We start from the raw sequence: 84771 nt of genomic DNA, 5'->3' as shown, positions 1-84771 counted from the left end.
GGACTTCGTCATATGCTTTTTTTGGAGAAATACGCTATTACCAGTTTACTGCTGTGGATATCGCTACTAAAATAAGTTTTAGATATTTATATTCTGAAAAAACACCAGAAAGCACTATTAATTTTCTTGAACGTATGCTAGAATATTTTCCATTTCGCGTTCATTGTATTCAAACAGACAATGGCACAGAATTTACTTACCGAAAACTTTTATTTGAGAAAGAACACCCATTAGATATATTTTGTAAGAAGAAGCATATTAAAAGAGTTTATAGTCCTGTCTCATCTCCTTGGTACAATGGCGTAGTTGAAAGTACACATCACTGTGACCAACAAGAATTTTATGACTTTTGTACACAAGAATTAACTTTAGAGAAAGCTAATCAAAAATTAAGGAAATATAATAATTTTTGGAATTATAAACGCATACATTCAGCTTTAAATTATGATACTCATATGTTATACTTCAAAAAACTAAGGAATACTTAAATGCAATATCTCTGGCTCTTAAACAAATTAATAAAGACTATTAATATACTTATTTTAAAACTAAATTAATTAATATTTATATTGTATTAATTTTTATCATTTTTTTTAATTAATTATTTGCTAATTTCTTGTTGGTACAAACAGATAAAATACTGATGTTTTATGAATTATTAAACTGCATTATATTATAATGAAAAGGTTTTGCAAATAATTTTGTCAAGTATTATTTAAATAAATTAATAAGATACAAATTTTTTATATAAAAAATGTAAAAAAACTCATACTACTAAACAATAATTATGTTAATACAAACTTGTCATATTTATATTTTTATATTAGAATGTTTCTTACATGGTGTAAAAAATAAAATTGGAGTATAAATAGTAATGAATAATATAAAAGAGAGATTAAGAGAACTTATAAAAGAACAGTATTTAATAATAGATGGTGCCACTGGTACAGAACTTCAAAAAAAAGATATAAAAAAAGAATCTTGGATTATAGACGGCAATAATATTGAAGGCTGTAATGAAATATTAAATATAACAGCTCCATATATAATGAAAGAAATACATATAGATTATTTAAATGCCAATGCCAATATCACAAAGACTAATAGTTTCGGGGCAATACCTTGGGTATTAAATGAATATGACATTGCAGATAAATCTTACGAACTTGCTAAAAGTGCTGCATTAATAGCAAATGAAGCTAGAGAAGAATATTTAAAAAATCCTAATTCTAAAGGCGATTTGAACAGAGATATTTTTATTGCAGGCAGTTTAGGTCCGGGAGTAAAACTTCCTAGCCTTGGACAAATTTCTTTTGATGAAATGTATAATGGATACGCTGAAGCTGCAAGAGGATTAATAGACGGAGGAGTTGATATTATACTTCTCGAAACAGCACAAGATGTACTGCAGTTAAAAGCGGCTATACTGGCAGTTAATGATACGGCAAAAAAATTAAATAAAGAAATACCAATAATGGTTTCTGTTACTATAGAAAAAGAAGGCACTATGCTTTTGGGTACCGATATAGAAACAGCATATACAATACTTTCAAATTTGGATATATTTTCTATAGGTATGAACTGCGGTACAGGTCCAGACATGGCAATGCGTCATATAAAAAGACTTTCGGAAATATCATGCATGCCAATATCAATACACAGCAATGCAGGACTTCCAGAAAACAGAGACGGAAAAGCATATTATAGTATGACACCTGAAGAATTCGCAGATATTAATAGTGAGTTTTTTAGTTTAAACGGGCTTTCATTTATAGGAGGCTGCTGCGGTACAACACCTTTGCATATAGACGCATTAGCTAAAAAAGTAAAAGGCATCAAACCAAAAAAAACAGCATTAGAAAAACCAAGACCTTATATAGCGAGTTTATTTAATACTGTAAGTATAAAACAAAAGCCTGCTCCTTTAATGATAGGGGAGAGAAGCAATGCTACTGGAAGTAAAATATTTAGAGAACTTATGATTGCAGGTGATATGGACGGTATGCTTGACGTAGGAATAAAACAGGTAAAAGCTGGAAGCCATGCCATAGATGTTAATGCTGCTTGGGCTGGACGTGATGAAGCAGAAGATATTACAAAAATTATTTCAGCTTATGTTAAGCAAATTTCTCTGCCATTAGTTATTGATGCTATAAAACCAAATGTAATAGAAGCGGCTTTAAAAGTATATGGAGGAAAACCTATAATAAACTCTGCTAATATGGAGCAGGGAGAAGAAAAGTTTGATGCAATATGTTCTCTTGCAAAAAAATATGGTGCTTCTATTATGCTTCTTACAATAGATGAAAAATCAATGGCCTTTACATGCGAAGATAAATTAAAAATGGCTGAGAGAATGTATGAGCGTGCTGTCAATGTTCATAAAATACTTCCTCATGACATAATATTTGACCCTCTTACTTTTACACTTGCAAGCGGTGATGAAAATAGCTTTTTAGCAGGAGTTCAAACTCTTAATGCTATAAAAGAGTTATCAAAAAAATATCCTGAATGCTCTATTAGTTTAGGAGTATCTAATATATCTTTCGGGCTTAAAGAAGAAGCTAGAAAAATAATGAACTCTGTATTTTTATACGAAGCTATTAATCATGGTCTTACTACGGCCATTGTTAATGTTGCTCAAATACTTCCTTTATCAAAAATAGATGAAAAAGAGATAGAATTAGCAAGGGAATTAATATATAATAAAAACAACAGTAAAGAGCCTCTTATAAATTATATAAATCACTTTTCTGACAAAAAAGAAAAAAAAGTAAACACTGAAGAAAATATAAAAAAGCCTATAAGAGAAGCCATAAGAGATGCTATGCTTGACGGCGAATGGAAAGATATGCAGGTGTTGCTTAATGAAGTAAAAGAAAACAGTGAAGAGTTTGGAGGAGAAAAATTATTTGCTCAGGCTATAATAGATGAAATACTTCTTCCTACTATGGCTGATATCGGAGTAAAATTCGGAGAAGGCACTATACAGCTTCCTTTTGTTTTGGGTTCTGCGGAAGTTATGAAAAAGAGTGTTGACTTTTTATCAAAGTTTTTAGAGAAAAAGCAGCAAGAAAAAACTGCTAAAATTATACTTGGTACTGTGGCAGGAGATGTTCATGATGTAGGTAAAAACCTAGTTGAAATCATTATGAAAAATAATGGATTTGAAACTGTTAATCTTGGCACGAAAGTATCCATAGAAAAATTTATAGAGGCGTATCATGAACATAATGCTGACTGTATAGGTATGTCTGGTCTTTTAGTAAAATCTACTGAAGTTATGAAAGATAATCTTGCATACATTAGAGACAAAGGATTAAAGATACCAATTTTACTTGGAGGGGCAGCTTTAACTAAGGACTTTGTTGAAAATACTTGCAAAAAGGTTTATGGAGATACTGCTAAGATATTTTACTGCAAAGACGGTTTTGATGATATATTAGCAATAAAAGAAATAATAGCTGACAGAGATAAAGAAAAATAATAATTATAAAAATTTAGCCAAACGAATTTAATTAAATTGATAATAAATTATTGCAGCCATATTATGTGTGTATAGCAAAATAAAAGTGAGCCGAAGCCAGCTAGTGAGTCTACTTGCTAGCTTATTACAGGCTGAGGCGAGCAATAAACAAAAGCGAGAACGAGCCTTCAAGCAAATTCATTTGCTTGAAACTATAAAGCGAGTTCGAGCATAACAACAAAGGAAGAATTATGCCAGAAATAAATCATAAAAATCATCAACATTATATAAATAAACCTCCTTTCTATGGAAGAAAAGTTTTTGAGTTTAATAAGGAAATAGAAAAAGAGGCTTTTGATATGATTAATAAAGTTAGGCTTTTCAGAGCAGGTTTTGGATATTCTGCTAAAAATCAGGACATTGAAAAATATAATGAGATGATAAAAACTAAAGTAGAGCCTAAATACGAAGAGATGAAAAATAATATCATAGAAAATAATTTAATAGAGCCTGTAATGATTTACGGATTTTATAAAACTACTACTGAAAATGATAAACTTTATATATATGATGTTGATTTTAATACTAATCAATTAAAAGATGAAAAAATAGAGATACCTTTAGAGCGTATGGAAAAAGAGCCTTATAACTCTATCGTTGATTTTTTTGATAAAGATGAAGACACTATAGGTTTTACTCTTGTAAGTCTTGGAGAGAAGTTTGCAGGATTTTTGAAAGGGCTTTATGATAATGATGATTATAAAGATTATTACTTTTATAATGCAATAGGTACGCATATTATAGAAAACTATGTTGATATACTTCAAACACACATGGAAAATTTGCTTAATTTAAAAAATAATGGTAAAAGAAAACATGTAGGATGCAGATACTCTTTCGGATATAAAGCACTTACTAATATGTACGGAAACAGAATAATTTTTGATAAATTAAAGCCTGAAGAGTTTAATGTTACCCTTACAGAAAGCTATATGATGGATCCAGAGCTTAGTACTTGTGCTATAGTTTCGTTCTGTGAGGATTCATATTATTTTGCTAATTAACTAAATAGTGCATTTTATTAGTTGTTGTTAAAATACACTATTTAGTTATATGTATTAATTTACCAATATACTCATATCTAAAACTATTTTTTTGACCATTTTGGCAGCTATATCCTGATTAATATCAGAAATATCTCTTATATCTTCTGTAGCAGATGCTAATATAGTAGCTTTTTCTACGCTAATAACTTGTGCCGTCATAGCCATTTTTCCAAATACATAATCAATATTTCCAACTAAAACATAATCAGCACCTACTAATTTTCCAAATTCTGCAATATTAGCGGTTGATATATCTTTTTGAAAATGCATTTCTGCCAGAGTTTCTTTGAATGCTGATGTTCTCGTTACTAATGTATAGCCTCTTGATACAAATTCACTTGCAAACATGCTTGCTAAGTACTCACTTTCCTGCGGAGTTATGTTTTCTCCTCTAAAAGGCAATGAAGCTATAGCTTTACCATATTGTGCATTTAATGACAATGCCAATATTATAAAAAATGTAAAAGTATAAATAATATTTCTCATTTTATTCCAACAGTAATTAAAATTGATATGAAAATCTAAATTCTGCTCCATAAGATACAGCTCCATTATCATAAGGAACTATTACAGGAGCAAAAGAATAGTATCCGCTATTCATTTTATTTTTGTAATAACCTTGAACTGAAGATGCAACTATATCTGTTATTAAACCGCCTGCAAATAATCCTATACCAGTATAAAACACACCTCTCATAATATTTAAATCCGACTTGGAATACATACCGCCAGTTGATGAAACAACTTGACCATAATCACCATAAGTCATATTATTAGGTTCAGTTGTTAAAAAATATCCGAAGTGATTTCCCCATTTAGCATCTATTGCAAATGGAACAATTATTAAACCAATTCCTACAATCCAAGAAACTCTTCCAACCCATTTAGCAACATTTGCAGCTCTGTATCCTCTTTCATAAGAATAATATGTATTATATTGATTCTTTATATTCTGCTGTTGTTTAATCTGTCTTTTTTCTGCAACAGAAACATATTTTGTGCCATTTAATTTAGCATCTATCTCACCTGCTATATCAATTACAGCATTTTTTGCTTCTTGATCATTTAAAGAATATAATGACTTATTAACAACTATCTCTTCAAGTGTAGCCAGATTAACTAATGATACAGATATATCATATTTATTATTTATATTATTTATAGTTCCAGTTAAAGCATAATCGGCATTAACCATAGTAGCGGCGTTTATATAATCTTTTCTATTATATGCTCTTTGAAATTTAACTTCTTGTTCTAATATGGATTGTAATTCAGAATCTCTTGATACAAATTTATAACCAAGAGATGTTAATTCAGATTGAATTTTTTTAGCATAATCAGAACCTATACTGCTGCCATTATCTATAGCAGTTCCTGTGAAAGGAAATCTAGCTATTCTGCCTTGCTGTCCGTAAATAAAAGAGACAGATGCGATTAAAGATATAATAATTAAGATAAATTTTTTCATTTTTTATACTCCATAAATTTAAATAATTTAATTTACAACATCTACTAAAGATGGATACCATTTGCCATTGAACTCCCAAATACTTCCAATACCCCATTTAGAAAATGTATCAGGATTAGAAAATTTTTTTTTGCTTATAGCTTTAACTCCAGATAATCCTTTTAACATTGCATTTCCTATTATGTTACCCAAACTATAATCACCTGGATTGACATATTCATTACCTATTCCTACAGTACCAGATAGATGTAAGCATTCATCAAAAGTTGTATTTTCTATATATGCTCCTATAGAGCCTGCATATGAATTGACAGTATATTCAATTTTTCCAAGATTGAAAGAATATGAAACATCTGAATTCACAGCAGATCCAAATATTCCTCCTGCTCCGCTGTCATCAATAGTTAATGAAATATTTCCTATATTGTAGGTATTCATTATTTTTGTTTTTTTTGCCATTCCAACTATACCAGCTGCAACACCTCCGTCTATTTTTCCAGCATTATAACATTTGTTGATAGATCCATTTTCTGAATATCCAGCAATTCCGCCTACTGTACAATAACCGTATAAATCACCAGCATTAACAGATAATTCTACATATCCGCCATCATTAAAAGCTACTATGCCGCCAATATTTGGATCTAAATTATCAGCTTCTGATTTTATATCCTGAGTATTATAACAAGATGTTATTATCCCTTCATTAAATACACAAATACCAGCAGCATTTTTTTTACCATAAACATATGCTCCATTAAGACAACTAGATATTGTTCCTTTATTTAAGTAAACAAAGGCCGCTGAATTATCTCCTTCAATTTTTCCATTATCTATTAAAAGATTTTTTATAGATCCATTTTTTCCTAAAATATATACAAATGGATAGTCTGAATTATAATTAAAGAATGTTTTTCCTCTTCCTTCTATAGTACCCTCAAAAATATTTTCATCATCCCCCAAACCAGGAAAATATCTATTTTCAAAATCTAAGTCCTCTGCTATTACTATAGTATCACCTAAATATGTATTTCCATTCTGTATATTTACTCTTAATTCTTCAAGTTCACCTAAATACCTTATTACATATTCTTCAGGAAATAAAGGAAGATACATAAAAAATAAGAATATAATTATTATTTTTAGATCTTTTTTCATATTATGAACTCACTTAAATATTAGTGTATTTGATTGATTTCTAATATATTTCCATTTCTTATTTCAAATACATTCCAAATAGTACCTTTTCTATTTCTAGGTACATAAAATGTATAAAGTAATCTGCCTTTCCAATATACTCTAACAACGGCATTCGATCTACTTAAATTATAAGAATTTGGATTATTAGATTCCGAAAAATTATGAACATAAAAAGAATATGCTCCGTAATTATTAACTCTTTTGATGGTAATAGTTTCTGGTCCATACCCATTCATAGAATCAATATCAAGCATAGCTGAACCATCTGAGGCCGTTCTCATATTACGAAATGAAATATGATAATCGCCTGATTTAACTAAATGACTGTCTAAATCGTATGGATATTGATCCCAAGTTAAAACTATACGTATATCTTCTAAATTATTATAAGGAGGAATAGGATACTGTTTTTCCGTTTGAACTATTGTTCCATTAAGTATTTCTATATAAAATTCTCCATCATAATACCCTTCTTTTTCTACAAGTACAAAATATTCTCCATCTTCTGGTTCATCAAAAAATACTAAACCAGATCTGTCAGTTGTAAAATTACCTATACCATCTATAGTAACTTTGGCTTGAGATAAACCTCTGCCTGTTAAAGCATCTGTAAACCATAAAACACATTGATCATCAAATAAAGCATCTCCCATTTTTTGAAGAACTCTATTTCTTTCCAATGTTAATTGATCTGCTGAATAAATAATCTGAAAAGATGATAATAAAGAAATAAATATAATAATTATTTTTTTCATTGTGTATTTTCCATTTTTGATTGATATAGTAATTCTATAGGTAATAATAGTATTATATTACCTATAGAATATTAATTTTTTATTATATAAATATTAATAAGGTGTCTGATTCTCATAGAATAATTCTTCTACATTTTGTATATCAGATTTTACTTTATCGCCTAATGCACTATTTCCTATACTTTGTGCTGATTCTTCAATTATTAATCCTAAATCTTTTAAGAAAATTTGTTCATCTAGCAAATAAAGTACATAATAAGTATATTCTTTATTTCCATCTAAATCTCTTCTTAATACCCACCAGTCTCCTTCTTTTTTCAAACCTTTAAATTTTGCTTTGGCAGAACCAATAATAGAATCTTCACCCATTTTTTGATTGAATTCTTCATCTGACCAATTGGCATGCTCTTTGAATGCCTGTTTGACAGCTGTTGATACAACTCTGGCATAATCAGCATTAATTCCTGTAGTATTTACTCTTCTCTGAATTAAACTAAGATTTGGACCTGTTTCATATTTGACAAATGCAACTTTACCTGGAAATAGACTTTGCATTTGTGAAACAGATGATACATAATTAATCCACTCAGGTGCTTCCAAACCTAAAGCTGCTCCTTTTGTATCTATTACCGTATATTCAGATTGAGTCTGAGTAAAAGATACCACAGATAATGTGAAAAGTAGAAATAGTATTTTTTTCATGATTTTACCTCTTTTATTTTTATTTATTTAAATATTTAGATAATTGACTATTAAAAATGTCTTTACTCATAAGATAAATTGTGGTGTATTGATATATTCTATCTCCATTATTATCTATCAATATCCACCAATCACCTTCTTTTTTTAATCCGCTAAACAATAATTCTTTTGTATTAAAATATGAGGATATTTTTTTATTTATATAGTTATTAAATAAATTATTAATCTTTATGGTGTCTATCTCTCTTGATATGCTATTTAAATTTTTTCCAGAGTCTTGGTATATAAAAATTAAATAATCACTATATAGAGATTTCAAATTATCTGAATCATTCATATATTTATACCAATCAGGAGGATCTATACCAATAGCAGAACCTTTTGTGTCTACTATTTTATAATTATTATTATCACTAATATTTTCAAATACAGCATAGAACAAGTCTTCTTCCTTCACATTTTTAGAAGAAGCAAAAAGTATCTGCTTTATTCTAAGTTCATTTGATATACTTGAGTTTTCATTAATGGATTCATCACAGGAAATAATAAAAAACAATCCTATTAAAATAATGAAATAATATTTTTTTTTCATAATAAATACCTTATATATACTGATTAAAAAATTCTAAAAATTTACCTTTAAATTCTTCTTTAACCGTTTTTGTAATTTCTGTTAAAATATATTTTCTAGCTTCAGCTTCTGTAAAGCCATGCTGCCTGCCATTTGATTGATCTCCAAAGTTAAATGTGTATATCAAATCTCCATTTCTATCCAATAAATCTATCTGAAACTGATAATATACCATAAATCCGCCTCCTGCAAAATCTGGTAATTCCCTTGAATCGCTCCAATCTATTCTTATATTAAAATTATATGCTGGATTGGATTTAGTTAATTTAAACCCTGATTTGGATACAGTACTTTCTATTGTTTGTGCTAATGCTGAATAGTTGTTTTCCATAACCAAATTAAAAGTCATGTTTTTTGATTCATTTAATTTCATACTTTCTATTTGGCTGGCATTATATTTTAAAGATATATTATCCACTCCCAAAACAATGAGTTCATCATAATACATTTGATTTTTTTTAGCTAATACTAATACTATATCTAATACTGAATATCTTTCTATTGGATTATTAGACATATTATTCATATATTCATTAATAGACATTTCATTATAACGAATTTTTTGACTCAAAATTTTTATTGATTTTTCTTTATCAATGACAGCCAAAACTCTGTATATATTTTCATTCGGAGAATAATGTGCCTCTTTAAACTCTACACCGAAAAGTTCGGCATACGATTGCAACTTAGCATTCTCATAATACAATGACTGACTATCTACATTCTTACCTGTTTCATTCCATCTTTCTAAAGAAGCTGCATCAAAATTTACAGATATGGAAAATGTTTTTGAAAGATTAATATATGCATTAATCTGAGCATCTTTTAATGTCAAACCTTCACCAACTGCAGACAAATATTTATTTTCATCATATATACTTTTAGGATTAATAATCCAATTTGGTATACTTTCCGCATAAATATTAATAGTACTCAATAAAATAAAGAAAATTATATTTTTTTTACTTAAAAAATTAACCGTAAATTTCATCTTATATTACCTTTTTTATAAATACTAATTTATAAAATAGATTAAAAAATCTAATTCTATAAATATTATATTTTCATGTTTAAATACGTAGAAATGAAAAAAATCCCGTTTTTTTTTAATAAAAAAAAATAATTTCTTAATAAAATTTTAAATTTTATAAAAATAATGGATAATTTTTTAGTATTTTGGATTTAGAATACAATAAAAGCGTAGTTAATTTAAATATTTTTTAACAAACTAACAACAAAATCATAGTTATTCATGCTCATTATATGCATTTTTTTATGTTTTTTAATCATACTATTAAAAAGATTTGCTGATAATTCATATGCTACTTTTTTCTCTTCTTCTGGAGACTTATCGCTTGCCTCTTTTAGTTTATTAAGCCAAGCTTCAGGTATATAAGCCCCCGGAAGTTTATAATATATGAAATATGCTGTTTTATATGTAAGTATAGGAAAAAAACCTGGTACTAATACGGGTTTTTCTTTTAATGGAAGTTCATCTATCCATTTTAATAAAAGCTCTAATCTTTCTATTTCATATATTGGCTGAGTAAATATTGCTTTAACTCCAGAGTTTGCTTTTTTAGCAAGCCTTACTTTTAGGCTGTCATTATTTTTTGCATAACTGTTAATAACACAAAATGGATATATATGTTTTAATGGTTCTTTAAAAGAAAACTCTCCTAAACTTTTACAGTTATTCAAATTTTTTATAATGTTTATTAATAAATTAGAATTACCTTCAAATACAGCTTTAGCCTGTTTTTGATTTCCATTTGCTACAGCGTCTCCTGTAACTGCAAGTATCATTCTCAAATCAAAATAATTAGCTCCTATTAAGTAAGTCATTTTGCAATGCTATTGAGTTTTTATCTCTCATAGTTTGAGTAGTTATAAATGGTTTATTATTATTTAGTCTTTGCTTTAATTGTAATGCAGCGAGTATTGAAGAAATTTTTAAATTAGCAAAAGGCGAATCTGTTACAACAAATGCATCTATATAATCTGATATATTTGAATTATTTATTTTTTCTTCTATGTATCCTAAATCATATTTAGCCTGAGGTGATATTTCTAATGTGAAAGTATATTCATCTTTATTTTCTAATTTTTTTATAAAATTTTCTACATCATTATTCATATATTTTATCCTAACAATTATGTTTACTTAATATCGTACTAGAAAAATTAAAAAAGTCAAACAAAAAAATCATATTGAAGTTATAAAAAAAAGTTATATAATATTATTTTAAGGTGATAGTATGAACTCAAATGATGAACATGAATTAAAAGAAACAGAAAGGCAGAATAAAAAATATAAAGAATTAACAGAGTCAAATGTAGAAAGTTTGGTAATAAAAATGGGTATTCCTACGATTATTAGTATGCTAACTACATCATTTTATAATATGGCAGATACTTTCTTTGTAAGTAAGATAAATACTCAATCTACAGCAGCAGTTGGAATAGTGTTTTCTATGATGGCAATAATACAGGCTATAGGCTTTTTCTTTGGTCATGGTTCTGGCAACTATATATCTATCAAACTTGGGGCGAAAGAAACAGATGAAGCATCAAAAATGGCTGTAACTGGTTTTTTGTCTGCAATGATAGTAGGATTTATAATATTTATACTTGGTACAATTTTTATAAATCCATTAGCACATATTTTAGGTTCAACAGAAACTATACTCCCATATTCTATAAGCTATATGAGATATATACTTATGGGTGCTCCGTATATGACGGCCTCTTTGGTTCTTAATAATCAATTAAGACTGCAGGGTAATGCTGTATTTGCTATGATAGGTTTGGTAACAGGGGCTGTTTTAAATATAATATTAGACCCTATTTTAATATTTCATTTTTCTATGGGAGTAAAAGGTGCGGCTATAGGTACTATAATAAGTCAGTTTGCAGGATTCTGTATACTTTTGATTGGTACTAATGTATGGGGAACTTTGCCTATAAAGTTAAAAGACTTTTCCCCTAGCCTTCAAAAATATAAGGCTATAGTTGTAGGAGGGCTTCCAAGCCTTTGCAGACAGAGTATATCAAGTTTTTCTACTGCTTTTTTAAATATAGCTTCTGCACCATTTGGAGATGCTGCAATAGCTGCTATGTCTATAGTTAATAGAGTTGCTATGTTTGCTAATTCGGCCATTATAGGTTTTGGACAAGGTTTTCAGCCAGTATGCGGATTTAATTATGGGGCTAAAAAATATGAGCGGGTTATAAAGGCGTTTTATTTTTGTGTTAAAATATCAACCTTTGTATTACTTTTGCTTTCTGTATTTATATTTATGAATTCAGCACAAATTGTACATATGTTTAATGATAAAGATAATGCATTGCTTGAAGTAGCATACAGAGCATTACATTATCAAGCATTGAGTCTGCCTTTATGGGGATTTATAACATTATCAAGTATGATGCTTCAGACAACAAGAAAAACAATAAGGGCTTCTATTTTAGCTGTTGCAAAACAAGGAATATTTTTTATACCTATAATATATGTATTTCCAAAAATATTTGGACTTACAGGTATAGAAATAGCTCAGCCTTTTTCAGATTTACTAACCTTTTTACTTTCTATACCTTTAGGACTTAGTATGATAAGAGAAATGAAATATGAATTAAAAAAGAAAGAAAAAACTATTTAGTAATTATTATTAATAGTATATTATTTAAAATAAAGTTAATTTAACATAATATATTTATAAAATTAGTACTTGCAGTTTTCTATTATAGGTATATAATGTAGAATATGGAAATAAAAGATTCTACAAGAAGTGCTTTAGTAAGAAAAGGAAATGAACTTTTTAATCAAAAAGATATAGAAGGTGCTTACAGATGTTATCTCACTGCCTCCTATTTCGGCGGTATAGAAAAAGTTGCTGATTATTATAACTTTGAAAAGAAAAATATAATAAAGGCTATGCAGCTCTACAAACTTATCATTAAAGAAGATTCTAATTTAGGCGGTAATGTTAGGGCTAAACAAAAACTTGATAAGTTATGCGAATCTGTAGCGAAAGTATTAAGAAAATGGTTAAAAGAAGATGAAACTTTTAATCAGGATAAGAATAAAGATAAATTAGAATTAGACAGTAAAAATACTTTTCTTCCAAATGATTATAAAAAGAATAGTTTAGAAGATATTATGAAAGCAAAAGAACAGCTGGATAATAAGGCAAATATAGTAAATGACAAAAAAGTCTCTAATCCGCTTCCTTTAAACGTTAAAAAACCTGTATTTGAACAAATATATACAAATAAACAAAAAGCAAATGATAAGAAAAATTAGGAGTTGCTATTATGGAAAAAAATGTAGTAGAAATAGAAAATGCTCTCTCTTCACTATCGTCAAAGTTTTCTAAAAATGATACTTTGGTGATAATATTAGCAGCCGGACATGGTAAAAGAATAAGAAGTTCAACGTCTAAAATGCTTCATACCATATGGGGAGTGCCTAGTATAGAAAGAGTTAGACTTGCTGTTAGAAATGGTATGCCTAAAAGCAATATTACCATAGTAGTAGGTATAAAAGCACTAGATGTTGCTAATGCTGTAGGAAAGCAGGCTAATACTAATTTTGCTTATCAGGAAGAACAAAGAGGTACAGGTCATGCCGTTAAGGTTGGGCTTGAAAAAAGCGATTTAAAAAATATAAAATACTGTTATGTTATATATGCTGATATGGGGCTTATAGATTCTGATACTATGAAAGAGTTTCATGAGGAGTTTTTAAAGTCTAAAACTGATATGATAGTTATGACTGCTATGTATGATGGTCCTAAAGGAAGCAACTATTATGGAAGAATATTAAGAAGCAGAGGATTAACATATGATGGTAAAAAAAGCAAGTACAGACAAGGCTCTCAAGGCAATGTTATAGGTGTTATAGAGTATAAAGATGTGCTTGCAATGAAAGACGATGAAAAACTTTATAAAACCTATAAAGATGAAAAGTTTTCTTATGAAAAAGATGAACTTTTGGACAATTTTAATGAATATGTAGCTGGTATATACGGCTTTAAAATGAAGCCTTTAGAGGAGCTTATACAAAAATTAGAGTCTAATAATGCTCAAAATGAACTTTATCTTACAGATTTGATAGAGATGTTTGTTAATAATAACTTATCCATTTCTACATATATGCCTAAAGACAGCAGAGTTGTATTAGGATTTAATGATAAAACTGTTCTAAAAGAAATGGAATCTATAGCAAGATCCAATGTATATAATAAATTGAAAAATATAATTACTATATATGACGGGGAAGATTTCTTTATAGATGATACTGTAGTAGAACAGATACTCGAAAGAGATAAAGATGAAAAACCGCTAGACATATATATAGGAAAGGGTGCTTATATAGGAAAGAATGTTACACTTAATTATGGGGTAACTATATCACATGGTGCAAAAATAGAGGGAAATGTACATCTAGGTGAAAATGCCTACATTGGAGATAATGTTCTTTTATCATGTTTAGAAAATCAGAAACTTATACTAGATGATAATGTTAAAATATATTCAGGTAATCAGATAAAGGGTAATGTGTATATAGGAAAAAATACTACATTAGAGAGAGGTGTTAATGTTACAGGAAGTGATAACCACCCTGTTAATATAGGTTCTAATGTACTTATTAAAGGTGTTAGTTATCTTTATGGCTCTATTGTTGATGATAATGCCTATATTGAACATTGTATATTTTACTATTCTCATATAAAAGCACTTCTTGATGAAAAAGGTAATGTTATAAAATGCAGATTTATAAGACCTAAAGAAGAAGGTGTTGAATCTGTAAGTAAAATAGAAGATGGTAAAAAATCTAAAAAGAAGTAGTATATTAATTGCTGCACTCTTTATTTTTTTATATGCTGTATTGAGTGCCCAATATCAAAGAGAAATAAAAAAAGATGCTCCTCCTATTACAGAGCATTATATAAGAATGAGCAGCTTTGAATCGCTTTCTACTTGGTCTATTGCCTCTTTAAGAGAAGAGCCATATATTAGTGAATTATTTGTAGATGGTTATAATAATGTGCATTTTGCATATTATGATAATTTGCTTAATACTGCTGTATATGTTACTGGAAAAGAAGGTAATTTTTCAAGAACTATACTAGATAATAATAGAGAATTAGGCAGTTTAATAAGTATTGCCACAAATAACAGTCATATACATGTTTCATATAATAAAGCAAATAAAATATTATATGCTAATGATAACTCTGGTACATTCAATAATTATTTTATGGATTTGAGGCAAAATAGAAAAATTCTAGATTTAAAATTAGTTATGTCAGCATTCGACTACCCTACTTTGTTTTTTGTTGATAATAGAGGAACTTTATCAGTATCAAGGTTCTACAGAGATAATTTCTTTTCAGATTTTGTTTATACAAATAAAATAGTTGATAGTGTTTATCCAGCCGCTGAAAAAGATGGATATGCACTTTATATGCATGAATATGATACTGGAAATATATTCTATGGTTCAAGAAAAACAAATACGGCATTTAGATTTTTTGATAACAGAGCTATAGTAACTAATTCTTCAATTTATTCTGTAAAACATGAAGAACATAACAGATTTCATATAGTATATCTTAACAAGGATAATAAAAGAAATATAAACTATACTAGATTCTATGACGGCACTTTTACTAATTTTACTATAGTATCAGAAGATGCAGATGTAATATCATTAGACTGTGCATTAGATTATGCGGCACAGATAATGGTTTTATATACAAAAGAAGACGGCAGTAAATATTTGTTTATTGACAGAAGAATAATAGATTTATCCGTTTTGGGTACAAGTAGCGGAAATGTCAGGTTAATATCAGCACAATATCCTTATTATTATTTGCTTTACTACAATGATATTTTTGATGAACTTAGAATTACAAAACTAAATATAAGTGATATTGAAAAATTGAAATAAGCCGATAATTGATTTGACATTTTTTTATTTTAAATGTTTATAAAAATAACTATAAAATAGGATTTTTTATGAGTGATGAACAACCAAAAGTATCGTTTATAGAGAAAAACCCAAGAACTTGTCCTGTATGTAACGGAGAGTTTTATCATGAAATGCTTCTTACAGGCGGCGGCAGACTTATAGCTGGAAAATTGAGAAATGATTTAAGAAGAACTTATGAAAAAAGTAAAAAATACGGCACTGTTTACCCTTTAATATATGTGGTTGTGGTTTGTCCTAATTGTTTATATGCATCTTTTCAGGAAGATTTTAATTTAATAGATAATAAGAAAAAAGATGAAGCTCTTGAAACATCAAAACAAAGAGAAAAATATATGAAAGAGTTTTTTGGAAATGATGTAGATTTTAAAAGAAATAGAACACTTATAGAAGGAGCTGCTAGTTATTTTCTTGCAATAGACGGATATCATTATCATGGAAAAGATACAGCCCCTACTCTTAAAAAGGCATTATGTTCTTTAAGGCTTAGCTGGACACTTGAAGATTTAGCTAATGTATACCCTAATGAAAATTATGACAGATTAATACCATTTTTTCAGTATAAAGCAAGCGAATTATATTCAGCTGCAATAGAATGCATGCAAAATGGTAAGGAAAATTTTGAGAAAATAAAATCATTCGGACCTGATATAGATAATAATTTCGGATATGAGGGAATGCTTTATATGGGGGCATTGCTTGGAATGGATGCTGCTAAATTTATACCAGACCCTAAAGTAAAAGCTGAAACACTTGTGCAGGCTAAAAGAAAAATTAGTAAAATATTTGGTTCTGGTAAAAGCAGCAAATCAAAGCCTTCTGCTTTACTTGAGAAAATTAAAGAACTTCATGTTGCTATAACTGAAGAATTAAATAATCTTAATGAAGAATATGGTATAGATGTAAGTTAATGAAAAAATTAAATGCGTATTTATTAAAGGAGTTCCTGTCTTTTTTCTTTGGTTCTTTATTATTGTTTGTCGTTTTGGTTACAATAGCGGACTTAAGCAGCAGACTATCTTTTTATACAGAACACCCTGAATTAATTAATTATTTTATTACTTACCATTTAGCTAGAGCTCCGCATAATACATATTATATATTTCCAGTAGCTTTGATGTTCGCATCTACATATGTGCTTGGGACTTTTGTAAAAAATAAAGAAATGCTCGCTATAGAAAATTCAGGCATTAGTTTATTTAAATTTTCAATGCCCATGTTTGTTATAGTTATATTACTTTGTTTGATTCTTGTTCTTTTTTGGCAGTTTGTAGCAGCACCTTTAAATAAAGTGTCTTTTGCGGCAAATGATGCCATGCGAGGTAATAAACAGGCATCTAAAAGCGGACCTTGGCAGCTTTTTGGAGGAAATAATTACTTATATTTTATAGATACATATTTTTATCAAGAACAATATATGACTAACACTATTGTATTAAAAATGAATGATGACGGCGGAATAAAATTTAGAATATCTAGTCCTTATATACAGTGGAATGATGATGACAAAAAATGGTATGTAAAAAATGGTATAATGACAACTTTTTCTGATAATAAAGAAATAGATGTTAAAGAAATAAATAATTATCCTTTAGATGTTTTGGAGCGTCCAGAACATTTTTATGGCAGACCACTCTTAGATTCTATGAGTTTAACTGAAGAAGCACATATTATAAAACTGCAGAAGGAAGTAAATATGAATACTTCAAGATTAGAAACAGATCTGCATTATAGAATATCATATTGTTTTTCTGGCTTTATTATCGTTTTACTTGCTTCATTATTTTCTAAATTTTCTACACAAAGTGTATTGGTTGTAAGTTTGGTAATGGTTATAATAGTAGCATTATTGTATTATTCTATACTTATGATATTCAGATCTATGGGTGAAGCTGGAAATATGAATCCTTTTATTGCAGCTTGGATGCCTAATATTATATTTGCAATACTTTGTATATTGGCATTTAAGAAATTCCATTAATATATTTATATTGATTTCTCCATTATAAGAGCATCAAATTTATCATTATAATATTTTTTTCTCACAGCTATTTTTTTAAATCCGTTTTTTATATAAAAGTTTTTAGCTGTTATATTATTTTCATACAAGTCGAGTTTGATACTATTTACATTATTAGCTTTTGCATCATCAAATAAATATGATAATAATTTGCTGCCATATCCTTTATTATTTGGATAAACTGCTATAAATATTATATCTATTTCTGGTGCAAGCAAAAAATAAATTAAGAAACCTTTTATCTCATTATTATTTTTTATGATTATAACTTTATGATATTCATCTTTTATATATTGTTTTAAATTATTTTCGGATAAACTAATATATTCGCTTTTTGAAGATATAAAAAGAATTGAATTAACTATATTATTATCAATATCATTTACAATTGCTATATTTTCCATAAATTATTTTTAAAATAAAAAATGAATAAGAAATATAATTTTATACTCTTATTCATTTTTATAAATTTATATTATAGTTTAGAGTTTATTTCATTAAATAGTTCTTCTTTTTTTCTTTTTACATATTCAACTATTTCATCTGTTTTTACTTCAACACTTTCAGATGAACTTCTAAGTTTAAACTCAACCACTCCCCTTTGAAGAGATTTTTTACCAACAATTATTCTCATAGGAATACCTATTAAATCGCAGTCATTGAGTTTAACTCCAAGTCTTTCTTTTCTGTCATCAAACATAGTTTCAACTTTTAGAGCATTAAGAGCATTGTAAATCTCTTCTGCCTTTTTAAATGATTCTTCTCCCTCTTTATCAATGGCAACTACTATAGCCTCATAAGGAGCAACACTTATAGGAAATATAATACCTTTATCATCATAATTTTGTTCTATAACAGAAGCCAAAGCTCTATTAACACCTATTCCATAACAGCCCATTATAGGAGTTATTTCTTTGTTATTTTCATCTAATACTTTAAAATTGAAAGCCTGAGTATATTTATCACCTAATTTAAAAATATGTCCCAACTCTAAACCTTTTTTCTGATATAAAGTCTCTCCGCACTCTGGACATTTATCGCTTTCTTTTGCAGTTCTAAAATCACCCCATACATCAATATTAAAATCTCTTTGTATATTAACATTTTTTATATGTGTATCATCTTTATTGCCTCCAACTATTGCATCAGCAACAGATTTTATAGAATAGTCAGCAAATATTCTTATTTTCTTTTTTAATCCTATAGGCGAAGCAAAACCAACTCTGGCACCTGTAACTTCTTTTACAGTATCCTCATCGGCAAGTTCTATATCAAGTCCTCCTAATGCATTAGAGAGTTTAGTTTCATTTATTTCTAAATCTCCTCTAGTAGCTACTAGTATAACTTCTCCTTCTTCTGTTTTATAAATTATACTTTTAATGAAATTTTTTGAAGATGTATTAAAAAACTTTTCCAAGTCATTTATGGTTTTTATATCTGGAGTATTAACTTCTTCCAAAGGCTTATCAGTATATGATTTAACTTCATCATCTTTTTTAACATTGGCCTTTTCTACATTTGCTCTATAGTCGCATTTAGAACAGAAAATTATTGTCTCCTCACCTACTTCACTTAATACCATAAACTCTTCGCTTCCTTCTCCTCCCATAGCACCGCTGTCTGCTTTTACACTTACAGTATCAAGCCCCATTCTTTTAAAAATCTTAGTGTAGGCTCTGCTCATATCATTGTAAGTTTTATCAAGACATTCTTTAGTTATATGAAATGAATAAGCGTCTTTCATTGTAAACTCTTTAGAGCGTATAACTCCAAATCTTGGTCTTATCTCATCTCTAAACTTTGTATGTATTTGATATAAAGTTAAAGGCAAATCTTTATATGATTGTATTTCATTCTGTGCTGTTATAGTAAAAGCCTCTTCATGAGTAGGTCCCATAGCCATATCAACATCGTTTCTGTCTTTCAATCTGAATAATTCTTTTTTAAATCTTTCCCATCTTCCAGAAGGCGTTAATAATTCTTTAGAAACTAGTATGGGCATTATGCATTCATTAGAACCTATAGCGTCCATTTCTTCACGTATGATATTAGATATTTTACTTAATACTCTCACTCCCAATGGCAGATAAGAATAAAGTCCGTTTGATATTTTTCTAGCAAGTGCTGCTCTAATCATTAATTTGTTTGAGGCTATTATTGCATCACTTGGTGCTTCTTTTAATGTAGGCATAAATAGTTTCGATAAACGCATAATATTTCCTTAAAATATTTTTTAATAATGATATATTATAAAATTAAAATTATCAACTATGAATAACAGTTTTAATTATTTAGTCATAGAATCTATTATCCATCTGGTCTCTTTTCTTATTTCGCTGTCCATATTGATTATGTTGTCTATATTCAAAGGTATATTTATTTTTCTATCACATACCTTTGAAACAATATCAAATATATCAGTAAAGCCAATTCTTTTCTCCAAAAATGAATATACACATACCTCATTTGCAGCATTAAGTACGCAGGGATAAAGTCCTCCTTTTTTACCGCATTCATAGGCTAGTTTAAGCATAACAAATTTATCAAAATCCATTTTATAAAAATTAATTTCGCTATGTTCATATAATTTTAACTTTTCAAATGGAGTATTTCTTATTTCTGGATAGGTAAGTGCATGCTGTATAGGGAGGCACATATCATTTTTTCCTATTTGAGCATATATTTCTCCATCAACAAACTCGGCCATAGAATGTATTAAACTCTGCGGGTGAATAATAGTTTCTATTTTATCATAATCCAAATTAAATAAATGATGTGCTTCTATCACTTCAAAGCCCTTATTCATCATAGTGGCACTGTCTATAGTAATTTTACTTCCCATTGACCAAGTTGGGTGCTTTAATGCCATCTCTACAGTAACATTTTTTAACTCTTCTTTAGGTGTTCTGAAAAAAGGACCTCCTGAAGCTGTTATTATTACTTTTGATAATGCATCCTTACCAAAATGATTTAATATCTGAAATATAGCAGAATGCTCACTATCTATTGGTATTAATTTGGCATTATGCTGTTTTAATAGTTCATTTATAATATCTCCGCCTACTACCAAAGTCTCTTTATTTGCCAAAGCAACAGTTTTTCCTTTTTTTATTGCCTCTACCGTAGGAAGAAATCCTGCATATCCAGTTAGAGCATTTACTAATATATCAAAATCTGTATGTTTTACAAAATCAGCAATACTTCCGTCAAAAATATTTATACTTTCTGCACAGTCATAATCTTTAAAAATATTTGCCGCACTCTTATCTGATATATTTACAGTTTTTGGCTTAAACTCAGTACATAAAGTTCTAAGAATATCTATTTTACTATTTGCAGACATTCCCACTATTTCAAAATCACTGCTGAATTTTCTAACAACCGTACAAGTATTAGTACCTATAGAGCCAGTAGCTCCCAACAAAAGAATTCTTTTTTTCATTTTACAACTCTATTAAAAATTTATATTATTTTATTAGTATTTATATAGTAATTAATAATAGAGTGATTTTTAAATTATTTCAATATAAAATAAACATTATAAAAATAAAGATTTATACTAGATTTAGAAACTGTGTATTATTTTATACATTTTATATAAAAATATTTTTTATATAAAAAATTATAGAATATCCGATAATCTTTGAGAACAAGTATAACTAAACATAATTATTGCAATTTATCATTAATTATATATAATACTTATTCAAATTAATTAAAAATTATAGAAAATGGATTATTATTAGATGTCAAATAAAAAGTTTAATTTAAGAATTTTAACTATAGCTTCATGGGTATTATTATTTTTTGCTTGGATTTTCTTTTATGCAGTAACTCAAAGACCTACTACAGTTTTTTGGATTGTACTTGCAATATCTGCTGTTATAACTATTATTACATTAATAGTAGACAGAAAATATATAATATCTCTTTTAAAGATGCGTTTCGTGCATAAAGCTTTTTTTGGAATATTATCTTTAGTTATAGTTTTGGCAATATTAGTAGGGCTTTATATTATAAGTATAAACTTCCCTATAAGATTTGATATGACTCAGAATAAATCATACACAGTATCTCAGCAAACTACTGATGTATTATCAAGAATAGACAGTTCGCTTTCTATAGTTGTACTCAGAGCTCCAAGTACAGACCCTACTTCAGCTGATTGGAGGGCCGATTTATTACTTGAACAATATAAAAGGATTAATAAACATATAACTGTTGAATATATTAACCCTATAGAAAAACCTTCAGCTAAAAGCAAATATCAAATGACTCAGGTTGGAGAAATAGTATTTACTTACGGACAAAGCAAACAAGTAAGAGTATACAGAAAAGATTTAACTACTCAGTCAAAAGTTACTTCAGATCCTTTATTTGTAGGGGAAGAAAAATTTACTCAGGCAATATATACATTACTTGATAATGAATCGTATGTTATATATTTTACTGTAGGACATGGAGAAAGACAAATACAGGACAGAGGCGGGGAAGGTTTATCTTATGTAAAAACTTATTTGGAAAATGAAAATTATAAAGTAAGAGAATTAAATATTATACTTGAAAATATACCTACAGATGCTGCTTTAATAGTTATAGCTGCACCAGTTGAAACATTCAGCGATTTTGAAATAGAAAAATTAAATAACTATGTAAAAACTGGCGGTAAATTATTAGTATTATATGACAGCTTTATGGACAGAAGCAAATTTAACAGCAATCTAGGTAATTTCCTATCAGATTGGGGATTTAAAACTAAAAATGACTATATAATAGATACAGCTTCAAGTGTTGTTATACCTGTTAATATAGTGCCTCAATACACTTCACACCCTATAACTCAGACACTTAAAGAAGGTAATGTATTTGCCTGCTTAGTTGTAGCAAGAAGTATATTAAGCGGAGAAAATAAATATAACGGCAGCTTTGAAAACATAATTACAACTACACCTCAAGGTTATGGAAAAGAAGAGGCTACATTTGATTTATCAAGAGCAAGATTCAATCCAAGAACAGATATACCAGGTCCTGTGCCTTTGGCTATAAGCGGTACTTATGAAATAGAAGGAAGAAAAGAACCTGCAAGAATAGTTGTATTTGGTGATGCTACTTTTGCTTTGAATGCATATATTAATCCAGAGCAAGGTCAGTCTGTAGATATAGCTTTTGCTGGTAATAAAGACTTATTTATGAATAGCGTTGCTTATCTATTAGAGGCAAGACAAAAAATTACTATAAGACCTAAAGAAGCAAGCATAAAAAATCTTACTCTTACTACTACTCAAACTAACTTTATAAGATATGTTGCTCAAATAGGTTTGCCTTGTTTATTTGGTATACTTGGTATATTGATATGGTTCTTTAGAAGAAGATAATTAAGATAAAGTTTTAATAAAGGTAAATTAAAGTTAATATAATATGAACATAATAAAAACATTATACAAAAAATATTCATATTATATTAACTATGCATTATTAGTATTTATAAACGGTATTGCAAGTGTATTAAATTATATATCATCAATTTATATTAACAGAAGTTTATCAATATCAGATTTTGCTCATTATAATGGTATAATAAATATATATTCCATAATAGTTTTAACAGTATCTAGTTTTAGTTATTATATAATGCATCATTACAAAGATGATGAGGATGCACGTACATATTGGGCTTATGGATATATTATTGCTATTGTAATATCCATTCTTTATATAGCGTCAATACCTTTAATAGATATACTTTTTAATATAAAAAGCTACCCCTCTCTTCTTATAATGTCTGTTGGAATATTTGTTACTATTTTGGGAATAGTTTCACAGTCTATACTAAAAATTAATAATTATATAGCTTATGATTATACTGCAAGTCTTATAGCAATATTTATATCAAAAATACTTTTACTAGCCTATTTTATTATAACAGGGCTTACTTTGGAAAGGGCTATTATTAGTGTGGCATTATTTTGTGTATTATATTTTATTATTAATATAATAGAATTAAAAAAACTTAATCTTCCCTACTTCATACCATTAAATAAAATAAAAATGTATTTCTCAAAACAGAATCTATATATATTTTTAAGTTATATAATTCACATTGTTATTGTAAACTTTATATTTAATTGGATATCTTTAAGCGATGTACTCATGGCAAACAGATATTTGGATAAAACAAGTGCAGGGTACTACTCTACTATATCATTAATAATAAAGATGTTTTTCTATATAGGCACTCCAATAGCTTCAGTAATGTTTTCTTATATACTAATAGCAAAGAAAGAAAATAATAAAAATAAAGAAAGCAAAATACTTTATTATTCTATTCTTTTGTTGGTATTTGCCTCTCTTTGTTTATCAGTGTTTTTAATAGTATTTGCAAAACAAATTATACTTATACAGTTTACAAGCAGATACGAGGCTATTATACCATTAGTACCTACAGCAGTTATTTTTGGTTTTTCTTTAGCTTTTACAGTGCTTACATTTAATTATGGGCTTGCTTATAGATTGTGGTATCCCTTCTATGGTTATTTAATTATATTTGCTTATGTATATTTTTCATTAAGAAACGGACTTAGAACTTTTGAAAATTTTATATTTGTAATGAAAATATTTTTTATAGCATTATTTATATATAATATCTTAATCATATTAATACATAGAATAATATTAAAAATTAATGAAAAAGAAAAATAGAAAATAATGTATATATGCAATTTTGTGAATATTTCTATTATTATATAATAATTTAAAATATACTTTTGAAACAAGCATAATATAGAATTATAAAAATAGTATTTTTATAGTTGATAAAAGTTATACAGGAATACAAAAATATCATCATAAAGTTTTAATTACAAAACGAATATTAAGAATTATGAATTAAACCTAAAAATCAGTTTACTAATAAAATCAGAGTTAGAATAGAACATATATTTTACACACTTAAAAGATTTAAGATATTAACATCTGTTTATCACTTACAATTATATTTAAAAATATAGAATAATGTAATTGTGTACAAAGTTATAACAGGTATATTATAATACCTTAAAATTTTACAATGTTTTTGTGTATTTTACTTTTTTTATTCTTATAGAATATCCATATTTTAACATTGCCCTTTCTCTGGCATCTTTTTTATTATAAGCTCTAAATGTTTCAGTAACATATCTAACCTTTCCTCCATCATCTTTATAACTTAAATTGATTTTATAAAGATTTTCAACTCTATTTTTATTTTGGTTATTAATAATAATATTAAATAATTCTGAAAGAAATCCCATAAATATATCCTAAATAATATTTAATTAATATTATTATATACTACTCATATAATAATATCAAATATATTTATAAAAAAATATATTAGACTTGTTGCTAGTAAACAATAGATAATATTAAAGTGCTAATAATTTCTTCAATGTTAATATTTATATTAATTTTTTTATTATCTAAAACACCTTCACTATTGCCATACATTATATATGATAGAAATTTCATCTTCATTGAGTTTATTAAGTTCTGTTTTTTATATAAACTTTCTTATTAGAATATTTTAATAAAAAAATAACAATACATAGAAATACCTTCTTTAGAAGATAAAGAAGCAAACAAAGTCTTCCTCCTATACGCCATATATGCAGTACTAGAGGCACTATGTTTGCTTCGTATTGATACTCTTCACAATTATAATAAAATTACTTTTTATTAATTAGCACCTTTTTGAATGAGCAGCTGCTCTATTTTAGAATTATTTTTCTCTCTTGCATAATCCAATGCTGTTTTTCCGTATTTATCTTTAGCATTGATATCGGCTCCAGATTCTATTAACAACTCAGCTACTTCCGTATTATCAGCAATAATAAACCACATTAAAGGTGTAGCATTTTCTAATTTTATATCTCCATTTTTACAAGATAATTTAAGATTAATATCAGCACCAGCATTTATTAATGATTGAGCTACTTCTTTATTTTCATTAAGTATTAAAGGAGTAATATTTTTCATATACACCCCATTTTCATTTAATGAAGTTTTTATATTGACATCAGCTTTTTTTTCTATAAGGATTTTGGATATTTCTGTTCTATTATACATTATAGAATGTATTAGAGCGGTAAATCCAGACTTGTCTTTTACATTGATATTAGCACCTTTTTCTATGAGCATTTTAGATATTTCATCTTGCTTATAAATGATAGAAAACATTAATGGGGTTAGACCATCTTCTATTCTGCCACTTATATCAACTTTTTTATCATTTATAAGCTCTAAAACCCCTTCGCTGTCACCAGATACTATATACAATAATAATTGTGCTGCGTTTTCAGCTTTTCCTGAATATAAAGCATTAAAACTAAATAAAGCATACAATACTGCCATTAATACAATTTTTTTCATATAAACCTCTTTTTAAAAAATATTTTACATATGATACATTAATTATATTATTTTGTCAATATGATTATTTGAAATTAAATAATATAAATATTTTAAATAAATAAAAAAGCTGACAACTAAAAGTTACCAGCTTTTTATAAATAAAGTTTATTAACTTATGATTTCTTTCTCTTTAAGTCAATTTGTCTTTGAATTTCCTTTAAGTTTTTAACGTAAATTGTATTAGTTCTTATATCGATTTTACCTGTTTTTACCAAAGAATTTAATACTTTTTGAACATCATTAACTTTAACACCGCACCAATTAGCAATATCATTAATAGTGGCATTTAATTCCTGAGGTTCATAATAATGATCTCTAGGTATATTCTGAAGTTCTGCCAATAGTAAAAGACAGTCATAAACTCTTAAATCAGTTTCATTTAATTGAAGTATTAAAAGTCTTCTTTTGGCATCAAATATTCTTTTTGCGAACATTTTTGAAAGTTTAAGAGCCATAGCAGTATTATTTGCTAGTATTGATTGGAAGTTCTCTTTTCTTAGTTCTAGCAAAACAGTAGGTTCATTTGCTATTGCAGAAGCACTTCTAGTAGTATCTTCTAATATAGCCATTTCTCCGAAAAAATCCCCCGGATAAACTATGTCTAATAATTTTTCAACATCTTTTATAACCTTAGTAATTTTCACAGATCCGCTTTGAACCATATAAAATTTATCGCCTTTTTCATATTCTAAAAATATAATATCATCTGTATTGTATTTCTTTGTATGTGAAGATAAATTATTATCCATAATTAATTCCTTATTAAAAAATTATAATCTTGAAACACTGGCATTAGCTTCTTTAGAGAAATTATCCATAGGAGGCATAGAAATAACCTTTTGATAATATGCCTTAGCTTTGGTTTTATCACCTTTAGCTTCGCAGGTTTTAGCCAAAAATAATATAGCCTCTTTAACATTTGAAGATTTAGGATATTTTTTTATTGCTGACAAAAGCACTGTAGAAGCATTATCATATTTATTTAAATTATAATAGCATTTACCCATATAAAACATAGAATTTTCTGCTGCAGCCGCATTAGGACTTTTAAGCAAAGTATTAAATGTTTTTATAGAATTAACATAATCATTATTATTATATAATTCTAAAGCTTTATTATAGGTAGGATCATTAATAGCAGTTTGTGCCTGAGCTGCAGGTTTTGCTGCTGAAGAAACATCTGTGTTTGGAGGAGCTATATCACTATCATCTGTTATATCAAGTTCATCTTTACATTCTTCTATTTTTTCTTTTACTGTATTATAATATGTAGAGTCTTCATCAGCATATTGCAGGTATCTTTTATAGGCATAAAGAGCATTTTTATATTTTTTATTTTTGAAATAAAACTCCCCTATACTATACAATCCTTCCAAAGGATCAGGAGCTTCATCATTAATATCATTTTCTACAAGTTCTCTAACTCTTTTATTTATTCTTCTAAGCTGATTAGAAAATACTTTGAGCATTTTTATGATAATAGGCTTATTTCTTGCTATTAAACTTTCAAACTCTTCATATGTAATTATAATAACAACACAATCAGTCAAACATTGAACCGTATCTTCCTGCGGATATGTTCCAAGTATACTTTTTACACCGAAAAACTCCCCTATATTGATAAGTTCTCTGGTTTCATACCCTGTTTCTTCTGACAAAAATATGCTTTGAGCCTGACCCTGTTTTAATATATAAACTCTATCTGAAGTATCCCCAGTAAAATATACTATAGAACCTGCTTTATATACTCTTGTTTGCATTAGTTTGTCCTCAATTAATTTTTATTATAATGAAAAAATATTATAATATGAAAGAGATAGTTTTTTATTCGGTTTTTATTCTATCACTTATAATACTTTTTTCAAGTTATTTTTTTTATTTTCTCATTTTATTTATCATCTCTATTGTATCTATATCGATTTTTTCAGCCCTTATTTTTAGGTCTTTAATTATCATTTTTATCTCATCATCTGTCATATTCTGCCCAAATTTAGCCTTTGCAGTAATATTTTTTATATTTATAACTCCTATTAACATATTATTCTGGGCATAGTTAAACATTTTATTATCTATTGATAAATTAGTATTATTCGGTTCATATTTTTTTACCAATTCATATAATATATTTCTTCTCTCTTCTATATCATTTATGCTTTCAAATCTTCCTTCAGCAAATATTGAAAAGAAAAATTGAGTAGGAATCATATTATTATTCATAAATGTTGATGGTATATAAGAATATAGTTTTGAGGCGGTAAATGAAACTTCTGGATTATTTTTCAAAATTTCATATTTTCTTCCAGACATAGCCCCATGAAAATATATTTGGTTATTTTTGAAGCAAAAACTCACAGGAACAGCATAAGGTATAATATCAGGCAATGCCATAACTCCGAATTCTATGCTGTTTAACATCTTATCAATCTCATGCATATCTTCAAATATGAAGTCCTTTCTTCTCATTACTGCCACCTTGAGTATTTTAATACAAAATAACAAATTATTTTATTTATTTTAATATACGGTTTATTGTATTTTTTCTTTATTAATATTATTATATAATTTATATAATTTCATTTTATACCAAAAATATTGGAGTTTTTATTATGAAAATAGCAATATCTCAGATTGAAATAATACCTTCTATGCCATGTGATAATACAGTTAGAATTATAAGTGCTATAAGCAGTGCCAAAAAAAATAATGCAGACATTATAGTATTTCCAGAGTTATGTGTATCTGGATATATGCTTGGGGATATGTGGGAGAGTAAGGGATTTATAAATGAGTGCGAAGAGCTAGGAGAAGAAATTATAAAATCCTCCAAGGGAATATATGTTATTTTTGGTAATGTAGCTTCTGATAAGAGTAAAAAGAATTTTGACGGAAGACTAAGAAAGTATAATGCTTTATTTGTAGCTAAAGACGGTAAATTAATATATAATAATACAACACCCTACCCTTTTATAATAAAATCGTTACTTCCTAATTATAAAGAATTTGAAGACCCAAGACATTTTTTTAGTTTGAAAGATTTGGCTTTTGAAAATAATGCTGATATAAAAGAATATCTAAAACCTTTAGAAATAGAATGTAACGGAGAAAAAATAAAACTCGGACTTACTATATGCGAAGATGCTTGGAGCAGTAATTATTCTTTCTCACCTATGGATATTATAAACAGCAATAAAGATGTTGATTTATTTATAAATATATCAAGCTCACCTTATACATTGGTTAAAGATACAAAGCGTCATAAGATGTACGGAGAAATTGCAAGTAAACATAATACTCCTGTTGTATATGTTAATAATGTAGGAATACAAAATAATGGTAAAACTGTTTATACATTTGACGGAGGAAGTGCTGTTTATGATAATAAAGGTAATTTATTATTAACAGGAAACAGATATGAAGACGATGTATATTATATAGAAATGGATATAAAAAATAAATCGTACCCTAAACCTATAGAAATACAGGAAGATGATGAATATAAGTTTATATATGATACAGTAATTTATGGAATAAGAAAGTTTACAAAATCTATTGGTGTAAATAAAATAGTCATAGGAGTATCTGGAGGAATAGATTCTGCTTTATCATCAGCTATGTATGTAAGTGCACTTGGTAAGGATAATGTTTTTCTTGTAAATATGCCTAGTAAATTTAATTCTAATACCACAAAAGATTTAGCTAAAACTTTAGCTGATAATTTAGGCTGTTCATATATGGTGGTTCCTATACAAGAATCGGTTGACTATACGGTAAAACAATTAGAAAACTCCCCTATTATAAAAGATGGAAATGAAAATTATTTGAAATTATCATCTTTTGTTATAGAAAATATACAGGCAAGAGACAGATCATCAAGAATATTATCAGCCATTGCAGCAAGCATTGGAGGAGTATTTACCTGCAATGCTAATAAAACAGAGACTATGGTAGGATATTCCACTATGTACGGCGACAGTGCAGGATTTTTTGCATGTTTGGCTGATTTATGGAAGTATCAAATATACGGACTTGCAAAATATGTTAACGAAAAAGTTTTCGGCAAAGAAATCATACCAGAAGGAACTATAAATATTATACCTAGTGCCGAATTATCAACTGCTCAGGCTGTAGATGAAGGTAAAGGAGATCCTATAAAATATGATTATCATGATTATTTATTTAAGTTTTTAATGGAATCATGGAACAGGATTATATTAGAAGATGTTTTGGAATTGTACATTAATGACAAATTGGAAGAGGCAATCGGATGCCAAAAAGGTATTTTGAATAAATATTTTGAAACAGCACATGATTTTGTAGATGATTTGGAGAAATGGTGGAAGCAGTTTATGGGAATGGGAATAACAAAAAGAATACAGGCTCCGCCAATATTAGCCATAAGTAGAAGAAGTTTTGGTTTTGGTAATAGAGAGGCTCAAAACAGAGTATATTATACTGCCAGATATTTATATTTAAAAAATAAATTATTAAATTTAGATTAACTATAAGAATTATTATAGTTATTTTAGTTTTATAATTTGAGAATTTTTGTATATTTAAAAGATAATTATTTTTCATAATTTCAGCAGTAAAATATAAAAATTATATAGTATTTGTAAAAATATTAGGTTCTATTTAGGTTCTATTATAGAACAATTATGATGTATTTAGAATGTAAAAAGTATTTAAATTTTACTGTAAAATTATTAGTATAGAAATATTTTACTTGCAAAAAGCTATAATAAATGTTATATTTATATAGTAATTTATTTAAACTATATAAAATTAAAGTAATAGGAAATTATATACAGTGGGAATATCTACTATTATAGATAATAACATACGTCAGGATATCTTAGATTATTCTGCCATTCTTGAAACTACAGTTAAGGATATACATTCTTTCTTGGAAGAAGTTGGCAGAGTATATAGTTTTATCGGCGAAAAATTTCCTATGATAGAACAAGAAATGAAAAATGAAAATGAGAAAGCTAATAATTTGCTTTCTTATTTTACTAATAAAGAGAAAGGTGAAAAAAACTTCTCAAATGATTTGGAAGAAAACCAAGAAGATTTCTTTTTGTCATTTGATAGAATGCAGAATTTTATATCTCAAGATAATGAACTTTCAGATTCTTTGGTTGAAGATGTAGGTAAAACCAGTAATATAATGGACTCTATAGAGCAAATAAGAATGCTTGCTGACCAAATTAAGGTATATTCATTAAATGCAATAATAATATCTTCTAAATATGGTGCAGGCGGTAAGGCTTTTGGAGAAATATCTAAAAACATCATAAAAATGTCAGAAACTTCAAATGAACAGGCCGACCAAATGAATAGAATTGGTAAGGAATTATTTGTAAGATTTGAATCATTTAAAACAGAGATATTAAAAACTAATGAATTACAAAGACAGAACTTTACTATTATGCGTGAACAGCTTGATAAAGAGCATAACAATATGGTTAACTCTTTTGCTGTATTTTCTAACATAATATCAAATATTATTTCAAGAGTTGATAATACTTATGATTTTATATTTGAAGTAATGATGGTTCTTCCAAGAGAGGATATTGTAAGGCAGCAGACAGAACATATAGTTGAATCAATAAATTCTATAGTTTATGAAAATAGAAATTTTATAGATTATTACGGTTCTCAAGTAGAGACTATGAATGCTGAAGATTTAGAGAAAACAGAGAACCAAACTTTAGAGCATAAATTATTAGATTTGCTAACCTTTGATGATGTTGTTTTAACTTTGATTATAGAAAACTTTAAATCAATTCATGAAGAAATAAGTTTAACAAACTCAGATATATACAAGAGTCTTAAAGGTTTAAAAGATGCTTTGCTTGATATAACATCAGACAGAACTACAATAGTTGAATATATGATTGGAGGCGAGACAGGAAAATCAGAATTTCCATTTACGGTTTCAGAATCATTATTTAATGAATATATGGGATTTATCAAACTTTATTTAGAAAACTTTAAATTGTTTTTAACTAATAAATATAGAATATCCGACAGTAATATAGCAATTATTGATTCCATAGAAGAATTGGAAAGTATGTTCTTAGAAACTAAAAATATAGCCAAAACCTTTAACTCGATTAACTTTTTGGCTAAAATAGAGCTTGAAAAAAACAGCGATATATTTAATAATTCTCAGACATTTTCTATAGAGAGTGTTGAATCTATAGCTACTAATATAACTGATACAGTAGATGCATGTTTGGAGCAATTCCATAATATTAAGGCAGCTATATTTAGTTCTATTAATAAATTTAAGTCTAATATTAATCAGCAGTCTACTGAACATACATTTATAGAATCTATGACAGACAGTGTGAGCAAACGTTTAGACGAGTCTAAATATATTATTAATAATAACATAAAAAGACTTGATAGTTATGCTGATGAATTATTCGGACTTATAGATAAAACTTTAATAGATTTAAGTTCTTTGAGTACCCTGCTTACAAAGATTAATGAAATAATAGAAATATTTAATAGCATGAGAAATGTTATAAGAAATAAGAAAAATGAATATTATAAATTATTGGGTATAGAAAACTGGAAAATAGAAAGTGATAAATATTTGGATATAGTAAATTCTTATACGATTAAGAAAGAAAGAGCTATAGCCAACAGTATTTTGTCTGGAGAAGAAGCACCTAATGTCGATATAAATATAGATGTAGGTGCAGACAGCGGTGATTTTACTATGTTTTAATAAAAGTAATGGAGGTATTTTTTTATGGCAGTTATAGAAATAAGTGACAATCTTAATATAAGAACTATGAGTAAATATTTTAAGAATGTCATTAAAAGTGCAAATTATAACGAAGATATTACTGTAAAGTTTAATTGTGAAGGTCCAGCACATATTGATTTGGCAGGTCTGCAGATACTGTATGCTATGAAAAAAGAGCTTGCTAAAAATCAAAAAAACCTTATAGTAGAAGGCATGGATAATTTATTTGTAGAGTATTTAAATATAATTAACGATAAAAATAATTGATAAAAATAATTAATGATATAAGAGGTTAAAGTATGGCTAAAACAATACTAATTGTAGACGATTCAAATACAGCTAGAGCATCTGTTGAATATACCTTAAAAAAGGGCAGTTATACTGTAGTGTCTGCAGATGATGGTACTACAGGATTAGAGGTTCTAGGTAAAACCCCAAATGTTGATATGATAATAACTGACCTTAATATGCCTAAAATGGACGGTATAGAGTTTATTAAGCATGTAAGACAGGTAGATCAACATAAATATACCCCTATTCTTATGCTTACAACAGAATCTCAAGATGAGAAAAAAATGGAGGGTAAGGCTGCAGGAGCTAGCGGTTGGCTAGTAAAGCCATTTAACCCAACCCAACTTTTGGACGTTGTTAAACGTTTTTTAAACTAGTTTTCCAACCATCTTATTATGATATATAATAAGGATTTTTATTAAAGATAGAGGTGTAATACATGTTTGATAGTGATGAATTTATTTCCATATTCTTAAGTGAAGCTAAAGAAATTGTAGAAGGTTTAGAAAATGATTTAGTTTTATTAGAGGATAATAAAAGCGATGAAGATCTTTTGAATAAAATATTCAGAAGTGCCCATACTCTAAAATCTTCAGCAGGTACTGTAGGTTTCACAACTATGAGTGAATTAAACCACGTTGCTGAAAATTTGTTAGAAAAAGTTAGAAGCGGTAAATTAGATGTAACACCGCAAATGATAACAGTACTTCTTGAGTTTTTAGATACTGTTAAACTTATGCTGCAAAATATTGTAGATGGAAAAAGTGAAACAGATGGTGTTACCAATATAGATTCATTAAAAGCTAAAATTAAAGCAATAGCTGATGGAAATGATCCTGCAGCAGCGGCTCCTGCACCAAAACCTGCAGAAGCTCCTAAAGCAGAGGAAAAATCTGCAGAAACTCCTAAATCTGAAGAAAAGTCGTCAGAAACAGCATCTGGAAGCAGCGGTTCTAATTCTTTCCATATTGATATGGGATTTAAAGCTACTATTTTTGATAATGGTATAGACCCTCTTATGTTTTTAAATGACCTTAGAGCCATAGGTACTATTAGTAATTTAAAAATAGAATGTAATAATTTGCCGACTATTTTAAATCTTGAAGATCCTTATGTTTGTTATACCCAGTTTTCTTTAGATTTTGATACTAATGCTCCAGATGAACAGGTGCAAAACATTTTCTTATTTGTAATAGACGACAATGATATTAATATCGTAAATACAAAAGCAGATATTAAAGATGATGATGAAGCTAAACCTGCAGAAGCTGCTCCTGCTAAGACTGAAGAAGCACCTAAAGCAGAAGAAGCTCCTAAAACTGAAGCTAAACCTGCAGAAACTGCTAATAATAATGCCCCTGCGAACAATAATCAGCCAGCTGCAGCAGTGCATAAAGCAGCAAAAGTTCAAGCACCTTCAACAGTTAGGGTTGATACAAGAAAACTTGACAGTTTGATGAACTTAATTGGGGAGCTTGTTATAGCTCAGTCAAGAATAATGCAGCTTACTCAAAGTTTAGATATAGATAACGGATTAAAAGAAGCTGTTAGCTCTATGGATAGAACTTCAAGACAAATACAGGAAGAAGTTATGAATATTAGGATGATGCCTATTGGCCCTATATTCAATCAGTTCCATAGATATGTAAGAGATTTGAACTTGGAATTAAATAAAGAAGTTAAATTAGTTCTAAAGGGAGAAACTACTGAAATAGATAAAAACATGCTTGAACAGTTATCTGACCCTCTTAAACACATGATAAGAAATTCTATGGACCATGGAATAGAAAAAACTAAAGAAGAGAGAATAGCAAGAGGAAAACCAGAATATGGTACTATAACAATGTCAGCAGCACACCAAGAAGGACATGTTGTTATAGAAGTATCCGATGATGGAAATGGATTAAATAAAGAAAAAATATTCAAAAAAGCTGTAGAAAGAGGTCTTCTATCTAAAGATGGTAAATATTCTGATATAGAAATATATAGAACTATATTCGCACCTGGCGTTTCAACTGCTGATAAAATTACTGACATATCTGGAAGAGGTGTTGGTATGGACGTTGTTAGAGCTAATGTTGAAAAGATGAAAGGTAAAATAGAAATAAAATCTGTAGAAGGTAAAGGCAGTACTTTTATAGTAAAACTTCCTTTAACATTGGCTATTATCGAAGGTATTACTTTTGCTTTAGGTGCTCAAATATACATAATGCCTCTTATATCTATTATAGAACAAATAAAAGTAAAAAATGAACAGGTAAAACCTTTTGAAGGTAAAGGTGAGATGATAAAAATAAGAGAAGAATACTTGCCTTTAATAAGACTTCATAAAGTATTTGAAATAGATACTCAGGTTGAAAATATAGAGGACGGTATAGTTGTTGTTGTAGAAGCAGGATATAGAAGATGTGCTATATTTGTTGATGAACTTTTGGATCAGCAGCAGGTAGTTATTAAATCTTTGGATTCTGCATTCGATAAACATGCTGGCATAGCTGGCGGTACTATTCTTGGAGACGGAAGAATAGCTCTTATTATAGATATACAAGGGTTAGTTAATATGTCTTTACAAGGCAAAATAAACAATGGCGTAAAATAAAGGATTGTAATATGTTAGATAATCAAAAAATAAATGCTGCTAATATACCTCAGGTTGGAGGTACAGCTTTGGATCATGAAGAAAATATTTCTACTGAACCAAGTCAGCAATTCTTAGTATTTAAAATTGACAATGAAGAATATGCTCTTGATGTTTTGAGTATTGATGGCATTGTTGGTGTTACTAATATTACTCCTGTACCAGGAAGCCCTAAATATATGAGAGGTTTGATGAATTTGAGGGGTAATATACTTCATATTGTTGATATAAGAATAAGATTTGGTTTGGCCAGAAGAGATGATCATTCTATTGAAGATGATGTTATAATAGTAATATCTACAACTAATAGAAAATTCGGAATATTAGCAGATATGGTAAGTGATGTTATAACTGTTTATGAAAGCCAGATGACCGAAACCCCTATTGATAATATGAGGGGACTTCAAATTTCTAATGTCATTAGATTGGAAAATAAAATTATTATGGTTCTTCCAATAGATGAAATCATCAAATCTAATGACGGAGAAAATAAAACAGTATAATTACTTATTGAGGTGTATATAATATGGATGATATGAATGCTAATATGCCCGCTTTAACTGATGCTGAGTTTAATGAATTAGTTAAAATTATTTATGATAAGACTCGTATACAAATGACTAATCATAAAAGGGCTTTAGTTACTTCTAGACTTAGTAAAAGACTTAGAGCTTTACATATGGATTCTTTTAGAGAATACATAGATTTTGTAAAAAATGCAAAAGATGAAGAATTGACAAATTTTGTTAATGCAGTTACTACGAATAAAACGGATTTCTTTAGAGAAAATAAACATTTTGAATATATGAAAAGTAATTTCCTTCCAGAGTGGGAGAAAAAGTTTAAGGAAGGAAAAGTAAAAAATCTTAGAATATGGTCAGCAGCTTGTTCAACTGGAGAAGAGCCTTACACTATACAAATGACACTACATGAATATTTCGGCTCTAATTATGATAGATATGATATAAAAGTATTAGCAAGTGATATAGATACCAATGTATTAGCTCATGGACGTGCAGGTATTTATAAAGAAGAATCAGTTGAACCAATACAGCCTAATATTTTAAGAAAATATTTTTTAAAAGGTACTGGGGATAAAGAAGGCCTTTATAAAGTAAAAGACATATTACAAAAGAATTTATTTTTCAGACAGTTAAATTTTAAAGATGAAGATTTTGATATACATACTCAGTTCGATTTGATTTTTTGCAGAAATGTTATTATTTATTTTGATAAAGAATTTCAAAAGGAATTATTTAATAAATTCCATAGATATTTAAAAGAAGATGGCTTGGTATTTATAGGACACTCGGAAACACTTTTTGGTGTATCTGATAAATTTAAATATGTGTCTAGTAATATTTATAAAAAGATTTAAGTAGGGGTATTAATAATGATTGATTTTCCAGCAGCGGCTAATAGTAATTTTAAAAGAATAACTATATATATAGGTGGATATTATGCTTCAAAAGAACCCGCTGTAATTAAAACCGTTTTAGGCAGTTGTATATCTGTTTGTCTCTTTGAAAATAAATTAAAATTCGGAGGTATGAACCACTTCATGCTTCCAGAAATGAGAGAATGGGAAAATCCAGCAGAAGATTATAACAATACTAGATACGGTGTTTTTGCTATGGAGGTTCTGATAAACGAAATTATTAAATTAGGTGGTAAGAAAGAAAATCTTACAGCCAAAATATTCGGCGGAGGACATGTTCTATCTGGTATGACCAGCAACATTCTCCAAGTACCTGATAAAAATATACAATTTGCTAAAAAGTTCTTGGCTGATGAAAAAATACCTATAGTTAGTGAAGATGTAGGAGGTTCTTGGCCTAGAAAAGTATTCTTCTTTAATACTGAAAATAGAGTGCTTATGAAAAAACTAGAAGGTAAAACTAAAGAGTTCTCAGCAGAGCAAGAAATTAAATACTCTAAAAACTTACAGCATAAACTTGAAGAAAAATCGGACATCACATTGTTTTAATATATTAATAATTATTAAGGATTTTTTATGGCTACAAAAATTAAAGTATTAGCTATTGATGATAGCGCATTAATTAGACAATTGCTAACAAAAATTGTTAACTCGGATCCTGCTTTGGAAATGGTTGGTACTGCTGCAAATCCAATTCTAGCTGAAAGTAAGGTCAAAAATCTTAAACCAGACATTATTACTTTAGATATAGAAATGCCAGAAATGGATGGTATTACTTATCTTAAAAAACTTATGCTTAATAACCCTATCCCTGTAATAATGTTTAGTTCTTTGTTAGATAAACATAGAGAATTAGCTTTGGATGCATTAAATATAGGTGCTTTTGATTATGTTATAAAACCATCTGCCAATGTTAGAGATGGCGTTGAAGAATTGGCTACTGATTTGGTTGAAAAAATAAAAAATGCCTATGCAAACAGAGCTAAATTCTATAGAAAACATGGTGTTAATATGCCGACTGAAACAGCTTCCCCAGCAGAAAGAACACCTATTAGTTTAGAGGCTCCTAAAACTGCAGGATTTAAAGTTTACCAAAAAAATACTGCTGATATTATACTTCCTCTTACCCCTTCAAGAGAAACTCCTATGGATAAAATTATTCTTATAGGTTCTTCTACAGGCGGTACTGAGGCTTTAATAGAATGTCTTAAAAATGTTACTCCTTCAGCTCCCCCTATAGTTATCACTCAGCATATGCCTGAACATTTTACTACTTCATTTGCTAAAAGATTAAACAGCATATTGAAAATTGATGTGGCTGAATCTGAAGACGGAATGAGTATAGGAAGAGGACAAGCTGTTTTAGCACGCGGCGGTAAGCATACTATGATTAAAGTAAAAAATGGTAAATATTTTATAGAAGTTAGAGACGGAGAGCCTGTTACAAGACATAAACCTTCTGTAGATGTACTTTTCAGAAGCGGTGCCGTATATGCTAAAAATAAAGCTATTGGTATAATACTTACTGGTATGGGTGATGATGGTGCCAATGGTATGAAAGAAATGAAAGATGCAGGAGCATACAATATCGCACAAAATGAAGAAACTTGTACTGTATTTGGTATGCCTAGAGAGGCTATAGCAAGAGGCGGAGTAGATGAAGTTCTGCCTTTAGATAAAATACTTGCTGCTGCTTTGAAAAGAGTATAACTCTTATGAAACAAAATATAGATTTATATGAATATATAAATAAATGGGTAGGTAATTCTACTATCTACCCATATTATAAAATAGATTTAAAATTAGATTTAATATCAAAATTAATATCCGCACACAAATCATTTAATAATATATCAATTTTAGCATCTGGTGCAAAAAGAAACCGTACAGATATAAACTATATGGAATATCTTAATGTATATATAATGTTAAATGATACTGATGGTGTTACAGATACTAGAAAATTCAAACTTTCTATATTGGATTTAATTAAAAAAAATGACAACTATCAAACTAAAATTAATGAAATATCATACTATTTGATATTAGAGTATGAAAATGAAAAAATAATGCTCCTACCCTCTTTTAAAAATGTAGATGAAAATAATATTGAAGGAGCTATGATTACCAATTCTAATGGTACAAATGAGATATTTTATCCTAAACTTGATAATAAAAATTTTGATAAGAAAGAACAGGAATGCGGAACTAATTTTATTAATCTAATAAAAATATTTAAATATATATTTTTGACTTTTTCTAGTGAAATTAAATCTATGAATGAGTTATCTCCAAACATCATAGAAGCTCTTGTATGGAATCTCCCAAATGAATATTTTAACTTTAATGATTATGATGAGGCTATATTAAAAGCGATAGATTATATTTATGAAAAGATAGCTAGTGATGATTATATGTCGCTTTCTGAGATTAATGATATTAAAGTTTTGTTTTCTATTAAAAATAATTTGCATAGAAAAGAAATTCTTAAGGCTTTGTATAAAATAAAACAAATCATACATGAAAGCATGTAAAAAATGATTTTTTCCTTATTTTTCTTTAATAACTACTAATAGTAATATTGAATTAATTTTTACTAATGATATAATAATTAACTTATATTATAATTTTTTTTGTTTATTTTATAATAAAATTTTCTAGGAGAAATAGAATGAAAAAAATACCAGAAATTTTTGGCAGTATGGTTTTTAATGATAATGTCATGAAGGATAAATTACCTAAAGACATTTATAAGAAACTTATAAAAACTATAAAAAATGGAGAACGTTTAAACTTAGAAGTTGCCAATGTTGTAGCTCATGCTATGAAAGAATGGGCTATAGAAAAAGGTGCTACACATTTTACACATTGGTTTCAGCCTATGACTGGAGTAACAGCAGAAAAACATACTAGTTTCATAGCTCAAACAGATGATGGTGCCACACGTATGGAGTTTACTGGTAAAGAATTAGTTCAAAGCGAACCAGATGCTTCTAGTTTTCCTTCAGGCGGTTTAAGAGCTACATTTGAAGCTAGAGGATATACTGCTTGGGATCCTACTTCTTATGCTTTTATTAAAGATGATACTTTATGTATACCTAGTGCTTTTTGTTCATATAGCGGTGAATCTTTAGATAAAAAAACTCCGCTACTTCGTTCAATGCAAGTTATAGAAAAAGAAGCAAAAAGAATATTAAAACTTTTTGGTCACAATAACATTAATAGAGTATTTACAACTGTTGGTGCTGAACAGGAATATTTTTTAATAGACAGAGAATTATATTTACAAAGACCTGATTTGAGATACTGTAAAAGAACATTATTTGGTGCCTGCCCTCCTAAAGGTCAGGAATTAGAAGATCATTATTTCGGTGCTATAAAGCCTAGAGTATTAGAGTTTATGAAAGAACTTGATATTGAACTATGGAAACTTGGTATAGTTGCTAAAACAGAACATAATGAGGTAGCACCAGGTCAGTATGAATTAGCACCTGAATTTACTATTACAAATATGGCAACTGACCAAAACCAAATTACAATGGAGCTTATGAAGGTAATAGCTGAAAAGCATAACCTTGCATGCATACTTCATGAAAAACCTTTTGCAGGTGTTAATGGAAGCGGTAAGCATAATAACTGGTCTATAGCAACCGATACAGGTATGAATCTATTAGACCCTACAGATAATCCTGCTAAAAATAAACAGTTTTTATTATTTTTAGTAGCTATTATCAAAGCTGTTGATGAATATCAGGATTTGCTTAGAGTTACAACTGCTAGTGCAAGCAATGATCACAGGCTTGGTGCTTCTGAGGCTCCTCCTGCTATTATATCAATGTTTCTTGGAGATGAATTAACTGAAATACTTGAATCTATGGAAAATTCTAAAGACTATGAAGGAAAAGCAAAAGTTGAAATGGAAATGGGAGTTAATTCTTTGGCAAGACTTACTAAAGATTCTACTGACAGAAATAGAACATCCCCTTTAGCATTTACTGGAAACAAATTTGAGTTTAGAATGGTAGGTTCAAGTCTTTCTGTATCAGGACCTAATATAATATTAAATACTATAGTTGCTGAGGCTTTATCACAGTTTGCAGATATATTAGAAAAATCTTCAAATTTTGAAAAAGATGTAGATGAACTTATAAGAGATACTATAAAAAAACATAAAAGAATAATTTATAATGGAAACAACTATTCTGATGAATGGGTAAAAGAGGCTGAAAAAAGAGGATTATTTAATCTAAAAACTACTCCAGAAGCATTGCCTCATTTTATATCTCAAAAAAATATAGATGTATTAACCAAACATAAAGTACTTACAGAAGTTGAAATACGTTCAAGATATGAAATAGGAATGGAAGAGTATGTAAAAGAAATTAATATTGAAGCTCTTACATTAACAGATATGGTCTATAAGCATATACTTCCTTCTTCTATAGAATATACTGGAGAACTTGCTAATATAGCTGATAAGAAAAATAATTTAAAAGTAAATTTTGATGTTGAAAGTGATTTAATTAATAAACTCAATAAACTAATTTCAGATTTATACAGTAAATTGGCAAAATTAGAAGAATACATTGCTGAAGGTAAAAAAATTACTGATGTATCAAAAGCTGCTAATTTTTCAAGAGATAAGATATTTGCATGCTTAGAAGATATGAGAGTTACAATAGATGAATTAGAAAGAACTGTTTCTAAAAAATATTGGAAACTTCCAACTTACGGAGATATGCTATATAGTTTATCATAAACGGTAAGTATAAATAACAAAATCAGGTATAATTATTTAAATATATTTATACCTGATTTTTTATGTTTTAAATTTATAATATATAAATTATTCACTTTGCATTACAGATAAAGCATTATTCAAATGTTCTATAAACTCTTTATTAAATTTTTCTGGAGATATTATTTTAAAAGAACCTAACCAAGGACTTAAAAATATTCTTAATTCTGTAAAAGATGAAAAATCAAAATTAATTAATACAGAGCCATCTTCTAGTTCAGTTTTTATTTTTTGATTAAATCCGTAATCTCTATTCTTAAAATAATGGGAAACATTAGAATTAAACTTAACCAAAGTTTTTACAATCTTATCTTCATTCCAATATATACTTCTCTTACTCTCTAAATGTTTAATTAATTTATCTCTCTTTTCAGATCTTATTTTATATTGATTGTCATATTCCTCTTTGTCTTTTTTATCATTAAACTTAATTTTTTTCATTAAATTAATATTTGATATATTATTGATAATATAAGTCTTTATTCTGTTCTTTTTATTATCATTGGCAACCAAATACCATATGCCCTGAAAATAATAAATAAGATAAGCCGAAGCCTCCACTCTAAAACTACTTTTAGCACTTTCCATATAATAATCAAAACTTATATCATTTAAGTCTTTAACAAATGAAAGCAGTTTATCTATATTTTCACTGTCGCCTGATATATTATTAATATCATTGCTTGCTATTAATATAACATCATAATAATCATCATCTATATTTTGAGGTAATAATTTTGATACTGTAGAACGAGGTATAAGAGATAAATTTGCACTAACTTTTTTAATAAAAATAGAGAACAATATATCTACATTTTTTTTGATATTATAATCAAAATTAAACCCTTTTTTTATTTTTTTCAAATCTGAAGAACTTATAACGTATTTATCTTTTTCTGATTTCAATTCTATTCTAAGATATTTTTCTATTTCCTTTATATCTCTCAAAAGAGTTCTTTTAGACATATTATTGTCATCTACAAATTTATTTTTTAATATAAAACCGTCAAGTATTAAAGAAGTATATATTTCAAATAATCTCACAAACTTTTTATTTTCTGTCATATTATTTCCCTCATATTAAAACACACTATGGACAAACTCTTTAATAGCATTTCCATTAATTTTGAACTGCTCATTTTCTACAGTAAAATATCCATCTATTACTCCCTTTGTAGTTTCAAAATCTATTTTTTTGAATCCGCCTAAATCATCATATAAATAATTGCTTGTAACAGTAAATACAAAACTGAAACCTTCTTCTTTTGAATAATAATCTATAACATCCTTATATTCATGAGAATCAAAATTTTTATATATATGCCATTTATTTTTAAATAAAAATTTAACAATTCTTGAATTCTGAGACTGAGGTTTGCTATCATAAATAAAAATTGGTATAGGATCAGTATTGTATGATGTATATGCTAATGCAGCTATTACATTATGAGTATATCTTGAAGGATTTCTACCTACAGTATTAATTGCCAAAACAGAACTTGTATCAGTTATTGAGTTTTCACTTCCGGGCACAACCAAATATCCAGATGGAAGACCATAATAAAAAGATACATACAAAGCTCTGTTGCCAGCCCAATTCACCATAGAGGCACTAAAATTAGTAAACTTGAAAGAGAATTCAGTGTCTATTATATTATTTATAGAAGTTTTTAAATTTAGTTTTGTATTGTAGAAGTTAGGTATTTCCAAAGATAATTCTCCAATGCTCTTTCTAAACTGGGCACGTATAAAATTATCATAAAAATCTAAATAATCTTTTTCATCTTCTTTAATAACAAATGACTGAGAATCTCCATCTAATATATTAAAGGCATAGTATGAAAAATATCTTTTTAAATTATATTTATAAAGTTTCCAAAATATTATATGATTATCATGAAATAAATATAAATAAAGATTTTCAACCATATCTTCATTAATTTGAATAGATTTAGGAATACTCTCAAAATCACCCGTATAATATATTCCATTATTATTTGTTATTATAGGATTATTAACATCTAATACTGGAGTATCATTTCTCATATATGATTTCTCTGGTACACTTCTATAATTTACCTGTATAAATATAATTGTAAATAGTACACAAAATAAAGCTATAGCGATTACAGCAATATATTTTCTTATATAGCTTGAAGAATATTCATAATAATCATCTTTCGCTATAAGACGTTTTTTTATATGCATAGTTTTTCTTCTGTTGTATTATTTGTATTATTATTATTTTCTAAACTAGCTTTAATATCAGCCTGTACTTCTTCTTCTGTTCTGTTTCCTACAGATGTATCCAATAATTTACTTAATGCAAATAATGCCACTTCTATTTCATCGTCCTGAGGTCTTCTAGTTGTGATTTTCTGAAGTAAAAGACCTGGTAATATGGCAAGTCTCATAAGAGGGAAATTATAAAATCTAAAACCCAATTTTAATATCTCATAAGATATACCAGAAACAATAGGAAGAAGTAATATATTAATAGCCAAAACAGTTAAATTTCCTATTATTTTAGGCGGAGTATAAGAAGCATATATATATGTGTACACAAAATAACTTGTAAACATATAAAGCAGAATTGAAACAGTTAATACTAAAAACATAAAAGTAGTTCCGCATCTAGGGTGTATAGTAGTATAATCTCTTATATTTCCAGTATCAGGGTCAAGGCCATGTTCATAGGCATTAACAACCATATGTTCTGCTCCATGATATTCAAATACCCTTTTTATATCTTTAAAAAATGATATTACAAGCAAATATAATACAAATATAGCCAATTTTATAGCACCTCTTGCCAAATTAAAAATAACAAAATGTTCTTTCTCATTTATTCCTATAAGTGTAGTTATAAAATAAGGCAAAGCTATAAAAAGTCCTACAGCAAAGGCTAAAGAAACAAGCATACTTAAAGTCATAGCCAAACTGTCATTTTTTTGGTTATTTGATTTGTTTGCCTCTTTTTTATTATTATCTTCTTCAAGTCCTGCAGTATTTGCTGAGAATACTAAAGTCTTATATCCTAATTTCATCATATCTACAAAGTTTACAACACCTCTTATGAAAGGCATTTTAGTTAAACTGTTTCTATTTTCGGCAATAGATGCTTTTATAAAATCTATCTGTTTATCTGGCTTTCTTACTGCAACTACATAATGGCTTTTATTTCTAAGCATTATACCTTCTATTACAGCCTGTCCGCCTACACCTTCTTTAATTCTATTTTCATCTAATTGTTTTTTCATCAAATGCATATCCTTATTTATTTTAATATTAAAGTAGATATATCATATATTAAATATTATATTCTTTCAAGTATAAAAAAATCTTGAATTTATAGAAATAATTTATATATTATATAGTATGAAATATATACTGATTATCTTACTTATATTATCTTTTGTATCATGTAAAAGTACCAATACTCAAATGGTAGCTGTTTCAGAAGAAGTGCATAATAAAGAAACTACTTCTATTCCTAAAGCTATTACATTAAAAGACAGAGCTGGATATTATAAAAGTAAAAGTCCTTATTTTACATTTAATGTAGATTTAAAAGAAAATGGATATGCTAATGTAGTATTAAAAGGCTGGATGGTTTATAGAGGTATTGTAAAGGTTGGAGACCCAGATTCTGAAGATAAAAAATTCAGATTAGATATAGACAATATAACTTATGTAATACTCGAGTTCAAAGATTTAGATAATGCCAAAGCTTCTGTAATATTAAAAGGTGTAGTTCAGCAGTCTCTTGATATGGATAAAATTTAATTAAAAAAATCCCTCACTTTTAGCATCTTTACTCATAAGTTCTGTTAAAGTATTTTGTATATCAGCATTATTAAAAAGTATATTGTATATGGCTTCTGTTATAGGCATGTAAATATTATTTTTCTGAGCATACTCATAAGCAGCAGTTGCAGCATACACACCTTCTGCCACCTGACCATGATTTTCAGCTATTACATCTTCATATTTTTTACCTTTAGCCAATTCTCGCCCTAGTCTATTGTTTCTACTTAAAGAACTTGAACAAGTAACTATTAAGTCCCCTATACCAGAAAGTCCGTACATAGTGTCTATTCTAGCCCCTTTACTCAAAGCAAATCTTACTATTTCATGAAGTCCTCTTGTTATAAGGGCAGCCTTTGTATTATCTCCAAGATGAAGTCCGTCTACTATACCGCCTGCAATAGCTATGATGTTTTTTAAAGCTCCGCCTATTTCAACACCTTTCTGATCTGTAGAATTATATATTCTAAATTTGGGTGGAACGGTTAAAGTATCTCTCACATATTCAGAAACTCCTTTCTCTCCTCCTACAACTACAGCAGTAGGCACTCCCTTAGCAGCTTCTTCAGCATGAGATGGTCCTGAAAGTGTAAGTATTGATAAATCTCCTGATATAATGCTTCTAGCTACTTCGCTCATAGTTTTGCCTGTCTTTCTATCAAGACCTTTAGTTGCTGATACAAGTATTTGATTACTACTTATATAAGGCTCTATATTTGTACAAGCTTCAGCAAATGCAAAAGACGGAGTTACTATTATGATTATTTCATTATCATTAACAGCTTCTCCAACATCCATTGTGAAGTTTATATTTTTATTTAATTCTATATTTTCAAGATAATTATCATTTCTATGAGTTGTACTTAATAATTTATAGCTTTCTTCACTATGAACCCATACTTTAATATTATGTTTTTCAGAAAAAATATTTGCAAGAGCAAGTCCCCAACCACCTGCACCTATAATACCTACATTTGCCATAATCTGCCCTACTTCATTTTATAATATAGTATCTATTAGTATATATAAAAAATAACTATTATCAATATATAATTGTAAAAATGTTATGTAAACTTATTATATTTTATTTAAAAGATTTTTCAAGTAAAATGCATATATTATTAAGCAAATCTTCTTTTTTTATTTTCTTGTCATTTATATTGTCATCTTTCACCCAGCAAAGTATCACAGAAACCAAAGCACCTGAAAAAAACTGAGACATAATTTTTGTATTTTCAGTATTTTCACTTTTCATAGTTTCATCTAAATATTCTAAAAATATTCTATAAAGTGATGAGACAAATAATAATGTATTATTAGAGTCTATTAATGATACATTAAAATACTGTCTATTATCATCAAAGTAATTAATAACTTTTTCTAATATTTTTCTATAGTTCTTTCTAAAATCATATATAGAATTATCTTTTCTCAATTCTTTTATAATATCCTCTTTTATATCTTCTATAATGGAGTTTAAAAGTTCTTCTTTATTATTAAAATGATCATAAAATGTAACTCTGTTTACTAGTGCATGTTCGCATATTTCTGTTACGCTTATATCTTTTAATGAATTGCTTTTTAAAAGTTCAAGTAAGGATTCTTTTAAAAGTTTTTGAGTTTTTATAATTCTTAAATCTTTTTTTTCTTCTTTTTTCATATTTTATAAATAATACAAGTTATTCAAAAATAATATTACAATAAAAATAGACTTTGTCAAAATTTTTTTTATTATTTAAATAATAAAAATAAAAAATCAGCCTTGAATATAATTTATATACTCAAGGCCTATAATGATAATTAAAAATTTATATGAAGGACAAATCTAACAATCTAATTTTTGCTGTATAATACAACTGATTCATAAGGTTTTAACTTTAAAATATTATCGAGCATTAGGTCATCACTATAATTTGAAAGAAGAATCTTTGAAGTTTTTACGTCAAAATTAATACCGCTTAAATTTGCAGTGCATTCATTGCCGTAAAAATTATTTATAACCAAAATTTTTTCATTGTTATATTCTCTTATAAAGGAAAGTACATTTTTATCATCTTTTAATATTGGTATAGTTTTACCTTCTGAAATAACTTTATAATCTTTTCTCAATTTTATCAATTTTTTATAATGATTAAGAATAGAGTTTTCATCTTTAAGATTATTTTCAGCATTTATTTCTTTGTAATTAGATATAATTTCTATCCAAGGCTTAGCATTTGAAAATCCTGCATTCTTTTTATCATTCCACTGCATAGGAGTTCTGGCATTATCTCTTGACCTGCTTTGAAGTATTTTATATATCTCTTTCTCTTCTATTCCATTATTTTTAAGTATATTAAAATAGTTTAATGACTCAACATCTTTGTATTGATTAATATCATTAAAATAAGCATTGGTCATACCTATTTCTTCACCTTGATAAATATAAGGAGTACCTCTCAAACAATGAATAACTGCAGCAAGCATTTTAGCTGATTCTTTATAATATTTTTTATCATCGCCGAATCTTGAAACTATTCTTGGCTGATCATGATTGCACCAAAATAAAGCAGACCATGCATTATTACTTTGCATTCCTTCCTGCCAAGAAAACAAAATATTTTTTAACTCCTGAAAATCAAAATCCATTAACTGCCATTTATCCTTATTTTTATAATCAACTTTAAGATGATGAAAGCTAAATACCATGCTAAGTTCATTTTCTTTTTCACCTGAATATTTTATACAGTTTTCTATACTCGTTGATGACATTTCTCCAACTGTTACAGCATTATCATATTTACCGAAAGTATTTTTGTTTAATTCTTTTAAATATTTATGTATATTTATTCCATCTGTATAAAAGCGTCTTCCGTCCCCTTCAAAATCATCTTCAAAAACTTTAGGTTTAGATATTAAATTAATAACATCAAATCTAAATCCATAAACACCTTTACCTATCCAAAAATTTACTATGTCAAATATTTCTTTTCTAACCTCTTCATTATCCCAATTCAAATCAGCCTGACTAACATCAAATAAATGCAAATAATACTCATCAAATTTTTCTATATACTGCCAAGCACTGCCTCCAAATTTAGATATCCAGTTGGTAGGAGGCTCTTTTTTACCATTAATTACTCTTCCTTCTTTGAATATATAATAGTTTTTATATTTTTCTTCTCCATTAATGGCCTTTTTAAACCACTCATGCTCAGTAGAAGTATGATTAAATACCATATCAAACATTATATCTATATTTCTTTTCTTAGCTTCTCTTATAAGTTCCTCTACATCTTCCATAGTTCCATAAGAAGGATCAACATTATAATAATCAGCAACATCGTAGCCGTTATCTTTTTGAGGCGAAACAAAGAAAGGAGTTGTCCATATTATATCTATTCCCAAATCGGACAAATAATCTAATTTTGATATTATACCTCTTATATCTCCAAGTCCGTCATTATTGCTGTCCATAAATGATTTTGGATATATTTGATAAACAACTTTATTTTTAAAATTCATAAATAATTCCTATTAATTTATAATTATATATTATAGATTTTATATAGGCAGTTAAATAATTTTATATTTAACTGCCAACTATATGAACCTATAAATATTTACCCAGCTTTTTTATTATTTTATTTCTATTATTTTACCTTCACCATTTTTAATAATGGCATTTTCTTTTAATAAATTAATTTTACTTCCATCAGTAAATACAACAGGTGATACTAAAGACTTACCATGATTTTTTACATATTCCAAATCAACTTTTGCTATAATATCTCCTTTTTTTACCTTATCGCCTGCCTTAACAAATGCTTCAAATCCTTCACCTTTAAGTTCTACAGTATCCATACCAATATGAATAAGTATTTCTTTTCCATCTTTAGTTTCTATTCCATAAGCATGTTTAGTAGGAAATGCTGCAGTTATCTCCCCATCACAAGGAGAAGTAACTTTGCCGTCATATAATTCTACAGCAAATCCCTCTCCCATAGCTCCGCTTGAAAAAGCTTCATCTGCTATACTTGATAATTTATAAACTTTACCGCTCATAGGTGAAACAAAATTATCATCATCTAAAATTGTTAAATTATCTGAAGTATTTGAATTTTTAGCATCTTCTGTATTATTATCAATATTATCAATTAAATCCTCTGCTTTTAATTTTTTCTTTCCTACTATCAAAGTTAATATTAATGGTATAGCTATAGCAAAAATCATAGCAACAGCAAACATTAACATGTGCCTAGGCTGAATTGAAAGTATACCAGGGATTCCTCCTATACCTATAGAAGTAGCCATAACTTTAGAACCTACTGATATAACTGCTGCTATACAGGAACCTATTAAAGCACATATAAAAGGAAAACCATATTTTAAGTTTACTCCAAATAATGCAGGCTCTGTTACTCCTAAATAACATGATATAAAAGCAGGTATATTTATTTGTTTAGCTTTATTATTTTTTTTCTGAAGTATAGCCATAGCAACTACTGCAGAACCTTGTGCTATATTTGATAATGCTATCATAGGCCATAACATAGTACCGCCAAACTGACTCATAAGCTGCAAATCAATGGCATTTGACATATGATGAAGTCCTGTTATAACCAGAGGGGCGTAGAAAAATCCGAATACTCCTGCAAATAAAACTCCAAATTTTGATGTTAAACCGTTATATACAACATAAGAAACAGCCTCCCCTATCTTCCAGCCTATAGGACCTACAACTGCATGGGCTATAATAACTGTAGGTATAAGCGAAGCAAAAGGTATAATAACCATAGATATATATTCTGGAACAACCTTTCTCCAAAACTTCTCTAAATAAACCAATACAAATCCTGCCATTATAGCTGGTATGACCTGAGCCTGATATCCAACCATAGGCATTTTAAAAAATCCAAAATCGTAAAATTTAGGATCAACAGTACCTACTAAATAAGCATTAACAAGCTGAGGAGAAACTAATGTAATACCTAAAACTATACCTAATATCTGAGTAGTACCCATTTTTTTGGTAATAGACCAAGTAATACCTACTGGAAGATAATGAAATATTGCCTCCCCTATTAGCCATAAAAAATCATTAGTGCCAGACCAAAATTGAGATATTTGAGTTAAACTCTTAGTACCCTCTTCAAAAAATTTTATATCTGATATTATACTTCTAAATCCTAATATAAAACCTCCGCATATAATAGCTGGAATAAGAGGTGAAAATATTTCCGCTATATTAGACATTAAACGCTGAAGAAATGTTTGATTTCCTTTTGCCGATTCTTTTACGGCATCCTTACTAACTCCTTCTATACCAGAAATCTTTACAAATTCATTATAATATTCAGAAACTTCATTTCCTATTATCACCTGAAATTGTCCAGACTGAGTAAAAGTACCTTTTGTAGATTTTAAATTTTCTATTGCCTTTACATCTGCTTTTTTTGTATCAATCAAAACAAAACGCATTCTTGTAACACAGTGTGTTATTGCTTTAATATTTTCTTTTCCGCCTACATATTTTAATAGTAATTTGGCATCTTCAGCAAACTTTCCCATAAAATATACCTCCGAAAGTTTTAATTATCATTAACTTGTACGTACATATTAACATATACGTACAAGTTTGTCAATTATATATAAACTCTTTTTACTATTTTTTTTCATAAAAAAATAGTAATGATGATACAAAATATAAAGTTAAAATAATTATAAAATTTTATAGATAATTAAAACGTATTAAAATATATTTATCTTCTGGCAAAATCTCTGAATTTAAATTTATCTGGTCTGTGTCTGGCTGAAGTAAGCTGAAAAACTCTTGTATCTGATAAAAATGTTTTTGATTCTACATTTATTATCATATCATAATCTTTCAAATCTAAAAGTTTTTTATCATTATTATTTACTTTCTCGCATGATATTTCTCTTTCTGCATATGATATCTTTAGTTTAAGATTATTTTCTATATATTCGTATAGAGAATCTTTTAAAATATTTTCATCTATAAATGGTATAATAGAAGCATTGATAAAATCTATATCAAGTATAATATTTTCTCCATCTATATTTCTGATTCTTTCTATAGACCATACTCTATCATTATCATTTAGTTTTAATGTTTTTTTTATTAATAAATTAGGTTTTATACATTCACATTTATTAACAATAGTTTCTGCTTTACCATACATTTTTGATGATACTTCTTTAAAACTAAATATTCCTCCAAATTCAAAATTATATATATTAGAATTTATTACTATTGAACCTTTGCCCTTATGTTTCTGAATGCATCCATTATTTGATAATAACTGCAATGATTTTCTTATCGTATCTCTTGAGGCTTTGTATTCATTCATCAAATCATATTCACTTGGAAGTATATCTCCTTCTTTAAAATGTCCGAATTTTATTTTATCAAGCAAACTATTATAAATATCTTCGTATTTTGCTGCCATAACAACCTCTGAAATTAATTAAAAAAATTATAATACAAAAATGATTGTTTGTAAATATAGCTATTAATATTTATAAGTGTTGTATTTTACATATGTAAAAAAATAAATATAATTTACAAAAATAAAAAAATGTAGTTTATTATACAATAGTAATTTTATTGTACTTGATAAAAAAATCAAAAATAATAAAATGTATACAATATTTTTAATAGGTGTTAGAAAGTGTTAAGGAAATTGATATATATTATTATTTTTAACTCAGTTTTTTTTAATTTTTTTATTTTTGCCCAAACTAATAACAATATAGTACTTCCATATGCACAATACATGGAAAGAATAAAAATATTAATACCAGAAATGAAATTAACAGCATCTCAAGAAAGTAATGCATATAATAATTTGACAAAAGCAAAAAGCTCAGGCGATGTAAAGTTTGATTTGCAGGCGGGGGCTATAGGAAAGCAGGCTCATTCTGATGAATACAGTTTCATACCAGTTTCAGACTTTAATTATAATGGCTTTAGAATAGGTGCAGGTTTCAGCGGACTTATACCCTATTCTGGTACTAGATGGTCTGTAGAAATTAAACATGACAGTTTTTTTGGTGATTTCAAAACTGGAGATATTACACTGCCTGTAGATACTCCTTTTGGAACTGTTAACGGGAAATTACCAAACTTGAGTACCAATGATTTTAAATATTATTATCCAAGCATTAAAATACAAATAGCTCAGCCAATATTAAGAGATTTTTTTGGTAAGCTAGACAGATACCCTATAAAAGATGCAGAATATCAGCTTACAATAGCCAAATTAAAAAGAATGATAGATGACAACAGCGTATTAACATCTTATCAGAAAATATATTATCAATGGATAATGGCTAGAAAATTAATAGCTTTGTATGATGCCATGATTAGAGAAGCTAGAAGTTTTGAAAATCAGGTTTATAAAAGATATTCAAGCGGAGTTATAGATAATGACTCATATCAGAATGCAAGAAGGCAAACTTTAAAATATATAGAAGCAAAAGATAAATCAGAGTTGATGCTTAAAAAAATTATAAGAAATATAAAGTTCTTCATACCAGAAGAAAATATTATACCAAATGAAGACGACTGGACTCAGACTCTTGAAACTTCTATTAATGCAAAAGTGGATATAGTGCCGTTTTTAGAAAGTGCTCAGGGACAAATGGCATATCAATTAAAATTAAGAAGCGAATATGCACTCTCTATAATGAAAAATAATGCTTTGCCAGACTTATCTATAGTAGGAAGCGTATCATTATCTAGTTTGGACGACAGCGGATATTTTAAATCTTTTTCTACTATGACAAATGTTGATTATTTTGTAGGGCTTATGTTTTCTTATCCTATAGGAGGACGTGATGCCAAAGCTAAAATGGAAGATGCTTATGCTGCTTTAAATGCTGTTACTGCTGACTTTGACAGAGTTAATAGGGATTTTGATGTGCAGATAGGTACTTATTATGATGAGTTTGAAACGTATAAAAAAATGCTTGAAAATAAAAAACTAGAAGTTAATGCAATAGTATCAAGAATAAATACTCAAAATGCCAAATTCAGACAGGGTCGTTTACCTATAGATGAAATAATAAATGCTAGGCTTGATTTAGCACAGGCAAGAGCTGAACTTCTAAATCTTGAATATATGATAATAAGTACTGTAATGGACTATAATTCACTTGTGCTTCTTAGTAATTAGAGAATTATTAGTTTTATTAAAAAAAACAATAATAAATTAATTTTGTGTTGGGAAAATAATATATGAATAAAATTATAGAACTATTTGCAAAAAACAGATTATTGGTTAATGTAATCATTTTAATAACTTTAGCAGTTGGAATATACTCCTATCTTAATATAAAAAAAGAGGCATTCCCATCTACAAACTTTGATGTTATGATAGTTCAGGTTATATACCCAGGGGCTTCTCCAGAAGATGTTGAACAATATGCTATGATACCAATAGAAGATGAGCTTCAGACTATAGCAGGTATTGATGAGTTTTATTCTATAATAATAGAAAATGCAGGCATACTTACTATAAGAATAGATATGAATTTAAAAGATTCAAGACCAGTAAAAGATGAAATATTTAGAAGACTTCAGAATGCTCCTAATGTATCAAAAGATGTTTCAGAAATCAAAATTTTTGAAGCTAATGCAAATAGAATGCCTATATACAATTTGGGTATAAGATTTAAAGAAGGACTGGAAGGAAGTGAAAAAGAACTTTATGATATATCTAAAAGATTTGAAAAAGAATTAAAATATGTAGACGGAGTTGCAAATATAGAAGTATACGGAAGAACAGACCCAGAAATACAAATATTAGCAGACCCTTATAAATTAAGAGAATACTATACTTCATTAACAGAAATCATACAGGCATTATCTTTAAGAAATATACGCTCTACAAGCGGAAGTATGAAGCCTTCAGAAAGTGATAACTTAGAAGATAAAAATAAACTTCTTGTTACTACAGGACAATTTCAAGACCCATTATCTATTACAAATGTTATAGTGCGTTCTATATTTAACGGACAGCCTGTAAGAATAGGAGATATTGCAAGAGTTGAAGAATTATTTGTTGATAAAAGTGTGTATATGAGAGTTAATAGTAAGCATGGATACTCTATAAATATAATAAAAAAAGAAGATGCTGATATATTAAAAACTATTGATAATGTTAATAAATATTTTGAAAAAAATAAATCTACCATTCCAAGCAATATAGAAATAGTACCTATGGCCGATAACTCAAGAACTATTACAGACTTGCTTAATGCAGTTTCTTCAAATATTATAACTGGTTTTATCATCATATTTATAATACTTATTATATTTTTGGATTTTAAGAGTGCAATATTTACTTCGCTTGGAATGCTTATAGTTATTTCTGTTTCTCTTATTTATATGACATACTCTGGAATTACTTTTAATATAATATCTCTAGGCGGAATCATAACTGTACTTGGTATGATAGTGGACAATTCTATAGTAGTGTCGGAGAATATTTTTAATTATCATCAAAGAGGAATAAAAGGACTTGAAGCTACAAAAAATGCTGTGGGAGAAGTATTTATGCCTATGCTTGTTTCTACTCTCACAACAGTGGCATCATTTGCTCCTATAATATTTGTTACTGGTACTATGGGAAGATTAATTAATCAGTATCCTAGAGTTGTTATTGTGGCATTAGTAGTAAGTATATTTCAGGCTGTTTTGCTTCTTCCTAATAACTTAATTACCAAAGAAGAGCTTACTGGAGAACATAAAAGAAAAAGATTTAATTTTAAAAATCCGCTTGATTTTGATAAAGATAAATTATTTGATAAATTAAAAATTCCATTTGTTAAGTTTTTAAGATTTACATTAAAGTTTAGATATATTGTTCTTATATTTTTTATAGTTACACTTCTTATCACTCTTTTAATAGCAAAATCAATATTTGCAAAGTTTACTTTAGTTTATGATACAAGTGCTGATGTTATAGTTGTTAATATAGATACAGGTGTTGGAAGTTCTATATACAAAACAGAAAAGTATCTTCAAAAAGTAGAAAATATCATTTATGAAACAATAAATACTAATGATATAGTGGCAGTTTATAGTTTACTTGGAAAGCAATTAGATAAAAATACTGTAGAGATATCAGAAGAGATGGATAATATTGCAGGCACTATGATATATTTAGTTCCAGCCAATAACAGAGAAAAAATAGCCTATGATATAGCAGATGATTTAAATGCAGCTATAGAAAAAAGCGGGATAAAAGATGAACTAGAGCTTATAACAGTTAATACGAAACTTCCAATAAACCCCGGAAAAGCAGTTGACATAAAAATAATAGGAAATGATACTGCTATGGTTAAAGAAGTAAAAGATAAAATGAAAGAACATCTTTTAAGTTTAGACGGAGTAGTCAATTACGATGATGATGATAAAATAGGACAGGAAGAATTGAGAGTAATATTTGATTATGACAGAATGTCTGAACTCGGAGTTAATGTAGCATATGCGGCAAGAGAATTAAGAGCTGCTTATTCTGGAATAGTAGCAACTTCAATACAGGAGTTTGAAAATAAATTAGACTTTAGAGTACGTTTAGATAAAAAATATACTTATGATACTAATGTACTTAATAATCTTTTAATACCAAATACCTATTACAGACTTATACAATTAAAAGATATAGCAGATATATACATTACAAATAATCAGTCAAGCATAAGACACTATAACGGTAAAAAATCTATAACTATGACTGCAGACCTTGAACAGGGAAAAAATACTGCCATACAAGTAACATATGCAATGCAGGATTATTTTAATTCTATAGCTAAAGATTACCCTAATATAAGCGTAGAGTTTGCAGGAGAGGTAAAAGAAACAAGAGGCTCTATAATAGGTATAGCTTGGGGATATTTAATTGCCATAATAGCTATATATGTAATACTTCTACTTCAGTTTAATAAATTCGTTCAGCCTTTTATGATACTTGGTATAATACCTTTTGGAATAATCGGTGTTATACTAGGATTTGCAGCTCATAGAATGCCTATGTCATTCGTTGGTGCTGTTGGTATAGTTGGGCTTGCAGGTGTTGTTGTAAACAATGGTATTATAATGGTTGATTTAATAAACAGAATACTTGAAGGAGGCAATATACATAACAAACAAGATGTATTAAATGCCGTTGTGGAAGGTGCAGGAGACAGATTTAGGGCAATATTTCTCACAACTGTAACTACAATATTCGGACTTCTTCCAACTGTTTATGGTATAGGCGGACGTGCTGATTTGATAGTACCTATGGTAATGTCTATGGCTTACGGACTTTTATTTGCTGCACTTTTGACATTGATACTGCTTCCTTCTCTATTTATGATCTCTGCCGATTTGAAGCTTATAAAAATAAATTATCAGAAATAATTTTATATATTATTTTTTATATATATTTTTTAATAAAAAATATTTTGCAATTTTAATTTACTCTAGTATAATCTTTATATAAATAAAATCATGAGTTGCTTTATGTTAAAAGATATACCTAAATATATAAAATACAGAATTGATAGAATGCTTAATAAGGGTCTGCTTTATCAATTACTTCTTTTGGTATTTGCAATAATAATACTGCTTTTAATAGTATCCATATTTATAATAGTATTTTTTAATTATCCGCCTAAAGATGCATTTTGGGACAGTTTGATGCAGTTTATAGATACTGGAAACATATCTTCTGTAGACGGCAGTACTGGTATTGTATTAACTTTTCTTATGGTAACTTTTATAGGAGTATGCGGCTGGGGTTCTCTTATAGCTATGATTAATAAAGCTCTTCAGGATAGAATTAATAATTTAAGCAAAGGTAATGCTTTTATTATGGAAAAAAACCATGCTATTATATTAGGATACGGTGAAGAGGCTTTAACTATAGTAGAAGAGTTTATTATGGCTAAAGTAAAAACTATTATCATACTATCCGAACATAATGTTGATATAATAAGAAAAAGAATATCATTTATAAAAGGAAGTAAACAAACCAATATAATAATAAGAGAAGGCTCCGCAAGCAGAATAGAAAATATTAAACTTCTTAATATAGCAAAATCTTCAAGTATATCAATAATAAATAATGATGATACAGAGTCATTAAATATACTTCTAGCTTTAAAAAAGATAGTCGAAGAAGAAGAACTTGATAAAAAAATAAATATATGTGTATTAGTTCATGAAGAGGATACTATTGAAATAATAAAATCTATCGAAGAGAAAAACTTTGTTATACATGTTATTTATAAATATGAGATATTATACAAACTTATAGCTCAAAGTATAATTTATACTGGGCTTAGCAATGTTTATGAAGATTTATTTTCCAATGACGGCAATGTATTTTATATAGAAACTGATCATGATTTTAATGACTGCAAATTTGAAGATGCAGCTTTAAAATATCTTGAAAGAGGTATGATACTTCTAGGTATAACAAAAGAGGACAGAAGTCAGTTGTTAATACCTAATTATGATTATTTATTAAAAAAAGAAAATAGACTTGTAATACTTTCAAGAAACAATAATGATGATAATATAAAAGAATACCCTGATATAAAACCAAGCATTATAAAATATAAAAATAATATATTATTAATATGCGAAGAAAACAGATATGATGAAATAATAAAAGAGATTTCTGAATATATGGAAAATCATAATACAAGTATGATTAGTTACAATTCAATAAAATCTCAAAAAAATAAATATAAGTTTATGCGTGAAAAACTAAAAAAAGAAAATACTACAAAAATAGTTTTAATATCAGAAGATAATCTTACTGATGTTAAAAGCATTAATATACTTTTAATCATAAGACAGATTATAAGAAAAGAGAATTTAAATATAGCAATACTTTCTTTATTAAACTCTATACAAAAAAGGAATTTAATATATTCTGATGATGTGAGAGATTTTATAGTAAGCGGTAAATTAATAGGTATGCTTATGGCTCAGGCTTCTATAAGTTCAAATATATTGTATATTTTCTACGGGCTTTTAAGTAAGAATGGAAAAGATATAATAATGTCGCCCTACTCCGATTATTTTAATGAATCAAAAAGTTTTAAAGATGTTTATTTGTACTTGCTTAGAAAAAAGGTTATTATCATTGGGGTAAAAAGATATAATGATGTTATTATCAATCCGAATAATGACTGCATGTTAGATAATAAAGATGAAATAATCATTATTACAAACTATGTACTTGAAGAAGAAAATGAAGAGCTAATTTTTTAAAACTAAATATTTTACTCCATTAACTTAATTATATCATTATAATTTTTTTGCTTAGCATAGAATAAAGCATCATTACCATGTTTATTTACTATAGACTTATCAGCATTTGCTTTAATTAATAACTCTACAACTTTTATATGCCCTTCCATACATGCTAATATAAGAGCTGTATTTCCTACATCATCTTGTACATTAACATTAATATTTTTAGCAATAATTTTTTCTATAACATCTTCATCACCGAATATAGCCGCATCTAAAAAAGTTTCTTCATCTTGAGTGAGGGGATATAGTTTATTATATGGTATTAATAAAACAGATATTATAATTAATGGTATTAGTATAATATTTTTCATCATAAACACCTCCTGTAATTTAGATGATATAATATATGTTAATAAAACAAAAACTATCCTTAATGATTTAAGAATAGTTTTATAAAGATGTGGAGGTTATGGGGATCGAACCCACGACCTACTGCGTGCAAGGCAGTCGCTCTCCCAAACTGAGCTAAACCCCCGTATATGTATTATAAAGAACCTGAGCGTGTGGGCCTGGGAGGAATTGAACCACCGACCTTTCGATTATCAGTCGAACGCTCTAGCCATCTGAGCTACAGGCCCTTTTAATCATCAACGATATGGATTAGATTATACCATAATTAAAAAAAATAACAAGCCTTTTTTTAAAAAATAATAATATTTTTTAAAAATATGTTGTAAAAAACCTTATTCTACTATAATATATAGAAAATAAAAATACAGAAATAATTTTATGAATAACAACTTTTTTGATAAAGATAAAAATAATAATTCATTAACTCATAATAAAATACTAGTAAACGGCGGAGAGATATTATTAGTTTTGATAATATCAAGTGCTTTTTTTTATTTTTGCTATTTAATTAGAGAAATTATAAACCCTATTATATTATTTATTGTTCTAATAGCAGCATTAATCCCATTTTGGAGATATATATGGGCTAAAACTTCTATATTTTTGATATTATGTCTCTTTACTTTATGGGTAATTAAAGAAGCTGGTTATTTAGTGGCTCCTTTTATATGGGGTATATTTATTGCATATATGTTCGATCCTCTTATAACAAAAATGCAGACAAAAATTCCAAGAATAGTAGCTGTACTTTTTATTTTTATTCCGCTTATTATAATTGCTGTAATATTTTTTGTATTTATACTGCCTAGAACTATAGAAGAGATGGAAATAATATTAAGAAGTCTTCCGCAGTATGTAGATAAAATATACAACTCTATTTCATCACTATTAATTTCAATATCAGATAAATTGAATAAATCCATAGGAAAAAGTTTTGATATTGATATGGCAATAGATGCTGCTTCTATAAAAGATTTTTTATTTGGAAGTGACGGAATATTCACGCTAATATATAAAAAAATGATAGATTTCAGATTTCAGAACATTTCAAGTTTAACTACAATATTTAGTGTAATATTTTCATACTTTGTAATACTTCCTTTTGTAACTTTTTATTTGATGCTTGATTTTCAGAATATTAAATCAAAAATTATAAAAATAATACCTATGAGATGGCAGACTTCTATAAACGAAATAATAAAAAAATCTAATTCCATTATTAACGGTTATGTAAGAGGAATGACTATACTTGCTCTCTCATTTTTTATAATAAGCTATATACTTTTATCTGTAACTAATACAAAATACGCTTTTATTTTAGCTTTATTAAGAGGACTTCTTAACTATATCCCTTTTATAGGACCATTTGCTGCATTTATAACTGCCCTATTAGCAGGCATTATTACAGAAAATATATGGTGGCATGGGGCTTTAAAAATATGCATAATATTTGGTTTTGTACAAATACTAGATTCTGGATTAATGGCGCCAAAAATACTTGGTAAATCTGTTAAAATACACCCTATAGCTGTAATGTTTAGTACCATTATAGGAGGAGTATTATTCGGATTTTTAGGAATATTATTCTCTGTACCATTCTGCGGAATTGTTTTATTAGTGGTTCAGAACTTTTTTAATAAATACTATCATTCAAAATTTTATACTTTAACTAAAAGAGGAAAATAATGTTATTATATTTAATACCTATATTTATAATATTACCGCTTATATTAATGGCAATTATGATATTTCTTCCAACTGTTATAGGAAAAAGAATGCCGCCTTCTTTTTCTAAAGAAAAAACTCAGGTATTTGATATACCAAGAAATGAATTATATCATCTTCTAATAGACTACGAAAATTATCCTGCTTGGCTTAAATATATATCCATAGTACGTGTTGAAAAATTAGAAGGAAATAAACTAAAAATAATGCAGACATATTCAAATAGAAGAACATATCAGGAATTAATAGAAGTAAGAAGAGTAGAAAACAGTGAAATATCTATAGTAAAAACTGAAAATGAATTTACAGCTTTATGGACTTATATACTAGAAGATGCTGAAAATGGCGGAACTAGAATGACTATAAAAGAAACATTGTACGTATACCACCCATATTTAAGATTTATGTTAAAATATGTTCTTATAGATGAAAATGGTAAAAGCGACTTTTTTAGAAGACTAAGAAACTTCATTAATAAAAATAGAAAATAATTAACTATTTTCTGTTTTTTTCGCCCCATACACATATAGCATCCAGTATTGGTATTAAAGATTTTCCTCTTTTTGAAAGACTATACTCTACTTTAGGCGGTATTTGAGGATACTCTTTTCTACTTACTAAATCGTCTTTTTCTAACTCTTTTAAAGTTAAACTCAATGTTTTATGTGATATTCCTGATATTATTCTTTTCAATTCATTATATCTTACAACTTTTAATTCTGACAATATATATAATATTATCATCTTATACTTACCAGATATCAATGACATAGTATAGGCAAAACCTGTATCTTCCATATATTTTTCTTTCAAACTCTCTTTTGGCATGAAACTATCCTTTTACTTTACTTATAGTTAGTATATAACATTTTTGTTAGTACTTGATTATACCAATATATAATACTATAATAATAATATCAATAACAATTTATAGTAAAAGGAGTTAAAAAATGAAAAAAATACTAATATTAAACGGAAGCCCAAGACCAAACGGTAATACTGAAGCATTAATAGAAGAGTTTATTAAAGGAGCAAAACTTAACGGAAATAATATAATAAAATTCGATTTAGATAAAATGAATATACATGGCTGTAAAGGCTGCTTAAAAGGAGGAAAAGATAAAGAAAGTCCTTGCACACAAAAAGATGATATGCTAAAAATATATCCGCACTATAAAGAAGCAGATATATTAGTACTAGCTTCACCTATGTATTATTGGGCTTTCAGTTCACAATTAAAAACTGCAATAGACAGATTATTTGCAGTTACAGAAATAGACCCTAATTATAAAACGCCGTACAAAGAATGCATCATGCTTATGGCGGCAGAAGGAAATGATGAAAATAATTCTAAACCTGTAATAGAATACTATAAATATCTTTTAAATTATCTAGGCTGGAAAGATTTAGGATATTTAATAGCAGGAGGAGTATTTAATATAGGCGATATTAAAGGAAAGGAAGAATTAAATAAAGCATTTGAAATTGGTAAATTGATATTATAGCATTTACATTAATGAATTTTAATATATAATATATAGTCAATAAAATTAAAAAAGGATAAAAATATATGCTTAATTTTGAGCCTATTAGTTTAGATAAACAAGAACTTTATCATAAATATTTTTCTATAACACCAGAACAATCAGCAGATTACACATTTATGAATCTTCTAGGACTTAAAGATATATATATGCTTGAGTGGGCATTTACAGAAAAGCTAGTTTGGATAAGACAGAAATCACCATACATTACTTACTGGGCACCTGTGGGAGATTGGTTTAATACTGATTTCTGCAATGATATGGGACCTTGCGAAATATCAGGAGAAGCTGTTATAAGAATACCAAAGGAACTTGCTTTATTTTGGGAGAAAACTACTAAAATAAAAGTAAAAGAAAGCAGAGATGAATGGGAATATTTATACGATTTTAATGAACTAGTTACACTTTCAGGAAAAAAATTCCATAATAAGAAGAATCTGTATAATCAATTTATAAAAAATGATTTTGAGTACAAGCCTATAGATAAAACTATTGTAAAAGATATACTTGATTTTGAAGCCAAATGGGAAGAAGAAGAAAAAAAGAATAATGATGCATCTCAAAATAACACAGAAGAATGCGAAGCCTTTGACAGTAATAAATTATTATCACATGAAGTAAGAGCAGAAGCTGACACAATAATGATAAGAACTTTACTTGATAATTGGGATATCATAAACAATATAGCAGGCGGTGCGATATACGTTGATAAAAAAGTAGCTGCATATACAATAGCTGATTTGAGCATGAGAGATACAATAGTAGTTCACTCTGAAAGAGGAGATAGAAATTATAAAGGTACTTATCAGGCTATAAACAGAATGTTTTTAGAAAATTTAAAAAATTATGTAAGCGATTATGAGAGATTTAAATTTGTTAATAGAGAACAGGACGTAGGAGATTTGGGACTTAGAAAAGCAAAATTATCATATAATCCAGTGGGTTATGTGGAGAAATATAAAGGTTTTTGTGCAGAGTTTTAATGAACTCTATAAAACCAACTGCAGCTTCTTTCATATAAAATAATTCAAATAAAAAAGGTGCAAATCTAATCTTGAAGATTTACACCTTTAATTTTTTTAATACTTAATATTAACCAAGTATAGCCAAAAGTACTCCAGCAGCAACTGCAGAACCAATTACACCAGAAACGTTTGGTCCCATAGCATGCATAAGTAAGAAGTTATGAGGGTTAGATTCCTGTCCTACTTTATTAGCAACTCTAGCAGCCATAGGAACAGCAGATACACCAGCAGCACCAATAAGCGGATTGATTTTATCTTTGCTGAATAAATTCATTAATTTAGCAAGAAGTACACCGCCAGCAGTACCCATAGAGAATGCTACTAAACCTAATACTAATATACCAAGTGTTTCAAAACGTAAGAACTTATCAGCAGCTAATTTACTTCCAACTGATAAACCTAACATAATTGTAACAATGTTTATTAATTCATTCTGAGCAGTTTTTGAAAGTCTCTCAGTAACACCAGATTCTTTAAGCAAATTACCAAACATAACAGCACCAATAAGAGGAGCAGCATCAGGTAAAAGTAAAGCTACAAGTATTATAACGCTAAGAGGGAAAATAATTTTTTCTCTTTTACTTACAGGGCGTAACTGTTTCATTTCAATTTTTCTTTCCTGTTCAGTAGTAAGCCATTTCATAATAGGAGGCTGAATAATAGGAACCAATGCCATATAAGAATAAGCAGCAACAGCAATAGCACCTAATAAAGAAGGCGAAAGTCTTGAAGCTGTAAATATAGCAGTAGGACCGTCAGCACCTCCTATAATACCTATAGAAGCAGCATCTTTCAAAGTGAAAGAAATTACTGGAACATAAGCAGATAGAATCATAGCACCAAGCAAAGTACCGAATATACCTATTTGAGCAGCAGCACCTAATAATGCAGTTTTAGGGTTAGCAATAAGTGGTCCGAAATCTGTCATAGCACCAACACCTATGAATATGAATAATGGGAACAATCCAGATTCAATACCAAAAGTGTATATCTGACCTAAAAAACCTCCGCTGCTTAAAGTTACTGGTATACCATTCATAACTTCGACTACAGGAAGTGCCGCAATATTAGCAATAGGAATATTAGCCAAAATACCGCCCATACCTATAGGAATAAGAAGTAATGGTTCAAAACCTTTAGCTATAGCAAGATAAACTAAAACTAATCCCACACAAATCATTATAAGATTCTGCCATAGCGGAACAGATTTTACTTTAATATCATTTAATTTAGTTTGATATTTTTCTTGTTTGCTGCTTTCAGCTTTAGCCTGAGCTTCTGCTATTTCCTGTTCGCTTCTAGGAAAAAGACCTCCGAAAGCAGTATTTCTAGCTAAAGAAATAAGCGAATCTTTTATATTAAGGGGTTTCTGAGCACTTTCCTGAGGAAGCACTACTGATGCAGTCATAAAGACAAGTGCAAATACTAAAAATATTTTTCTCATTATTTTTATCTCCTTACAACAAGCATCATTATCAGCCTACAATAGCCAATTCCTGACCAGCAACTACAGCGTCTCCTGGTTTAACTTTAACTTCTTTAACAACACCATTAGCAGAAGATTTTATTTCTACTTCCATTTTCATAGCTTCTACTATTAATACTGTAGAACCATCTTGAACTTGTGTTCCTACTGGAGCTACTATTTTTAATACAGTACCAGGTAAACCAGCTGTAACTGGAGTAGCAGAACCTGAAGAAGCAGGAGCAGCAGCCTGAGAAGCACCAGCAGCTATACCGTCTTTAATAGTATAGTCATAACTTACTCCGTCAACTATAGCTTTACCGTTTTCTATTTTTATTCCATAGCTTGAACCGCCTACAGTAACTGTAACTTCATTGCTTGCAGCTTGAGAAGAACCAGAAGAAGCAGCATTAGGAGCATTTTTTCTGATACCAAGTTTAGCTTCGCCTTTAAGGAACTGTATACCTTTTTCTTTACAAGCAGCAGCTATAAATACATTTTCATCTGAAAGATCTGTGATACCAGCATCTTTTAAAGCCTGTTCTGCAGCTTTTCTTCCTTTTTTAGGGTTTTTATCATCTATATCCATAGCAAGTTCAGTTGTAGGCTGTAAACCTAATTGCTCGCTTGCTATTTTTACTATTTCTGGGTCTGGAGTAGAAGGAGTTTTACCAAAATATCCTAATACCATTTTACCATATCCATCAGCTATTTTTTTCCAATTACCCTGCATTACATTATTAAATGCTTGTTGGAAATAGAATTGAGATACTGGAGTTACAGAAGTACCAAAACCGCCTTTTTTTACCACTTCAGTCATAGCTTTTATAACTTCTGGGAATCTGTTCATTACATTAATATCTCTCATCATTTGAGTATTAGCAGTTAAAGCACCGCCCGGCATTGGAGCAAATGGAATCATAGGCTCTACTGTTCTGCTTTCTGGCGGTAAGAAATAATCTTTCATACAGTCTTTAAATACTTCTTCTGCTTCTCTGATTTTATCTATATCAATATTTAATTCATATTCAGTTCCTCTTAAAGCATGCCACATAACTATTAAGTCTGTTTGACAAGTACCGCCTGATACTGGAGCAGCTGAAAGGTCTATACAATCAGCACCTGCATCTAATGCAGCTCTGTACTGAACAGCACCTATACCAGCTGTTTCATGGCTGTGAACTTGTATATGCATATCAGAACCTAAAAGTTTTCTAGCTTCTTTAACTGTATCATAAACAACTTGAGGAGTTGAAGTACCTGAAGCATCTTTAAAACATACTGAATCAAATTCAACATTATCTTTAATTTGTTTTAATACTTTTGCATAAAAAGCAGCATCATGGGCACCTTCGCATCCAGGAGGCAAAGCCATCATACTAACACATACTTGGTGTTTTAATCCAGCTTCTTTAATGCATTTACCGCTGAAAATAAGGTTATTAACATCGTTTAAAGCGTCAAAGTTTCTAATAGTTGTAACACCATGTTTTTTGAATAACTGAGCATGCATTTTTATCATTTCTCTAGGCTGAGATTCCAAACCAACTACGTTTACACCTCTTGCTAATGTTTGTAAGTTAACATCTGGACCTACTGTTTTTCTGAAAGTATCCATTACATCAAAAGCATTTTCCTGATTGTAGAAAAAAGCACTTTGGAAAGTTGCACCGCCGCCTGATTCAAAATATGTAACGCCTGCTTTAACAAAAGCCTCTACTGCAGGCATAAAATCCTTAGATAATACTCTAGCACCATAAACGGACTGAAAACCATCTCTGAATGCTGTTAGCATAAATTTTACTTCTTTTTTAGCCATTCTTATATCTCCTTAAAAAACTCACTATTACTTAGATTTATTGCTATGAACATGTGCCAAAGCTATAGCTATAGCAACCATTTTATCATTATTTACTGTTTGAACTGGTGCTGGAGAAGATGAAGAGGCCTCTTGAGGAGGAGGCATTAACTTATCTACCTGAGCTACAACAGCACTAACAAATTTCATAACGAAAACTAATATGATTAAAAACAATACAACAACGCCCATACCTATGACCATTATTTGTAGAGCTTCCATGATACTACTGTTCATCAAAAATACTCCTATTACTGTAAATTTTTAATACTGCATTATACACTATCTTCTACTTATATACAAGTGTATTTATTACAAAATATAGCTTTTATTTCACAATATCATTGACTTTATAGAAATACTTTATATAATAACTGATATTTATTTAGTTAACTTAATAGGGTAAAATTATGAACATTAATTCATCTATCTCAAGTATGCCTATAGCTGTTTTTGATTCTGGTTTCGGAGGATTAACTGTATTAAAACAATTATTGCAAATACTGCCTAATGAAAACTATATATATTTGGGTGATAATGTTAATATACCATACGGGGATAAGTCAGAAGAAGAAATTATTAATCTTACATCAAAAATGGTAGAATTCTTAATAAGTAAAAAATGCAAGATAATTATAATAGCTTGCAATACTATATCAGCATGTGCATATGATATATTAAAACAAAAATATGACATTCCTATTATAGAAGTAATATCAAATGGGGTAGCTGATGCTTTAAATAAAACAAAAAATAATAATATATCTGTAATGGCTACAGAGTTTACAGTTCATTCTGGTGTGTATAAAAACAAAATAAAGAAGCAAAATAAAGAAAGCAAAATTACTCAAATAGCATGCAAAGATCTATGCCCTATGATAGAAAATGATTGGTACAGCTATGATAATAGATTTGAAGTTTTAAAAAATTATTTAAAAAATATAGATGAAAAATCAGATACTTTAATACTTGCATGCACTCATTATCCTCATATAATTGATGATATAAAAAAAACTTTGGAAAATAATGTAAATAACTCTATACAAAATATTATAGACCCAGCTTATCATACTTCTATATCTGTAAAAGAATATTTGAAAAAAAATAATTTAATAAATACAGATAAAAGTGATGATATAATAATATATACAACAGCATCAGTAGAGAAAGAAGAAAAGATTATAAATATATTTATGCCTAAAGATAGAAAATACAAATTAGAACAAATAAAATTATAAGTATATAAAATGATAAATTAATAAATCTCTTTTATGCCGCTGTCAATATCAAATATCCAATGTTTATTAAATACTTTTTTATAAGAGTAACCAAACGGAAACTTACCAATAGATACAGCAAAAAATTTGTTTCCGTTATTTCTTTGCTTTGAACATATTTTCACTAAATTGTCTGGCATATCTTCCATAATAAAATCAGATAATACTAATACATCAGCATTCTTGAAAGAAGATGTGTTCATTACTCTGTTTGCCTCATAAAGTGCTTTATATATATCAGAGCCTCCATGATAGCTTAATTTTAAAAACTTTATTAAATCTTCAATACCATTATTTTTAGTAAATCTGCAAGTATATATTTCAGTGCTGAAGTTTATAAGATAAGCATTCCTATTCTCAGATAGAGCCTGCATTACCATTTTAAACATTATAGCTTTTGCAATATACTCACTAGTTCCTTTCATAGATCCGCTTGTGTCTATACATATAATCATATCCCCTTTGCCTTCTTTATATCCAGCTTTAACAATGTCAAAATCATGTTCATTAAATACATAAGCACTCTTATCAAAACACATAAGCCTATTTTCTATATATTTAAGCTTAAATAATTTTTCGCTATCTTCGCTACACAAAAGTGAAAGCTCTTCTGGAACCACATTTTCTATATCTTTAGCAAAATATATACCAACTATCTCCTCTTTAGAGCTTATCTTTTTATTTGTATAACTATAAGTATTTTTAAACTCTATATTTTTTAAAGCCTTTTCAATATCAACTCTTTTTCCAATACTGTCGCATATAGTTTCTATTTCTTTTTTATATTTATTTATAAACTCAACCCATCTCTCTAATAAAGATATATCATTTTCTTCAAGCTCCCCTACCCTAAAATCCCATAATACTCCTATTTTTATTCTTAATATATTTGACATGTATCTTAATTTTTTAATCAAACTAATCCAAGATTCTATATCTGAAATAAATTTATCCCTTTTTTCTTTAACTGTATGAACAAGCCATTCATTATTTTTTTTATTATAAGTTTTCTGCCATGAAGATAAAATATTATTTTTTATTATGTTTAAATTAATATTTAAACTCTCAGAATTATGCAGCTTATCTTTCCAAAACTCTACACTGCTATCATCTGATAAAATACTAAAACTATTTAAATCATTTATAATATCTTCTTTTGTAGTTTTTATATTTTTATTTTTTAAGACTTTTAATTTTTTTAATGATATTTCTAATTCTGTTTTATTTTCATCATAAGGATTATTTTCGTTGGTAAAAGTATTTAAATCTTTTTTCCATTTTGTTATTTTTACTTCAAGCTCTTCCTCAAGTCTTTTTTCATTTATGTTTTCAAAAGAGCCGTAAAAAACTCCTCTTGCCATACTTTCAGTTTTTTTTATTTCGTTTCTATATGAATCATTATTAAATTGTTTCATGATTTTCTATTTCGCTTTTTACTCTTTGAGCGTCTAATTTTTCGCTTTCAAGATTATCTATATAAGAATTAAATATATCATCAAAAATATTAAATTTTTCCTCTGAAATAAATATACTTTTAGTATTTTTTTTATTTGCATTATAATCATTTTTTAAGTTTATAATTATATTTTCAATACTTGATATTAATGAATTAAGAAGTTTTATATATGAAGATTTTTTTTCTTTTTCCTGTTTTTTATATCCGATTTTTTTCATATAAAAGTCTGGTTCAAACTCTTCTAAAAACTCATAATTTTTTGATAATTTATTTGATACAAAACCATTAACAGAAGTAGCAGAATTTATTTCTACAGTGCATTTATCAGTACCATTAAAACTGCATCTGAATTTTTTTGTCTGATTTCTTGATAAATCCAAAGGATAAAAATAACCTTTTTTACCTAGCTGTTTTATTGGTATATATATTATAGTCTCGCCTTTATTTCCGTATTCATCTATATTTATATTTAATGTTTTCGCAATATGCGGTTTATCATCAATATTTTCTGTATCATAAGTTTTTTCTAATTCATAAAACTCATTATCTATATTTTCCTGAACACTCTTAAAACTCTCTCTCCATTCATTAATATGTTCATTATTAAAACTATATGACTCTCTTACTGCATTTTCAACTATAGTACCTACAACTTCAATATGTTCCTCCAAACTCCATAAACAATTCTCTATTAAAAAAGCCTCGTAAATATCTGCCTCATCTTTATCATTTAAGTACGCTGCTGTTTTTAACAAGTATGATATATGCTGCCATCTTCTGTCTGATACATATATAGCAATATCTCTGTTATCTTCATTAAACTTTTCTATAGAGAGTTTAATTCTGTGAATTATATCAATAACTATTTTTGAAAGTTTTATATTATTAACTTCTTCTCTTATTTTTATCCATTCTTCTGATGATATTTTAATCTCTTCATCAATTTGTATATATGAATTAATTTCAGTATTTTGAAGTATCTTTTCAAAATTATCCTTATTTTTCATAGGTCTTACCATCAAACGCATGATAAATCTGTCATACAATGCTTCAAGCCCCTGACCTTCTGGCGGTGTTTCATTGCTTGCAGAAATCAATGCTTTTAATGGAACTTTGATTTCTTTATATCCGTTTTTAAAAACTCTTTCATTTATTATGGTTAAAAGCGTATTAAGTATTGCAGGAGTACTTTTCCAAATTTCATCTAAGAATGCAAAATCACAGTCTGGAAGATATCCTTCTATCTTTCTAATATATCTGTCATTTTTTAACTCTTCCAAACTAATAGGTCCGAATATATCCTCTGGTGTACTGAATCTTTGCATTAAATATCCGAAGTATTTTGATTCTCTAAAAGCTGATGATACTCTCTTTGCAATAAAACTTTTAGCTGTACCCGGAGGACCGTATAAAAATACTGGCTTTCCTGCTACGGCACTTAAAAACGTTAATGCAACTATTTCTTCTCTTTCATAAAGTCCATCTGAAAGCAGACTAATAATTTTTTCAATTCTTAATTTAGTATTTTTCATATATGTATTTCTCTCTTAATACTCAATACTTTTTACAGTAAACGTATAAAACTTATTATACCTAAACAATTTTATTTTGTCAAAATTAATTTTTTTAATTTAAAATATTTGCAGGGCTTTGCCCCGCACCCCAGTTCTTTTATTGGTATAAAAGAACCAAAAGAACTGAATTTTTGTCCTAAATTATTGATATACACTACATTTAATACGTATATATAAAATATAGAGTCCTAGCAATTGCGTTTTTCGCGAAGCGTGCCTTTGGCAAAAACTTTGGCGAAGCCCGCAGAGCGTGTGCGGCAAAAAAGTTGATAATTCTATATAATGTATATCAGTTGACAAAATGAAATCGTTCCAGTATATATCATTTTTATTATAAATTGGAATTCTTTATTTTATAAGTTTATATGTTATAATTAATTTAAATAGTATAAATTAGGAATAAAAAATGATAAGTTTTGATAATATAAAATTATTAATATTCGATATGGACGGTACTTTAATAGACAGTGCTAATTTACATTACTATTCATACAGCAACGCTTTTAAAGAATACGGCATAGAATTAGACAAAGATTATTATTACAATAAATGTTTCGGTCTACATTATAAAACATTCACAAATAATATTTTAAAATTAAATAATAAACTTACAGATGATGAAAATAAAAATAATGAACTTATAAAAAAAATACATAATAGAAAAGAAAATATATATTTACAAAATTTGAATATGGTTAATATCCACCCTCTGATGTTGGAAATATTAATTGAAAGTAAAAAAAAATCTAAATATACAGCTTTAGCAACAACTTCCTCTCCAAAAGGAGTTTATGCCATATTAAAAGAATTCAATCTTGAAAAATTATTTGATTTAATATTAACAGGAAACGACATAAAAAATAAAAAGCCTCACCCAGAAATATTTTTTAAATGTATAAATCATTTTAATGTAAAAGAAAAAGAAAGCATTATATTTGAAGACAGCGAAGTAGGACTTGAGGCTGCCAATCAAACTAATGCTTGGGTTATAAAAGTAGAAAAGTGGGCGAAGATTTAAGTTATAATAGACTTGTTTCAAAACTACTTGACAAGATTATCTATGAAATTATATAATTTTTAAAATTATAAATATTACGTTTTACATGTATCACAAATTGTTATTTTAGTATATAAATATGCAGTCTTTCGCGACTGCGGGCTGTGCCTGCTTCTTTGTGCCACACCACGGGCGGACAGCGTCCAAAAGAAGTGGGGGGTGCGGCACGACTGTGTGCTTCGTAGGGCTAGTCCCCGCAACTATAAATAAAAATAGTTTTGAAACAAGTATAATATTTTTTAAAAAATTTACTAAAAAATTATTTTTTGTATTTGTTTATAAACTTCTCAACTAAATCAAACATGTCTTTAGTCCAAAACTGCCAATCTCCATGGTCAGCATCTTTAAGTGCATAAAACTCATATACTCTGTTTTCTTTTTTTAATTTGTCAGCTAAAATTTTACTTTGACTAAAAGGAACAACACTATCAGCAGTTCCATGTGCCAAAAATATAGGGGGCATATTAGTAACTTTTGAAATCTCATAATAAGGGCTTATTCTTTTAGCCTCTTCTGGAAAGTCATAAACATTTTTTCTGCCAATTAAAATACCTTCTGGACTATCGGCATCTCCAGTAGTTGAGCCTAAAGGATCATTTCTCATTTCAAGCAAATCGGTAGGAGGATAATAAGCTATTATTGCATTAATACTTGTTATTGTATTGTCATTTTCATTTAAAGGTATTGCTGTAAATAATGCGGTATGTGCTCCTGAAGAATCACCCCAAACGAATATATTATTAGTATCTACATTATACTTATCAGCATTATTTATCATAAAGTTAATAGCATCTCTAGTGTCTTCAATCTGTGCTGGAAAAACGGCAATGTCGCTTGGTCTGTACTCTACTATTGCTGCAACATAGCCTCTTCTAGCAAAATCTGCCATTGCTGCTACATTTCTATATACATTCTGTTTTTTCCATGCTGAACCTTTTATTTCGATTATTAGCGGATATCTTGCATTAGTATCAACTTTAAGAAGTCTTGGAACAAATATCTGAAGAGTTAAATCTATATTATCTTTACTTGCATAAACAACATCAGGATTATAATCAATATTATATGTAATATTTTTTTGTTCAAATATTATGCTTCCATCTTCATTTGTTGACATTGTAAAATTATTCATATCATTTTCCTTGTTTGAATTAGCATTATTGCATGAAATAATAATAGAAAAAACAATAATCATTAAAATAAATATATTTTTCATTTTTACTCCTTAATATGTAAGACAATACGTGTATATAAAGATATAATATAATTAATAATAAAAAAATCAACAATAAATTCTGCTTGTAAGATTATAAAAAATAAATTATTATTGATATATGAATAATTACAATATAAAAAAAATAGCTATACTCCACCCTACATTCGGATATAATGGCGGAGCTGAAAATGTAATATTATCAAGTGTCGAGTATTGGCATAGCATAGGTATAGAAACAGTAATTTATACTTACAGATTAAGAGATAATGCACCAGATTATATAAAGCAAATAAAAACAGATATTACATTAAACCCTTTTGTATTTAATAAAACATCCAAATTTTTAGCTAATGAATTAAAAAACTATGATGCAGTTTTAATACATAATTTCCCAGCTACAATATTTTTCGGACTTGCATATGATTATGCTAAAAAAAATAATATAAAATTACCTAAAAGTTTTTGGTACTGCCATGAACCAAGTGTAAGGCTTTACGGATATGATGATGAAAGCTATAAAAGACTTCAAAAAACTTTGGATATAATAGCAAGATACACTATGCATTTAGACAGACTTGGAGTAAGCAAAATAGATTATATAATATCAAACAGTATCAGAACTAAAGAAGGTATTAAAAGAGTTTATAATAGAGAGGCTGAAGTTATATACCCATGCATTACATCAAATATTGATTTTATGGAGATAAAAAAAAGCGAACATTTTTTATATATAGGGAGAATAGAAAAGCCAAAAAATATAGAAAATGCATTATCAGCTTTTAAAATATTATTAGAAAATATTGAAGATAAAAATTTGAAATTTATTATAGCTGGAAAAGGAAGGTATGAAAAATATTTAAAAAACTTTGTAAAAAAAATTAATTTAGAAGAAAATATAATATTTAAAGGTTTCGTATCAGAGGAAGAAAAAAAAGAATTATTAAACAAAAGCTACGCTCTAGTAATGCCAGCTATAAATGAACCATTCGGACTTACAGTTATAGAGGCATTATACTGTTCCTGCATATCGATAATATCAAATAAATCTGGAGTTTATGAGGCTGTTAAGGACTATTCTATAAGCTGTAATATGGAAAATATAGAAGAAATTTATAATGCCATGTTACTTTCATATAAAGATAAAGGCATAAAAGAAAAATTTTTAGAATTATCAAAGCCATCAATACATAATTTCACAGTATCATCATACAGTGAAAATATAATAAAATACATTGTAAAGTACTTGTAATATTTTCAATATGTATTATAGTTATAATTCACTACTCATTATAAAAAAATAGTTATAATTAATTAGGAGATTTTATGAGAAATTATACATCTATACCTAGTGCTTTTTTTGAAACAGTACAAAACATGCCGCAAAGTCCTGCATATAGATATAGAAATAATAATGATGAAAAAGTTACAATTACATATAAAAAACTTTATGATAAAGTAAATGCAATAGCCAAAGCATTTGAAGTAAAAGGATTGGCACAAAAACATGTTGCTATATTTTCTGAAAACAGAATAGAATGGTTTGTATCCGATATGGCACTATTGGCATTAGGTTCTGCTGATGTACCTAGAGGTATAGATTCAACTTCTGATGAGTTAAACTACATAATAGAACACAGTGAAGCTCAAGCCGTACTTGTAGAAAATAAATATGTATTTGAAAAAATAAAAAAACATCATAAAGATTTATCATTAATAGTTTTGCTTGACAGTTCTATGCATGACCCAGAAAATAATATATATGCATTTGATAAATTTGAAGAACTTGGAGAAGAACATTTAAAAGGCGATGAAGAGTTTGCTATAAAAAAAGCAGCCAAATTAACAAATGAAAGCACTGCAACTATAATATATACTTCTGGTACAACTGGAAAACCTAAAGGTGTAATACTCACTCATGGAAATATACTTCATAATGTTAGAGTGCTCCCAGATATAATAAAATTAAAAGCAGGTGAAAAACTTTTAACTATTCTTCCTATATGGCATATCTATGAAAGAACAATATCATATGTAACTGCTATAATAGGCTGTTTTACTGCTATAACAAATAAGAGATATTTAAAAAATGATTTCACAGAAGAAAAACCAGATATATTTATTTCAGTACCAGCTATATGGGTTAATATATATAACACTGTGATGAAAAATATAGACAGAAAGAATGCATTTCTAAAGAAGTTTCTTAAGTTTATAATAAATAGGTCTATAAGCTATATAAGAAGTGTAAGGTATCAGAATAATTTAGTTTATCTTCTTGGAGATGAAAAAAGAGAGGATAAAAAAGCAGAATATAGTATAGGAATGTTTGACCCTATATTTCATAAAATGGCTAAAAAAATGGTATACAGCAAAATAATGGAATTAACAGGAGGAAAGATACGCCTTACAATATCAGGAGGCGGTGCATTACCTATGTATATTGAAGATTTTGTTGAGGCAGTAGGTATAAACCTAGTAGTCGGCTGGGGAATAACTGAAACTTCTCCAGTAGTTACATTAAGATCTCCGTACAAAAATTACAGAGGAACATGCGGGGCTCCTATACCAGAAGTAAAAATTGAAATTAGAGATAAAGACGGTAATTCATGCAAAGACGGAGTTATGGGAGTTTGCTGGATTAAAGGACCTAATATATTTAAAGAATATTATAAAGACCCAGAATTAACAGCACAGGCAAAAATAGATGATTTCTTCAATTCTGGCGATTTGGGAACATATACTCAGGAAGGAGAAATAGTTTTAACAGGAAGGGCTAAAGAAACTATTGTTCTTCTTACTGGAGAAAATGTAGAGCCTCAGCCTATAGAAAATAAAGCTATGGAATCAAGCTATATATCGCAGATAATGCTTGTAGGTCAGGATAAAGCATCTACTGGGGCAATAGTAGTTATTAATAAAGAAAATATTAAATATCATTTTGATAAAGAAAAGATTGCCTACGATGAAAAAAATCTTGCATCATCAAAAGAAGTTTATAAACTCATAAGAGAAGAATTAGACAGACTTATAAACTATAAAAATGGTTTCAGACCTTATGAAGCTATAGCAAAAATTATCATAACTGATGAAGAATTTACTATTGAAAACGGACTTCTTACACAGTCGCTTAAAATAAAAAGAGCCAATGTTACAGAAGCATACAAAGATAAAATAGAGGCTCTATATGAGAAAAAATTATAATAATATAAAATATTTTTAATTTAGTATGATACTATTATCATGCTAAATTAAATCTGTATATACTTCTTAATTATTTTTTAATTTGAAATATTCTATTGATTTAATAAGTTCATTAGCCTCATTTAATAATGATTCTGATGCGGAAGTAGCTTCAGTAACTAAAGAAGCATTTTTCTGTAAGGCTGCGTCCATATTATTAATAGTTATATTTATTTGTTCTATGCCTCTTTCCTGTTCCTGAGCTGCTGTATTTATTCTTTCCATCAAAGAAGAAGCATTATCCATCTTTTCAGATATTTCCATAAATATGTCTTTTGACTCTTTAACACTCTCTGCCGCCAAATGAATTTTTTCATTACTATCATTGATTAATGAAGTAATATTTTTTACTGATTCCTGAGTATTCTGTGCTAGGTTTCTTACTTCGCTTGCCACTACAGCAAAACCTCTGCCCTGCTCTCCTGCACGTGCTGCCTCTACAGAAGCATTTAAGGCTAATATATTAGTTTGAAAAGCTATGCCTTCTATAAGTTTGGTAATATCCATAATTTTATTGCTTGCCTCATAAACATCATCCATTTTGCTTACACTGTCCTCTACTATTTCACCTGCTTTATTCAAATGATCTTTAGCCTCTGATACCATAGCAGTGCTTGATGCAACATTTTCTGCAGACTCTTTAATAGCACTAGCCATCTCATTCATTGATGCTGCAGTCTCTTCCAAACTTGAAGCCTGAGATTCTGTTCTTTCAGATAAATCATTATTCCCCATTAAAACCTGATTCGCTGCTGTAGAAACTTGCTCCGCTGAGTTTTTTACAGTATGAATAATTTTGTTAAAATTGTTCATAGATTTATCCCAGCCTCTTGCTATATCACCCCATTCATCTTTTCTTTTATCAAATCCTTTAGGCATAGACACAGTCAAATCTCCATTAGACATATCTAAAATATCTCTAGCCAAAGAATTAATAATATCAGACACTTTTTTCTTGATAATAAATGGTATAAATACAGCAAATATAATAATAATCAGTGCCAATATAACAATAAGAGAATTTCTCATAATGATACTGTCTTTCAATATTATATCTTTAGGGGCTGCTAATTCTAATCCCCAATATACCCCTTTTGATATTTCTATAGGAGTAAAAGCATAAGTAAAATGTTTTTTTCCGCTTTCACCATATGCTTCTATTATTGAAAACTTTCCAGACTGTATATTTTCAAATATATTATATCGTTTGTAATGAGGATATACTTCATAAATGTTTTTTGAAATATCATTTTTATTAAGCGTATCATATACTAAATATCCGTTCTGATCATAAAGCATTATTAAAGTACCTTCAAAAGGTGCAATATCTTTAATCAAAGAAGTAACAGAATCCACAAATATATCAACATAAATAACACCTATAAATTTATTATTTGGTTTGATAGGTATGCATAATGTAAAAAGTACTGTTCCAACATTAACTGTAGAATTATAAACTCCAGATACATATATATCTCCAGTTCTTTTAGGTTCCGTGTAATAATCCACATTAAAAGTATCTATTGATAAATATGCTTCTCCATTTCTTGATATATAATAATTAAATCTGCCGTTAGCAGCTCTATATTCTGAATTTGTATAGTCTGAATCATTATCTAAAGCATTAGGTTCAAAAGCTATTGAAAGACCATTTATATCATCAGGAAGGCTACTAAAAAATACTGAAGTTAATTGTTTATAAGTTTCTCTTTCTCTTATTCCTCTATTATAGATGTTTTCTATATTAATTTTAAGCCCCATTACATTATATAAATTATTATTGATGGTATATTTTATACTATTTGCCTCTTTTAAAGAAGTCTCTTCTAGTACTTTATAAGACAGCCTTTTACTTATATTTCCACTGTATATTGTTATAAATCCGTTTGCTAAAATTATAATTAATATAATTGGAATTAATATTGAAATAGTAATTTGAAATTGTAGACCAACTTTTTTAAACATGATTATCCTGCCTGTACTGCTTAATTACAAATTTAATTTAAAAAAAAGAATTTTACTAATATAACAATCTAAATTAGTAGAAAGATGTTATCACCGAGAAATAAAAAAGTCAATAAAAATTTATAATAAATCAAATTTATTTAACAAAAAATAATATTTACTTAAGAAAAAATCATATTTATTTTATAATAAGAAAAAATACAAAAAAACTCTTGATTTTTTATCATTCTGCTAATAGAATGTACGCATTACAATTTTACAAATAATAACAATTTTATTAAATGGAGAAATAATTATGAGTTTCAGAGAAAATAGTTCTTTAAGAAGCGACAGAGTATTAAAGGGTGATGAAAGAGCACCAAACAGATCATTATTCTATTCTATGGGTTATACAGATGAAGAATTAAAAAGACCTCTGATTGGAATTATTTCTGCATATAGTGAAATTGTACCAGGACATATACATCTTGATAAACTCTCTCAGGCTGTTAAAGCTGGAGTTTTAATAGGAGGAGGTACACCTATACTTATACCTTCAATAGGCGTATGCGATGGTATAGCTATGGGACACTTAGGAATGAAATATTCACTTCCTTCCAGAGAGTTAATAGCTGATTCTGTTGAAAGTATGGTTATAGCACACGGATTAGACGGAGTTGTACTAGTACCTAACTGCGATAAAATAGTACCTGGTATGATAATGGGACTTTTAAGAATGAATATACCTGGTATAGTCATAAGCGGAGGAGCTATGCTGCCAGGTGATCATGGCGATGAGAAAATAAGTTTATCTAATATATTTGAAGCTGTAGGAGCAAAAAAGGCTAATCTTATAAATGATAAAGAATTAGAAGAATATGCACAAAATACATGTCCAAGCTGCGGTTCTTGTGCTGGTATGTACACTGCAAATAGCATGAACTGTCTTTCTGAGGCTTTAGGTATAGCACTTCCCGGAAATGGAACAATACCTGCAGTATATTCTGCGAGAACTTTACTTGCTAAAAAAGCAGGCATACAGGTTATGGAATTATTAAAAAACAATATAAAACCATTGGATATAATAACTCCAGAATCATTTAAAAATGCTCTTGCTGTAGATATGGCATTGGGCTGCTCTACAAACAGTGTACTTCACTTGCTTGCAATAGCTAATGAGGCTGGCATACCAATAGATTTAAAAACTATCAATGAAGTAAGCGACCGCACTCCTAATTTGTGTCATTTAGCACCTGCAGGTCATAACTATATAGAAGATTTATACAAAGCTGGCGGAATACCTGCTGTTATGAAAGAGCTTGATAAAGGCGGATTTATAAATACTTCGCTTCTTACTGCTACTGGTAAAACAATAGCTGAAAATATAAAAGATGCTGTTAATAAAAATAATAATGTTTTAAGAAATATAGAAAACCCTTACAGTAAAACAGGCGGAATTGCTATACTTTGGGGCAATATAGCTAAAGATGGTTGCGTTGTTAAACGTTCTGCTGTTGCTGATGAAATGCTTGTACATAAAGGACCTGCAAGAGTATTTGACAGCGAAGAAGAGGCAATATCTGCTATATATGCTGGAAAAATAAATAAAGGCGATGTTGTAGTTATAAGATATGAAGGACCTAAAGGCGGACCTGGTATGCGTGAAATGCTTAACCCTACTTCTGCTCTTGCTGGTATGAAATTAGATAAAGATGTTGCTTTAATCACTGACGGAAGATTCTCTGGGGCTTCAAGAGGTGCTTCTATAGGGCACGTTTCTCCAGAGGCTGCAAGCGGCGGAGAAATAGCTTTTATAAAAGAAAATGACATCATTAGTATAGACATTCCTAATCATAAAATCAATTTAGAAATCTCTGATGAAGAAATGGAAAAAAGAAGAAAAGAGACTGCTATTAAACCTTTAGAGGAAATTAGAGGCTGGCTTGGAAGATATAGAAAACTTGTTCAGTCTGCTAATACTGGTGCTATATTAAAATAATTTTTAATGAAAACAAATTGATGTTATAGTGTTAAGAGAATAAACTATAACATCAAATAAAAGCACTAATAATCTAAAAGTCATAACAAAAATAATATTACAGACTGCTTGGTTCCTATCTTTTAAGCCAGGATAAAAATTGTTTAGTTTATAGCTGATATAAGCATAGACTAAATTTATTTTAAATAAAAAAAATTTTTATAAGGAGAGAAATATGATTATTAATTGTTAATTTCAATATACTTGTTTCAAAAGTACTTGAAAGATTAAGTATAAAATTATAAACATAATGTTTTACATGTTATATAATTTACTATTTTAGTATATAAATATGCAGTCTTTTTGCTTCTTTGTGCCACGCCACGGGCGGACAGCGTCCAAAAGAAGTGGGGGTGCGGGGGCTAGTCCCCGTAATTATAAATAAAAATAGTTTTGAAACAAGTCTATTATATAATAAAAATAATTTAATGAATTAAAAAACAACTTACTTAAAATTTTAAATAATAATATTAATTAAAAGGATTGAAAAATGAGTACAGAAAATTTATTTTTACCTAATTTCAGTATAGGAAAAGACGCTTATAAAAATATATATGATATATGTTCAAATTATGGAAACAAAGCTGTTATAATATCGGGAAAAAAATCTCTTCAGGCATCAATAGAGCTTATACTACATAATATAAAAGATATAAACATAACTGGAATGCTTCATTACGGAGGAAATTCAACTTTTGAAAATGTTGATTTCCTTAAAGAGAAAAAAGCAGTTATGGAAGCGGATATGATATTTGCTGTAGGAGGCGGAAGAGCATTAGACACATCAAAGGTTTTAGCTGATATGATGAATAAGCCTATATTTACATTTCCAACATTAGCTTCAAACTGTGCTGCTGTAACTTGTTCATCTGTTATATATTATAATGATGGAAGTTTTAGAGAAATGTTTAATTTGAAAAGACCGCCTTTACACACATTTATAAATACTGATGTTATATTAAACTCGCCTGAAAATTATTTTATAGCTGGTATATCAGATGCACTTTCAAAACAGTATAAAGCATTATTATGCACAAGAGATGAAAATTTAAATTATAAAAATTTTTTAGGCATAGAAGTTATAAAAAACTGCTCTAATGATATATTAAAATATTATTCAGAAGCTGTAGATGATTTTAGAAATAAAAAGGTAACAGATGCTCTAAACAGAGTTATACTTCATATAATATACACAGTAGGATTAACATCTATAATGATAAAAGATAATTATCATATGTCTTTACATAATGGATTAACAAAATTAAAAAGAATAGGAGAAAAACTGCTGCATGGTGAATTGGTATCATACGGTATATTACTGCTTCTTACTATGGACAAACAATACGATGCCAGAGAAGATATTTTTAAGTTTAATAAATTCATGTCTCTTCCAACATGCTTAAAAGATATAGGCATAAATAATTTTAGTTTAGAAGATGAAGATTTTAATACAGCATTAGACGGCACACTTGCTCTTGATGACTTAAATATAAGTACATATAAAGCTGATAAAGAAATGATATTAAAAGCTATTATAGATTTAGAAGAGTTCAATAATAGTCAGTACTTAAAATAAAAAATATATGCTTAAACAATGGACTTTAATATTAAAGCCCATTGTTTATTACTAACTCCCAATAATAAAAAATCAATTAATTTAGATATTGCTTTGAAACATTTATTTATTATATCAATTAAAATATTATTCTCTTACTCTATTAGAAGCATTACTTATATTAAGTTTATAAAGTTCATCAATAAATGAAACAGCAAAACTAGCAGGAGCATCTGCTTTTTTTGAGGCCATCTCTCCAGCCTCAGCCATTATACACATAGCAGAAGAAGCAGCAATTAAAGGATTTGACACCGCAAGCATAGCAGCAGTAATTGCAGTAGAAGTACATCCCATACCAGTATTTAATGACATCAAAGGAGAGCCTCCGCTTACATATAAAACTCTGTTTCCGTCTGTTACAATATCAGTTTCACCGCTTATGCTTACAACAGTATTATACTCTTTAGCTAAATGTTTACCAGCCTCCAAAGCCATATTAACATTGGCAGTGCTGTCTACTCCTTTAGTTTTGATACTCTCACCAGCAAGAACCATTATCTCAGAGGCATTTCCTCTTATCACTTGAGGATTATAATTTTTTATTATATCTATAGAAGTTTGGGTTCTAAGTTTTGTAGCACCTGCTCCTACAGGGTCAAGAACAAATGGAACATTTTTTTTATTTGCTATTTTGCATGCACTATGCATAGCCTCTATAGAAATAGAAGTTAATGTTCCGATATTAATAACAAGCGATGAAGCAATAGAAAGCATATCTTCAAACTCTTCCTTTTCAAATGTCATAACTGGAGAAGCTCCAACAGCAAGCAAGGCATTAGCTGTAATTTGCATAACAACATAATTTGTGATGTTATGAACTAATGGGCTTTTAGCTTTCATATCGGTAATTGCTTTAGATATTTCTTCTTGTATCATAATTAATCCTTAAAAATAAAAATTATTAGGAAAACTTTATTGGATTATTTTTAGATGTGCAAAAATGAATTGGTACAAAATATTTCCCTACACTGGCATTATCCAACAGGTTATAAGGGTCTAAGTTTATTATATGAAAATAAAACTTACTCTCAGCCTTTTAAAGCTCCCCTAATTTGAAATACATTATATAATAAAATGATAATTATTTCAAATAGAAATATAATTATTTTTTATTATAATCAAGATAATCAAGCCCTTTTTAAATGCCTCAAACTCATCTTTGTAAACTCAATGATTTCATCTTCTGTCATATTATTAAACCCAAGCCTTTTTTCTTCTTCAAGCATTTTTAATTGTTCTTCTTTTTCTATTTGTATTTTAATTAACTCTCTTTCTTTTAATATTTTTTCTTTTTTTATCAATTCCTCTTTGCTGTAATGTCTTTTGATAGTGTTTTCTCTGTCGCCTTTTATTAAATATATTTTTAAATAACTTAAAAAATCAAGCCATATTGATAAATACAAGCAATAGACCATCACACAACAGCGAATAAGATATTATTTATTGATTTTTTAGAACTTTTTTATATAATATTAATTAGGTAGGATTTTTACAAGAGACATAACGCTATAACAAGTAATTGTTATAGGCAGGCTGTTTAAGTCCT

General features: G+C 28.2%; 70 protein-coding genes, 2 tRNA genes, 1 pseudogene and 1 riboswitch. Of the genes and pseudogenes, 36 read left to right on the top strand and 37 right to left on the bottom strand.

Translation table 11 applies throughout. The annotated features are described in order from the left end of the window. The 3 genes from F811_RS0111820 to F811_RS0111810 all read left to right on the top strand — a co-directional run. Window positions 1-488, top strand: a 488-nt coding sequence (locus tag F811_RS0111820; RefSeq protein ID WP_020005448.1) for an integrase core domain-containing protein, incomplete at its 5' end; no start/stop codon positions are given. Between the two features lie 386 nt (window positions 489-874). Continuing rightward, window positions 875-3487 (top strand): homocysteine S-methyltransferase family protein, encoded by a 2613-nt coding sequence (locus F811_RS0111815; protein WP_020005447.1) that lies wholly within the window; start codon window positions 875-877, stop codon window positions 3485-3487. Window positions 3488-3717: 230 nt separating this feature from the next. Next, window positions 3718-4530, top strand: a complete 813-nt coding sequence (locus F811_RS0111810) for a vitamin B12 dependent-methionine synthase activation domain-containing protein (protein WP_020005446.1) — start codon at window positions 3718-3720, stop codon at window positions 4528-4530. 54 nt (window positions 4531-4584) lie between these two features. On the opposite strand, the gene F811_RS0111805 is transcribed toward F811_RS0111810, so the two are convergent. The 8 genes and pseudogenes from F811_RS0111805 to F811_RS16105 form a co-directional block, all read right to left on the bottom strand. Continuing rightward, window positions 4585-5109: a hypothetical protein gene (locus tag F811_RS0111805; protein ID WP_020005445.1), complete on the bottom strand. Its 525-nt coding sequence runs from the start codon at window positions 5107-5109 to the stop codon at window positions 4585-4587. Then, on the bottom strand, window positions 5075-6040 hold the full coding sequence (locus tag F811_RS0111800; protein WP_020005444.1) for a hypothetical protein: 966 nt from the start codon (window positions 6038-6040) through the stop codon (window positions 5075-5077). Before F811_RS0111800 ends, F811_RS0111805 begins: the two co-directional genes overlap by 35 nt. Before the next feature lie 27 nt (window positions 6041-6067). Continuing rightward, complete coding sequence (locus F811_RS0111795; RefSeq protein ID WP_020005443.1) at window positions 6068-7198, bottom strand: hypothetical protein; 1131 nt, start codon at window positions 7196-7198, stop codon at window positions 6068-6070. A 20-nt stretch (window positions 7199-7218) separates the two neighbouring features. After that, window positions 7219-7995, bottom strand: coding sequence for a YfaP family protein (locus tag F811_RS16240; RefSeq protein ID WP_020005442.1), 777 nt, complete (start codon window positions 7993-7995; stop codon window positions 7219-7221). 93 nt (window positions 7996-8088) lie between these two features. Then, the gene (locus F811_RS0111785; RefSeq protein WP_020005441.1) at window positions 8089-8697 is read right to left on the bottom strand and encodes a hypothetical protein; all 609 of its coding nucleotides are present in this window, start codon (window positions 8695-8697) and stop codon (window positions 8089-8091) included. A 19-nt stretch (window positions 8698-8716) separates the two neighbouring features. Next, a complete protein-coding gene (locus F811_RS0111780) occupies window positions 8717-9289 on the bottom strand; it encodes a hypothetical protein (RefSeq protein ID WP_020005440.1) in 573 nt (190 codons plus the stop codon). A 10-nt stretch (window positions 9290-9299) separates the two neighbouring features. Continuing rightward, entirely contained in the window at window positions 9300-10319 is a 1020-nt protein-coding gene (locus F811_RS0111775; protein ID WP_020005439.1) for an LPP20 family lipoprotein, read from the bottom strand. A 218-nt stretch (window positions 10320-10537) separates the two neighbouring features. Then, a pseudogene (locus tag F811_RS16105) lies at window positions 10538-11465 on the bottom strand (methylenetetrahydrofolate reductase). Window positions 11466-11586: 121 nt separating this feature from the next. Here F811_RS16105 and F811_RS0111765 point away from each other — a divergent pair. The 6 genes from F811_RS0111765 to F811_RS0111740 all read left to right on the top strand — a co-directional run bounded on the left by F811_RS0111765 (window position 11587) and on the right by F811_RS0111740 (window position 18303). Then, entirely contained in the window at window positions 11587-12987 is a 1401-nt protein-coding gene (locus tag F811_RS0111765) for an MATE family efflux transporter (protein ID WP_020005438.1), read from the top strand. A 104-nt stretch (window positions 12988-13091) separates the two neighbouring features. Next, entirely contained in the window at window positions 13092-13631 is a 540-nt protein-coding gene (locus tag F811_RS0111760; RefSeq protein WP_020005437.1) for a hypothetical protein, read from the top strand. A gap of 11 nt (window positions 13632-13642) precedes the next feature. After that, on the top strand, window positions 13643-15178 hold the full coding sequence (locus F811_RS0111755; RefSeq protein ID WP_020005436.1) for an NTP transferase domain-containing protein: 1536 nt from the start codon (window positions 13643-13645) through the stop codon (window positions 15176-15178). Continuing rightward, window positions 15153-16283 carry a hypothetical protein gene (locus F811_RS0111750; protein ID WP_020005435.1) on the top strand — a complete coding sequence of 377 codons (1131 nt, stop codon included), beginning with the start codon at window positions 15153-15155 and terminating at the stop codon, window positions 16281-16283. The genes F811_RS0111755 and F811_RS0111750 overlap by 26 nt, the downstream gene beginning before the upstream one ends. Before the next feature lie 68 nt (window positions 16284-16351). Then, window positions 16352-17233 carry a DUF2225 domain-containing protein gene (locus F811_RS0111745; RefSeq protein ID WP_020005434.1) on the top strand — a complete coding sequence of 294 codons (882 nt, stop codon included), beginning with the start codon at window positions 16352-16354 and terminating at the stop codon, window positions 17231-17233. Beyond that, on the top strand, window positions 17233-18303 hold the full coding sequence (locus F811_RS0111740; protein WP_020005433.1) for an LptF/LptG family permease: 1071 nt from the start codon (window positions 17233-17235) through the stop codon (window positions 18301-18303). Before F811_RS0111745 ends, F811_RS0111740 begins: the two co-directional genes overlap by 1 nt. 5 nt (window positions 18304-18308) lie before the next feature. Here the strand turns inward: F811_RS0111740 and F811_RS0111735 are convergent, their stop codons facing one another. The 3 genes from F811_RS0111735 to dxr form a co-directional block, all read right to left on the bottom strand. Then, window positions 18309-18746: a GNAT family N-acetyltransferase gene (locus F811_RS0111735; protein WP_020005432.1), complete on the bottom strand. Its 438-nt coding sequence runs from the start codon at window positions 18744-18746 to the stop codon at window positions 18309-18311. A 71-nt stretch (window positions 18747-18817) separates the two neighbouring features. Continuing rightward, window positions 18818-20554 (bottom strand): proline--tRNA ligase, encoded by a 1737-nt coding sequence (locus F811_RS0111730; protein ID WP_026364441.1) that lies wholly within the window; start codon window positions 20552-20554, stop codon window positions 18818-18820. Between the two features lie 75 nt (window positions 20555-20629). After that, window positions 20630-21784, bottom strand: coding sequence for a 1-deoxy-D-xylulose-5-phosphate reductoisomerase (gene dxr / locus F811_RS0111725; protein WP_020005430.1), 1155 nt, complete (start codon window positions 21782-21784; stop codon window positions 20630-20632). Window positions 21785-22088: 304 nt separating this feature from the next. Here dxr and F811_RS0111720 point away from each other — a divergent pair, with 304 nt between their 5' ends. Beyond that, complete coding sequence (locus tag F811_RS0111720) at window positions 22089-23717, top strand: GldG family protein (RefSeq protein ID WP_020005429.1); 1629 nt, start codon at window positions 22089-22091, stop codon at window positions 23715-23717. 43 nt (window positions 23718-23760) lie between these two features. Further along, complete coding sequence (locus F811_RS0111715; RefSeq protein ID WP_020005428.1) at window positions 23761-25041, top strand: lipopolysaccharide biosynthesis protein; 1281 nt, start codon at window positions 23761-23763, stop codon at window positions 25039-25041. Window positions 25042-25403: 362 nt separating this feature from the next. On the opposite strand, the gene F811_RS0111710 is transcribed toward F811_RS0111715, so the two are convergent. The 5 genes from F811_RS0111710 to F811_RS0111690 form a co-directional block, all read right to left on the bottom strand. Continuing rightward, window positions 25404-25631, bottom strand: a complete 228-nt coding sequence (locus F811_RS0111710) for a hypothetical protein (protein ID WP_020005427.1) — start codon at window positions 25629-25631, stop codon at window positions 25404-25406. A 424-nt stretch (window positions 25632-26055) separates the two neighbouring features. Further along, window positions 26056-26748 (bottom strand): ankyrin repeat domain-containing protein, encoded by a 693-nt coding sequence (locus F811_RS0111705; protein WP_020005426.1) that lies wholly within the window; start codon window positions 26746-26748, stop codon window positions 26056-26058. A 155-nt stretch (window positions 26749-26903) separates the two neighbouring features. Next, the gene (locus F811_RS0111700) at window positions 26904-27539 is read right to left on the bottom strand and encodes a Crp/Fnr family transcriptional regulator (protein WP_020005425.1); all 636 of its coding nucleotides are present in this window, start codon (window positions 27537-27539) and stop codon (window positions 26904-26906) included. A gap of 21 nt (window positions 27540-27560) precedes the next feature. Next, window positions 27561-28550, bottom strand: coding sequence for a cyclic nucleotide-binding domain-containing protein (locus tag F811_RS0111695; RefSeq protein WP_020005424.1), 990 nt, complete (start codon window positions 28548-28550; stop codon window positions 27561-27563). A gap of 115 nt (window positions 28551-28665) precedes the next feature. After that, on the bottom strand, window positions 28666-29253 hold the full coding sequence (locus F811_RS0111690) for a pyridoxamine 5'-phosphate oxidase family protein (protein ID WP_020005423.1): 588 nt from the start codon (window positions 29251-29253) through the stop codon (window positions 28666-28668). 143 nt (window positions 29254-29396) lie between these two features. Here F811_RS0111690 and nadE point away from each other — a divergent pair, with 143 nt between their 5' ends. The 11 genes from nadE (at window position 29397) to F811_RS0111635 (ending at window position 42676) form a co-directional block, all read left to right on the top strand. Continuing rightward, window positions 29397-31289 carry an NAD(+) synthase gene (gene nadE, locus F811_RS0111685; RefSeq protein ID WP_020005422.1) on the top strand — a complete coding sequence of 631 codons (1893 nt, stop codon included), beginning with the start codon at window positions 29397-29399 and terminating at the stop codon, window positions 31287-31289. Between the two features lie 308 nt (window positions 31290-31597). Next, window positions 31598-33529 (top strand): methyl-accepting chemotaxis protein, encoded by a 1932-nt coding sequence (locus F811_RS0111680; RefSeq protein WP_020005421.1) that lies wholly within the window; start codon window positions 31598-31600, stop codon window positions 33527-33529. A 24-nt stretch (window positions 33530-33553) separates the two neighbouring features. Next, window positions 33554-33817, top strand: a complete 264-nt coding sequence (locus tag F811_RS0111675) for a hypothetical protein (RefSeq protein ID WP_020005420.1) — start codon at window positions 33554-33556, stop codon at window positions 33815-33817. A gap of 32 nt (window positions 33818-33849) precedes the next feature. Further along, on the top strand, window positions 33850-34218 hold the full coding sequence (locus tag F811_RS0111670) for a response regulator (protein WP_013112633.1): 369 nt from the start codon (window positions 33850-33852) through the stop codon (window positions 34216-34218). Window positions 34219-34280: 62 nt separating this feature from the next. Continuing rightward, the gene (locus F811_RS0111665) at window positions 34281-36440 is read left to right on the top strand and encodes a chemotaxis protein CheA (RefSeq protein ID WP_020005419.1); all 2160 of its coding nucleotides are present in this window, start codon (window positions 34281-34283) and stop codon (window positions 36438-36440) included. An 11-nt stretch (window positions 36441-36451) separates the two neighbouring features. Beyond that, window positions 36452-36982, top strand: a complete 531-nt coding sequence (locus tag F811_RS0111660) for a chemotaxis protein CheW (protein WP_020005418.1) — start codon at window positions 36452-36454, stop codon at window positions 36980-36982. 23 nt (window positions 36983-37005) lie between these two features. Then, window positions 37006-37857, top strand: coding sequence for a CheR family methyltransferase (locus F811_RS0111655; RefSeq protein ID WP_020005417.1), 852 nt, complete (start codon window positions 37006-37008; stop codon window positions 37855-37857). A 15-nt stretch (window positions 37858-37872) separates the two neighbouring features. Next, window positions 37873-38466, top strand: coding sequence for a chemotaxis protein CheD (locus tag F811_RS0111650; RefSeq protein WP_013112629.1), 594 nt, complete (start codon window positions 37873-37875; stop codon window positions 38464-38466). A 27-nt stretch (window positions 38467-38493) separates the two neighbouring features. Then, the gene (locus F811_RS0111645; RefSeq protein WP_020005416.1) at window positions 38494-39627 is read left to right on the top strand and encodes a protein-glutamate methylesterase/protein-glutamine glutaminase; all 1134 of its coding nucleotides are present in this window, start codon (window positions 38494-38496) and stop codon (window positions 39625-39627) included. A gap of 5 nt (window positions 39628-39632) precedes the next feature. Continuing rightward, the gene (locus tag F811_RS0111640) at window positions 39633-40451 is read left to right on the top strand and encodes a nucleotidyltransferase-like protein (protein WP_020005415.1); all 819 of its coding nucleotides are present in this window, start codon (window positions 39633-39635) and stop codon (window positions 40449-40451) included. 137 nt (window positions 40452-40588) lie between these two features. Continuing rightward, window positions 40589-42676, top strand: a complete 2088-nt coding sequence (locus F811_RS0111635; protein ID WP_020005414.1) for a glutamine synthetase III family protein — start codon at window positions 40589-40591, stop codon at window positions 42674-42676. An 87-nt stretch (window positions 42677-42763) separates the two neighbouring features. Here the strand turns inward: F811_RS0111635 and F811_RS0111630 are convergent, their stop codons facing one another. From F811_RS0111630 to F811_RS0111620, 3 genes are read right to left on the bottom strand one after another with little or no spacing between them, the layout of a single operon-like run. Further along, window positions 42764-43780 (bottom strand): WYL domain-containing protein, encoded by a 1017-nt coding sequence (locus F811_RS0111630; RefSeq protein WP_020005413.1) that lies wholly within the window; start codon window positions 43778-43780, stop codon window positions 42764-42766. A 15-nt stretch (window positions 43781-43795) separates the two neighbouring features. Further along, window positions 43796-44923 carry a hypothetical protein gene (locus F811_RS0111625; RefSeq protein WP_020005412.1) on the bottom strand — a complete coding sequence of 376 codons (1128 nt, stop codon included), beginning with the start codon at window positions 44921-44923 and terminating at the stop codon, window positions 43796-43798. Next, window positions 44914-45975, bottom strand: coding sequence for a DUF1385 domain-containing protein (locus F811_RS0111620; RefSeq protein WP_020005411.1), 1062 nt, complete (start codon window positions 45973-45975; stop codon window positions 44914-44916). The genes F811_RS0111625 and F811_RS0111620 overlap by 10 nt, the downstream gene beginning before the upstream one ends. Window positions 45976-46093: 118 nt before the next feature. On the opposite strand from F811_RS0111620, the gene F811_RS0111615 reads away from it, so the two are divergent. Continuing rightward, the gene (locus F811_RS0111615) at window positions 46094-46501 is read left to right on the top strand and encodes a hypothetical protein (protein ID WP_026364440.1); all 408 of its coding nucleotides are present in this window, start codon (window positions 46094-46096) and stop codon (window positions 46499-46501) included. Here the strand turns inward: F811_RS0111615 and F811_RS0111610 are convergent, their stop codons facing one another. From F811_RS0111610 to treR, 5 genes are all read right to left on the bottom strand, one after another. Then, the gene (locus tag F811_RS0111610; protein ID WP_020005409.1) at window positions 46502-47503 is read right to left on the bottom strand and encodes an NAD(P)H-dependent glycerol-3-phosphate dehydrogenase; all 1002 of its coding nucleotides are present in this window, start codon (window positions 47501-47503) and stop codon (window positions 46502-46504) included. It abuts the gene before it with no gap. A gap of 103 nt (window positions 47504-47606) precedes the next feature. Further along, on the bottom strand, window positions 47607-48182 hold the full coding sequence (locus F811_RS0111605) for a TetR/AcrR family transcriptional regulator (RefSeq protein WP_020005408.1): 576 nt from the start codon (window positions 48180-48182) through the stop codon (window positions 47607-47609). A gap of 173 nt (window positions 48183-48355) precedes the next feature. After that, the gene (gene treC / locus F811_RS0111600; RefSeq protein ID WP_020005407.1) at window positions 48356-50026 is read right to left on the bottom strand and encodes an alpha,alpha-phosphotrehalase; all 1671 of its coding nucleotides are present in this window, start codon (window positions 50024-50026) and stop codon (window positions 48356-48358) included. Window positions 50027-50140: 114 nt separating this feature from the next. Beyond that, window positions 50141-52072, bottom strand: coding sequence for a PTS system trehalose-specific EIIBC component (treP, locus tag F811_RS15780; protein WP_020005406.1), 1932 nt, complete (start codon window positions 52070-52072; stop codon window positions 50141-50143). A gap of 191 nt (window positions 52073-52263) precedes the next feature. Continuing rightward, complete coding sequence (treR, locus tag F811_RS0111590) at window positions 52264-52971, bottom strand: trehalose operon repressor (protein ID WP_020005405.1); 708 nt, start codon at window positions 52969-52971, stop codon at window positions 52264-52266. A 222-nt stretch (window positions 52972-53193) separates the two neighbouring features. Here treR and F811_RS0111585 point away from each other — a divergent pair, with 222 nt between their 5' ends. The 3 genes from F811_RS0111585 to F811_RS0111575 all read left to right on the top strand — a co-directional run bounded on the left by F811_RS0111585 (window position 53194) and on the right by F811_RS0111575 (window position 59795). Continuing rightward, window positions 53194-54699: a TolC family protein gene (locus F811_RS0111585; protein WP_020005404.1), complete on the top strand. Its 1506-nt coding sequence runs from the start codon at window positions 53194-53196 to the stop codon at window positions 54697-54699. Window positions 54700-54761: 62 nt separating this feature from the next. After that, window positions 54762-57932: an efflux RND transporter permease subunit gene (locus F811_RS0111580; RefSeq protein WP_020005403.1), complete on the top strand. Its 3171-nt coding sequence runs from the start codon at window positions 54762-54764 to the stop codon at window positions 57930-57932. Window positions 57933-58034: 102 nt separating this feature from the next. After that, window positions 58035-59795, top strand: a complete 1761-nt coding sequence (locus F811_RS0111575; RefSeq protein WP_020005402.1) for a CASTOR/POLLUX-related putative ion channel — start codon at window positions 58035-58037, stop codon at window positions 59793-59795. 11 nt (window positions 59796-59806) lie between these two features. On the opposite strand, the gene F811_RS0111570 is transcribed toward F811_RS0111575, so the two are convergent. From F811_RS0111570 to F811_RS0111560, 3 genes are all read right to left on the bottom strand, one after another. Further along, entirely contained in the window at window positions 59807-60151 is a 345-nt protein-coding gene (locus F811_RS0111570; protein WP_026364439.1) for an ankyrin repeat domain-containing protein, read from the bottom strand. A 90-nt stretch (window positions 60152-60241) separates the two neighbouring features. Next, a tRNA-Ala gene (locus tag F811_RS0111565) sits at window positions 60242-60315 on the bottom strand. A 29-nt stretch (window positions 60316-60344) separates the two neighbouring features. Further along, window positions 60345-60418, bottom strand: a tRNA-Ile gene (locus F811_RS0111560). A 151-nt stretch (window positions 60419-60569) separates the two neighbouring features. On the opposite strand from F811_RS0111560, the gene F811_RS0111555 reads away from it, so the two are divergent. Then, window positions 60570-61877: an AI-2E family transporter gene (locus F811_RS0111555; protein ID WP_020005400.1), complete on the top strand. Its 1308-nt coding sequence runs from the start codon at window positions 60570-60572 to the stop codon at window positions 61875-61877. Next, a complete protein-coding gene (locus F811_RS0111550; protein WP_020005399.1) occupies window positions 61877-62407 on the top strand; it encodes an SRPBCC family protein in 531 nt (176 codons plus the stop codon). The genes F811_RS0111555 and F811_RS0111550 overlap by 1 nt, the downstream gene beginning before the upstream one ends. Window positions 62408-62411: 4 nt before the next feature. Here the strand turns inward: F811_RS0111550 and F811_RS0111545 are convergent, their stop codons facing one another. Beyond that, entirely contained in the window at window positions 62412-62744 is a 333-nt protein-coding gene (locus tag F811_RS0111545; protein ID WP_020005398.1) for a winged helix-turn-helix transcriptional regulator, read from the bottom strand. Between the two features lie 122 nt (window positions 62745-62866). On the opposite strand from F811_RS0111545, the gene F811_RS0111540 reads away from it, so the two are divergent. Further along, entirely contained in the window at window positions 62867-63421 is a 555-nt protein-coding gene (locus tag F811_RS0111540) for a flavodoxin family protein (protein ID WP_020005397.1), read from the top strand. A 65-nt stretch (window positions 63422-63486) separates the two neighbouring features. Next, a complete protein-coding gene (locus tag F811_RS0111535; protein WP_020005396.1) occupies window positions 63487-64443 on the top strand; it encodes a DUF2156 domain-containing protein in 957 nt (318 codons plus the stop codon). Between the two features lie 109 nt (window positions 64444-64552). On the opposite strand, the gene F811_RS0111530 is transcribed toward F811_RS0111535, so the two are convergent. The 3 genes from F811_RS0111530 to F811_RS0111520 are packed head-to-tail and all read right to left on the bottom strand — an operon-like array spanning window position 64553 to window position 68045. Next, window positions 64553-65929: a sodium ion-translocating decarboxylase subunit beta gene (locus F811_RS0111530; RefSeq protein WP_020005395.1), complete on the bottom strand. Its 1377-nt coding sequence runs from the start codon at window positions 65927-65929 to the stop codon at window positions 64553-64555. A gap of 31 nt (window positions 65930-65960) precedes the next feature. After that, window positions 65961-67769 (bottom strand): biotin/lipoyl-containing protein, encoded by a 1809-nt coding sequence (locus tag F811_RS0111525; protein ID WP_020005394.1) that lies wholly within the window; start codon window positions 67767-67769, stop codon window positions 65961-65963. Window positions 67770-67796: 27 nt separating this feature from the next. Continuing rightward, window positions 67797-68045, bottom strand: coding sequence for an OadG family protein (locus F811_RS0111520; RefSeq protein WP_020005393.1), 249 nt, complete (start codon window positions 68043-68045; stop codon window positions 67797-67799). A gap of 173 nt (window positions 68046-68218) precedes the next feature. Here F811_RS0111520 and murI point away from each other — a divergent pair, with 173 nt between their 5' ends. Beyond that, window positions 68219-69046: a glutamate racemase gene (gene murI, locus F811_RS0111515; protein ID WP_020005392.1), complete on the top strand. Its 828-nt coding sequence runs from the start codon at window positions 68219-68221 to the stop codon at window positions 69044-69046. A gap of 17 nt (window positions 69047-69063) precedes the next feature. Here murI and F811_RS0111510 read toward each other — a convergent pair whose 3' ends face one another. Together F811_RS0111510 and F811_RS0111505 are read right to left on the bottom strand one after the other, a co-directional pair. Further along, on the bottom strand, window positions 69064-70500 hold the full coding sequence (locus F811_RS0111510) for a VWA domain-containing protein (protein ID WP_020005391.1): 1437 nt from the start codon (window positions 70498-70500) through the stop codon (window positions 69064-69066). Then, window positions 70487-72073, bottom strand: a complete 1587-nt coding sequence (locus tag F811_RS0111505) for an AAA family ATPase (protein WP_020005390.1) — start codon at window positions 72071-72073, stop codon at window positions 70487-70489. Before F811_RS0111505 ends, F811_RS0111510 begins: the two co-directional genes overlap by 14 nt. Before the next feature lie 448 nt (window positions 72074-72521). Between F811_RS0111505 and F811_RS0111500 the strand changes: the two genes are divergently transcribed. Beyond that, entirely contained in the window at window positions 72522-73133 is a 612-nt protein-coding gene (locus F811_RS0111500; protein WP_020005389.1) for an HAD family hydrolase, read from the top strand. 298 nt (window positions 73134-73431) lie between these two features. On the opposite strand, the gene F811_RS0111495 is transcribed toward F811_RS0111500, so the two are convergent. Then, the gene (locus F811_RS0111495; protein ID WP_020005388.1) at window positions 73432-74388 is read right to left on the bottom strand and encodes an alpha/beta hydrolase; all 957 of its coding nucleotides are present in this window, start codon (window positions 74386-74388) and stop codon (window positions 73432-73434) included. A gap of 118 nt (window positions 74389-74506) precedes the next feature. Between F811_RS0111495 and F811_RS0111490 the strand changes: the two genes are divergently transcribed. Both F811_RS0111490 and F811_RS0111485 read left to right on the top strand, forming a co-directional pair. Then, a complete protein-coding gene (locus tag F811_RS0111490; RefSeq protein WP_020005387.1) occupies window positions 74507-75637 on the top strand; it encodes a glycosyltransferase family 4 protein in 1131 nt (376 codons plus the stop codon). Between the two features lie 74 nt (window positions 75638-75711). Continuing rightward, complete coding sequence (locus F811_RS0111485) at window positions 75712-77589, top strand: AMP-dependent synthetase/ligase (protein ID WP_020005386.1); 1878 nt, start codon at window positions 75712-75714, stop codon at window positions 77587-77589. Between the two features lie 66 nt (window positions 77590-77655). On the opposite strand, the gene F811_RS0111480 is transcribed toward F811_RS0111485, so the two are convergent. Then, window positions 77656-79593: a methyl-accepting chemotaxis protein gene (locus F811_RS0111480; protein WP_020005385.1), complete on the bottom strand. Its 1938-nt coding sequence runs from the start codon at window positions 79591-79593 to the stop codon at window positions 77656-77658. 295 nt (window positions 79594-79888) lie between these two features. Here F811_RS0111480 and ilvD point away from each other — a divergent pair, with 295 nt between their 5' ends. Together ilvD and F811_RS0111470 are read left to right on the top strand one after the other, a co-directional pair. Next, a complete protein-coding gene (gene ilvD / locus F811_RS0111475; RefSeq protein WP_020005384.1) occupies window positions 79889-81571 on the top strand; it encodes a dihydroxy-acid dehydratase in 1683 nt (560 codons plus the stop codon). A 529-nt stretch (window positions 81572-82100) separates the two neighbouring features. Further along, a complete protein-coding gene (locus tag F811_RS0111470; protein WP_020005383.1) occupies window positions 82101-83186 on the top strand; it encodes an iron-containing alcohol dehydrogenase family protein in 1086 nt (361 codons plus the stop codon). A 126-nt stretch (window positions 83187-83312) separates the two neighbouring features. On the opposite strand, the gene thiM is transcribed toward F811_RS0111470, so the two are convergent. After that, a complete protein-coding gene (thiM, locus tag F811_RS0111465; protein ID WP_020005382.1) occupies window positions 83313-84101 on the bottom strand; it encodes a hydroxyethylthiazole kinase in 789 nt (262 codons plus the stop codon). A 67-nt stretch (window positions 84102-84168) separates the two neighbouring features. Then, a riboswitch (TPP riboswitch) is annotated at window positions 84169-84284 on the bottom strand. A 68-nt stretch (window positions 84285-84352) separates the two neighbouring features. Further along, the gene (locus F811_RS0111455) at window positions 84353-84640 is read right to left on the bottom strand and encodes a hypothetical protein (RefSeq protein ID WP_245555858.1); all 288 of its coding nucleotides are present in this window, start codon (window positions 84638-84640) and stop codon (window positions 84353-84355) included. Window positions 84641-84771 lie beyond the last annotated feature (131 nt).

It is taken from the genome of Brachyspira innocens ATCC 29796 (assembly GCF_000384655.1).
In the GTDB taxonomy this organism is placed as follows: domain Bacteria; phylum Spirochaetota; class Brachyspiria; order Brachyspirales; family Brachyspiraceae; genus Brachyspira; species Brachyspira innocens.
The sequence above is the reverse complement of the archived record's forward strand: the minus strand, read 5'-3'. Positions and strand labels throughout refer to the sequence as shown.

What these genes read in the sequence shown, in the direction of transcription:
- F811_RS0111815 (WP_020005447.1), top strand. Translation starts at nt 875, where the DNA reads ATGAATAATATAAAAGAGAGATTAAGAGAACTTATAAAAGAACAGTAT.
- F811_RS0111810 (WP_020005446.1), top strand. Translation starts at nt 3,718, where the DNA reads ATGCCAGAAATAAATCATAAAAATCATCAACATTATATAAATAAACCT.
- F811_RS0111805 (WP_020005445.1), bottom strand. Translation starts at nt 5,109, where the DNA reads ATGGAGCAGAATTTAGATTTTCATATCAATTTTAATTACTGTTGGAAT.
- F811_RS0111800 (WP_020005444.1), bottom strand. Translation starts at nt 6,040, where the DNA reads ATGAAAAAATTTATCTTAATTATTATATCTTTAATCGCATCTGTCTCT.
- F811_RS0111795 (WP_020005443.1), bottom strand. Translation starts at nt 7,198, where the DNA reads ATGAAAAAAGATCTAAAAATAATAATTATATTCTTATTTTTTATGTAT.
- F811_RS16240 (WP_020005442.1), bottom strand. Translation starts at nt 7,995, where the DNA reads ATGAAAAAAATAATTATTATATTTATTTCTTTATTATCATCTTTTCAG.
- F811_RS0111785 (WP_020005441.1), bottom strand. Translation starts at nt 8,697, where the DNA reads ATGAAAAAAATACTATTTCTACTTTTCACATTATCTGTGGTATCTTTT.
- F811_RS0111780 (WP_020005440.1), bottom strand. Translation starts at nt 9,289, where the DNA reads ATGAAAAAAAAATATTATTTCATTATTTTAATAGGATTGTTTTTTATT.
- F811_RS0111775 (WP_020005439.1), bottom strand. Translation starts at nt 10,319, where the DNA reads ATGAAATTTACGGTTAATTTTTTAAGTAAAAAAAATATAATTTTCTTT.
- F811_RS0111765 (WP_020005438.1), top strand. Translation starts at nt 11,587, where the DNA reads ATGAACTCAAATGATGAACATGAATTAAAAGAAACAGAAAGGCAGAAT.
- F811_RS0111760 (WP_020005437.1), top strand. Translation starts at nt 13,092, where the DNA reads ATGGAAATAAAAGATTCTACAAGAAGTGCTTTAGTAAGAAAAGGAAAT.
- F811_RS0111755 (WP_020005436.1), top strand. Translation starts at nt 13,643, where the DNA reads ATGGAAAAAAATGTAGTAGAAATAGAAAATGCTCTCTCTTCACTATCG.
- F811_RS0111750 (WP_020005435.1), top strand. Translation starts at nt 15,153, where the DNA reads ATGGTAAAAAATCTAAAAAGAAGTAGTATATTAATTGCTGCACTCTTT.
- F811_RS0111745 (WP_020005434.1), top strand. Translation starts at nt 16,352, where the DNA reads ATGAGTGATGAACAACCAAAAGTATCGTTTATAGAGAAAAACCCAAGA.
- F811_RS0111740 (WP_020005433.1), top strand. Translation starts at nt 17,233, where the DNA reads ATGAAAAAATTAAATGCGTATTTATTAAAGGAGTTCCTGTCTTTTTTC.
- F811_RS0111735 (WP_020005432.1), bottom strand. Translation starts at nt 18,746, where the DNA reads ATGGAAAATATAGCAATTGTAAATGATATTGATAATAATATAGTTAAT.
- F811_RS0111730 (WP_026364441.1), bottom strand. Translation starts at nt 20,554, where the DNA reads ATGCGTTTATCGAAACTATTTATGCCTACATTAAAAGAAGCACCAAGT.
- dxr (WP_020005430.1), bottom strand. Translation starts at nt 21,784, where the DNA reads ATGAAAAAAAGAATTCTTTTGTTGGGAGCTACTGGCTCTATAGGTACT.
- F811_RS0111720 (WP_020005429.1), top strand. Translation starts at nt 22,089, where the DNA reads ATGTCAAATAAAAAGTTTAATTTAAGAATTTTAACTATAGCTTCATGG.
- F811_RS0111715 (WP_020005428.1), top strand. Translation starts at nt 23,761, where the DNA reads ATGAACATAATAAAAACATTATACAAAAAATATTCATATTATATTAAC.
- F811_RS0111710 (WP_020005427.1), bottom strand. Translation starts at nt 25,631, where the DNA reads ATGGGATTTCTTTCAGAATTATTTAATATTATTATTAATAACCAAAAT.
- F811_RS0111705 (WP_020005426.1), bottom strand. Translation starts at nt 26,748, where the DNA reads ATGAAAAAAATTGTATTAATGGCAGTATTGTATGCTTTATTTAGTTTT.
- F811_RS0111700 (WP_020005425.1), bottom strand. Translation starts at nt 27,539, where the DNA reads ATGGATAATAATTTATCTTCACATACAAAGAAATACAATACAGATGAT.
- F811_RS0111695 (WP_020005424.1), bottom strand. Translation starts at nt 28,550, where the DNA reads ATGCAAACAAGAGTATATAAAGCAGGTTCTATAGTATATTTTACTGGG.
- F811_RS0111690 (WP_020005423.1), bottom strand. Translation starts at nt 29,253, where the DNA reads ATGAGAAGAAAGGACTTCATATTTGAAGATATGCATGAGATTGATAAG.
- nadE (WP_020005422.1), top strand. Translation starts at nt 29,397, where the DNA reads ATGAAAATAGCAATATCTCAGATTGAAATAATACCTTCTATGCCATGT.
- F811_RS0111675 (WP_020005420.1), top strand. Translation starts at nt 33,554, where the DNA reads ATGGCAGTTATAGAAATAAGTGACAATCTTAATATAAGAACTATGAGT.
- F811_RS0111670 (WP_013112633.1), top strand. Translation starts at nt 33,850, where the DNA reads ATGGCTAAAACAATACTAATTGTAGACGATTCAAATACAGCTAGAGCA.
- F811_RS0111665 (WP_020005419.1), top strand. Translation starts at nt 34,281, where the DNA reads ATGTTTGATAGTGATGAATTTATTTCCATATTCTTAAGTGAAGCTAAA.
- F811_RS0111660 (WP_020005418.1), top strand. Translation starts at nt 36,452, where the DNA reads ATGTTAGATAATCAAAAAATAAATGCTGCTAATATACCTCAGGTTGGA.
- F811_RS0111655 (WP_020005417.1), top strand. Translation starts at nt 37,006, where the DNA reads ATGGATGATATGAATGCTAATATGCCCGCTTTAACTGATGCTGAGTTT.
- F811_RS0111650 (WP_013112629.1), top strand. Translation starts at nt 37,873, where the DNA reads ATGATTGATTTTCCAGCAGCGGCTAATAGTAATTTTAAAAGAATAACT.
- F811_RS0111645 (WP_020005416.1), top strand. Translation starts at nt 38,494, where the DNA reads ATGGCTACAAAAATTAAAGTATTAGCTATTGATGATAGCGCATTAATT.
- F811_RS0111640 (WP_020005415.1), top strand. Translation starts at nt 39,633, where the DNA reads ATGAAACAAAATATAGATTTATATGAATATATAAATAAATGGGTAGGT.
- F811_RS0111635 (WP_020005414.1), top strand. Translation starts at nt 40,589, where the DNA reads ATGAAAAAAATACCAGAAATTTTTGGCAGTATGGTTTTTAATGATAAT.
- F811_RS0111630 (WP_020005413.1), bottom strand. Translation starts at nt 43,780, where the DNA reads ATGACAGAAAATAAAAAGTTTGTGAGATTATTTGAAATATATACTTCT.
- F811_RS0111625 (WP_020005412.1), bottom strand. Translation starts at nt 44,923, where the DNA reads ATGCATATAAAAAAACGTCTTATAGCGAAAGATGATTATTATGAATAT.
- F811_RS0111620 (WP_020005411.1), bottom strand. Translation starts at nt 45,975, where the DNA reads ATGAAAAAACAATTAGATGAAAATAGAATTAAAGAAGGTGTAGGCGGA.
- F811_RS0111615 (WP_026364440.1), top strand. Translation starts at nt 46,094, where the DNA reads ATGAAATATATACTGATTATCTTACTTATATTATCTTTTGTATCATGT.
- F811_RS0111610 (WP_020005409.1), bottom strand. Translation starts at nt 47,503, where the DNA reads ATGGCAAATGTAGGTATTATAGGTGCAGGTGGTTGGGGACTTGCTCTT.
- F811_RS0111605 (WP_020005408.1), bottom strand. Translation starts at nt 48,182, where the DNA reads ATGAAAAAAGAAGAAAAAAAAGATTTAAGAATTATAAAAACTCAAAAA.
- treC (WP_020005407.1), bottom strand. Translation starts at nt 50,026, where the DNA reads ATGAATTTTAAAAATAAAGTTGTTTATCAAATATATCCAAAATCATTT.
- treP (WP_020005406.1), bottom strand. Translation starts at nt 52,072, where the DNA reads ATGGGAAAGTTTGCTGAAGATGCCAAATTACTATTAAAATATGTAGGC.
- treR (WP_020005405.1), bottom strand. Translation starts at nt 52,971, where the DNA reads ATGGCAGCAAAATACGAAGATATTTATAATAGTTTGCTTGATAAAATA.
- F811_RS0111580 (WP_020005403.1), top strand. Translation starts at nt 54,762, where the DNA reads ATGAATAAAATTATAGAACTATTTGCAAAAAACAGATTATTGGTTAAT.
- F811_RS0111575 (WP_020005402.1), top strand. Translation starts at nt 58,035, where the DNA reads ATGTTAAAAGATATACCTAAATATATAAAATACAGAATTGATAGAATG.
- F811_RS0111570 (WP_026364439.1), bottom strand. Translation starts at nt 60,151, where the DNA reads ATGAAAAATATTATACTAATACCATTAATTATAATATCTGTTTTATTA.
- F811_RS0111555 (WP_020005400.1), top strand. Translation starts at nt 60,570, where the DNA reads ATGAATAACAACTTTTTTGATAAAGATAAAAATAATAATTCATTAACT.
- F811_RS0111550 (WP_020005399.1), top strand. Translation starts at nt 61,877, where the DNA reads ATGTTATTATATTTAATACCTATATTTATAATATTACCGCTTATATTA.
- F811_RS0111545 (WP_020005398.1), bottom strand. Translation starts at nt 62,744, where the DNA reads ATGCCAAAAGAGAGTTTGAAAGAAAAATATATGGAAGATACAGGTTTT.
- F811_RS0111540 (WP_020005397.1), top strand. Translation starts at nt 62,867, where the DNA reads ATGAAAAAAATACTAATATTAAACGGAAGCCCAAGACCAAACGGTAAT.
- F811_RS0111535 (WP_020005396.1), top strand. Translation starts at nt 63,487, where the DNA reads ATGCTTAATTTTGAGCCTATTAGTTTAGATAAACAAGAACTTTATCAT.
- F811_RS0111530 (WP_020005395.1), bottom strand. Translation starts at nt 65,929, where the DNA reads ATGAGAAAAATATTTTTAGTATTTGCACTTGTCTTTATGACTGCATCA.
- F811_RS0111525 (WP_020005394.1), bottom strand. Translation starts at nt 67,769, where the DNA reads ATGGCTAAAAAAGAAGTAAAATTTATGCTAACAGCATTCAGAGATGGT.
- F811_RS0111520 (WP_020005393.1), bottom strand. Translation starts at nt 68,045, where the DNA reads ATGAACAGTAGTATCATGGAAGCTCTACAAATAATGGTCATAGGTATG.
- murI (WP_020005392.1), top strand. Translation starts at nt 68,219, where the DNA reads ATGAACATTAATTCATCTATCTCAAGTATGCCTATAGCTGTTTTTGAT.
- F811_RS0111510 (WP_020005391.1), bottom strand. Translation starts at nt 70,500, where the DNA reads ATGAAACAATTTAATAATGATTCATATAGAAACGAAATAAAAAAAACT.
- F811_RS0111505 (WP_020005390.1), bottom strand. Translation starts at nt 72,073, where the DNA reads ATGAAAAATACTAAATTAAGAATTGAAAAAATTATTAGTCTGCTTTCA.
- F811_RS0111500 (WP_020005389.1), top strand. Translation starts at nt 72,522, where the DNA reads ATGATAAGTTTTGATAATATAAAATTATTAATATTCGATATGGACGGT.
- F811_RS0111495 (WP_020005388.1), bottom strand. Translation starts at nt 74,388, where the DNA reads ATGAAAAATATATTTATTTTAATGATTATTGTTTTTTCTATTATTATT.
- F811_RS0111490 (WP_020005387.1), top strand. Translation starts at nt 74,507, where the DNA reads ATGAATAATTACAATATAAAAAAAATAGCTATACTCCACCCTACATTC.
- F811_RS0111485 (WP_020005386.1), top strand. Translation starts at nt 75,712, where the DNA reads ATGAGAAATTATACATCTATACCTAGTGCTTTTTTTGAAACAGTACAA.
- F811_RS0111480 (WP_020005385.1), bottom strand. Translation starts at nt 79,593, where the DNA reads ATGTTTAAAAAAGTTGGTCTACAATTTCAAATTACTATTTCAATATTA.
- ilvD (WP_020005384.1), top strand. Translation starts at nt 79,889, where the DNA reads ATGAGTTTCAGAGAAAATAGTTCTTTAAGAAGCGACAGAGTATTAAAG.
- F811_RS0111470 (WP_020005383.1), top strand. Translation starts at nt 82,101, where the DNA reads ATGAGTACAGAAAATTTATTTTTACCTAATTTCAGTATAGGAAAAGAC.
- thiM (WP_020005382.1), bottom strand. Translation starts at nt 84,101, where the DNA reads ATGATACAAGAAGAAATATCTAAAGCAATTACCGATATGAAAGCTAAA.
- F811_RS0111455 (WP_245555858.1), bottom strand. Translation starts at nt 84,640, where the DNA reads ATGGTCTATTGCTTGTATTTATCAATATGGCTTGATTTTTTAAGTTAT.